The organism is Levilactobacillus enshiensis (genome assembly GCF_007115095.1).
Taxonomy (GTDB): domain Bacteria; phylum Bacillota; class Bacilli; order Lactobacillales; family Lactobacillaceae; genus Levilactobacillus; species Levilactobacillus enshiensis.
In genome coordinates, this window is the sequence record NZ_SULH01000014.1 from 18,510 (window position 1) to 105,614 (window position 87,105).

Sequence of the window (87,105 nt, forward strand, 5' to 3'; positions counted from 1 at the left end):
ACAGTACGCTTAGACGACACTGAAGACAACTGTAATGGTCGTTATCAATTGAACGAAAATGCTAGGTTCCTCCTAAACCAACGTTAAAGCCGACCGTTAGTTAGCCGTCCAACTTATTCGAGTATCTTAAACCTACCTCGTCTTCCTAAAGCCTTAAAGTGAATACACCAATTAGCAGGTTCTAGATTGCTCAGCATGATTAGCCAACCAACTAACCTCAGGCTAACCAATCCGCCGGCGAAGTGGTCGGCAGATTCATAATTCGCGTGACGAGGTGAACGCAATGAAGGTTTTTACAAATGAACTCATCATTATGTTTCGTTATTTTTTGAAAGTCCAAACAACACAGTGGATTTTCCTAATCTATAGCATCTTACTGCCCTTGTTCATGATCATCCCGAACCTTTCAACGACGGCACATGCCAGCTTAACGCAAATGCTAACGATAATCCTCCCGTGGATCGGTTTCTTGACCTTCAGCAATGCCATTTCAGCAAGTTCAGATGTGATTGCACTGCGCGAACAGGGCTACTTAAAACAATACAAGACACTGGTGACCTCGTTGTCCGTTTTCACCGTCAGCAAGCAACTTGTTTGGTTCACCATGCAGATTGCTGAACTCCTGCTCATTTCAGTCGTCTGTGCCGTCCTCTACCACTTGAACCTCCTCTTTATTTTCAGCACCCTGCTAGTCGCCAGCGTCATGTCCTACTTGGTTCTGGCTAACATTTTTCAGTTTCTGATCCTGCTCCCAATCAACCTCAAAGTCCTGTCCGTCGTCAACTATATTTGTTTTGCCGTTGCCTTTTTTCTCGCGTTCAGCGCTTCTCAGTTTCTTCACTTGCCCCTGTGGTCAAATCCCATCAACTTTTTCACCTTCTGTTACCGGCTCATCGTTGCGCCACATCTCCTCCCCGCGTTGGGTTACTTGGCCGCACTTGGACTCAGCTTTATTATCAGTCGTCTCATTTTGAGAATCGTCAACACCGCGCCAGTGGAAAGAAGCTAAGTCATGGAATTAAAAAATTACTCATACACCTACCAACATGAAACGTCAGCCGCCCTCAATCAACTTAACTACCAAGTTCATCCCCATGCCGTCAACTTTGTGATTGGACCAAATGGTTCCGGTAAGAGCACGTTGATCGATGCCCTCACGTTGAACACGCGGTTCGGTCAGATATCGGGTCAGGTCATTGGCCCCGATCACGACGACTACCTGTACGTGACCCAAATGTTACCGATGCTCGGAGCTGTTCGCTGTTCCGAGATTGCCAAGTTCATCTTGGGAAATATTTTTTTGACGTCCCACATTGCGCTCGACCACCTAGCAGGTTGCTTTGAGAAATGTGTACACCTTTCTCAAAGCCGTCTGGCACAAAAAGTATAACGATCTATCTGGTGGCGAACAAAAACTATTACAGTTATATCTCTTCCTACAATCGAAAAAGGGGGTCGTGGTTTTGGACGAACCCTCTGCTTATATTGACCGCCAACATGTGAAACAGGTATTCACTTTAATCGAAGAAAAGCTACAACAACAAACCTTTTTGATTGTCACCCACGACGTTCGTGACATTCGCCTAGTTCCCAATGCATTCGTCACGGTCTTAAATCAAGGTAAAATTGCTGCGGAACTGCGCGGACAAGACTTCATTGATCGTGAATTCACTCAAGAGCTTCCCTTTATTTATGATTTTGCCCAGTATTAGGTTAATCACGTGCTAGCAATCTATATCGCCACGCGTGAGACAAACTAGCCAAACGAGCAGGCGACAGGCCCCAACTGCTGTGATTTCTGCCAATCTTTAGCGCCAACAAAAAACGCCCAGGAGAACCTCCGATGGTTTCTCCCGTGCGTTTTTTAATTGCTAGCGGTGCACCCATCATGGGCCTGTCATCCACCGTCGCTTATGTACATTACCGTGACCGAAAATCATGAATCACTTCTACCAAATCAATCAGCAAGAACGCCACGATAAAACCGCCCACTGATTGCACAAATAGCACCGCATAATCCCGCCAAAGCAACTGTCCCAGGGCAAAATAGTCCACGACTGCCTTGATCAAGAATACCGGTATCAGCAAACAGATAAAGACTTCTAAGAGGTCAACTGTCTGATGAACCTTCTCCAAAAACACTTCATGTAAATGCATGACACCATCCTCCTCGATAGTCTCACCATGTGTTCTGATGCTAGCCGTTACTGGTCAGCTTTCCCCGTGATCAGCAACAGTTCAGGGGGTTCCCCAACCTCCTATGTTTTAGGGTAACATAACTTTACCCTTCATTACCATGATTATGGACCATCTTTCTAAAAGAATTTTCCGGTCACCAGTTGGTTCAAGCTCGCAACTGACTCGACCGTTAACCTAGCAAAAAAGCCGTGACGACCTGGTTGTCGTGACGACTTTTTCTAGAGGGGTTAGTTTCAATTGTTACGGTGAGTGGTGTCTCTCGGGGCAGGCGCTCACTGGGACGGATAAGATTGTGAAAAAGAGGGGTGGTGTCTTTGGCCTAGGCCTATGGGTGTCCGATAACTAGGCTGACCAGCTAATCTATATCAGGTACTTGCTTAAGCTAGTCTCGGTTTACTCGAAGTGGATGCTGTTGCAACTAGCTTCGATCGTTACGCTCGGCATCGGTAATTGACCGTTATTTCCAATAAGCATACTTATATTGGGCATCGCTCATCATCGTGTACTTGACGCCGCCAACGGATTTCGATACCAAGTGCGCCTTAGCCTGTTGATACAGCGGCACTAAGCCGGCTTGCTTCGTCACGTAGGTGTCAGCTTCCTTCATCAGGTCCCACCGCTGGGCCGTGGTGTGGCTCGCGGTATCGCTGACTTGGTTCATCAGATCCGTGAAGTGGGCGTTGTTCCACTTGGTGAAGTTCACCGAGCTGGTCCCGTCTGCCATCTGTAAGAAGTCTGCTGGGTCCCGGAAGTCGGTCGTCCAGCCATCCAAATCAATGTCAAAGTTTTCGGCCGCGCCCTTGGCAATCTGTTGGGCCAATGGCATCGACTTGATGGTCAGCGTCAGGCCTGGCATGTACTTCTGCGCTTGTTGCTGGAGGTATTGGGCCGTGTGCTTCTGTTCGTCGGTGTCGGCCGTCAGGAGTTCCAGATTGGCCTTCTTGATGCCCAGTTCCTTCTTAGCTTCATTCCACAGTGTCGTGGCCTTACTTGGATCGTAACTGACCAGGTTCCCCACTTCCTTAGCAAAGTCTTCACCGGTCTTAGGGTTATCGCCGTCACCGGAAGGAATCAGACTCTTAGCGGCCGCAGACCCGTCCTGCAAAACGTTCTTGGTCAGCGCATTTCTATCGACCACGTAAGAGAAGGCTTGCCGTACCTTGGTGTTGTGCGTCACGGTCCGCTTGTCGTTAAATTCCAAGAACCGCATCGAACTGTTCAGCGTGGTCATCAGCTCAGGGTTGTTGGCATTTTGTTTGATGTACTGCCCGGACAACGTCGTTTCTTGAACCTTACCGGACTTAAAGAGGTTGGCTGACGTTCCCGGATCCTTGACGACCTGCACGTTAACCTTCTTGATCTTGACGTTCTTCGCGTTCCAGTAATGGTCGTTCTTCACGTAGGACCAGCTGTCATTAGACCCCTGCCAGTTAACCAACTTGTAGGCCCCTTCGGACATAGTCTTCTCGGAGGACGTCCCGTACTTGCTACCGTACTGCTTAAAGAGGTCCGTCTTCATGGGGTAAATGGCGGTCGCTAAAATGTCAGGCAACCAGGGTTGGGGCTTCGACAGCGTCATCTGCAAGGTGCTCTTGTTCAGCGCCTTGACGCCCAGTGCCGACGGGGCCAGCTTACCAGACTGCACGGCGGCGTAATTCTTCACGTACTGTAACTTGTTTGCCACCTGTGACTTGGATTGCGGGTTGACCTGCCAGTCCATGCTGGTCACGAAGTCTTGTGCCGTCACGGGGTCACCATTTTGCCATTTTGCGTTGGCTTTGATCTTAAAGGTATACACGGTGCCATTCTGCGTTGGCTTGACCACCTTTTCGGCCACACCCGCAACGACCTTGCCACTCTCATCCAACGTGTAGAGGCCCTCTTCCGTCTGACCGATCATGCTGGAACTGTTACTGTCACCAGAGATCGCGGGATTAGCCGTGGCGGGATTCCCGATCATCGTGACGTTCAGCGCCTTATCCTCGCTACTGTGGGCTTCCGTGCTCCCACAACCAGCGAGGGCCGTAACTGCCAACAACCCAAAACCTAATCCCAATAATTTTTTCATTTTAATTACCCCTCATTCGTTTGTCTGACTAAAAAAAGCGCGCCATCCTCGTTGACCCCCTCAGGTCAACAAGGGCGACTCGCTCGCGGTACCACCTTGTTTTATCTCTCGTGGAGTTGGCGTTGACCAACTCACCGTGCGGTAATGGGCACGACCCAGTGGCGGCTACTGCATTCACCGGCACGACTACAAGATGCGCTTCACTTTTCCGTCCACGTTCGGCTTCCATCGTCCCGAACTCGCTGGGGTGTCGTGGTCAAGTTACTCTTCTTGATAACGTCTGTTTGATTGATATTTAATTTATCATCATTCATTTTTAATGTCAATGGTTTTATAAACATTCATTTTTATGTATATTTTAGTTAAAAAATGACAAAAAAAGAGCTAACCCGCGTCGCCGTAGGTTAGCTCAACTGTATATGCACTGTTTAAACGTTCAAAAATCAGCTAAAACTTTTTTATTTATTCACGCAACGCTGTTGTTGCTGGGTAGCTGCCGTCGTCGTGGTCTGGCGACTAACCGTCTTGCCCGCTTGACTCGTTGTTTTTTGCGTCTTGATCTGAACGTGACCCTTCCCCGTCTGATTCGACAGCTTCACCATCGTTTGACCAGAAGTTGGTTGAACGACGGAATCTGTCACGGTCGACTGATTGTGCGGTGTTTGAGCGAACAAGAGTCCCCCAGCGACCAGGCCAATCAGCAGACCACTGATTCCCCGTGTCCTCTTTTTCATGTGCTTCTCCCCGATTTCCCTAAAATCTTAGTTGTTCCTCTAAACCAATTATACACCCAAACGCCAACGAAGCTATTTGAAAATTTCGACGTGCCGCCGGTTCGTGGTGATGACCAGTCCGTTGAGCCCCAAAATCAGCAGGTTCGCGATCGCCGCAATGATGAACAGCAACGTGTAAGATGAATGATCAATGACGATACCACCAAAGAGCGGGCCAAACGCACGCCCCATGGATGCCCACGCGTTAGCCATCCCCTGGTACTTCCCTTTGACCACGCTGGGCGTTAAACTGTTAACAATCGCGGGTATCGCGGGAAAGGCCGTGGCCTCCCCCATCGTTAGAATAATCATGGCAATGACGAAATGTAGGTAGTCCTTGGCGAAAATCAACGTGACAAACGAGAGCGCCACAAAGAAAATACCGGCATACACTTGCAGGTACAGGTTGCTGAAGTAGTTGCCCAGCCAATTTAACCCCGCCTGGAACACCACGATCAGGCCCGCATTTAGCGTCCACAGCAGGCTGTATTCCTTCATCGGAATGCCCATCCCTGTCATGTAGACGGAGAGGTTGGAGACCCACTGCTCGTACATGATCCAGATGACGACCAGTGAAATGAAGAAGGTCCCCATAATCCGCCGATTCGGCAGAGCGATGTGTACGGCCGTCTTCTCCTGAATGCTAGCTTGACGGTTCATCACGGCCGGCGCCTTGTAACAGACGATGACCACGATGAAGAAGAACAGGAACAGGCTAAACGCGATGCCAAAGAGTAGCGTCACACTCGTTGCGTACACGAAGCCGACCAGGGCGGTCCCTAAGACGACACCCAGGTTTTGCGCGAAATAGAGCATGTTGAAGATGTAACGCCCATCGCGACTGTGAATCGTGGTCCCGAGCGAATTGACCATCGTCAGCGTCCACCCTGAGGCGAACCCCAGGAACACTAACGCAATGGGAAACGCCGGCCAACCGTGATTGACCATCAACGCCGCCAAGGTCACCAGCGACACACTCACTCCACCAATCGTCAGATAATAGGGATTCAACCGGTCGAATAGCCGACCACCTAGAACACTCCCCACCACATTTGCTAGGGAATACAGGAGTAGAATCACCCCGACTAGCGTTAGCGACGCCCCCAACCGATTGTGGAGGTAAATCGTTGTTAGCGGCCAAATAAAACTCATCCCGATACTGCTGAACAGGGCGCCCAGCAGTAACCAGCGTAAACGGATCTCTTGCAACCCGACTCGCCTCCTCAATAATTATGTAAGTAATGGGGGACTTTGCCGCATCAGGACTCCCCGGTAACCGAGTGTTCGTGGGCAATCCCCCCTGAATCATCTAAGATTAAAATTTAATTAGACTTTATCAATTCTAGCACGGGACTTCCGGGAACACTAGCCCCACTTAGGAGAAAATTATGACCAAACTGATTCAATCCATCCAACGGGCCACCGCCATCTGTCAGTATATCGCCGGTCACCCCGAGACGTCACTCAAAACGCTACAGACAATTTTTCAATTACCCAAAACGACTTTATTCGGAATCCTGGCAACGCTGACTAACGACGAAATTCTCTACAAGAATCCCCAGACGACGGCCTATTCCTTGGGCCGTGCCGCGCTGAGGTTAGCCGATCCGCTACCGGCAGACCACCTCCTGGACTTATTACGCCCCGAATTGACCCACCTCGCGACTGATTTAAATCTCGCGGTCCACGTCGCCGTTCGCCGCGGCACGGTCGCCCACTACCTGGCTAAAATTGAGGCGCCCCATCCCCAACACGTCTCGGCAGCACCGGGGGCGGATGATCCCCTCGCCACGACAGCTGCCGGTAAGCTCCTGCTGAGTGCCGCCCCAGCGAACTTTCGGTGCACCTATTTGACCACGGTCGCCACGAGTGCCGCACACCGTTTTCAAACCGAATTGCCAGCGATTTTGACCCACAACGTGGCCTATGATCATGGCGAGCAGGCCGACGACATTAACTGTGTCGCCGTGGGGTTACGCGACCGCCGCGGTGACCTGTTAGCAAGTTTGAGTGTCGTGGCACCGGGGGAGGCGGTAACCTTAGCGAACGGGGGAGCGGCGTTACTGGCCTTGGTCGACCGGTTGCGGGATCGGTTGTAATTAAAAAGGGGCTGCGACTTTTATCTCAGACCCTCGCTACTTATGTTTAGATTTAATATCGATTACAGCCAGAATCACGGCGAAGAGAATCAGAACCGCCCACACCCCGATTTTTAGCAGACTCCCATTGGGAAAATTGCTCAAAAATCGTAGCGCAGCGAAGGCACAGAGCCCCCACACGAAAAATAGATAATTAATTTTATGGTTCACGGGTCCGTCCGCTCCCTCCTGACACTATCTAAATTATAGCCTTAACGTGTCAGGAGAACAACGATTCGCCCGCCGTTGGGTTTATTGGACCGGTTGGCCGGAGTGCTGTTCCAGCCCACCCGAGACTGGTAAGTTCTCTCCATTGATGGGATCCGACTCATCGCTCGCCAAGAAGTACATGGCCCGGGCAATGTCCTCTGGCTTGGCAATGCGTTTGAGCGGATTCGCCTGCTCGAATTGAGCAACGACTTCGGCCGGATTTGCCATGAACATCGGCGTCTTGGTCGCACTCGGATCAACGTTATTCACGCGAATATTGTATTTGCCATAGTCCAGCGCCATCGCCCGTACCAGGTTGACCACGGCCCCTTTCGCCGCGTTGTACGCCGCCATGTCGTAGTCACCGCGTAGACCAGAAATGGACCCCGTGTTGACGATGGTCCCGTGCCCCTGCGCAATCATCCCGGGAACGAAAGCGCGACTGGTCAGGTAAATGGCCTTCACGTCGACGGCCATGATGCGGTCCCAGGCACTTTCTTCGACGGTGTGGAGCTCGCCGGGCACAAAGATACCGGCGTTGTTGATGACGCTGTCAACGGTCCAACCATGGTCACTGATCGCGGTGGCTAGTGCTTGGACCGAAGCCGCTTGGCTGACATCGGTCGCGTGAAAGAAGAGCCGCTGGTAGCCGGCCTGCGTGAGATCTTTGACCGTTTGCGTTCCCTTTTCGGCGTTCAGATCGGCTAAAACGACCTGCCAACCCCGATGACTAAAAAGTTTGACGGCACTGAGGCCCATACCGGACGTTGCGCCAGTAATAACAACTGTTTTCATCTGAAATACCTCCCGTTTAAGTCGGGGGTTCGGCCATGTCGAACGTGCTTGGCCACGACCCCGCATACTATACGACGCTAACCGAGGGTTGTCAATTGCATTTTCCGCGGTCCTTCCCTAAACTAACGCTAAGGAGGAGACCTGCTGATGACTGTCTTACTATACAATGCTAGTGCCCGCAAACATGGTAATACCGCAACGCTGGGGGAACGCCTGCTGCGTGGCATTCCCCACACCACGATTCACTTAATGGACCACCAGTTGAATTTTGTTCAAGACAACCGCGACACCGAGCGCCCACAGGCAGATACGACCGATGACTACGCCGCACTGATGGCCCAGATGAGATCCGCTGACGATATCGTCCTGGCGACCCCCGTCTACTGGTATGACATGGCCGCCCCACTAAAGGTGTTCATGGACCGCTGGTTCGACAGCTACACCAACGACTTTCCCTTCCAAGGCAAGCGCGTCTACTTGTTAGTCGTGGGCGCCGACCAACCCGAAGTCAAGGCGACTGGTATCACTAACGCGGTTCGCTATTCCTGCGAGTGGTTGCAAATGAATTTCCGCGGCGTGGCAGCGGTCACGGCAGACGGTCCCAACGATGTGGCCGCAATGACCACGTTACCGGCTAGTTTTGTGGCGTTACGTTTGAATTTGGAGAAAATAGTTTAGAATGTTTCATGTGAAACATCTGAATTAACCTAAATAACCCGCGACTAGCAATTTACGTCATGCTGGCCGCGGGTTTTCACTGCTATTTCGTTAACTGAATCGTTCGGTCAAATAAGTCGACCAAGCTTTGATCAAAATGATGGGCGATAAAAATAACCGTATTGTCTTTACGCAACAGACTATGTAGCGCCCGCATTGTATTCGCCCGGTCAATTGCAGAAGTTCCTTCATCGATCAATAGGAGTTGGCACGCATGAATCTGGGCGCGAGCTAGGACGATCCGTTGCATCTGCCCGCCAGAGATATTGAGGTTATTCAGGTCCACCACGGTGTCGATGCCCGCTTCCATTTTCGCCAGATCCCCGTCTAGGGCCACGTCACTGACGACCTTAGGGAGTTGACCAGCCAGCTTGGGCTCAAACATCATGATATTCTGCCCAATCGTCACGGGAAATAAGACCGATTCTTGCGGCACATAACCAATTAGCTCAGGCGTCATCTCGATTGACTGGCCCTGGTCATCTAAAAATTGAATACTCCCCGCCGTTGGCTGTAACTCACCCAAAATCATCTTAAAGAGCGTCGTTTTTCCACTGCCGCTGTCGCCTGTGAGCAGGATCTTCTCACCCCGGTGAATCACAAAATCCGGGTACGCAATCACTGTATCCGCCGCATACTTCAACTTTAATCCTTGTCCCACGACACTTTGAATTACTGGTAAGCCATTTGGATTTAACGTCTCCTTAACCTCGGGCACGGTCGTTAATTGTTCCTGAATACGATGGCTCAATAGCTGGGTTGATTTAGCCGTCCCCAACGCATTAGAAATCTGCACGACACTACCAAAAATCAAGCTCGAAAAGTTGCCCGCACTCACAATGACCCCGAACATCACCATCTTCCGTGTAATCAAAAAACCGACGAACGATAAGATGACCACCTGTGAAAGAATATTGAATGTTACGTTGACGATGTTCAATTGTGAAAGCGTCGCTGTCCGGTGAACGGTGCTATCTTCCAGACCGCGGCCAGTGTCCTTGAGCACCTTGAAAAGCTGAGATTGCGCCGAATACCGTTTAATCTCTGCCAAGCCCCCTAGCCACTGACTAATTGCTTCCAAATAAGTATTGTTACTCGTTGAAACGCGATTAGTTGCTGCTTGCAAACGCGCTGTTAAAAACCTTGGCGCCCATAACATGATTCCCGTTAGTCCTAAAACCAGCACGAACAGCGACCAATGGAAAGTAAGTAATGCCGCACTGTAAAATACAAAACCTAGGGATTGCGTAAACAGCGTTAACCAACTCTGTGCGCGATCCGTCGTTAAAATTTTCAAGTCATTTGTTAGCGTATTCTGCATCTTAGCGGTTGATTGATTCCCCGTCTCCAGGAATCCGTAAACCATTTTTTCTCGAATACCATGTAGATATTGTTGTGTCTGACAACTAAACAGGTAACTTCCCAACGTGTCACTGCCATATCCCACCAGCAGACTACTAGTCATAATCACCATATTCCATGCGAACATCGCGATGTTTCCGGCTTTTAAAGTATCAATCGCATATGTCACGACATAACTCCCCAGTGTTACCCCAATCGCTGACAAAATGAAGAGACCGACAATTAGGCTAAACCGCCGCCGATTCGTGCGAATAAAACCAATTACAGTCATTGTGACTCCCCCTTAGCGGACTGTTCCGCAAGACCATCCAGTCGCTTTCAAGCCATCATACAGTTCTTTTCCGTCCAACTAGCTAGCTGGTTACTCACCAAGTACCTAGATTAGACGGTATCTTAACTGAAGAATTGACTAAACAGGCGTTCTCTTCACAAACCCGGCCCAACTGATAAACTTTGATTTGGTGCATTTAACCAATAAGTCACTTATCTTGCGTACGTTATTAACGTACGTTATAATCAATGAAACTAAACGGAGGCGTTCAACATGCAGGAAAATTTCACACCGACCAACGCTCGAAAAAATTTTTATGGTATTCTGCGGGAAGTTTCTACTGAACACAAACCCATTACGATCCAACACCAAGATGAGAATTTAGATGCAGTTATCATTAATAAGCGTGACTGGGATGCCATTCAAGAAACGCTCTATCTGGCAACTACTGGCACCTTAGCTGAAGTGCAGAAGCGTGAGGCCGACGATTCTGGTTGGACTGATATCGATGATATTGATTGGGACAACCTTTAATGACTTTTAAAATTAAAATTAAAAATTCGGCTAAAGCTGACTTAAAAAAATTAAGGGCCTCCCATCTTCAAGATAATTTTGCGGAAATCGTCACCCAACTAAAACGAGATCCCTACAAGCCAAATCAGGGGTTTAAAAAATTACGGCCACCAGGTGCTGGCAAATACTCCCGCCGACTGAATATGCAACATCGTGTCGTCTATAGTATTGATAATGAACGGGCACTGGTTCTCATTTGGTCTGCTTGGTCTCATTATGAATAAACCAATTTTCTAAAAGTATCCACAAATAGCCCCGGCAACCCACCAAAATCTGGTGATTTGCCGGAGCTATTTACATTTTCTAGACGCAAAAAAACCACCGCTCGGGGAAAGCGATGGTCATCGGAGTAGGGGTAACGTCATTATATAAGAATGACGTTAACTATTTTTTCATTATTCCAGGGGAGGAGGAGTACATGAAAAAAGATTGTTAATCTTTGGTAGAAGCAACCGATTGGTCAACTTCTATATTTCATATACTAATCGGAAAATATGATGAAAGTGTGAACTTTCTGGCACACTCCTATGAATTTTACACATAAACACTATTTATCCTCTTATTATAACGGCTATTCCAATCATAATGCCCCGTAACTTGATTCATATCAAATTAATCCGGATAAATTTCTAGTCATTTTTCAGAAAGAACTCGTGTTTAATCCACCTCTGCTGCAATAACGTCTAATTTTGATCCGGCGTATACGCGACGGATGAGAATTTATTGAATGATTTTACAAAGAGCAACTTGACCGTGCCCCGTGGACCCGACCGGTTTTTTTCAATAATGACTTCGACTTCACCGACGTCCTGGTCGCCCTCATCACGGGGGTCACTATTGTTGTCACTGCCGCCGTCTTCATCGCCTTCACGCTCATAGTAATCGTCCCGATACAGGAAGGAGACGATATCGGCATCTTGTTCGATCGACCCAGATTCACGAATATCGGACAACACTGGCCGCTTATCTTGCCGCTGTTCAACCCCCCGCGAAAGCTGTGACAGCGCGATAACGGGCACGTGAAGTTCCTTAGCGAGCTTCTTCAACTGCCGCGAAATATCGGAAACTTCTTGTTGCCGACTTTCGTGATTGGTCCCTTCGATCAGTTGCAGGTAATCGATCACAATCAAGCCCAGGTTCCCTTTTTCCTTGGCGAGTCGCCGACATTTTGCCCGAATTTCAGTAATCTTGTTCCCAGCGGTGTCGTCGATGTAAATGCTAGCCTTTGCCAGACTGCCCATCGCAACGATCAGGTTCTGCCACTCCTCTTCGGACAGTTGCCCCGTCCGCAAGTGATTGGCGTCGATCGAGCCTTCCGCACACAACATCCGGTTGACCAACGATTCGGCACTCATTTCCAAACTAAAGATTGCGACGGTCTTGTCCGTCTTCGTCCCCACGTTTTGGGCAATATTCAGCGCAAACGCGGTCTTCCCGACGGCTGGTCGGGCGGCGAGAATCATCAATTCGTCGTCATGCAGACCGGTCGTCATTTTATCCAACTCGGCGTAGCCCGTCGACAGCCCAGTGATGACGTCACCCTGTTCGGACAGCTTGTTGATCTCTTCAAAGGACGAATTCAATACATCCCGAATTGGCTTAAACCCGGATTGGTTCCGCGTTTCCGCAACACCCATAATGTCGCGTTCGGCGTTGTCGAGCAGGTCGGAAACGTCTTCGTCCTGTTGATAGCCTTGCGTGACAATGTTCGTGGCCGTTTGAATCAGCCGCCGTAAAATAGCCTTTTCCTGCACGATTTTCGCGTAGTAAGTCGCATTGGCCGCGGTCGGCACGGCACCAGCCAGGTCAGCGATGTAGGTAATGCCGCCCACGTCTTCCAACTCGTTTTTCGCCGTCAACCGGTCCGTAATCGTGACCACATCAATGGCCTCATCGCGGTCGTTCAAATCAATCATCGCTTGGAAGATAATCTGGTGTTCCCGCCGGTAAAAGTCCTCCGGTTCCAGATATTCCAGCGCATCCACCAAGGCATCGGTACTCAAAAAGATCGCCCCGAGGACGGCCTTTTCGGCATCGAGGTTCTGTGGTGGTGTGTGGTCTGTCAGTACATTATTATCCATGCTTAACCGATTACCTCTTAACTTGTTACTTGCTGACTGCAACGAAATTGCCGCCAACTACTCGCTGACAACAGTAAACTCTGATTTCAGATTATCCATCCAGAGCTACATTTTACCATGTAACTTCATCGTAGGGAAATGACAATCTCTACCCCTTGCGCAGCATCGGTTTCACGCGAACTTGCTGTGGGCGGGCGTCTTCTGTGGGTGAAATTGGCCGGTGGAGTTGCTGTTCACGATGCGACGGTAAGACCGCCATCATCCGTGCAAAGGCCTGTTGGGACGCATCCTCATCCGTTGCCAAATAATAGCGCATCAAGGCCGTCGTAAAATCGACCCGGTCCAAGTCATTAAATGGCAGCACCAAATAGTTTTCGCGCGCCCAGGTATTGGCCGCCGCATTGGCCGCAATCAGCGCGGTCCGTTTATTGCCGTCTTGAAAGGGTTGCAATTTTGCCAAGTCAGCGAAGATGTGCCAAGCCGCCATTTCATCCCGATCGGACTCCTGAAATGCGGTCACAATCGCTTGGAGATCCGCTCGTGTGACCACTTCCGGGGGATAGTAGCTCAGCCGCGCTCGTGAGTCAATGGTAATGGCAATGCGGTCGTCTTCATTGTAACGCCCATTTCGCAAATGCCCTGGCAGTGTCGGCTGTTCAACGGATGGCGTGGTGAACGCCTGATTGATGGCAATGATGCCGGCCACCGAAAATCCCACTTGTTTCACCGCCGCGATTCCCCGCAATGTGTCCTGAAAAATGGCAACGTCTGCCCCATTTTGCGCTAACGGTTGCGACGAGTTTAAGTCCAGTGCCTGTTTCGTCTGCGCAACGGTACTCCCATAATCGTTTAGACTGCCTAGCGACGTTATAAATCGTGCCAATGCCGTATTGTCGTGCTTTGTCATGGTCACACCTCCTCATCCAGATATCGCTATTACAGTGAATCATACACTACTTTCTGGCCCTAGGAAATCATTCGACTCACACCCCTGCACGGACGAAAAAAAGCCGCCCCAACTGGACGACTTTCATCTAAACTCTATTTTTGCTTAGCGACCACGTGAACCCGAATCTTAGCGATCACATCGCTGTGTAACTTAACCGGCACGTTGGTGAAACCTAACGTCCGAATAGGTTCTGGGAGGTCGACCTTGCGCTTGTCGATCTTTAAATCGAATTGCTTGTCCAAGGCCTGAACGATTTGCTTGCTTGGGATGGACCCGAATAACCGATCGTCTTCCCCAGCTTTAGCCACGATTTCAACAACCGTTTTCTTGTCTTCCAAGCGCTTTTGCAATTCTTGTGCTTCGGCCAGATCTTCGGCTTCACGCCGTTGTTCAGCTTTGCGTTCTGCGGACAACTGACTCATGGCGGATTGGTTAGCTTCCTTAGCCAATCCCCGCTTGATCAGAAAGTTTTGGGCATAGCCATCGGGAACATTTTTGATTTCCCCGCGCTTCCCTTTTCCGCGAACATCTTTGATAAAAATGACTTTCATGGCGGTCACTCCTCTAATTTCATTTCTAAATTAATCCTACGCTACCTCTTGGTAAGAAGCAATTAATCGTTGTGGGGCCAAATAGATGTCCTCATTTCGCTTTACCGGACGGTCATGGGTCATGCGCGCCGATTAAGCCCTAAGTCGTCACCGGTTCTGGGTCGTCCGACTTGTTCAAAATGTCGAGCAACTGCTGCTTGACCTCGGTCACCGTCTTGTCGGCGATCTGGGTCGCGGCGTTGGACAAATGACCGCCACCACCCATGTCCTCCATGGTCAGCTGCACGTTGATCTCCCCCAACGAGCGGGCGGAAATCCCCACGCGGCCATCCGCTCTGCGCGTGATGACGAACGAGGCGTCAACGCCCGACATGTTGAGTAAGTCATCGGCCGCTTGAGCAGCGGTGACGGGATCATACGTCTGGTCCTCTTCACCAGCAACGATGGCCATGTCCTCATTGACGAACTCGACCATCTCAATCAAATGATTCCGTTGCAGGTAACTGTCGACATTTTCCTTCATGTACTGCTGCATCTTGACGGCGTCAGCACCGGCAGACCGCAGATAACTGGCGGCGTCAAACGTCCGGGTCCCCGTCCGCAGCGAGAAGTGCTTGGTGTCAACGAAGATCCCGGTCAGCATGGCCGTAGCTTCCAGCTTGTTGATGGGTTCACTCTCCTGTGACTGGTACTCAAACATTTCGGTGATCAACTCACACGTTGAGCTGGCGTAAGGTTCAATGTAGACCAACAGTGGATTTTCAGGGAACTCTTCGCCCCGCCGGTGATGGTCAATGATCATCACACGGTTTTCCATGCGGTGGTAAAGCTCAGCGGAAATGGAGATCGATGGCTTAGAATGGTCGACCATCAGCAGCATACTCTGGTCGGTGGCCTTTTCCAGCGCCTCTTCCGGTGAAATGATGGCGGCATCGATTTCCGGATATGCCTTTAAGTTATCCAGCAGCCGTTGCACATCCGAGTGAACCGTTTCCTTGTCCAAGACGATCCAACAGGTCTTCTGGTTCATCTGCGCAATCCGGCGAATCCCCAGGCACGCGCCCAGTGAATCCATGTCGGGTTGTGAATGCCCCTGAACGAAGATTTGGTCGGATTCGTTCATCAGCTCTTGCAGGGCCTGTGAAATCATCCGGGCCCGCACCCGCGTCCGTTTTTCCATCGGGTTGGTCTTCCCGCCGTAATAGCGGGCTTCTTGGTCGGCGGCCTTCACGACAACTTGGTCCCCACCCCGTCCTAGGGCGAGATCCAGGTTGCTCTGGGCTTGGTCGGCCAACTTGTTCAAATTCGGGTCCCCGTAAGCAATCCCAATACTCAGGGTCAACGGGAAGTTTTGCTTCGACGTACTCTCCCGAATGGTATCCAGAATCTTAAATTTATCGGCTTCAATCGCGGCCAACGACTTGGCGTAGGCCAGAATAAAGTAGTGGTCGTCGTCCAACTGTTTTAAGTACATATCAAACTGCTGCACCCAAGCGGATAACTCGTTGGTGACATAATTTCGCAGGTTCGAAATGTCCTGATCGGTCATCGACTGCGTAATTTCATCGTAGTTATCCAAGAAGACTTGACCAATCGCAATTTTTTCGTCGTCATACTGTTCTTGAATCAACTCGTAGTGCGTGATGTCATAGAGGTAAATGGCGTGAAAGTCTGGTTGGACGTACAGCGTGAAGCGGTAATCTTGCCAACGCACCGTCGTCATGGTCTTGGGCTCGGCGTCATCGATCAACTTCGCCAAGTCCGGATCGACCGTCGCAATGGTCCGGTTCAAGACATCCTGATCCCCAAAATATTTCTGGAGATAAGGATTGACCCACTCAATCTGGTTGTTGTCTCCCAGAATCATCACACCAGGTGGCATGCGAAGCAGCGCCTCTTGCTCACCCTGCTGAATCCGAAACGACAGGTCGGAAATGTACTGCGTCGTGTCGGCCCCAATTTCGGCCATGGTATTAAACGTCACTAGCGTTGAAATCCCCACTAGGATTAAAATCACGATGCCGAAGATCCAATTGAGCAAAAATGACAGGACGATTCCCAGGATGGCCAGTAATGCCGTCATCGCAGCAATGCCCCGCAAGCGCCGGTTCTGTAAGAATTCAGGCACGTTAGCTCGCGAAAATAATTTATTCATTTTTCTCCTCATCTGATTCGTCTGGAAAATTTGTGCGTCCCGGAAAAAACACCGGCCGCAACTTACAAATAATACCCCTATTTTATCACACTCCGAAGTAATCACAAAACTTGGTCCCCGGATAGAAGCCCGCCATGACGGGGCTGGTTAGGGATTTAGGGTCAGATGAAATTTCCTTTATTTCCCTCCTTGACCTTGACGCGACGACAACCTGTATAGTAGATTCTAAGCAAGACAGGAGGTGGTCCCATGGCCTACAGTGTTCAAGCGCTCGCGCAACTCGCCGGCGTCAGTCCGCGAACGTTACGCTACTATGATCAAATCGGCCTATTACCCGCCGACCGCAATCCGGATAACGGTTACCGCGAATATTCAACGGCCGCCGTCGACCGGTTACAGGTCATTCGCTATTTCCAAGCGTTCGATTTTAGTTTAGCGGAAATTCAGGCGCTGCTGGCGCAACCCACAGCCGCCCAAACGACGGCTTTAGCGCAACAGCGGGTCGCACTGGCCGCCAAACGTGATCACCTGACCGCCTTGCTAACCACACTGGACCGCACGTTAGCGGCCCGCCAAGGAGGTCCCCAGATGACCGATACAGAAAAATTTACTGCCTTTAAACGGCAACAGTTGACCGCCAATGACCAACAGTTTGGCGCAGAAGCCCGCCAAAACTATGGCAAAGCTGCCGTCGATGCCAGCCAACAACGGTTTTCCCAGCTCACCGAAGCTGACTACCAGGCGATGCAGGCCACGGAAAAAGATCTATTAGCCGCGCTAAAAGTCGTGACCACGACTGGCGACTACGCGAGTCCCACCGCCCAACAGGTCTATCGCCTTCATCGGCAATGGTTATGTTTCACGTGGAACAATTATTCGGTGGCCGCGCACCAGGGCTTGGCCCAGCTCTACTTGAGCGATGACCGCTTCGCCAAGTACTACAACCAACGAACGGGCTGCGCCAACGCAACTGCGGCACTGGTTGCTTGTATTCAACGCTATGCCAAGTAGTCTATTTCGATGCAAAACGGGCCTGGGAAAAACTCCCAGGCCCGTTTTGCCATTCCGTCACTGATTAACCACCGTCCCTACACGAATTTAACCGTCAATTCGTGATTGGTCTGGCTCGCAATGTCGACCAATTGCGCCATCGTTGCGCTCGCCGTGCCCTCTTCGATCTGCGCAATCAACAGGACCGGTTGACCCACCAACTGCGCGAAGTCTCGCCGCGATAACCCCAAGCGTTTACGTAGCCGACGAACGGCCATGGCAATCTCTAAATCCGCCTTGACCTGATGATATTCCCGGGCCAGTTCCGGATCCACCGCCATTCGCCGTTCAATTTCATCCTCATCATACTTTCTCAAAGTCATTCGCCCCCCAAAAAAGAAAATACCATCACTATTTATCTTCTATTTTGACACGAACTCCGGCTAATTCGGCTGGTCAACTCGCGGTTAATAAAGTCGGCTTCAAAACCTTTCGGGTAAAGCGGGACACAGAGAACGACATCATTCAACCGGTTAAGTTCGACGATAACAAAAAGGCCTGGCGTTTTAGTCCAGACCCGCAATGTATACCACATAAAAATTGTTATTCGTTCAACGGTACGGTTGACGCCAATGACGTTTAATTAATGACGTAATAATTCAGTTGACTGCCCACCTTGACGTTTTTTGTCGATTGATTGGCAAAACCGAGCTTGATCTTTGACGTCATACTTTCCGTATCACTCACGTAACCCGCTGGAATTTGGAAGTTATTAATATCCACAACATCGGTCGTTTTGGCTCCTCCTAACACGGGTAGCACAAACGAACTGATCAATTTATCAGTCTTGGTATCGCGGTAATTAATCGTGACCCCTTCGCTAGCCTTAGGTGTTGGAATAGCTGTCAGACCGCTTTCCTTGATGTAGCCACCGATGCCGGGACGATTAACATCGTACGCCACGACCCAGCGATCGCCTTCGCGCACACGCGTCTTGGCATTATCAATGACAAAGACATCGTTCTTATTTGCCACGGTACTCTTCTTGTTAGGTTGCGTCTTACCGTCAAAGCCGGCCCAAAATGGAAGCGTGTAGAGAAGTTGGGTGCCATCATCTACGGTTCCGGGCGTCGTTAAGCGATAAAAGTGGGTGGTTTCTTCGGTCGTCAACGCACTATCGGTTAACGAGGAGAAAAATTGTACGCCACCAGCTGGCTTCGCCGCGGTCTTCTTGTAGTAGATCATGCCGAGGCTGTGCTGCTTCGTCTTCCCGGCATAAATCCAGCCTTTAATGCTGTGATCAAAGGTCTCGACCTTGTAGTATACCGCGCCCCGATTGGTGGTTGCCTTGCGCCGCCACATGAAGGTCTTTTCACCCGTTTTAGATGCATTCAGTGCCAGCAGTTGCTTTTTACTCTTAACCAATTTAGCGCCCTTGATTGTCCCTGGTTTGGTATAAAGGGCATAATTACCCGTAAAGGAAAAATAGGTAGCTGATTCTTTGTAATTGTAGCCGTACTTCGTCACCTTGGCATAGCTTTTCGCTTGTGCTGGTTGGCTAGTCGTCAAGACACCCACACCGCCGATTGCGACACCAATCAACAATAAATTCTTCACTATTTTTTTCATAATGAACCCCCTAGTTTAACTCCAGTATACCTGATTTTAACTGTTGGCAAGATTAAGCTTGTGTAACTAGCCGCGGTCCCCCAGCGGCTTACGATTGGGCTGCATTTAAATTCAATATTGCTACCGTGTACCGCCTATTCCTGCGTTAGTTTTCTCAGCCAGTCGGGAAATAATTCCTTAGGTTAGACAAACTGAATTCGAAGTTGGTGATGGGTTTTAGCAGCAATATCTGCAAGGGTCTTATTGGTTGCCGTTACTGCCCCCGTCTCAATCCGAGCAATTGTTGACTGCGGCTTATCAACTAAGCGCGCGAAGTCTCGCTGAGATAGCCCCAGACTTTCCCGTAATTGCTTAACAGCTACCGCAATTTCCAGATCAACCTCGGCTTGATCGTAGGCACGCGCAAAGTCTTTGCTTGCTTGTTTTCTTGCTTGGATATAGTCATCTATCCGGTTTAAAGTCATTTCAAATCATCCTTTCTGACGTACAGATTTCTAATGTGTCTTCCCCGTTTGATTTCACGTGAAGGCGTTTTTTGACTCTTTTTAGTAAAACCATGTGTAATAACATAAATAAAATTGTGTAAGCAGACCTTTCCTTGACGCCCCTGCTGCTGGGCCTGTAGACTGACATCACTATCTATAGAGGAGAACCACATGACTTTCAAAAAAACAATTGTCTGGCTGATTGCGTTCGTTGTGGCCTTTGGGATAACTTTTTACAGCTTGAGTTTTCTGATTGACCGCCTCTGGGGAAGCGGATCGTTCATGATCATTGCCAGCATCTTCAGCCTCATCATTTCCCTGAGCGTCGCCGAGGAGACCGCACGTTGGGCCATTGCTCACCATTGGCAATGGCCGCGGTAAAAATGGTAAGTCCGTCGATGTTTCACATGAAACATTATTTTAAACCGCGACAAAAAGAAGCGCCTCGACCAATCTGGCCGAAGCGCTTTTTCACAGATAACCTAATCTAATCCTTGAATCCGGCGTGACAGACTGTCAGCGGCCTTGATGGCTGACAGCACGTCGCGTGGCGTTACTGGGAAGCCCATGTTGTGGATGGTTTCGCCCGCTTGGGTGGTCAACGTGGCAACCTTCAGTAAGTCTTCGTCCGAGGCGTCTGCTAAATGGAGATCCGCTAACGTAGTTGGCAATCCCAATTTGGCTTCGAAGTTCAGGTAACGCGCAAATCGTTCATCGCTCGCCCCCTCCAAAACCAAGTTAATCAAGGTCCCAAACGACACCTTTTGACCATGGGACATGCGGTGAACGTCACCAGACAACGCCGTCAGTCCATTTTGGAAACTATGCGCTGCGGCGAGCCCAGAACTTTCAGCCCCGACCCCACTCAGCAAGATGTTGGCCTCAATGATGTGTGCAAGAGCTGGTGTGACCACGTGATCGGCGGCCGCCGCAACGGCTTGGTCCGCGTAGGTGAACAGGAGCTCTTCACATTTTTCGGCCAACGCGATGCCGGCCGCTGTCTGATTCGTTTGTAACGGCAATAGTGTCGTGCTGCGTGCCCGGGCAACACTCTGGGCTTCAACGTTGGTCGATAACGCATCAGCGATCCCGTCGACCAGGAAGCGGACTGGCGCCCCCGCAATGACGGAGGAATCCACCAAGACTAAGTCGGGATTCTTGTCGTAGAACTGGTACTTCAGGAATTCACCATTGGCGGAGTAGATGACACTCAACCGGGTACATGGCGAGTCATTAGACGCCAGGGTTGGCACGATAACGACTGGCACGTGCAGGCGGTCACCAACGGCCTTGGTGGTGTCGTTGGTCTTCCCGCCACCCAGGGCAATCACAAATTTGGCATCCTTTTCCTCGCCAATAGCCTTGATCCGTTCAATTTCTTCAGGTGAACTTTCACCGTTGAAATGGATGTGCTCGATTTTCAAGCCGTCCGCGGTCAAGTCTTTGTAAAATTCTTCGCCAATTAGGCCCCACACAATGTCGTCTGCCAGCAGTAACCCATGATCGCCAAATGGTGCAATGTAGCGTGCCGCTTGCTTAAGCAGTTGGTCGCCTTGAACATAAGTAGATGGACTTGCGAATGCTGTAATCATCGGAAATACCTCCATTAATTAAGAATGGCTTCATTGTAATCGCTTTCAATAAAAAGATTCACCGAATGACTTCATTAGACTAGCCTGGTAAAGTAAGTGCCAACAACCAAGCAACTAAGTAATACGTTGGCTCAAGAGATCAGCCATTAATTAGTGGTGGTCGCTGAAACTTAACGGAATGTGGCTAACCACGACGGACAAAAGTTTTCTGTACGCACACCTCGTACGCGTTAATTACCAAACGAAAAAATCAGGGACAGTCGCACCTGGGCTCGAGCCGGCGATTTAATCTTGGCCTTCGATTAATATCGTGCCCTCAGTATACGGGCTTCTTAGGACCCCCGCTACTAAACAATCTTGTAAATATAATCACATAAGAACCATTTACAGTGATGACCGCTGTAGGGGCTAACGATACCAAGCGTTCTGACAGATAAGCAAAAAAAAGAACCAACCACATTTCTGTAGTTGGTTCCCGTGAATTTAGAATTAACCTTCTTCACTGACGAAAGGCATTAAGCCCATAATCCGTGAACGCTTGATAGCAATGGTTAACTTACGTTGGTTCTTGGCACTCGTGCCAGTAACCCGACGAGGTAAGATCTTGCCTCGTTCGGAGATGAACCGACGTAATAAGTCAGTGTCTTTGTAATCAATGTATTCGATGTGGTTGGCTGCAATAAAGTCAACCTTACGACGGCGACGGCCGCCACGACGTTGTCCTGCCATAGGATATTTCCCTCCTCGTGATTTAGAAATTAGAACGGTAAATCATCATCGGAAATGTCAATTGAATCCCCCGTATTGGCAAACGGATCAGCTGCGTTATTGTTCCCAGCGTTTCCTTGGTTGCCAGCCGGATTAGGAGTCGTGTTTTGGGTAGGCGCTGACGGTGTTGCCGTCGGGTTCCCACTCGTAAACGGATTGCCATTTTGATTCTGATTTTGAGGAGCACTATTATTCATGGAGCCGCCATTGTAGTTACCGCCCTCATTGTTGTTCGCGTTGCGAGAACGTGGTTCGAGGAATGAAAAGTCCTCGACAACAACTTCGGTCACGTAAACACGTTGGCCTTGTTGATTTTCGTAATTCCGGGTCTGGATACGGCCTTCAATTCCGACAAGGGAACCCTTGTGGAAGAAGTTCGCAAAGTTTTCCGCGGACTTGCGCCAGATGACGCAACTCACGAAATCAGCTTCTCGTTCACCAGTCTTGTTGGTAAACCGCCGATCAACGGCCAGCGTAAATGTGGCAACAGCAGCACCGCCTTGGGTGTAGCGTAAGTCAACATCCCGTGTCAGTCGGCCAGTAAGTACTACTCGGTTGATCATTGCTGAATAACTCCTCTCAAATTTAAGTTTAAATTAGTCTTCGCGCTTAACGATCATGTGACGTAAGATGCTGTCGTTGATCTTAGCTAAACGGTCGAATTCGTTTAAAGCTTCGTCATCAGAAGCGTTTAACGTGATAACGTGGTAGATACCTTCGTTAAAGCCACCAATTTCGTACGCGAACCGACGCTTTGACCAGTCTTTCGAGTTGATCAATTCTGCACCGTTGTCAGTCAGTAACTTGTCGAAGCGTTCAACCAATGCGGTCTTAGCGGCATCGTCAAGGTCTGGACGAATGATGTAGGTGATTTCGTATTTAGTAGTTTCCATGAATGTTACACCTCCTTATGGACTTCAGGCCCCCGCTGCAATGCGGAAGCAAGGAGAGACACTAGCGTAAGCCAGATACTCACAAGCTAGTAGTATAGCATATATCTAAAACTTAAGCAAATCGGGGCCGACCGACGGAATATTGCCTACGCTATACAGTTAACTCCGCAAAACGGCCGTGAATATTTTTTTAGTGACGCAATTTTTTTAATTCATTTAGCCGAACGCGGGGTGCCCGGTCGCCGCGTAGGTTGCCAGTAAGGCAAAATCATCTACCAATCGCGCTGAAGTCTGCTGTTGAATCGCCCAGTTGACGCCCTCCTGCAAAATCTGCCCAGCTAGCTTGGCCTGCCCCCGCCGAAACAGCGTTGCAGCATACAGATAATAGACCGTCCCCAGCGCATCGTGACCATCGAGTACGCGTGCCTCGCGAATCATGTTCACCGCCAAAGTGAACCCCGCATCATCCTGGCGACCAGCCCAGGCATCAACATAGTTCTGCGTCGCCAACGTGACTAATTCCAACGACTGGTACTGCCGGGGGCGTTGCGGCGTCATCAATGCCAGCGCCGTTTGAAAATAACGACTGGCCCGAACCGCATCCCCCGTGGCCTGAAACACACTGCAGCCGTAGTAGTAATAGTAGACCTGCAGATCCCGGTCCGTCCGTAACGTAGCTAGCCGGTCGTGGTTGTCCAAATAGGCCATGAGCTTAACGGACTGTTGCCGCTGTGCCAACGTCTCCACCCGCCGGCTAAAAGTCAGCTGGCGGCGCATCACGTACCCGGTCTGAATCAGTTGTTGCAAGGGGAGCTTTAGGCGCTGACAGAGGGCCGTTAACAGGGCCGGGGTCGGTAGCATCTGGCCCGCCTCAATGGCCTGCAGCTGGCCAACGGGGCACACCCCCGTTGCCAACTCTGCCAGACTGATTCCCCGTTGTTGCCGTTCGCACTGTAACTGGTGGCCTAAGCAACTCACCAGCGCCGAAAAGTCCTCATTTGTCACACTGCTTCCCCCCTGCTATCCCCTAGATGTTAGTTAATTCCTAAGATAGCAGAGTTAATCATTTAAGTAAATGGGATAAACCATTTACAATTAAATTGATATTAGTTTGTTCATGTAAACGGTTCAATTCAGCTGACCATCGCCGGCTGCTGGCAGCACCCATTGACTAACCCGCAAAAAAAACGGGGGCTACCATCGCTGGCAACCACCCGTTTTTCATCATTAATTTTTTTAATCTTCAGTGTTGTCGCTATCGCTAGCAGCATCGGTATCGTCAGAGACGACCGGCGCCGATTCGGCGGTGCCATCGTCACTTGCTGCCGGGGCATCCCCGTCAGCCGGTGCGGTCTCATCCGCCGTCTCGTCTTCCTTAGCCACCTTGGCCATCGTGGCCACGGCGGTATCGTCATTCAACCGAATCAGGTGGACCCCTAAGGTTGCCCGCCCGGTCTCGGAAACGTCGGCGACGCTAAAGCGAATCATGACACCCTTGTTGGTGACCAACATGATGTCTTCATCACCGTCAACCGTGGTCAAACCAGCCAGTGGCCCGTTCTTCTCACTCACGTTAACGGTCTTGATTCCTTTACCACCACGTCCCTTGATAGGGTACTCGCTGGCAGCTGTTTGCTTCCCATAACCCTTTTCGGAAATGACAAACACGTGGCTGTCCGGCTTGAGGACACTGGCGCCAATGACGTAGTCGCTGTCACGCAGCCGGATCCCGCGGACCCCAGTTGCTGAACGACCCATTGAGCGCACGTCTTCAGCCGCAAAGCTAACGGCGTAACCCAGGTGCGTCCCGATGATCATGTTCGCTTGGGCATTGATAATGTCCACGTCGATCAGCTCATCGTCATCCTTCAAGTTGATGGCCTTCAGACCATTGCTCCGGATGTTGGCAAATTCATCGACTGGCGTCCGTTTGACCGTCCCCTGAACCGTTGTGAAGAATAGGTCCCGGTTGGCGTTTTCGCCCGGATTAGCGACGTTGATCACGGCTTGAACGTGCTCGTTATTGTTGATCCCCAGCAAGTTGATCACTGGAATTCCCTTGGCCGTTCGCCCGTATTCAGGGATTTCGTAGCCCTTCATCCGGTAAACTTTCCCGGTGTTGGTGAAGAACAGCAACATATCGTGAGTCGAGGTCGCCACGAGGTGTTCGATGAAATCATCATCGTGCACACCCATGCCTTGAACCCCTTTACCCCCACGGTTCTGTGCCTTGAACTCGGACGTTGGCAAGCGCTTGATGTAGCCGTTGTGGGTCAAAGAGACCACGACGTCTTCTTCAGCGATCAAGTCTTCGTCTTCCAAGCTCAACACTTCGCCGACCATTAATTCGGTCCGTCGCTTGTCGCCAAACTTGTTTTGGATTTCCAAAAGTTCTTGGTAGATGATGTCCTGTTGACGTTCCTTGGATGCCAAGATTTCCTTGTAATCCTTGATGTTCGCCATGACATCGTTGTATTCCTTTTCGACCTTTTCGCGTTCCAAACCGGTCAGACGAACTAACCGCATGTCCAAAATGGCTTGTGATTGCTTGTCTGATAAGCTGTAGCGCGTCATCAACTCATTCTTCGCCACTTCAGCGGTCTCTGACTGCCGAATAATGGTGATGATGGCGTCGATGTGGTCCAGCGCGATCCGCAACCCTTCCAGGATGTGGGCCCGGGCTTCGGCCTTCTTCAGTTCAAACGCGGTCCGCCGCCGGATAACTTCCAGCTGGAATTCCAAGTAGTACTGCAGAATTGGCTTCAGGCCCAGCACTTTAGGCGCGCCGTTGACGATGGCCAGCATGTTGATCCCAAAGGAGGTCTGCATCAAGGTCATCTTGTATAAGTTGTTTAAAATGACTTCGGCACTGGCATCGCGACGAACATCGACCACGATCCGCATCCCCGTCCGGTCGGATTCATCGTTGACATCGGTGATGCCTTCAATGCGTTTGTCCCGGGCCAGTTCGGCGATCCGTTCGATCAATTTCGCCTTGTTGACCATGTACGGAATTTCCGTGGCCACAATGCGTTGCTTGCCGTTCTTTTCTTCTTCGATGTCGACCTTCGCCCGCAAAGTAATGGTACCCTTACCGGTCTCGTAAGCCCGCCGAATCGCGGCCTTACCCATCACAATTCCCCCAGTAGGGAAATCGGGGCCCGGCAAAGCTTCCATCAAGTCAGCTAACGTGGCATCGGGGTTCTTCATCAAAATGTGCAGGGCACTGATGACTTCCGTCAGGTTGTGCGGCGGAATGTTCGTGGCCATCCCCACGGCGATCCCGGAAGCCCCGTTAACTAACAGGTTCGGGAAACGCGATGGCAAGACCACGGGTTCTCTTTCGGACCCATCGTAGTTATCTTGAAAGTCAATCGTGTCCTTGTTGATATCCCGGAGCATTTCCATCGCCACTTTGCTCAGGCGTGCTTCGGTATACCGCATGGCAGCGGCGCCGTCACCATCGACGGAGCCAAAGTTCCCGTGACCATCCACTAACATGTAGCGGTACGAGAAGTCTTGTGCCATCCGCACCATGGATTCATACACCGCAGAATCTCCATGTGGATGGTATTTACCCAAGACATCCCCGACCACTCTGGCTGATTTCCGGAATGGCTTGTCGGGGGTGATCCCAAGTTCATGCATATCGTACAAAATCCGGCGGTGGACTGGCTTTAAACCATCCCGCACGTCCGGTAACGCCCGCTGAACAATCACACTCATCGCGTAATCCAGGAAGGATGTGCGCATCGTTTGTGAAAGGTCAACGTCGGTGATTCGACTTAAATAATCTTGATCAGCCAAATTTTTTACCCTCCGTTCTTCCCGTTACACGTTAAACATCAAGGTCAGCAAAGGTCGCGTTTTCCTCGATAAATTGCCGGCGGGGCGCCACTTTATCACCCATCAACATGCTGAAGACTTGATCAGCATTGATGGCGTCTTGCGCGTCGACCCGTAAGAGCCGCCGGTTTTCAGGATCCATGGTCGTTTCCCAAAGCTGTTCCGCGTCCATTTCCCCTAACCCTTTGTACCGTTGAATCTGTGGTTTCGGTGCAGGGGCCAGCTTGCCGAGTAACTCTTTCAACTCATCGTCAGAATCCAGGTAACGTTGGAACTTCCCTTGGCGTACCCGGTAAAGTGGTGGGCAGGCAATGTAAACGAACCCGGCATCCAGCAATGGCCGCATGTAACGGTAGATCAGCGTCAACAACAACGTCCGAATGTGGGCGCCATCGACATCGGCATCAGTCATAATAATCAGCTTATGGTAGTTGGCCTTGGCAACGTCGAAATCGTCACCAAACCCGGTCCCCATGGCGGTAAACATCGACCGAATTTCTTCATTGGCTAAGATCCGGTCCATTGAGGCCTTCTCCACGTTCAAAATCTTCCCCCGAATTGGCAAGATGGCTTGTGTCAGCCGCGAACGGCCTTGCTTAGCCGACCCACCGGCGGAATCCCCTTCGACAATAAACAATTCGGAGATTTCGGGGTCCTTAGACGTGTTATCGGCCAATTTCCCAGGGAGGTTACTGATTTCGAGTCCGCTCTTCTTCCGCGTTACTTCCCGCGCCCGCTTTGCAGCGACCCGCGCTTTGGAAGCCAGCGTCCCTTTGTCCACAACTTTGCGGGCAATATCCGGGTGCTCCATCAAGTAACGCATGAAGTGGTCGGCAAACGTATGGTCCACGGCCGTCCGGGCATCGGAGTTCCCTAACTTGGTCTTGGTTTGACCTTCAAATTGTGGGTCCGGGTGCTTGACGGAAACGACCGCCGTTAACCCTTCACGAACGTCATCCCCGGTCAGGTTAGGCTCGTTATCCTTCATCAGCTTGTTTTGACGCGCGTAGTCGTTTACGACCCGCGTCAAGGCCCGTTTGAACCCTTCCTCATGCGTCCCACCTTCGTAGGTGTGGATGTTGTTGGTAAAGGTCAACAGGTTGTTGTGATAATCATCGGTATACTGTAAGGCCACTTCAACGGTGATGCCATTTTCTTGGCCCTCAACGTAGATTGGTGGTTCGAACAGTGTCGTTTTATTTTCGTTTAAGTAGTCAACGTAGTGGCGAATCCCACCTTCATACAGGAAATCCTCTTCCGTTGGCTTTTCCGGCCGTTCGTCACGAATCGTGATGCGAAGGCCCTTGTTCAAGAAAGCCAGTTCACGGATCCGGGTGGTCAACGTCTTAATGTCAAACGTCGTTGTTTCCCGGAAGATATCTGGATCCGGCAGGAAGTGGACGATGGTCCCGTGACGATCTGGATCAAGGCCCTCTTCGGCAACGTACATCGGCGTCTTGACGTGGCCGTGGTCAAAGGCAATGGCGTAACGCTTGCCCCCCCGAATAACTTGGACTTCCAAGTGGGTCGACAACGCGTTAACGACGGATGCCCCCACCCCATGAAGACCACCGGAGACTTTGTACCCGCCACCGCCGAATTTACCACCGGCATGCAGGATCGTGTAGACCGTTTCCAAAGCGGGTTTCCCCGTCTTCTTCTGAATGTCCACAGGAATTCCCCGTCCGTTATCGGTTACGGTGATACTGTTGTCCTTTTCGACCGTCACGTGAATCACATCGGCAAAGCCCGCTAAGGCCTCATCGATCCCGTTATCAACAATTTCCCAGACCAAATGGTGCAGACCTTGGGCGCTGGTCGAGCCAATGTACATCCCCGGACGCTTCCGGACCGCTTCCAAGCCTTCTAGGACTTGAATTTGACTGGCATCGTATTCCCGGGCTTGTTCTGCTTTGGTTTCGTGTTCGTAATCAGCCACTGCCTAATCCTCCTTTGTTGCCGAATCCCCCGTTGCAGGCGATTCATCGGCCACCACGGCCCCGTTTTCGACATGAAAAATGGTTGGGTCCTTGATCAGCTGGCGGGTGATCCCGCTCAAACTGGTGGTGGTAATAAACGTTTGTACCTTGTCCTGAATCGCCGTCAGTAAATGTGTCTGGCGCGCATCGTCCAGTTCAGAAAGTACGTCATCAAGTAATAAGACCGGATATTCACCGGTCTCTTCTTTCATCAGGTCAATTTCAGCGAGCTTGACGCTCAACGCCGTGGTCCGCTGTTGTCCCTGCGAGCCAAACGTCTGGACGTTCTTGCCGTTGACCTGAAAATGCAGGTCGTCGCGGTGAGGACCAACCAGAGTCGTCCCCTGATAGAGCTCCTTGTCGCGCTGCTTGGTGTAGAGGGCCGTTAACGCATCGCAAATGGTCTTGGCGTCCGTCAATTGGTCGTCAGGCACCTGCGTCGCGTAGTGGAACGTCAACTCCTCGCGCTGTTGTGAAATCTCAGCGTGAATCGTCTGGGCCCAGTGCTCAAGCTTCCGTAACATCGTCAGTCGAGCCATGATAATTTCCGCCCCGTAAGCCGCTAATTGATCGGACAGGACAGACAAAAAAAGGAGGTCCTTTTTTTGCTTGTGCTGTAAGTCCTTCAAGTAGTGGTTCCGTTGTTTCAATAAGGTCCGATACTGACTGAGGTTATAGAGGTAACGGGGATTCATCTGCCCGAATTCCATGTCCATGAAGCGCCGCCGCACAGCGGGAGCACCCTTGACGATGGCTAAATCTTCCGGAGCAAACAGGATCACGTTGAGCTGTCCCACGTACTGGGAGAGCCGCGCTTGTTCCAAGTGATTGACCTTGGCCCGTTTCCCTTGCCGCGAAAAAGTGAGCTCTAACGGCACCGTGCCGGCAGATTTAACCACGCGGCCACTCACCTTGGCCGTTTTGGCCTGCCAATTGACCAGATCATGATCATTGGCGGTTCGGTGACTGCGGGTTAACGCCAGCACGTAGATTGCCTCTAATAAATTGGTCTTGCCCTGCGCATTTTCCCCCAATAAGACGTTGATCCCTTGACCTAACTGAAGATCCGCGTCCTGGTAATTACGAAAATGCTGCAGCTGCAACTCTTGCAAATACATTATTCACCCTGCTTTGAGCGTATAACAAACGAGCCTGCATCAGGAACATCCACCGTATCGTTAGGATACAGCTTACGACCCCGTCGATCATCTGGCTCGTCGTTGACCTTCACGGTGTTTTCCCGCAAATACCACTTGGCTTGACCGCCAGTACTGATAACGGCTTCTTCCTTGAGCATCTGGCCCAAAGTGATGTAGGGCGTGTCAATGAAAACTTCTTTTTTCACAATTTCACCCCTTAATTTTCTTCTCTTATATTATACCGCTTTTTACGGCAAAGGTACAGATTAACCACCTTATTTTTGCGTTCTCAGCCAATCTGACCCCTTCCTGATATTTTTGGTAAAAATGCTGTAAATTTGCTCAGAATTAAAATAAGCGGCATTCTGGCGAAAAACGGCTGTTTTTGACCACAAAGTCAGCAATCATCCGATTTTCCTGAAAATCAGCTGCCATGTGCGCACGCAAGTAACGAATTTCGTCCCAGATTTTACGTAGTTTTCACGAGTGCGGCGCGAAATGAAGGCGGTGAGAGCTAACCGTTTATTTATCACGGCAATGGCGCGTGGGACAAAAGGCGGTTAGTCAATGAGCATGAACGGCGTGTTTACGTTTTGGGTAAACATCTTCAAAACTGACGGTCCCTAACCGGCTATCGAAAAATAACGGAACGTGGTTTTGGCAGCACGTGTCGCCGGTGACAGCTTGTGGTGCTTATGCTTTCCCCGAAAGTTATCCACAGTCGGCCACTTAAAAATTGCCGCAAAAAAACGCCCCCGCGTGACACTCGCGAAAGGCGTTTTTCATTTTCGTTAAAACCAGCTTAGAACGTCCGCACTGGCGTGATCAGTTGAATAAAGTTACTGGTATCTTCCGTTGGTACCAACGTAAATGGCCGCAACGCAGAGGTGAAGGCCACCCGAATCGTCGCTTGACCAAACGACCGTAGCGCATCCTTCATGTAGTCAGGGTTAAACGAAATTTCGAGGTCATCCCCCGTCAATTCCTTAGGCGCCAGGTCTTCTTCAACGTTCCCGACATCGGGGGAGTTACTGAAGATGGTGACGTGGTTGTCAGCTGGCGTCAACGTCAGCTTAACCACGTTATTGCGGGATTCATGCGACAACAGTGAGGCCCGTTCAACAGCTGCCAGCAATTCTGGCGCTTCGAATTCGACCGTGGTTGAAGCTTCCTTAGGGATCAACCGGGACGTATCTGGGTAATTCCCTTCCAGTAAGCGGGAGTAGAACGACGTGTCACCGAGTAAGAAGAGCACTTGGTTTTCGGAGAACTGCATCTTCACATCGCTATCATCGTCGCCGATCATTCGGGACAGTTCGGTCAAACTCTTCCCTGGAATGATCACGTCAAACGTGGCATTGCTAGGCGTTGGGAGTTCGATTTGTCGTTGACTCAACCGGTGACTATCCGTGGCGACCGCCAAGAATTGGTTGTCCGCTAAGACAAAGTGGACCCCGGTTAAGATTGGCCGACTCTCTTGATTGGAAACGGCAATAACCGTTTGGCTGATCAATTCCTTGAAGACGGCGCCAGAAAGGACAACGGAATCTGCGGCATCGATCTCTGGTAAATGGGGATAGTTGTTGGCGTCTTGCCCGTTGATGTTAAAGGAAGCCGCCCCGGAAGTGATTTCGGTTTGGAACCCATCTTTAACCGTCACGGTCAGTTCGCTTTCAGGTAACTTCTTAACGATTTCACCAAAGAAACGAGCGGTTAAGACGATTGAACCTGGTTCATCGATCGACAAACCGATATCGGGATCGTCTGCTTTGATCAACGTTTCAATTGAGATGTCGGCGTTGGACCCGGTTAGTAATAACCCAGCGTCACTGGCAACGATCTTTAATCCCGTCAATATGGGGATGGTCGTTTTGGATGAGATAGCCCGGGAGACATTGTTCAGTTCTTTAATGAACGCTGCCCGGTTGATGGTGAATTTCATAGTTTGAACACTCCTTCGTGTGGTGCGCTATTTACTTAATTAAAAGAAAAAGACAGTAGCCGTAGTAGAGCGGTGTATTCTGTGGATAACTTTGAAGAAGGCCTTGTGTTACTAGCTTTTCCACCTGTGGATAACTTGTGGATAACTTTTAGCCTTTTTCTTTTTTATCCACACCTCAACTTTCTCCGTTGGTGTTCCGCCCGAGGAAAATCGGAGAAATCACCGTGCTAGCTTAATTTTATCATACGCCAGTTCGTCACAAAAAGATCGCCGCGAGCCCGTCTCGGTTAACCTTAGAGACCCGGACGATTCTTTGTTTATTGCTTCAACTCGTTGCGGAGGTTCTCGATATCTTTTTGGAGTTCGGGGTCCGTTTTGAGCGAAGCTGCAATCTTGTCGTAGGCGTGAATGACCGTGGTATGGTCCTTACCGCCAAATTCGTTCCCGATTCGCGGCAAGGAAGCTTCCGTCAGTTCTCGCGACAGGTACATGGCGATCTGCCGGGGCATGACGATCATTTTCTTGCGTTTCTTGCCCTTAAGGTCCTTTAGGGACACGTGGAAGTAGTCGGCCACCCGGTTTTGAATCACGGGGATCGTCACAGCATCACTGGCGTTGATCAGATTCAAACTCTTGAGTGCTTCGGCGGCGAGATCAGTCGTGATCGGCTGACGCATCAGCTGATGGTAAGCTTGCACGCGGGCCAAGGCCCCTTCGAGTTCACGGACGTTAGAGTCGATCTGCCCGGCGATGTAGCTCAAGGTGTCGTCGGGGATGTCGATCTGATCGGCGTCCGCTTTGTTTCTAAGAATGGCGATTCGCGTCTCCAAGTCTGGTGGCGTGATATCAACCGAAAGACCCCAGACAAACCGCGAAACTAAACGGTCTTGCAGCTTAGGAATCTCATTTGGTAGCCGGTCGGACGTCAACACGATTTGCTTGTTGTCGTCGTAGAGGGCATTAAATGTATGGAAGAACTCTTCTTGCGTTCCTTCCTTATTAGCGAAGAACTGAATATCATCGACTAGCAGCAGATCAACGTTACGGTATTCCTGACGGAACTGCTCCTGCGTCCGGGTTTGAATCGCATTAATAAAGTCATTCGTGAAGGCCTCGCTGGTGACGTATTTGATCTTGGTGTCCGGATGAGCTTCAAGCATTTTATTGCCGATCGCGTGCATCAAGTGGGTCTTACCCAACCCAACGCCACCATAGAAGAAGAGTGGATTATACATCTTCCCCGGTTCTTCAGAGACGACCAAGGCCGCAGCATGGGCCATTTGGTTCCCTTTGCCGATGACGAAAGTATCAAACGTGTAGCGGGGATTCAAGGCCGTTTCTTTCATAAAAGTTGGCGTTGGTTCCGCCATAGTCGTGGCGTCTAGCGTGCCGGCTTTGGCTTTAAGCGTGGCTTGTTGCTGGCGCTCGCCTTCTAGAATGAGATCAGGCTGAATATCTTCGTGAGTGGTTTGGTATGCGTATTCGATTAATTGCTGGTCCAAATGTTGGTTATTCCAGTAATCGCGATGCAGGGGTGATGGAAGTTCCAAAGTTAATTTGTTGCCGATTAAAGAGATCGGCTTGGCTGTTTCAATCCAAGTTGAATAGGTCGTTGGTGCGTAGTTGGCCTTGAACAACTGTTGGATGTCAGCCCACAAATCTGACATTTCTGGCACTGAGATATCCCCCTATTTTTAGTTTACAAACTCATTTATCCATTGGGAGTATGACCCCCAAAAAGAAAACGTACATTCAGTGTAGCATGAAGGAAAAAAGTTTTCCACAGGCTATTATGGGGTGTGCATAATTGTTTCACAGGAAGTGGAAAGAGTTATCCACAGGGTAGTCAAAAACGGTGGATAACTTTTGAACAAACCAGTTATGCACAGGGCACGGTGGACTAAAAACGTGATAGCAACAAGTGTTTCACAAGTTATCCACAGAATTAACAAAGCTTGATTTCTTGAAATTAACAGTCTGTGGAACAGTGGATAACCCAGTTAGCAAGTCGCGAATAACTTTTTTGAAATCTTCGAGTTATCCACAGGCTAAGTGCATGAAACAAATTTATCTGGGTACAACTTTTTCTTGGAAATTTAAAGTTGCTGTTTCAATTTGGCGGTTTTTATGATAGTATATTCAGGAAATGCATTTAGTATTTGTCTGGCACTGTCAGATGAAAAATAAATAGTCATCGTTAAGAGAGGAGAACTTACCATGAAACGTACTTTCCAACCAAAGAAACGTCACCGTTCACGTGTCCACGGCTTCCGCAAGCGCATGAGCACTAGCAATGGCCGTCAAGTATTAGCACGTCGCCGTCAAAAGGGACGTAAAGTATTGTCTGCATAGGCCGCTGATGGTTCAGTGGTCTTTTTATTTTATCTGCGGCGTGACTGGGACACCAATTCCCCGCGGACTGAAAAATAGTTGAGAATTTTGGAGATGCACCATGCGAAAATCTTACCGCATTAAGAAAGAAGCGGAATTTCAGCAGGTCTTTGAAACCAGGAATTCAGTCGCTAATCGGCAATTCGTGGTGTATTCAATGGAAAAACCAGATCAGCCGCACTTCCGGGTCGGCATTTCTGTTGGGAAAAAGATTGGTAACGCCGTTCACCGTAACTGGGTGAAGCGCCGAATTCGTCAGAGCTTGCTCGAGTTGAAGCCCTATTTGAAACAAGATGTGGACTTCCTGGTCATTGCTCGGCCTCGTGCGGATGGTATTGCCATGCCCGATGCGAAACGCAGCCTAGTGCACGTGTTGAAGCTGGCTAAATTGCTGGATTCTAGCTATAGCGAGGAATAAACGTGAAAAACGTGAAAAAGTACAAACGCACCCTACTGATGCTGGGCATTGTGGGTTTAGTGTTCATCCTTTCCGCTTGTAGCAATAAGCCAATCACGAATCAAAGCACCGGGATCTGGGACGGCTTGATCGTTCTGAACTTCTCGCGGGCGATCATCTGGTTGGCCCATTTCTTCGGTGATAGTTACGGGATCGGGATCATCATCTTTACGATCATCATCCGGATCATCTTGCTACCACTGATGATCTTCCAAACGCGCAGCATGCGGAAGACCCAAGAGGTTCAACCCCAATTAAAAGCATTACAGAAAAAGTATTCGTCTAAAGACAGAGAAACGATGGCCAAGCTTCAGTCAGAACAGCAAAAGCTGTACTCTGAAGCCGGCATCAATCCAATGATGGGTTGTTTACCAGCCTTGGTCCAATTGCCCATTATCTGGGCACTGTACCAAGCCATCTGGCGGACGGCCGTTCTGCGGTCTGGGACTTTCTTATGGTTGCAACTTGGCCACAAGGACCCGTACTTCGTCTTACCAATCTTGGCAGCCTTAGCCACGTTCCTGAGTTCGTGGTTAACGACGAAGTCCGCCCCAGAGACGAACTCCATGAACACGATGATGATCGTCGGGATGCCCGTGGTGGTCTTCTTTACCGCCATGAACGTTGCCTCATCACTGTCGTTGTACTGGACGGTTTCTTATGTCTTCCAGGTCGGCCAAACCCTATTGATTCAAAATCCGTGGAAAATTCAAGCGGAACGCGATAAAAAGGAAAAGGTCAAAGCTGAACACGAACGTATTGTGAAAAAAGCAATGCGGCGTGCTAAGCAAAGTAAACGTAAATAACACCTAAAAAATGCATTTCTCGCCGCTCGGATCAGTCCGGGCGGCTTTTTTTGTGGCTAGCTAAAGGTCGGAAAATAGTTATAACACTTGGTAGCGTAGGGATTCGGTACGCAATCTTAGCTAAAATGTCCGCCTTACCGTTCACCAAATTTGGACCGGAACGCGGTGGGGAGGACGGTCAAAGCCTGAGAAGCGGTCTTTGACCTCGCTTTAAGCCAGAAGATCACTGTCTCAGAGACGCCATTTTCCAAGAAAATCACTTGGAAAATCCCACGGCTGGGGCCAAATTTGGTTCACTCACGGCTACTTAGGTTGGTGACACTTAGGCTAGCCAACCATGGTAGTCTCGGTGGTACGTTAAGCTGGCAGTGATTGGAACCAACGTAGCCGTGGCCACAAGGGGTCACATATGCCGGAGTCTAGGTGATAGTTCCAGCGATCTAAGTGATGACCATCATTGTCATCTATGGCGGACCACCTGTTCTGCAGATTCAACTGGTAGTTGCTAATTAAAAAAACAATCGTAATGCTGTGGTATCGTAACCATCACTTCCTTCCAATCTTGGCTAACCTGCTGGTTTATCGTTGGCTAGAGTTGCCTCATGCACGGCAACTTAACCAAAGTTAGTCTACTAGAATCAACAGGACTTTTCCGGTTGCAGTGGCAGCTGACAGGGTTACTAACGAAATTTATGACGAGATTGGTGCACGAAAGCTCTGTCTTTAAGGGATTCTTACGAGTTGGGGGTAGAGAATTCTGCATTTTTAATCGGATTGCTCAGTGCCCAGCGGCCGTTATGGTATACTAAAATTTAGCGAATAGACACGGGAGGAATAAACGATGACGATCTTTACGGGGAAAACGGAAGCAGCGGCGATCGAAGCGGGACTAGCCGCGTTGAACAGCCGTCGTGACCAAGTGATTACGAAGGTGGTCACAGCGCCACGTAAGGGTTTGTTTGGCATCGGTCGGCGGGATGCCATGGTCGACGTGGTCTTAAAACCGGTTGCGGCAGCTAGTGAGGCGGCCAAACAACCAGTGGCTGCGAAAGCAAGTCGGACCACTGCCGAGCCAGCATCAGCGGCAAAGTCTACACCAACAGCGGTGGCAACCAAGCCAACGGACCAACCTGCCGAACCAACAGTGACCCCTGAGGAACGTCGTGAACAGCGCGAGGCGGCCGTTGACGCCGTTCAGGATTACCTGGCAAATATCGTGGAACAACTGGGCATTGATGCGACGTTAGACGTTGAGAACACGGCTCACCGGCAAGTTCGCCTGGAATTTACCACGGATAAGGAAGGCTTGCTGATCGGGAAACATGGCCGGACCATCAATGCTTTGCAGAGTCTGGGACAGTTGTTCTTGAACCACCATGGCGCTGCGCATGTCGACCTAGAACTGGACGTGGCGGGTTACCGCGAGCGGCGGGCAGCCACGTTGGTCCGTTTGGCGGAAAGTACCGCGCGAGAAGTTGTGGCGACCGGCAAGCCAATCTATTTGGATCCGATGCCATCATTTGAGCGCAAGCAGATTCACGCGGTCTTGGCAAAGAACCGTCACGTCACGACGTATTCGGCTGGTAAAGAGCCGCACCGCGCCGTTGTGATCGAACCAGCATAGTTTCCGTTTGACAAAACGACCGATTGCCCTTATAGTGAAGACAATCATTCTTATCAAGTTTATGATAAAGTAGTGAAAGTACTTTATCCGCGCACAGTTAGGTGGCGTGGAGTAGGTGCTTTTTTTTATGGCGTTAAATGATACACCAGGCCTGTTGATTGTAGTTATTCAACGATGGACCCGTAAACTTGCGGTAAGAACCAACATTGAAAAGAACAAGGAGGATGGCTCATGGCAGTCACGACCACAGAATTTGATACGATTGCGGCAATTTCGACCCCACCTGGTGAGGGCGGTATCTCCATCATTCGGCTGAGTGGTGAAGAGGTCTTTGACGTTGCAAAGAAGCTGTTTAAGGGGGCCGACTTGGCCAAAGCGGCCACCCATACGATTCATTACGGGCACATCATCGACCCAGATAACGGTGAAGAGGTCGACGAAGTCATGGCGACCGTCATGCGGGCACCCAAGACGTACACCAAGGAAGATATTATCGAAATCAACTGTCACGGTGGTATCGTGGCCACGAACCGGATCTTACAGCTATGTTTGAGTTACGGCGCGCGGTTGGCTGAACCCGGTGAATACACCAAGCGAGCCTTTCTCAATGGGCGGATCGATTTGACCCAAGCAGAATCCGTGATGGATCTGATTCGGGCAAAAACGGATAAGTCTATGAAGGTCGCTTTAGACCAATTAGACGGAAATTTGTCTCATTTGATTAGAAATCTGCGACAAGATATCCTCGATGCACTGGCTCAAGTAGAAGTCAATATCGACTACCCCGAGTACGATGACGTGGAAACAATGACGACCAAGATGTTGCTGGAGAAGGCCCAAGAGGTCCAAAAGCAGATCAAGGCGCTCCTCGCAACCGCGAAGCAGGGGAAGGTCTTGCGTGAAGGGCTGGCGACGGCGATTGTTGGCCGCCCCAACGTGGGGAAGAGTAGCCTATTGAACCACTTGCTGCACGAGGACAAGGCCATCGTGACGGACGTTGCTGGGACCACGCGTGACGTGATCGAGGAATACGTGAACGTCAAAGGGGTACCGTTAAAACTGATCGATACGGCAGGAATTCGTGATACGACGGATAAGGTCGAAAAGATTGGGGTCGAACGCTCGCGTAAGGCCATCAACACCGCCGATTTGGTGATGCTGGTCTTGAATGCTAGTGAGGCCTTGACCGCTGAAGATGAGGCGTTACTGAAGGCCACGGCCGACACGCAACGCATCCTCATTTTGAACAAGACGGACCTGCCGCTAAAGCTGGACCTGGCCGCCGTTAAGGCCGCTGCTGGGGATAGCCCGATCATTGAAACATCGATCCTGCAGAGTACGGGGATGGATCAGCTGGAAAGCACCATCGCCCACCTGTTCTTCGATGAAGGTATCGAGTCCAATCAAAACAACGTGATGGTCACCAACGCCCGGCACATTGGTCTGCTCCATCAAGCCAGTGATGCGTTGACGGACGTTCAGAGTGGGATTGCCGCGGGGATGCCGGTCGACTTAGTTCAGATCGATATGACGCGTGCCTGGGACCTGCTCGGTGAAATCACTGGGGACAGCTACCAAGACGAGCTGCTCGACCAGTTGTTTAGCCAGTTCTGTTTAGGAAAATAAACCTTACGCAAACCAATAAAAGAGACCGTTTAGCCGCCGTCAGTGGCAGTTAAGCATGGAGGGAAAGAACCAATGACTGAAGTAATTGAATATCCCGGTCAGGACTACGACGTTATCGTCGTGGGCGCCGGCCATGCTGGTAGCGAAGCCGCACTAGCTGCCGCCCGGATGGGAAACAAAACGTTATTAATGACGATCAACTTGGACATGGTGGCCTTTATGCCATGTAACCCATCTGTCGGGGGCCCGGCAAAGGGCATCGTCGTGCGGGAAATCGACGCGTTGGGTGGCGAAATGGGCCGCAACATTGACAAGACGTACGTGCAGATGCGGATGTTGAACACGGGTAAGGGCCCAGCTGTCCGTGCCTTACGTGCCCAAGCCGACAAGCACGCCTACCATGCCGAGATGAAGCATACCATCGAACGCGAACCTAACCTGACCTTGCGTCAGGGAATCGTGGACGATTTGATCGTGGAAGACGGCGCCTGCAAAGGGGTCATCACCAACACTGGTGCACGTTACAGCGCCAAGGCTGTGGTCATTGCGGCTGGGACCGCTGCTCGGGGCAAGATCATCATCGGGGAACTGATGTATTCATCCGGTCCGAACAACTCCCAACCCGCCAACAAATTGACGGCCAACCTACCTAAGTACGGATTTGATCTCGAACGGTTCAAGACGGGGACGCCACCACGGGTCGATGGCAATACGATTCACTATGACGAGACTGAAGAGCAGCCTGGGGACAAGGAGCCGAACCACTTTAGCTTCACGACACCAGACAGTGCCTACATCGACATCAAGAATCAGCTGTCTTGCTGGTTGACGTACACCAACCAAAAGACGCATGAGATCATCAAGGCCAACCTCGACCGCGCCCCGATGTTTACCGGCGTGATCGAAGGGGTCGGCCCCCGTTATTGCCCATCCATTGAAGACAAGATCGTGCGGTTCGCTGACAAGCCCCGGCACCAACTCTTCTTGGAGCCAGAAGGCCGCAACACTGATGAATGGTACGTTCAAGGTCTGTCAACGTCGATGCCAGAAGAAGTTCAGCAGAAGATTTTACACTCCATCAAGGGGCTAGAAGATGCGCAGATGATGCGGCCCGGTTACGCCATCGAATACGATGTCGTTTCCCCTTACCAATTGCGGCCAACGTTGGAAACGAAGCCGTTGAAGAACCTGTTTACGGCAGGCCAAACGAACGGGACTTCCGGTTATGAAGAAGCTGCCGGTCAAGGCCTGTTAGCTGGAATCAACGCCGGATTACGGGCGTTAGGCAAGCCAGGTTTCACGTTGAAACGGTCCGATGCCTACATTGGTGTTATGGTCGATGACTTGGTGACTAAGGGAACCAAGGAACCTTACCGCCTGTTGACGAGTCGAGCAGAGTACCGGTTGATCTTACGGCATGATAACGCCGACTTACGTTTAACAGCTAAGGGGCACGAATTAGGCCTGATCAGCGACGAACGTTACGCCGATTTCTTGGCTAAGAAGGCGGCATTGAAGGCCGAGATCGACCGGTTGAACAGCATTCGGATCAAGCCTAACGCCGCCATCAACGCCTTTGTTGAAAGCCACGGCGACAAGCCACTCCAAGATGGTGTGTTGGCCGCAGCCTTCTTACGGCGGCCATACGTCGATTACCAAACGTTGTTGCAGTTCATCGCCGCGCCAGCACAGCCATTGGACCGGCACATCGTTGAGGAAATCGAAATTTCACTGAAGTACGCGGGTTATATCAAGAAGGCCGAGGACAACGTGGCCAAGTTGAAGCGGATGGAGGCCAAGGCCATCCCCGCTAAGATCGACTACGATGCCATCGACGGTCTTGCAACCGAAGCTCATCAAAAACTAAAGAAGATCCAACCCGAAACGTTGGCCCAAGCTAGCCGAATCAGTGGGGTCAATCCCGCTGACATCGCTATTTTGAGCGTCTACATCGAACAGGGGAAAATTGCCAAAGTGAACTAGACTGGGCAAGCTTAAAGGCGCTATGATGAAAATCATGGCGCCTTTTTTTATTTATCATTATTTTGTTATTAATAATAGGAAGACCTTTAATTATTAATTAATCAATAATTAGTATACACAAGCTTTACACATTCTTTGCATGAATGACACGGAGCGTTGGTAAAGTTGGAAGCTGTAGTGAGATAATTATCAGCTCTAACCACTTGGGTGCTGAAGGATTTAGGCGTGATGAAAGCCAAGCGGGGATGCGTAATCGGCGTTGGATCAATTTTTTACATAAATAAGGTTACCGAACGGATGGGGCTGAATATCTGGCCAGTTGAGTGGGGACAACGGTAAACTCAGGCTGTATGCTGCTGGCTTGAGAGGGGGAGATTTATGCTGACGGGTGAACAGATCTTTTGGTTGGTGCTGACGGTTCTTTTCTACGGCTGGTATTGGCGACGCAGGTGGCAATACCAGTTACAGACCAACGCAATGCGCAACCGCTGGCGGTATTTAACGCACAGCTTTTGGGTTCTGAGTCTGCTTTATTTGGGGCTGGGATTGTGGCAAGCCGCTTGGTTAGACAAACGTGTCTTAATCTTACTGGCGCTGGTAGATTTGATCGTCGTGGTCGCGCGAACTTTGTGGCAGCGACGACATCCGTTCCCGGCGACCAACCGGCGATTGCTGAAGTTTCAAAGCAGACTACTGATAATGAGTCAGCTTTCGTTAGTAAATGTCTTGCTTGCAACTAGTAACAGACTAATGATTCAAAATTAGGGGGATTAACATGACAAATACGCAGTCACATGGCTGGTGGTTCAACCAGTTATTCACGAATTGGAAAAAGTTTGAGGTCATCTATGTTTCGCTCTTATTAATTTTACAGGTAGCCGTTTATGCGGTCGTACCGGATAGTTTAATTGGGATGATCTCAGGGGTCATGGGAGTTTTGTGTCTGATCTATGGGATGAAGGGGCGTAAAATCTCCTTCATCTTTGGGTTGGTTCAGTGTTTAGCCATGACGTATATTGCGTGGATCAGTCACGCGTACGGGTCATTTGCGATGGATATTATCTATGTTATTTCCCAACCCATTGGCTGGGTCATGTGGGGCCGCGATGAAGCGACCCACTCATTTGCCAAGCAGACGCGTAATCTGATTTTTGTCGGGGCATTCGTGGCCTGGATCATTGGCTGGGTCGTGTTAGCGATGCTCCATGGTCAACTCCCTTACTTTGATTCTATTAACTTCGTGGTCAGCTTGATCGCCCAATTGCTGTATATCCTGAAGTTCAAGGAAAATTGGTCGCTGTGGATCGTGGTCAACATCGCCAACGTCATTTATTGGGGGACGTTGACCGTGCAAACACTGATGGGCGTCACGAAGATTGGGTCATTGGGAGCCAACTTGTCCCAAGTCGCTTTACAAGCGGCACTACTATTTAATGCCGTCTACGCGACGAAGGTTTGGGCCAGTGGTGAAGCCGACAATGAAGGCGGCGCCGGGACGAACCAACAGACAAAATAAAACGTATCAAAAAGACTCGCCCGTTAACGTCATTTTCAACGCTAACGGGCGAGTTTTACGACCTGAGGAGGAATTTTAAATGAAGCACTATTCACCAGAAATGGCGCAGGCCGACCTTCCGGAAATCTTGATGGCCGTCCATCAGTTAAAAGAAACCATCGTCATTACACCAACGGACGCCAGTGATGCGCAGGCGGCGGTCGTGATGCCGAAGAGCGAGTGGGAAGCCTTACGTGAGTTGGCGTTTTTACAGCAAGCGCCGTTACCGCTTCCGGCAAGTCGCTCCGTGACTGAGGTGGAATGGGGCTAACTAGCTACTCAAGAATCAAGCGGGCCACGGTCGTTAAATCGGCCGCCTCAAACGAAGGCTGTAGCGTGCCAGGATTAGCGGTGTGCCGCGGATTAAACCAGATGCTGGGAAGTGCAACGTTATTAGCACCCAGAATGTCTGATTGTAAACGATCACCTACCATGATCGTATTATCAGCGGTCAGGTCGGGATGCTGGTCGAAAATCGGTGCGAAGAAGCGTGGATCGGGCTTGTTGAAGCCAATATCTTGGGAGATGTAGACGTCGTCAAAGTAAGCGCCAATTCCGGAGCCAGCTAGACGACTGAGCTGAGTGTGCTTGGTACCATTCGTGCCGACTAAGAGATGTACGCCAGCAGTTTTAAGCTGAGCCAACAGGGCACGAGCTCCAGGGAGTGTGTAAAAGTTATGATTGAGATGGTCGTTGTATTCGGCCTCTAACGCCACGCCATCGACCGCAATCCCCAACGCCGCAAAGGTCAAGGTGAACCGTTCGTTGAGTAATGCTTGCCGCGGGGCACCCTGCTCGATGCGTTGCCAAATATCGTGATTGAGCCGAGCGTAGGTGTCAAATCCCCGCTGGATATCGGGGGCACCGTACTTCTTGAGTAGGGTGGTGATACCCGCCACTTCACCACGGGTAAAGTCGAGTAAGGTATCGTCTAAATCAAAAATTGCGTATTTTTTCACGGGAGCCCATCCTTTACTGGTAAGTTGTTCCTAGTTTAGCGCAAGTCAATTGAAATTTCAGCAAGGAAAGAGAGTGAGACAGCGGGCCCACGTTTCGGCACGATAATGGCCAAAAAAAGCAGCTCCTTCAGAACTTTTGCGAGTTGGAGCCCCGTTTTTGGGAGGCTGTCCCACTCGCTTTAAGCGGCGTAGCTAGGGCCATTCAGTGCATAAAAAAAGAGCCTGAGACCTGCTTGTCCCAGACCCGTGACGGGTTGAATGTTGGCCTAAAGCCGGGTGGTGATGGGGCTTTAGGATTGGGTAATGGTTTAAGGGTGACTCCCAAGAATAAAAGCCCGGGCGATGGAAAGAATTAAATAGGTCACTTGGATCGCTAGGTCGATTTTATTGAGGGGATGCGTGTCAGCAGTGCTTTCAAAAACATTGAAATGCAACATTGCTGTGATTAACGAACTAAAGCAGAGAAAGGCAACAATGACGGGTTGTTGAATAAACAACATGGCAAAGAGTAACACCAACGTCAATAGACTTACGCCGATCTTGGCGGGGGTTACTGGGTAACGGATTTGACTCATCCTAAACACCTCGTTTCGTTCGAAATATGAGAATATGAGATTTTAATTACAACTATCATACCAGATATTTCAAGTGAATGGGGAATTAATTACCCGGAAAGTGAGTTATGCTCCTTTAACGGCAGCAACGATCTTGCCCAAGATAACGCCAATCAGGGCGGGAATGACCCAACTAAAGCCAAGACTAGCCAATGGCAATTGGTCGTTTAGGGTTAAAATACCCTGAATCCAACCGGCATGCTGCAGGGATTGTGGCAGTGCGGCAATGCCGGAGAAGATGGCTGGAATGAAGGTAAAGAGCATGCTGAGGCCCCATAACCAACGGCTAGTCCCCAGTAGTGGTGACAAGACGGCGAGGGTAATCAAAACGATTGCCAAGGGGTACAAAAACATTAGGATTGGCGTGGAATAGGTAATCATTTTCGTCAGACCGACGTTAGCAATCAGGCAAGGAACAACGCTGGCAAAGATGATCAGCACTGAGTAGGACATCTTGGGAAACATCGCGTGCAGCGTGTCACCGAATGCAGAAATTAACCCAATCGATGTTTTTAAGCAGGCAATGATCACAATCAGTGCGAGCAAGGCGTTTCCTAATGGACCAAAATAGTAGCTCGCAATTTGAGCAAGTGTAATGCCCCCGTTTGCGGCGAGGCCAACTTTTCCCAGACTCATCGTGCCCATTAAGGCTAGCAAGGTGTAGATCAGGCCCATCAAGAGGACACTGATCGTACCAGCTTTGATAATATCCTTGGCGATTTGACCGGGGTCGGTGACGCCTAGATCCCGAATGCTGTCGATCACCACGATCCCAAAGGCTAAGGAGGCCAGGGCATCTAGCGTGTTGTAGCCTTCGGTAAAGCCCCGGAGAAGCGGGCTACTGGCATAGGCGCCGTGCGCCGTTGTCGCAAAGCCCCCCATGGGGTTGATGAAGGCGGCGAGCATCAGTAGGCCTAAGAGAAGCAGAAACAGTGGCGTCAACCATTTGCCAATGTAGGTCATCAACTTGCCGGGATTCCGCGCTAACCACCACGAGACGGCAAAGAAAAGCACGGAGAAGAGGGCGAGAACCAGCGCCTGGTGCGCCTGTGGGACAAAGGGGGCCAGCCCAATCTGAAACGAGGTCGTTGCCAGTCGTGGCACGGCGAAAAAGGGGCCCACGGTCAGGTACAGCAGAATCGTAAACATGTAGGCGAAGGGGCGGTTGACCTTGTTGGCGAGGGCGAAGACGCCCTCACTGCGAGTTAGGCCGATACCGGCGACCCCCAACAGAGGTAAGCCAATCCCGGTGATGAGCAGCCCAACGATGGCCGCACCGACGTGGTGGCCGGCCTGTTGCCCTAAGAAGACGGGAAAAATCAGGTTACCGGCGCCGAAGAAGAGGCCAAAGAGCATCATGCCGATGAACAGCATTTCTCGCCAGTTTAATCGAGTTTTCAATATAATCGCAACTTTCTACAGAGAAGGTATGGCATTTAGCCACGGGTAATCATAACAAAAAACGCCGCCCGAGGGAACGGGCGACGCTAGAAATTTTTGACTTCGGATGGTGACCGGCGTTATTTGTCGGCGACCGTGAAACGGATTTGGTGATGTTGCGGTTTTTCAATCTCATCGAGGATGGCAACGGCCATGGTGCCGGCAGAAGTACCAGATTCCTGTTGCGCGTTGACCAGTAAGTCATCGACGCCTAAAAGGGCAGGAACGGCTTCGCCTGGATGGAAGTTCGCGGCGGGAGACACGCCGACCCAGTTGACGTTGTCGACATCGCGTAAGAAGTTGAGTTCCTTCAGTTGGTTCTGGGGCACGCTGACGAAGCTGGCTGCATGGGGATCCTTTTCAATGTCATGGACGAATAGATGTTTATCCGTGCCAGTTTGCAGACTCCCGGCGCCTAGAATGAAGACGAGCCGGGGATGATCGGTTCCCCGTAAGAGACTGACCAATTTGGTAGCGAGGTCGACGTGCAAGTAAGCTTGATCCGGAGCGGTTGCGAAAGCGTCGACGACAACATCGGTATCGGCGAGATCGGCAGCGGTCAGGGCGAAGGCATCTTGAACCTGCGTGGTTAAATTAAAGTCTTCAGGCAGCGCCGTCAACTTTTCGGCTGAACGTGCTAGAGCGGTGACCTGATGCCCGCGGTGTAACGCCTCTTCTACAATGGCTGAACCGGCCATACCGGTGGCCCCAATGACAGTAATTTTCATAAATTGCTCGTCCTCCTTTTGTTTGGGATCATTATAGTTGTTTTAGTGGTGGGCGCCAACTAATTTGGCGGGACTTGTGGTACAGTTAGAGCAATATTGTGAGGGGGTTGCTAAAGATGAAAGATGTCGTACAAGGAAATTGGGTGCACTTAACGGAAATGCGAGACGGAGATGCCGAATGGCTCCAAGATACGCAGTGGGAACCAGGGTTGCTGCGAAACTTGGCGGCAGATGCCTTCCATCCTTGGACGGCTGCGGAGTATAGTGAATTGGCGGCCGAACCGGACAGCAATGAGCACTTCTTCTTCATGGTGCGGGCCAATGCGGACGATGGCCTATTGGGCTGGGTCATGCTCGATGACGTTTACTTCAAGAACCGGCGGGCCACACTAGGGATTGCTTTACCGGTGGCGAGCGATCGTGGGCAAGGCTATGGTGAGGATACGTTGAATACGATTTTATCGTTTACCTTCAATGAATTGGGCTTACATAAGGTAACTCTGGAGGTTAATGCCAACAATGACGCCGCGATTCACGCTTACGAAGCGGTCGGTTTCGTGCGGGAAGGTGTGAACCGCGAGGCCGTGTTTCAGGATGGCCAGTGGCTCGATCTGTACGCCTATGGTATCTTAGCCAACGAGTGGCTAACTGTTTCACGTGAAACAAGTCATGATTAAAAAAGGACTGCGCCGTCACTAATTTTCAGTGACAGGGCAGTCGCTTTGTTTCATGTGAAACTTTTTAAATGGGCCATGGGGAATCAACGGAGACGTGACCGTTGAGCTCAGTCTGTTCGACACGCCGCTGTTTCCGTTGGGCACTCCGTTTCTCGTAACCGGAAACGATGTAGCGTTGTTCATCCGTCATTGGTTTGACGGGTGGCAATGGCGTCGTGGCCCGGCGGTCTTCGATGACGTAGGTGATAAAGCAGGTGTAGCCCACGAAGCGTTCACCGGTGGTCAGATTCTCACCAATGATTTTGACGAAGACTTCCAGTGACCGAGTGCCAGTGCCGGAAACGTAGGCTTCAAGGAACATGGAGTCGTCGAGATGAAAGGGTTCCAGAAAGCTAACGTGGTCAAACGATGCCGTGACGACCGTCTTATGGGTTAGCCGAACGGCAGCAACGGAAGCGCTATCATCTACCAGCGACAAAATTTTCCCACCAAAGACGGATTCGTGTTCGTTCAGGTCGGGTTGAAAAACGCGGTGGCTAGTCACAATTAACGTGGCATTACAGGATACGGGTGTTTGATTTACCAAAAGACTCACCTCATGAGTTTAGATTCGTTTCTTCCATTCTAACAGACCCGACCGGAGTTACCACCCATTTTGCTGGAGAATGGTCCGTCAGATTACGAGACTATTAATTTTTAGCAATGTCGTTGCACCTGAATAGAGAAATAGTCCCACTCTTTGTTATACTGTGGCTAATCAATCAAGGAGGGGTGTTAGCATGAACTTTCATGGCGAACCGTTAGACTTAATGCCGACGCTGGATGCAGCGCAAACTTATCCGCTACTCGAGTGTACGCTGAGTTTGACGCACCCCATCGACGTGACCCAATTGCAGGCGGCTGTCCGCACCACGCAGACCGTTGTTCCCCAGATTTTTAGCCGGTATAACTTCCGGTGGAATCGTTTCGAGGAAGCCCCCGCAACTGGCGCCCACGTTATCGAAGAGTATAGTGTGAGTCACGACCCCGGCCGGGCACAACTGGACGTGCTGGTGGGGCCGCAGCTAAAAATTCAAGTCATTCACATGGACGATTACGACCAGTTACGCCTATCAATGAGTCGTTTGTTAACGGACGGTGAGGGCTTTAAACACTACCTCTATCTCTTGGCTGCAGCCTATGCCGGTCAGGACTTAACTAATTTTACAAATGAACGCAGCGTCCGAAAAATCTTGGCACATCTACGAGCACAAAAGAGTGGGCCACTCAAGGAACCCCTGCACTCCAATGAAGCCATGCCCCAATTCAATGGGGATATTCACCATCATCGCGGCGAGGCGACCATCCCGCAAGTCGAGAGTCGCCGATTGCGGCAGAAGGCCAGGGCACAGGGCGTGACCATGAACGCCGTCCTACTGGCAGCCTACGCGTGTGCCCTCTTTACGTTGACCGGTGAACGCCAACTGGTGATTCCCTATCAGGTCGATCTCCGGTTGCATGGGCCAGTCGCTGCGACCAATATCGTGCAGGTCGCTAATTTGACTAGCGAAATGCCGATTCCAATCACCGTCCTTGAGGGTGAGGACTTTCAAGCGGTGGTTAAACGCACACAGACTACGATTAGCCAGTTGCGAGCGTCGTTGGCTTACCTGCCACCCTTGGTCGAACTCAACCGGATGAGTCGGGCACTCCCACCGGAGCTGGTCCGGCGACTAGTGCGTAAACGTCACACGAACGCGGCCATCTCCTTTGCTAACTTTGGTCACATCGATCATACGCGACTGGACTTTAAGGGCATCGCAGTCACCCAAATCTATTTTGCGGGGGCGTATCGACCCATGCCAAACTTTCAACTGACCGTTAGCATTTACCACGACACGTGGACGCTGGCCTTTCGCATGATGGGGTCCGAACCGGACTATCAGTTGGGTATTAAGATTTTAAGAAACGTCGCGACGCAGCTCACCCAGTGGGCGCGCCAGGAATAAGATGAAAAAAATCGTGTCTGGGCCGATAATCGGGTTTGAGTCAGGCTAACCGATTTTTGGTGGTCATTTGAAACGCAAAAAAATTGAGACACTACGCAAAAACGACTTTTTCAGAATTTCTGAAAAAGCCGCTTTTATTTTTGCCATTATGGTGCCGAAACGTGGAATCTCAGGCAGTTTGTTGTGCTCACGTTAATGCTCGCAAACTAACCGTCTGAGGGCCCACTCGCTTACAATTTACGATTTAATGTGGTGCCCCTGGTATTTGACCAAGCCAAATGCACCGAGGTTGCAGACCAATAACATCACGCTCATCGCGGCATAGGAACTGCCAGTGACCCCCACGAGTGGGGAAACGATCCCACCACAGGCATCCTGTGATAAGCCAATAACCGCCGAGGCACTGCCGGCGTTGTGGGTCGCCTGATCCATAATGATCGTCACGGTCAGCGTCAATAGCGCGCCAATGAGGATCACGAGGATTAAGACCAAGCCGGCAACCAACCAGACGTTGGCAGGAAAGAGCAGGGACACTAGCAGAATCGCGCTAGTCGTCGCGGCAATGAGTAAGAGGCCAGTGACCTGTTGGCGATTTGAGTAATGTCCCGCTAGTCGACCCGGCAGGTTGCTCCCGACCACGATCCCCAGACCATTGAAGGCGTACAGCAGGCTAAAGGTTTGCGGTGCCATGCCGAAGCCTGTTTGAAAGACGAAGGTCGACGCTGAGATGTAGCTGAACAGTGCCCCGTAGACTAGCCCGGTTGCGAGAATCAGCGGCCAGAAGCTGGGTTGGACCGTCAGCTTGCCCATCGCGACCAGTGAGGCACTGAAGCCGCCCGTTTGCCGTTGATCGACCGGCAGCGACTCGTGTAAGCCCACGGCGACGGCGATGGCGATGACGACACCAATGACGGCTAACAGGATGAAGATGGCTTGCCAGTCAACGTAACGGATCATGAAGCCCCCAATAATCGGTGCGATGATCGGGAAGACGCCATTGACCGTGTTGAGTAACGCGTAGAAGTGGGTCAGTCGCTCGCCGGAAAAGAGATCGCGGGCGACGGCGCGGGCTAAGACTTGGCCGGTAGCACCAGCCAGTCCCTGGATAAAACGCAGGATGATGAGTAGGGCAACGGAATGAATGAAGGCCATGGCTAATGAGACGAGGCCAAAAAGAATAAACCCAATAATTAAAGGTTTACGTCGCCCGTATTGGTCCGATAGCGGACCGGCAATCAGTTGCCCCAACGCTAGCCCAATCAGGCAGGCCGTGATACTGAGCTGCATGAGCGAAGCAGTGGTGGCAAATTGCGTTTTCATTTGCGGGAGTGCGGGGAGGTACAGGTCGATAGCGAGCGGCCCCGTCGCACTCACCGTCCCCAAGAGTAGCGTCAGCCAGGCCAGCCGACGCTTGGTGAGAGTAGGATTCATAAGTTAGCCCCTTTCTGAAGTCAGATGTCGTGTGTGTTGCGGATAACCACCCACGTCAATTTAAAAGTAGTCGTGTAGAGGTATTTCTCCATTATTGCCGCAAAATGGCGAATTTGCAAGTTGAGTTTCGAGTAGTTTTGGGCAGTTGCGGTAGTGAGTTTGTCAAAAAAGTTTCAGTAACATTAAATTCTAGGAAATCGTGGGACTTTGGGCTAGTAAATGGTAAGATTGTAAACGACCCCAAGTGGAAAGAGTTTTCCGCCTTCCGTTCGGGGTGTATGATAAGTGTAAATTATTTTAACTCTGAAAAATAAGGAGTCTCGCTCATTATGAAAGTATTAAAGGAAGTCATGAGTTGGGTCATCCCCATCGTCATTGGGTTGGCCATCGCAGCTGGTATCAAGGCGTTCGTCTTCACGCGGGTACGGGTCGACGGACCTTCGATGGAACCGAACTTACAGAATGACGAAAAGGTTGTGGCGTTCAAACAGTCCAAGGTCAAGCATCTCAGCGTTATCGTGTTCGATGCGCATGGTGAGGATCCCGCTGCAAAGACGAACACTAACTATGTTAAGCGGGTCATCGGGTTGCCGGGTGATACGGTTGCTAGTAAGAACGGTTATATCTATGTAAACAATAAGAAGATCAAACAGAGCTTCATTAGTGAAAGCGAACGGACGTCCGGGACCGGTAATTGGACACTGGCTAGCTTGGAAAAGAGCAATGGCTGGGGCAATGGCAAGGTGACCGTCGTTCCTAAGGGCAAGTACTTCGTGTTGGGTGACCACCGGAGCGTGTCTAATGACAGCCGTTACTGGGGATTTGTCGACAAGGATAAGGTTGTCGGCGTGGTGAAGGTGCCATTCTGGACGTCATCAAAGACCCGACGGGCAAACATCAATGGTATGGCTTATTAAGCGTAAATGACGTGTAAAGTGAAGGCAGTACAGCGGACGCTGGCTGTCTTTTTTGTCGCCAGGCTGTGGTCGGCGGTTACCTTGACTTTTCGAAGAAAATAGTATATGCTTGCGCACGTAAATTTAGGAAGGAGGCGGCTTATGGTCACTAGTAGTAATGATCCGGATATTCTAAAATGGCTCTCCATTGCGAACCGTTATACACGAATTGCTCTCGACCGGCGCCTCCAACCGTACCGGCTCAACGCTAGCATGTACTATTACATCTTGCGGATTCACGAACGGCCGCGATTGACCCAGGATAAGTTAATTAACTTAACCTATCTCAATCCGAGTAATGTGACGCGGGCAATCAATCAGCTGGTTAATTTGGGTTACGTCCGCAAGCGGCAGTCCAAGGCCGATAAACGGGTCTACGAGCTGTCCTTGACCAAACGGGGCGAGGAACTCTACCCGGAAATCGTAAAATTGCGGCAGGAAGTGGCCGATAATCTGTTGGCAGATGTGCCGGCAGAACAGCACGATGAGTTGGTGGCACTGGTCCGACAGTTAGCGTTACGGGCCGTGGAAAACGAATCACCAAAATTAAATTGATCAGGAAAACGTGACGGGTTAACTGCATAGTTGACCCGTTTTATGTTAGACTCTTTAGTGAGTAATCACTCACCGAAGATGCGAGAATAGGTAACGTTGGCGAACAGCATAATTAGGGTGAAACAAATCACGGCAGCATCAAGCAGTCGTGACCCAACCAATCGCTAAGGATACGTTAATGGAGGACTTAAACGTGGCAAAAGAACTAACGATTCAAGATGCATTTCAGAACGTCATGGCGACCCGCGGGGATGTCCCGCCGAAGCAACAACAGGTGCTCGCAGCCAGTTTGGCACTATTTGCTGAACAGGGTTTTGCGAATACAACGACGAAAGAAATTGCGGCGCGAGCGGGTGTTGCGGAGGGCACTGTGTATCGCCGTTATCGGACGAAGGATGAACTGTTAGCAGCGGTACTGGCCCCCTTTGTGTCGGAGGTCTTTCCCGACCTGATTGAAGACTTTGCGACCAATATTGTGAAGCGAGATTACATTACGCGGCATGATTTGATCGCGGCGGTGATTCAAGATCGGTTACATTTTATTCAGGAGAATCGGGACGTCTTACAGGTCCTGTTGACGGAAGTTCTAGTTAGAAGCGACGTGCGCGAACAGTTGGTGCCACAGGTGGCGCCGTTGGTAGCTAAGAATTTATATCCCGTCTTAGATCGGCTAAAGGCGCATGGCGAGCTGATCGATTGGCCGAATGACCGTATCGCTCAGTTTATGATTGGGACCATGATGAGCCAACTGGTTCGCGGTATTTTAGCGAACGAAGAGGTGGAGTCGGCAGGGCCAATGATGATTGCGTTTATCGAGAAAGGATTGGCACCAGCGTAAGGTGAGCGGTACGAGATAAGGGGGGCCTGTCCAAGGTGGATGGGGCCTTTTTTGTGGTGGGGCAGCCGGTTCAGGCGCCGGTTCCAAAATAAATTGCTATTCACGGCCAAAAGCGCTAAAATGAATTCAACTTTAATTATGAGATTTCCATGAGTCTTCTCATGGAAATCCAGGAGAGAGGAGTCATTTTATGCCTGAAACCAAGACTGAACACGAATTAACCGCTGCTGAGACGGCGGAGCTCCGTGCTGATTTACAAAAACAACCCGCCCACGACGTTGTCGCCCGGGCCGTGATTAAAAATGGGGTCCTCAACGCCGCTGAAGACCCCCAGGCGGCGGTTCGTTTGAATCGGACCTTCTCCGTTGAACTCGATACGGGAAAGGTGTCTAACCAGAAACACTCTGGTCGTTGCTGGCTCTTCTCTACATTAAACGTTGTGCGGCACCAATTCGCAGCGAAATATCACGTGAAGGACTTTGAATTGTCGCAGAGCTACCTGTTCTTCTGGGATAAGGTCGAACGGGCGAACATTTTCTATGACCGTATTTTGGCAACGGCAACGAAGCCATTAGATGATCGGGAAGTTGCTGCTTATTTGGATTCTCCTAATGGCGACGGCGGTCAATGGGCCATGGGCGCGGCGTTGATTCAAAAGTACGGGGTCGTTCCAGTGAGTGCGATGCCAGAATCCTTTAATACCAACGACACGACCGGTTTCGGTGCGGCATTGAACCTGAAGTTACGAAAGGACGCCTTAACGTTGCGGCAATTGGTTGCGGACGGTGCCAGCGATGCGGACATTGCGGCTGAACGTGCAGCGGATATGAAGGAAGTTTACCGCATGGCGGCTTACTCGTTTGGCGAGCCACCAACCACGTTTGACTTGGAATACAAGGATGACGACAAGGGGTATCACTTGGATGCCGGACTGACACCCAAGGGCTTCTTCGACAAGTACTTTGACGTCGATCTCGATGATTACGTGGTGTTGAGTAATTCACCCGAAAAGCCATTTGATAAGTTATACAGTTTGCCTAGTCAGGACAATATTGTTGGGGGTAAACACATTACTTTCCTAAATGAACCAATGAACGTTTTGAAAGCGGCGGCGATTGCCCAATTACAGGCCGGTGATGCGGTTTGGTTTGGGAACGATGTCTTACAACAGATGAGTCGTGAACGCGGCTTCCTCGATAGTAACTTGTTCAAGACAGCCGATTTATTTGGCGTCGACCTGAGCCTGACGAAGGCCCAACGCCTGGCAACGGGTGAAGCCGAAGTCTCACACGCCATGACCTTGACCGGCGTGGACTTGGTTAAGGGCGACCCAACTCGCTGGAAGGTTGAAAACAGTTGGGGCGAAAAGAACGGCGAGAAGGGTTACTTTGTGATGACCGATGACTGGATGAATGATTTCGTCTACGAAGTCGTGGTCCGTAAAGAATTCCTGACGGCGGCCCAACAAGCACTGTTGGAGACGACACCACAAGCGCTACCAGCTTGGGATTCATTAGCTTAATTGGCTGGAAGTAGAGCGTAAGAAGGCAGTTCACTGCTTTTTGCGGTTGATGCACAAAATAGATGTAACGCAAAAAAACGACTTTTTCAGAACCTCAGAAGTTCTGAAAAGGTCGTTTTGTTTGGTCATTGTGGTGCCGAAACGTGGAACGTCAGACGTTTTTTTGCGTTTGATCCCGGTTCTTGCGGGGAGGCGCATGACCTAATTGCCTGACGTCTATGCGTTTATTGGTGAAAAATAACGCCCAGTACAAATAGCCCGACCGCGCTGACAATGGCGGCTGCTAAGGTCCCTAGCAGGAAGCTCCAGACAAAGAATAACCTGCGGTGGGCCAGACTGACAGTCCAGTAGTCGGCTAGGAAAAAGAAATCTAAGCCGATGAGGCCAAAACCGATAGTCGTTTGCTTGGCCGCCATCAGAATAATACTGGCAACGAGAACCCCTAGTAGCAGCCAAGGCATGATCTGGTGGGCTTTTTCGTTGGCCTGCGCACCGAGTTCAGTGGTGTAACGTTTTCCCCATTGTTTCACGTGAAACACCAGCCTTTCAATTTCAGTCTAGCTGAGTTCAGAGATGACGTCAAAAGAGGCTAGTCAGATGGGCGGGTGACGCGTAAAATGAGGAAGATAAGAGCGACTAATCCTAATGAGGTGATTTGATGCGTAATTTTTTGTTCGATTTTGATAGTACCCTGGCTGATACGCGTAACGTGGCGGTCGCGTCGACCCAGGCAGCTTACAAGCTACAGGGATTGACCGTGCCATCACGGGAGGCTGTAGTGAGTTACATGGGCGTGCCCATCGAAGTTTCCTTCGCTAAGATGGCAGATCGGCCAATGCGTGCGGCCGAGTTGCAGGATCTGTACACGGTCTTTCGCGAACAGTACCATTTGGCCGAAAAGAACGGAATTACGCTCTTCGCCGGTATGGACAAGGCGTTAACGGGATTAAAGGCGCAGGGTGACCACATCTTCGTGGTGTCCAGTAAGCACTCGGTACCCTTGCAACGGAACCTGGAGCAGATTGGTCTGGGGGACACGTTTGAGGCCATTAGTGGTTCTGATTCGGTGGCCCACTACAAGCCGGCACCGGATGGTATTTTGAATCTGCTAGACCGTTTTGATTTGGTGGCCGCTGAGAGCGTCATGATCGGTGATGCCATTTACGATATGCAAATGGGCAAGAATGCTGGGGTGGCGACAGCTGCAGCCATGTGGGGTGCGGCTGATCCGGCGGCAGTCAAGGCGGAGCAACCGACTTATATTTTACAGTCGCCCTTGGATCTTTTGCAGATTTAAGTTGAAATCAAAAAAGCGGTCGGCGTGCGATCGTTTTTTTTGATTTTATAGGGAAATAAGCAAAAAAACAGATACGATTATACTTATAAATAAGATTAGAAAATACACAACAAACGTTTTCTGAATGGGAGATTTGGCTTGAAATTGTGGCATATATACTGTAAATGATTAGAAATAAATAATCCAACCCCCTAATGGACCTTGAAAGTTGGCTTTTAGACCAACTAATTAGTTTTACCTAATTGAGTTTATTATTATCACGTAAATATTCTTCACAATTTCTTCACATTTACCAGTTAGGATAGCCATATACCAAAAACCTATTAACCAACCTTTCTTCATTTTATGAATCAAGTAAAATGAAAGCCACTTGCCCTAACCAAGTAGGTGGTCCGACCGTCCTCTAACCAGGGACGGTTTTTTAGAATCTAAAAAGGACTGCGACAAGAGCGCAGTCCTTTAACTTTACGGTTAGTGATGAATGCCGTGATGGTGTGGGCCCGCTAATAATGTGGGCTTGCCATTGCGACGACCAGGAAGGGGATGTTCCAACACGAGTTGTTTCGTCCGTTCCCGTTCAATTTGGAGTTGTTTCTTTAACTGACGATTCTTCCAAAAGCCATGAATCATAACCGTTGCGGGGATTATTTCAAGTGAAACGAGGGCCGGTAGCAACCAGGGGTTGTCCCCGACTAGGTTGGTAAATTTGTCACGTTGTTCCTTGAAGACTGCGGGTTCGTTATCTAGCATGAACTTATGTTGACACATCATCAATCACGCTCCTTTGGCCCTATCATAACTCAAAGTGGTAGCGCTGTCAGCTGGTTCAACCGACACCTATTTGTGACGAAAGAAACTGGCGATGTGTAGGATGGCCAAAATGGCGGCGATGCCGAGCACGACCGTCTCTAACATCACGAACCCACTGAGATGGCGTAGCTGCTGGTAGACCAGCACACCGCCAATAATCAAGATGCCCAACAGCCAGGGAATGAATTTTTGCATCGTTTACCTCCAATAGAAAAACGGCACCCGCAGGCACCGCTTTCCGTTGTGTGTTTAGTTGGCGACCTTGACCAGCACGGCCTTGGTCACGTCTTGATCGACGTCGCGGGCAATGTGGTAGCCGGCGACTTTCAACTTCGACGCCTTGTTCTTACCAGTCAGGGTGTCCTTGACCGTGAACTTTTGGGTCATTGGGATATCGGATAACTTCCCTTTGAAATTGATGACGGTATCGTCACCCTTAGTCTTAAATGTCGTGGTCAGCGTCCCTACCTTGTTGAGGGCGTTGGCTTTGTTAGCAGCACTGTAAGACTTGTAGAATTTATCAACGTTATAGACGGTAACCTTCCCGTCAGAATTGAAACGGTAAGCTTCCAGTCCAGAATTACTCTTAGAATTAACGGCACCAGCCACGTACCAAAGTTGCGTGGATTTGGTCAATGTAGACTTCACATCGGCCTTCTTCGTGGTTTTGTTTTTAAAGCTAGCTTGTTGGTTACTTCCCGACTTGCTACTCTTACTGCAGCCGGCTAAACCGATGGCAAAAACTGCCAGTAGGCTCAGTGCGACGGCAACGATACGGGATTTCTTCATGTCTAAATCACCTCATCAAAAATGATAACAGTTTTGTGGTCAACACACAAACCGCCTGCTTCCGCTAATCGTAGTATAGCATGGTCGCTGGGGTGAAAAGAGAGTTGGCTGGTTAAAAAAGCGTTAAGTTCCGGTAACAACAGTAATGATTAACAATTATTAATAATAGAATATTGTAATTAATAACGCAAAAGTGAAGACGAACGTATGTTTTTCTGGTAGACTATGACGAGAGAGATTTTTGAGGGAGAGGGATTTTATGAGCAAGCGTCGCCGCCGTCGTGGACGGAACCAGATTTCGATTTATGGAGCGTTACTTCTATTAGTAGTTGGCATTATTGGTGGGTTGAGTAGTCAGGGAAATCCCACCGCTAAAAAAGTCACGGAAACGGCCTCGAGTTTAGTCGGTCAGGTGGCAGGGAGCGAGTCATCATCTAACACGACAGCCGCTCCTAAACAGTCGGTCGCGACCCAGGCATTAGCCGATCAAAAATATACGGGAACCCAAATTGTCGCCGTCAACCACAACAAACCGACCTTTACGACGGCCGAACTGTCGACGAAACGGGGGGCCTGGGCAACCTATGCAAATTTAGATAGCTTAAACCGGGTTACGACGGCGAATGCCCTGTTGAGCAAGAGCACGATGCCGACTGCTAAACGGGAGCCACTATACGTGAATCCGACCGGCTGGAAGAACAAGCCGTACACGGTCAATGGCAAGCGAGGGTACCTCTACAATCGGAGTCATTTGATTGGGTATCAGCTGACGGGACAAAATAATAATCTGAAGAACTTGATGACCGGGACGCGGTCGCTAAATGATCCAGGTATGACCGCCTATGAGAATCCGGTGGCCAGTTACTTGAAGAGTCATCCGCGTGATTACGTGCGTTACCAGGTGCAACCGGTCTTTCGTGGCAACGAGCTCGTTGCGCGGGGCGTGCATATGCAGGCCAAGTCGGTCGGCAGTGCCGGAATTTCCTACAACGTCTATATTTTCAATATTCAAGCTGGCATTAAAATTAATTACAGCACCGGAGCCAGTCAGTTAGGCAATCCGGCAGCTAGTTTTTAGAATGCCTTAAAATCCGGATCATCACCAGTCAACGATGGTCCGGATTTTTTTAACCGCTTTTAATTCAAAACTAAGGATAGATCACCACCGGTCTTTAGAGTCGAAGCATAAGTTTAAAGAAGCAGGCTGTCTAATGGGCTAGCGCCGGTTCATGTAGCGGTAGATGGCGTAGAGCACAATACCGGCCAAGATAATGATGCCAACGGCCGGACTGTCGCGAAAAATCCAATGGAAAACACGAATGGGACTGGTCCCATGTAGGCCGCCAATCAATGAGATAAAGCTAGTATGCATGGTATGCACCTCCTATCGAAAAATTACGATTTCTGACGAAAAGTTTAAAGAAAAGTAAAGACATTTGAATGATTTAGCGTATCATGAAATCACAGAGAACAGAGGAGGGTTTACACGTGAATGTGAATTACATGCTCATCCTGGAAATCATTGTGGTGGTCAACTCGGCCTTGGCCTTTGTGACGGTTTTCCGGGAGAAACGAGATATCGCGGCGACGTGGGCGTGGATGTTGGTGTTGGTACTCTTACCGATTGTTGGGTTTATCGCCTATGCCTTCATCGGCCGAAAATTGCCAAAGGGCCGGATGTTTCGTTTGCAACGCCAGGTCGCGGTTCAACTCGATGAGCGCTTATCACAGCAACGCGAAGCAATTGGGACGCAGATTATGCCAGCCGATCAAATCAGCCACTCAGTGATCAACATGGTCAATATGTTTATGGAAACGGACCATGCTTTCTTGGCCCGGAAGAACCGGGTACGCGTGATTACAGATGGCCATGACCTGTTTCACTTGATGATGGAAGACATTGAACGGGCCCACTCCAGTATTCATATTGAATTTTACACCTTTTACAACGACCAGATAGGAAATGACATCTTGGATCTGTTGGTAAAGAAGGCACGAACGGGTGTTGAAGTGCGGGTTATCTACGATCCATGGGGCTCCATGGGGACGTGGAAAAAGTTCTTTAAGCCGTTGATGGACGTTGGTGGCCACGTAGAACCCTTCCTGGGCACGCGTTCGGCGGTCATTGACTTTCGGCTAAACTTCCGTGATCACAGAAAGATCGTGACCATTGACGGTCAGATTGGGTACGTCGGTGGCTTTAACATCGGGGACCAATACTTGGGACGTAAGGAAAAATTTGGCTATTGGCGCGACACACATTTACGAATCGTCGGGTCGGGAGTCTTCTCACTTCAGGCACGGTTCATGTTGGACTGGAACGCAACGGATCGCGATCACCCGTTTAAGGATGACCAGATCGAACATCGTTACTTCCCACTGACCAAGGTTAAGGGCGAAACGAGTCTGCAGATTGTGTCGAGTGGGCCAGATTCTGACTTGCAACAGATTAAGATGGGGTATATGCGCTTGATTCAGACCGCCGAAAAACGGTTGTGGATTCAGACGCCTTACCTGATACCGGACGATAGTGTGCTAGACTCACTGCGGATTGCGGCCATGGCTGGCATTGATGTCCGCATCATGATTCCGGATAAGCCAGACCACGCGTTCGTTTACCGGGCAACGCAATACTATGCGCGGCAGTTAGCGGACGATGGCGTTAAGATTTACTTCTATCATAACGGGTTTATCCATGCCAAAACGATGGTCGTGGACGGCAAGATTGCCTCAGTGGGGTCGGCCAACATGGATTACCGGAGCTTCAAGCTAAACTTCGAAATCAACGCGTTCATCTATGATTCAGAGATTGCTAAGCAACTCGAAGAGATCTATGAAGCGGACATGCGGCATAGCGAACTGATTACGCCGGAGAAGTTTAGAGAACAGTCAACGTATTTGAAATTTAAGCAAACGGCATCACGGTTGTTATCACCAATTCTTTAACGGAACAGACTTTCTGTATGTGTATGTACAGAAGGTCTGTTATTTTTTAGTTGGTTGCTTTAATCAACTATGTCGGTATAATAACGGTAGACAGTAAACGCTTTCTTTCCTAAGAATAGTGCGATTTCATATTTGATGTTAGGGGGATTATCATGAAAACCTTTGTTCCAATTCCAGTAATCGATTCAAGTTTATATCTGTTTGGTGGGCACATGCGGACGGTTCCCGGTGGTTGGCAATTTTTTGAACAAAAACACCAGGCCTTTGAGTTGATGTGTGTTATCAATGGCCACCAGACGACTGAGATAAAAGGGGTCGCTTCATACGATTATGGTCCGGGTGATGTCATGATTATTTCACCGGGAACACTACATACTAATAAAAATTCGAGTGATGATGAATCGATGACATATATTTGTTTTCACTTTAATATTGAGAGTTTGGAGCTAAAGTCGGAGATGATCAGAAACATTGTTAATGCGGTGATTCCGGCTGAACAACCAATTGCCCAGTCGGCAAGTAAAGCAGCTAAGACAATTGTGCAGTACAGTGCAGATCATCATCTGAGTAAAGAACAGTCTAACTTAAAAATTCAAATTGCATTGTTGGAATTTTTCTTTTCGTTAACGGAGGAATTGAAAAAGTATCTCAAACCGAAAGGAACGAATAAATATACTGAAAGTGAGGCTAAAACAAGCCGGTTAATTGTGACGTTAATTAAACGCCGAATTGATCGTAAAGAAGTACCAGTCTTTTCGTTTAGTGATATTTGCCAAAAAGTTGGAATTAGCAGCGGTTATGGGCATAGAACGTTTAAAAAAGTCTATGGTATAACACCATTACACTACATTGAAAGTCAAAAATATAATAAGGCAAAACTTTTGCTTGGGACGCCTGAATATTCGATTGAGGATGTTTCGTACTTAATGGGGGCTAGCAGCATATCTAATTTTAGTAAACAGTTCAAGAAGTGGTCAGGAATTACACCAAGCAAGTATCAACGACAGATGAAGCAAAAGCGACGCGTACGAACGACTAAAGAAAGTGGCTATTTTGAATAATCTAAGTCAGAAAAGACGCACCGATTTTAGGTTGAAGAAGATTATTTGTGAGTGGGAGCAAGGTTACAAATTAACCAAAAACAGTCATGAAAGAAGATGGTTGTTGAACGTGAAAACGATTACAATTTAAACAAAGTTAGCTAACTTGATGGTTTTTGATAATACTGGTAGGCCAACAGTATCATTACTTTTCAATACTTTAGTATTAAAGAGTATCAAATAATTTTATCAAAAATGTAGTCACTAATCTGATAAATTTGATACCCAAAGAAAAGTCATAAATGAAATATCCGTTAGAAAAATGGGTATTTAACAATGATTTTAGTATGTAAAATGTGCTGTTTGATATCGTGATGAAAATGAATTGGATGCAGATGATTTAGTAGAAATTAGAAACAACAATTGCCATATTGTCGTGCCGAAATATTTAGTGGAAATGGCAGTCCTATAAGACCATTTGATCTTCTACATGTAACTTAGCCAATTCATAGAACAAATGAAAGGAAGATTCTATGAAGATAAAAAACCCCGTGCTGCCAGGGTTTAATGCAGATCCAAGTATAATTCGGGTGGGTGATACATACTATATCGCTAACTCAACGTTTGAATGGTTTCCCGGCGTTAGGCTACACGAGTCTAAAGACTTGGTTCACTGGAATCAGCTTCCAGCGCCGTTAACGACCAAGAAGTTATTAGACATGCGCGGAGACCCAGCTTCCGGTGGGATTTGGGCACCAGATCTGAGTTACGCTGACGGCAAATTCTGGTTGATCTACACCGACGTCAAGATTACCGACGGTCCATTCAAGGACATGACCAACTACCTGACGACGGCGACCGATATTCACGGCCCATGGACTGACCCGATTAAGGTCAACGGGGTCGGCTTCGATGCCTCCCTGTTCCATGACAAGAACGGTCGCAAGTACCTAGTTCAACAGACCTGGGATCACCGTGAATACCACCACCCATTCAATGGTATCACGTTGACTGAATTTGATACGGCTACCATGAAGCTGAAGCCAGAAACTGCGCGGAACATTTACAACGGCGATGACGTTAAATTGGTTGAAGGGCCACATCTGTACCAAATCAACGGCTACTACTACCTGTTTGCTGCTGAAGGTGGGACTGTCTTTACCCACCAAGAAGTCGTTGCTCGTTCTAAGACGCTGGATGAACTTTCATTTGAAAGCGAACCAGATGGCCCATTCATCACCAACTTAGACACGCCAGACTTCTACTTACAGAAGCAAGGACATGGTGCCTTAACTGACACACCAGGTGGCGAATGGTACTACGCTTCACTAGTTGCCCGTCCATGGAACCATGAGAACGAATCTAGTCATGATCCTCGCGGCTGGAGCACGCTTGGCCGTGAAACTTCCATTCAAAAGGTTGAATGGGATGATGAAGGCTGGCCACGGGTTGTCGGTGGTCACGGTGGCCAAGTTGAAGTTGAAGCACCAAAGGACGCTATCTTGACCGACGCTCCTAAAGATCACTCACAACATGACGAGTTCGACAAGCCAGAACTCGACCTGAACTGGAACACGTTGCGGCAACCATTTACCAAGAAATTGGGGACGGTTGGCAACGGCGAGTTGAAGTTAGTGGGGCAACAATCCTTATCCAGCACGTTTGACGTTTCCTTTGTCGCACGGCGTTGGCAAGCCTTCAACTTTGATGCTGAAACGAAAGTTAAGTTCGACCCATTCAGTTACCAACAAATGGCTGGATTGGCTAACTTCTACAATGACAAGCACTATTCCTGGATCTTCATCACCAACGATGAAAAGAAGGGTCGTGTGATTGAAGTTGCCCAAAACGACAACAATAATTACACGTCATTCTTGAAGGATAACGCCATTCAGATTCCAGAAGGTACGGAATACGTTTGGTTCAAGGTTAAGGCACGTAAAGAATCTTACACGTACCAGTACTCCTTTGATGGCAAAACTTGGGAAACAGTCCCAGTAGAATTGGATGCAGCCATTTTGTCCGATGACTACGTTCTTCAAACATCCGGTGGCTTCTTCACTGGCGCCTTCGTTGGCCTTGCAGCGGTCGACTACGCCGGTTACGAACAAGTTGCGACGTTTGACCACTTCGACTACCAAGAATTACCAGATTAAGCAGTGAAATTGTCGTTTAGCTGGCGTCTAACTATCGTGTGCAAAATGATTGGCACGCCCCACCGCCGGGTGTATGATGGTGGCGCTAAAGGTGATTGGCCCAACAGCTGACCGGATTGAGGCCGGAGATTTCCGGTCGGTCAGCTGAACCGATGCTAACGGCAGACTAGTATGTATGTGTGAAGGGCCTCCAGCGATGGGGGCTCTTTTAGTTTGGCGATTTTTAACTGACAGACGACTTTTAGAACCGAAATTTTGCGCAGCTGTTCGGCGGCAATTTCAGGAAGGGTTTTCTGATAGTAGCAAGGCCGCTCAGAAAAGACATTCGCAGACCGCTGCAATCGTTTCACCCCATCATTGGTCCACTAATGCCGGCAACTTCGCCTTGGGCCGGTCTTCGTGCTATGATACACTGAAGGTAAATTACGAGGAAGCAGGGGAGTTGAAATGAAGCATAGAGGGATGTTTTGGGGGCTATTGGGGCTCATGACGCTGCTAGTGACCATCGCGTTTAGCCAGCCCATAGTGGCCGCTGCGGACTATACGATTGATCCGTATCAGATGCACATTGCGGTGTTGAAAAATGGGGATGCCAACGTGACGCAGACCATGACCTATCGGTTTGATGACGACTATCATGGTGTCTACAATAATCAGGATCTGCGGGGCATTAAGGGTGGTCAGCTAACCGGTGTTGCGACAGCATTTAATGGTGGCAAATTGACTGCCGCACAGCAGTCGACGGCCCATACGGATAATACCTACCAAGTTAACTATGCTGACCAAAATGCTAAGGTGAAGCTCTACCACCGTGCAAGTGATGGGGATAAGCTAAAGGTGGTTTACCACTACCATTTGCAAGGGGTTATCACCAATTATCGGGATACAGCCGAATTAAATTGGCGGGTGATCGGGTCCAACTGGGACGTTGACTTGGAGAACGTCAAGGTAGTTATTCAGTTGCCGGCGACACGCGTCAAGCAGCTGCAGGCGTGGACGCACGGTTCCTTATCTGGCTATACCAAAGTCGATAAGACACGGGGGCGCGTGACGATGAGCCTCGCGGAGAATCCGTCCGGATCGTTTGTGGAAAGTCATCTGCTCTTTCCGACCAGTGTGACGGCTGCGAACACGAACGTCAAGGATGAAAAACGCAAGGCAACCGTGCAAAAGCAAGAGGCCAATCTGGCGGAACAGGCGAATGCCAAGCGAAAACAGAAGCAACAACGGGCTTACGGTGGCTTTTTCGCATTCGTTGCCGTTATCGTTGTCTTGGGCCTAGGGTTCTGGTGGTGGCTGTGGCGTCATCCAGCCAATCGCTACCCGCACCCCATTCCGGCTAACCACTTCTTTGACGTGCCCAGTGTGTCCCCAGCGTTGGCGGAGTCGCTGGTTGATTTTAAGTCGCCCAACACCGACGCCTTGTCTGGTGAGATTTTAATGGCCGTCAGCAAGCATGAAATTGCGATGGAACCGGTTAAGGACGGGCGCCATCAGACTTTTAAATTGACCAAACTCGTGCCAGTCGTTGCCAACTCCTTCCTCCAAAAATGCTTCACGCGAGTCGCTGAGGATGATAGCTTTACCCTGTTGGAGCTGCAAAAGTATGGTAAACGTGATAAAAAGGGCCGGTTGAGCAAATGGTTCCACACGTGGCAAGAACAAGTCAATGACCTGGCTGAGCCCTATCAGGACGCGGGGAATATTAAACTGCGGCAACGGACGATGCTGGGGACAGTCGGCTTAACCGCTTTGATCAGCATTGCCATTGGGATCAGCTGGACGTTAACGCCAGTCCTCAGTACGGGCACGACAATCGTTGGTTTACTGGCAATGGTGGTGCTGTGGATCTACACGGTGCGACGCTACCAGCACACGGATCGTAACAACGAGGCCGGCCTCATTCAAATCAATGAAATCGGTGGTTTTAGGCGGATGCTCAAGGATATCGGTCATTTCAATACGGCTGAGATTGGAGACCTGATTCTCTGGGAACAGATTCTCCCTTATGCCGCGGCATTTGGTCTGGCCCAGAAGGTTGCTAATAAATTGGCCGTCGATTTCAGTGCGGATGCGTTGACCGATAATTTTGTCGTCTTCTACCCGATCTTCTATGCAACGGACTTTAGCGGTTCAATTGGGAACGCGCTTAATGATAGTATTTCCAGCGCCATTCAGACATCTACAGCGGCCAGTTCCAGCTCAGGTGGTTCTGGTGGCTTCTCCGGTGGCAGTTCTGGTGGTTTCGGTGGTGGCTCGGGCGGAGGGGCCTTCTAAAGAACGGGATTATTCCTAGATTTAGGTAAAGCGAGTGGCGATGTTTCAAGTCGTTACTCGCTTTTTAAATGCTAATGCGGGTACGCCTGTTTCACGTGGAACATTATTTTTACGTATAGTCTGACTGGAATCATTGACACAGTCGCGGCTGCCCGGTAAATTGGGTAACAGGTGGTCTCAGAACCAATTGCACGTCAATAATGGGGGAAATAATTATGGAAATCGCACACCGCCGCTGGCCATTGTGGGTATTGTATACCTTGGCCTTTGCGGTGATCGCAGCGTTGAGCTTTGGCGTATTTGGCTTGGCGAATCGTACACTGATTTGGAATATGGACGGGGTCACACAGCACTATCCGGTGATGTTGGAATTGCATCGACTGTTGGCTAAGTCCGGCCTTGCCGGCGTCACCGGGTGGTCGTGGACGTTTGGCTTGGGGGCCGATAAGTTAACCACGTTAGCCTATTACGTGTTGGGGGACCCATTTGCCTACGTGCTAGCCCTGTTCCCTGTTCGCCTGATGGCAACTGGCTACGGCGTCTTTATTGTCTTACGGCTGTACGTGACGGGCTTGGCGTTTCTGGCGTTGGCCCACCGCTATGCCTTCCGTCCGGGGAGCCAACTGTTGGGGGCCGTGACGTACGCCTTTACGGGGTATTCGCTGATGATTGGCGTTCATCACCCGTTCTTTTTGCTACCGATGATCTGGTTTCCCTTATTGCTAGTGGGTATCGACCGAATTTTACGTGGTCACGGCTGGCAACTACTAGGTTGGGTGACCGGCCTGGCGATCCTGAGTAATTTTTACTTTGCTTACATATTAGGGTTAGGCAGTCTGATTTACGCGGTGATTCGCTTTTGGAGCCTGCAACAACAGGGGCGGTTGGCAGTTAAATGGCCCATTGCCCTGCGGCGCTTTCTGTTCGCGGCAATCAGCGGTATCTTGGTGGCGTGCGTGCTGCTATTGCCGTCATTGCTGATGATGTTGAAGTCGACGCGGGTCGGCACTATTTTTGCCAATGGCCTGTGGCTGTATCCGGGGAGCTACTATCTAAAACTCCCCAATGCTATTCTGACGACCGGGAGCGAACCGACGTACTGGGCCGTCTTTGGGATGAGCGGTGTCACGTTCTTTGGTTGCGTCTACGTGCTACGGCATTGGCGGGAAAATCGGCCGTTGGCGGCAACACTCGTCCTCATGATTGGCGGGCTGTTGTTCCCGGCAGTCGCGGCATTTTTCAACGTGCTGTCGACCCCATCTAATCGGTGGCTGTTGCTGGTGGCGGTTCCTTTTGGCCTCGCAACGATGGTGTTGGGTGACCATTTAAAGGTATTAACTCAGCGGGACCGCTATTGGTTAGTGGGCAGCGCCATGGGCCTGTTGCTGGTCGTCTACGCCTGCAACGGCTTCATTTTCAGTAATCCGGAACGAGATCTGGTCACGTATGGTCTGTTTTTAGTAACAACGGTGGTGATTCTCGGGAGTGCTCAGTGGCCGGTCCACACGACAATGGCACTGCTCGGTGTGGTTGTGGGGGCCAACCTAGTCAACAATGCATGGGGGTATTATGATCCGAATATGGGGTCACAAGCCACCGACCAGTTGCGACAGGGGGATGCGACCCGGTACATCCAAGACTATTTTGACGGTGCACAAACGGCGGTCCAACACCAATCAACCTTTTCACGGGTCAATACGGCCTATAACTTTAATCTCTTGCGAACGGTCGGCAACAATATGACCATGAGCCACGGCTTGAATGGTGTCATGTCATACTTTTCGGTGCAAAATGGGTATGTGGGTCAGTTCAGTCGGGACCTGCAAAATGCACAGGTCGCGATGAATGCGCCGTTGGGGCAGGTCGATAACCGCACGGCGATGAATAATTTGCTGGGCGTCAAAACGATTTTTGCCCGCGAAGACCAAATCGCCAATCACGCGGCGTTGCCGTATGGCTATCGTGCGGGAAAACGTGTGTACCCTGAAGAACCGGTCTATGGATTGTCAAATGGTACCGGCACGCAGTTGCTGACGACGATGCTGAACTTCCCACTGGTCTACACGCAACCAACAACGATTAGCAGTGCGGCCTGGCATCGGCTGAGTGCGGTCGACCGGGAACGAAGCCTAACGCAAACGGCCGTTACAACAACACGGACTAACGTGCAACGCGCGCGTTATCAGTCACCAAAACACACGGTCCCTTATACAGTGACGGCCGATACGATTCCGGTGATCGACAGTACCAATAAGGTCATCCAGTATCGGTTGCAACAGGCAGTGACTGGGCAACAAAAGGGGCTGTCACAGAAACAATTGGAGAACTACGGCAGTACCATTAAGGTGCCCAAACTGACGGTCGATCAGAATGGTCTGATCAGTGATCAAGCAGTCCGGCAGTATGGGCCAATGGTGGCATTGGACCGGAATAAGGTAGCGTTACAGCGGGTGCTCACGACGAATCAACGAATCGTGAAGCAGACGACGCAGGCCAATCAACAGGGATTACGGCAGCTAGCGAGTGATGCGCAGGGCAATCCGATTAGCTATACGTTGACGCTGAAGCGACCGCGGCAGGCGCAGGGAACGGAACTGTACCTAGAGCTTGACGGGATTCAGGCCCAACGATTAACGACACAGGATAAACAGACGGCCCAGGCGAATACGAGTGTGCTGGGGGGGACGCCGCTGTCGGCACTGACGCAGTTGAATACGTGGCGGTCGGCGGTGTTGAATCCTGATTTGGGTGATTACTGGTTAACGGTCAAGACGCGTAATCAGACCAAGACGTTCTCACAGTTTGGCGTCGACAACCTGTCTGACTACGAACCGAAGTCGCATGCGCTATTGAACCTGGGGTATTCGCAACAGGAGCGTGATACGGTCAGCGTGACGTTTAACGCGACGCATCAGATTAGATTTAAATCGGCAAAGTTGATTGCGATGCCATTTAATAAGTCCTATGATCGACAGGTTCACGCGGTCCAGAAGCGGGGCCTGCAACAGGCGCGGGTGCGTGACAATCGCGTGACGGGAACGTTGACGACGACCCGGCCAAGCGTGTTGACCACGTCCATTCCGTATTCTACGGGCTGGCGGCTGAAGGTCGATGGCCAACCGGTGAAGACGCAGGTGGTGAATGATGGCTTTGTGGGCGCTAAACTAGCGGCTGGCCAGCATCAAATTCAACTGACGTACCAGACGCCGGGGCTGCTAGTCGGTAGCTGGTTAACGTGGTTAGGCGTGATTGGTCTGCTGGGAAGTGCGGGCTGGGCGCGTTGGCGGAAGCCTTGATTCTGAAGGTAAGCAAAAAGGGTTGTGACGGTGGTCACAGCCCTTTATTGTGCCGATTTTTCTGTTTGAAATGGTTGTAGTTGCCCATCAAGATAACGTCACCAATAAAATAGAGGGTGCAGCCACTAAAGGTAAACCAGAGATAGTTGAGGAAAAAGTAGTGTCCGGTGGTGAAAAGATCGATGCTTCCTTTGACGATAAAGAGGACGACTAAGCAGACAGCGAGAAATAGTTGTGTCGACTCGAAGGAACTTTTGAGTTGTTCTCGGAAACGATTACCTTTTTTTCGCATGCTAAGTGGGCTCCTTCTTGTAAATGGATGTTGATAATTGAGCCTGACATATGCTCCCTTAGGTATCATAGTTCACAGATGAAATAAGTACAATTTAGAAATAAATTGATTGTAACGGAACCAATACTGGTAATGAAAATTAGGAAGCTTGCTTTAAAATACTTAAGTCAAAAGTGATGGGAAACCATAATAGATGTTTCTTTAACGATTTTCATAAAATGTTTCCTCCTCATATTTTTGGGAACAATTTGATAGTACCCGCAATTGAGTGGTTAAATAAAGAAACGAATAGTTTACATTTAGAAACCAACTGGTTACATAGCGTGTAAATTTCTTAACGCGTAGTGTTAGTCTCATAATGTTCAAGATTATCAGTGAATTTTCAATTCGCTTTAGCCATGTACCAGATTATTATGAACCTTGAATGACATCTGAGGACTCAGATGCTTAAAGTGGCCTACCAGATTGGTCTCCTGATGTAAGGTGAATTCAACGTGGAGATTTACATAAGGAACGCTATGCTTACTAGTGTAACCGCTTTAGTCCTGATATAAAATACATAGTTCGCGGACGTTAAATTCAGTTATTACGGAGAAATTTGCTACACTAGACCTATAGAAAATGATATTGGGGAGAGATTGTCATGGAACAACAACGCTGGCTGACGTGGCCGGTTTTTTATGAACTGACGGAAATCTATACGGCACCCTTGAATGTGATGTGGTTTATTTTGGGTGCTGCCATTGCCCAGTACTATGCAGGGACGGTCAATTGGGTGAATGTGGGTCTCTGTTTACTGGTCGTCTTTATTTTTGATCTGGCGGTCAACGTGGCGGACAATTACTATGATTATCAGCACGCCCACGACCGTGAGGGGTACGCTCTGCAAACGAATCCCGTTGGCCGATTAGCGTTGCCGGTCGGTGGGGTAGCCGGTTTGGCATGGGGATTGTATGCCCTGGCCGCCATTCCAGGGGTTGTCTTGGTCTTGCGGACGGGCTGGCCAGTGGCAGTTTTTGGCGCCCTTGGTTATGCGATTGGGATCTTCTATACGGCGGGGCCACGACCAATCAACGCAACGCCATTTTCGGCGGCAGTTGTCGCCTTAGCAATTGCTTTTCTGATTCAATTGACCTGTGTATACGTGTCAATTTACGGACAACGGCCGCTGACGTGGGGAATCGTCGGGACGACCTTTCTGTTGTGTTTGCCACTGACGCTGATTTTTTTCACGCTGCAGATGGCTAACGATACGGCTGACCGCGAGGAAGATATTGCGAATCACCGCTACACATTGGCATATTACTTAGGTCAAGCGGGATCAGTTAAATTGATTCAGGTAATCCTGGTGATTGGGAGTTGCTGGCCACTGGTTAATGTGATTTTGGGGATTGCCCCAGCATGGACAGCCTTGTCAGTGATTTTATTGCCGATCATGTGGCGGGGGATGCGACCGTTTTTCGCGGTCCAAGATAAACAAAAGACGTTTATGACGACGGTAAAGAGCGCATCGTTATTCTTCATTGCCTATCCAATACTATTTGCACTGGGCACGTGGTTATAACCCGGGTTAACTTTGAATTGAGGAGTAGCGATTCGTTGACAGCAACGGATCGCTGCTCTTTTTTTAACTGCTGATTTGGTATACTAAATAGTGAACTTGGATGTCGGCTTTTTGGGGCAATCAGGCGGTTAACCCGGGTTATAAATGTTGTGGCGGCTGGCAATGAACGGGAAGCTTGCCCAACTTCTAGGCGGGGAAAATGCGGAAAGATGACCCGGTTAGCCCGACTAGGAGCTTGACGGGCGGTCGCCAAGCATCATGGGGAATAACCCGGGTTATGGGGTAACAATTGGAGGTGAATTGGACGTGTTTAAATATGTCATGAGTGGCGTAATTACCAGTTTACTAACGGTTGCCTTTGTCTACTATTTGACAATCAGTGGACCGGTGCGTTGGGGCGTATTGCTTGGTTTATTGCTCATGAATAACTGGGCGGTATACCAGGTGTTGGCCCACTGGGATGCGTTTTTACACGGCCCGATCAGTCGGTACCAAGAACTGTTATTTATAATAGTTGCGGGGATTATTAATTTAATCTACAGCGATGCAACGCATTTAACGGGCGGACTATTTTGGCTGTGGTTAGGTGGTGAGATTCTATCAAGCTTGGCAGTGGCCTGGCTCGTGACGCGGGTAATTGTTAGAAGCTATCATTGGTTACGCAGAATGTTAAAGATGGAAATCGGGGATAAATAGTGAGAAGTGAACGGTCATTGGTTGTGTACTATGATTTTGGCTGCGGTGTCGCGATTGTTCTGTTGGCCTTGTTGTTTCGGGCGACCTTTCTGGAACAAATGCTAAACGGTGTCATTATTTTAGGGTTACTAGTCTATTCGTGGCGAGATTTTATGATTGCGCGGCGCAAAGTCAACCGCTTCTCTTGGTACCTGCGGGTGACGAGTATCTGGTTGGCGGTAGCCTTCTTAATCGGTGCAATCGTCAGTCACTTACTTTAGGCAGAATTAACGGAATAACTATAGCGGATGAAATGCCAAAAAAATCCCCACCACATCAACTCTACGATGCGGTGGGGATCGTTTTATTTAAAAGGTTAAGCGGCGTTTAAAATCCAGAGGAAGAGGATGAAGACCACGGCTAAACCGTACATCATGGGGCCAACTTCCTTACCACGCTTCGCAGCCAACATGGTCAATGGGTAGGTGATAAAGCCAAGGGCGATCCCATCGGAAATACTGTAGGTCAACGGCATGCCTAAGACAATCAGGAAGGCTGGTGCGGCAACTTCGAACTTTTCCCAGTGAATGTTTTTGAGCGACTGGGCCATCAGGACCCCAACGATGATTAAGGCGGGGGCAGTCACTTGGTTGGTGACAACGGCAAGTAGCGGGGAGAAAAAGGCGCCAAAAATGAATAGGATACCGGTCACAATGGCGGTAAAGCCAGTTCGACCACCAACTGCGATTCCAGCGGAAGACTCAACGAAGGCGCCCATTGGCGAGGTCCCCAGTAATGAGCCCACGACCATCGTACTGGAGTCGGCCATCAAGGCTTTACCGATCCGTGGCAACTTATTGTTTTTAACTAAACCGGCCTGTTCGGCTAACCCAACTAAGGTACCAGTCGTGTCGAAGAAGGTTACCAATAGGAAGGTTAAAACGACCACGGCAAGTTGTAACGTGTTGATGCTCCCGACATGGGTTAAGCCGACCATAAAGGTTGAACTGATGCTAGGAACGGCGGAAATGATGTGGGCGGGCATAGGAATCAAACCGGTAATCAGGCCAAGAATAGAGTTGGCGACCATCCCGATAAAGATGGCACCGGGAATGCGGGCACTCATTAAGATAATGGTGACCAGCAGACCGAAGATGGTTAGCCACGTGCTGCCAACCTGTAAGGAGCCCAGACTAACGATAGTGGACTTGTCGGCACTGACTAAGCCACCTTGACTCAGGCCAATAAAGGCAATAAACAAACCAATTCCGGCACTGATCGCCATTTTAAGATCGCGCGGAATTGCATCGACGACCATTTCACGTAACTTGAAGGCCGTTAGAATCATGAAGAGAATGGAGGCAACAAAGACACCAGCCAGTGCAGTTTGCCAAGGCACCTTCATGCCGATAACGACGGAGTAGGCGAAGAAGGCGTTAATCCCCAGACTTGCGGAAATAGCGATGGGGTAGTTGGCCAGGATCCCCATTAAAAAACAACCAAAGGCCGATGCAAATGCTGTGGCGGTAAAAACGGCTCCCTGGCTAATGCCAGAAGCACCCAATACTTGGGGATTCACGAACAGAATGTACGCCATGGAGACGAATGTGGTCAGTCCGGCTAGAATCTCCGTTTTATAGTTCGTTCCCAGTTCCTCAAAGTGAAAATAGTTCGCAATTTTTTGCATTGTGCGCGCTCCTCAACCATTATTTATTAAAACACGAACATTCATCACTATAGTTCGTGTTTATTCGTAAAACCAATCCTTATTGAGCTTAACATTTTTAAAAATTGAATGCAATCACGAAATACAATTAAAATTATAAAAATATAGTTCGTGATTTCATCGTAGTGCTTTGAACGCTAGGAGCGGCGTGAAAGTAATCGCTTTCGGTAAAAATAAAAAAACCGAGAGTCAGCTCGGTTTTAAGTGGTCAGCGTGATTACGATGAATTAGTCTGTGGAAGTTTACTGGTTACCGCGATCTTCAGGCAAGGGAATCGTTGGATCGACCTCGACGTTGTTCAGGTAGGTCTTGGCATAGGCATCGCGATACTTGGTGGGTGTTAGTGACGAAATCTGTTTGAAGACGCGCAAAAAGTATTTTTCATTTTCAAAGCTAAGTTCGTAGGCAATCTCCTTGACTGATAGATCCGTGGTTAAGAGGAGCTCTTCAGCCTGCTTGATTTTCGTTAGATTAATGAAATGGATGGTCGTCATTTTTTCGTACTCGCGGAAAAGCTTTGTTAGGTAGACGGGGGTCATTTTAAATTCGCTGGCTACCTGTTCGACCGTTAATTTTTCGTGACTGTGGATACGAATCCAATTTTTGATCATCTCGAATCGTGATGTATAACCCTGTTCTTGATTAATTGCCGTCATGAATTGATGAGAGAGTTCAATCAGAATACTTGAGATGAAGAAGTTGGTAGCGAACGGTGTGGCAGTTTCATCATTGGATTTTCAATCATTCAAATCATCGGGATGGCCTCGGTACCGTTCTTTGTTAAGTTCATGCATAAGTGGGGAACAACCGTCTTCATGCTGGCACTGACAATGGTCGGTCAAATCTGGATGGGGCTGGCTGGTGGCAATGTTACCTCTGCTTTGATTGGCTGGATTCTGGCATGTATCGGTTCCGGGTCCGCTTGTACCATGTTCTTCGCTATGGTCGGAGATACCGTTGACTTTGGTGAATGGAAGAGTGGTGTCAGAGCCAACGGACTGTTGACGGCGATGGGAGCTTCTTTCTGTATTCAGATGGGTTCTGGTTTCGGTTCCTTCATTGCCGCAAAAATCATGGCAACATTTGGCTTCTCAGCAGCTAAGGCGACACAATCTGCTGCCAGCATGAGTTCCATTAGTTTTACATTTATCTGGATTCCAGTTATTATTTATGCGATTAGTTTGGTTATTATGGTCGCTTACCGTAAGTGGGAACGTCACGAGCCAATTGTGACCGAAGAACTTGCGGAACGACACGCACAGACACAAGAAAACGCTGCAGAATAAAAAGTCAGTGATTACCGCAACGGCGGGATTGCCGGCGGTTTGAATCGTATTTCCAGTGAAACGTCTACTTTCTGGTGGGCGTTTTTTGGCGCAAAAAAGCTCGGGCCGAGCTCGAGCTTTAAGTTAATCTGAAAATGAAGTGAATCTAGTCGGGATCAGCGAGTGATTTGCCATTGGTTTTGGTCTTAAAACCAGCAAAGGCGTTATCGATAGTTTGATATTCAGCTGAACTCAAGGTAACCGCTAAGGCCTGCGCATTGGCTTCAACTTGACTAGCATGTTTAGCACCAGGGATAACGACACTGATTAGTGGGTTTTGCATGTACCAAGCTAACACGGTTTGTGCGACAGTTGCTTGGTGAGCTGTTGCAATTGGCCGAATTTGGTCGATGGCCTTTAGCACGAGGCTGTAGCGTGGTTCTTGGAAGTCACTGATTTGGCTACGAATGTCATCGGCTGGGAAGGAGACGGTTTGGTCATACTTGCCGGTCAATAAACCAGAGGCTAATGGGAAGTACGGAACAAAGCTAATCTGATGATCCTTTAAATAAGGCATGAGGTCGGCTTCGTGATCACGATGAAGCAGACTAAATTCGTCTTCTACAACGTCGACGTAACCGTCTGCGTTGGCCTCCTTGACTTGGTCTAAACTAAAGTTGGATAGACCAATTGCCCGAATTTTCCCCTGTTCGCGTAAGCGTTGGAGTGCTCCAACGGCCTCAGCCTTTGGGGTTTGCTTGTCTGGAAAATGAATGTAGTAAATATCAAGGTAGTCGGTATTTAAACGCTTTAGGCTAGCTTCGACCTGTTGTGTCAGGAAGTCGGGATCATTAGAGATGACTTGTTCGCCAGTAGAGAAGTCTTGGGCCCCTTTGGTAGCGAGTGTAAAACTATGACGATTGAAGTCATGCATGGCTTGGCCTACCAGTTCTTCAGAGTGACCGAGACCGTAAACAAATGCCGTATCCAGTAATTGAATGCCATGATTGAGCCCAGCTTTAACCAGGTTCAAACCATCCTCATCTTTTAGATTGGGGAAGAGGTTATAACCACCGACAGCGTTGGTTCCGAGACCCAGTGGCGTGGTTTGCACGTCCGTCTTGCCAATTGTTACCATTTCATGTGACATTGAATACCCTCCTATAGTGTATGCAACCGAATTCAAATACACATTTATTATACCGAACTTAATGTTAATGCCAAACGAGTTTGCCCAGAAATTACCGGTCAGTCATGGTTTCTGGTAAACTGGGAAGCAAGGAAAAAGGAGCGAAGACGATGAAAACATACTTAATCTTAGGGGCCACGCCATTGGGCCAATTGGTTGCCCAACAACTTGTTGAACAGCAGGTCGGAACGGTTCGCGTTTTGCACGACGCAGCAACTAGCTTACCGGCCAAGTTAGCGGGTGCCGTGACGGCGTTTAGCGGTGACTTGACCAAAGAGACGACCTACGTGGATGCCTTACAAGATGCACCGATTATTTTCTCTGCCCTAGAAGGGATGGACGTGGATCTTGCTTTTGAGGCATTATTTGATGCGCAGTACCATAATCAGTTGAAGCTGACGCGTTTTGTCATGCTAAGTACAGCTGGTGTGGACCATGAAGTTACCGGCGAAATGAGCTATCCGGGAATTACTGATGTTAAAGAGTACTTGAACCAACAGCGCTATGCGGCCAAATTAGTTGATGAAGCTGAATTCCCATATACGATTCTACGACCAGTGACGTTGACGACAGATATTGCGCAAACTCCCCAAATCATTAAGGAGGGAGAACCAGTGCCGAGTGGGACTGTTTCTCAGGCAACCGTGGCTAAAGTAGCGGTGGATTTACTGAAAAATGGTGGTGCGGATTACCAATCCCTAGCTGTTTGCTAAATCTTTCTCAAAACCTGATGAAATGTTGCGTAGCTGAGGGAATTGTTTGTTAAAATAGACGCAGTGAGGTGAAGGCATTGGCATTAGAAATAGATGATCAACAATTACAAGCGATCCGGGAACGGATGGGTGAAGCCAATCAACGCGCCCACTTCGTTATTTTCCAGTCAACTGAAAAGGAGTCTGGGAAAGTTTTGCGTTTGATTACAGACATTGAAAGCTTTCGAGCGATTCAAGAGCAACATGCAACGGATTCAGACATGGAAATTATTCAAGATATCGTACCGATTACGGATACACTGGCACGTTGGGCAGTTGCGGAAAATATGGCTGCGCAACAGCAAAACGATGATGCTGAGGTTTTACAAGATCTCGAGCATTATACAAATGAAGTCTTAAAGGAAAATCAGCAGGCAGTTAATCCGCCAGATGATGGAACCGATTAGGTGCTTACTACGGTGAGCATCTTTTTTATTTGCAGAATCAGAACGTTTGTTTGCTTTTTTTGACTAAGGTCAGCTTACGGGAAAAGGACAGGGAATGCAAGCCAGTAAAAAATGGGATTTGGCACTTAGGTCAAGCCAGAGTAGTTAAATATCGTTATTAAATTTAAATAGTTGTAAAAACCATAAGCCGTTTGGCAACTGTTAGCTCGAATATACTGATAAACTAAAGCTAGTTATTAGAGAATCTTTTGAGGAGGGATTTTCATGAGAAAGAAACGACTATTATTAACTGGTCTAGCCGTTGCAATGGGGATTTTTTTAGCTGGTGGCAGTGTGGCTGCACAAGCTAAGACGACTAATAAAACCGTTACTTTCGGTCAATTGACCAATAAAAATACGAATCGATTAGCTGCTATTCGACAGGCTGCTCGTCAACAAATTTTGAAGCAGACTAAAGCGAAAGGGAGCCAGGTTACTGCGGTTTATAAGGTCAAACTGCCTAAACATATGACCAAGAAGGCCACTCTAACCGCCAATGGCCTGCGGATGAATTTGCTTAAAAACAGCTTTAAAGTCAAGCAAATAACCATTCCATATACGCAGCTAAAGGGTAAGATTTTAAATCGTTATTTGCCTAAGACCGATCGAACAGCCCGCGTAAAAACAAATAAGATGGTGGCATTGACCTTTGATGATGGGCCGGATCCTACATTGACGCCGAAATTACTGAAAACGTTGAAAAAGTACAAGGTCCACGCAACGTTTTTTGAGGTTGGTCAAAGCGTCAGCCGTTACCCGAAAATTTCCCGAGCTGTGTTGGCGGGTGGTAACGAGTTAGGGAATCATTCATGGAACCATCCGGACTTTAATACGATTGGAACAGCGCAAACGGTCAGTCAGATTACACGGACGAATCGCGCTATTTTCCAAGCGACCGGGACATTACCACAGTATGTTCGGCCACCATACGGGAATATCACAGCAGCTGAAGGCAAGGCCATTGAGCAACCGATCATTCGTTGGTCGGTAGATTCTCGTGATTGGTCTTATTTAAATACGAGTCAAGATATTAACGAGGTTATGAAGGATACGCATGGTGGTGAGATTGTGCTGATGCATGATATCCACGCCCAGTCCGTCGCAGCAGTGCCGACAATCATTAAGCGATTGAAAGCCAAGGGCTACAAATTGGTTACGGTCAGTCAATTGCTGAATTATCAAGCACTGCCAGGATTGCAATACTTTGGTGCAGGGGATTACCGAACGACTGGAAAATAAATTAACGCATAAGAAAAAGGACCCGGATATTTCGGGTCCTTTCGTCTGCCAGTGGTTAGGCTAGAAATTTTTTCGCCAATCGTTCATAAACATGCTGAACGTGAGCAAATAGGTCGAGGTCGACGGATTCGTTGAGTGAGTGGGCATCGTTCCATTCACCGGCACCGTAAACCACGACGGGGAATTGATTGGCAGACTTGGTGTATTCCGAGGCATCGGTTGCACCATGAATGACTTGTAGCTCAACGGGGTGACCGAATTCGTCATCCGCAATTTGTTTCGTTAATTTAACCAGGTCAGAGTCTGTGGCACTAATGACCGGTTTGAAGCTGTAGTCGACGTGTAACGTCAGATTAACATTGGCTTCCTGGTTCAGTTTATCAACCGTTTCGTTTAGTCGCTTGATGACCGCTTCGTTATCAAATTCGGGAATCGGCCGGATGTTACCTTGGAGCTCCGCCTTAGCGGGAATGCTGTTGACTTGTTCGCCGCCGTTAAAGACAGTCACGCTGTGGACTAGTGGGCCGAGTTCAGGGCTAACAGGTGCGTCGGCAAACGCAGTGGCTTCAGCTGTGACGTATTTGATCAGGTTTGTAATGGCGTTGATGCCCTTTTCAGGCATTGAGCTATGGGCACCACGTCCCTGCGAATAAACATGATAGTTTAGCGATCCATTGTGGGCGTAAACTAGATTACCACCGGTTGGTTCACCGATAATGATCCCGTCTAAATCGTCAGCAATCCCTTGTTCGGTTAATAACCGTGAGCCCATGGCACCATTTTCTTCACCAACCGTACCAATGAAACGCAGCCGACCGTTAAGCTTAGTTTTTTGCTCGGCCAGGTTAATAAAGGTGATGACCATTCCAGCTAGACCACTCTTCATGTCAGCAGCACCACGGCCGTATAGCCGATTGTTTGCAACGTGTGCGGAGAAGGGATCGAACTGCCAGTCAGCAACATCACCAGTTGCGACGGTGTCTAGGTGACCGGCCAATGCCAGAACCTTATCACTAGTGGCATCGCCAATTTCAGCGACAATGTTACTACGACCATCTGTGTAAGGAATGATTTTGGATGTGATGCCATGATTGGCAAAGAGTTTTTGAATATAGGTGGCCACAGCCGCTTCGTTACCGTTAACGGAGTTGATTTCAACTAGTTCCTGTAGAATTTGAACCTGTTCAGTATCTTTCATAAAAGCCTGCCCGCTTTCTCACCATATTTTAATTTTAAGTGTAGCACGCTTTACAGGAAATATGCGAATAATGTTATTAAAAATGAGAAAATTTATAGCAAACATTTGTTCGTTTTTGGCGTTTAGTATGCTAGAATATAATTACCTTAGATGGCAACGGTCTGAAATTAGGCTGGGGCTTACATAGCGCATACTAGAAAAAATAGGAGGTCGGCTGATGAGTTTACAGTTTGTTTTGGGCAGTGCGGGGATGGACCACAGAACACCGATGGTGACAACGATGGCGGAACAGGTTACCACAATACCCGCGGATCAATACTACTATTTGGTTCCTAATCATATTAAGTTCGAGACCGAAGTGGATGTACTGGCAGCGTTGAAGGAGCGGATAGCACCGGATCAGCCACTATTTGCACAGACGCAGGTTCAAGTTTTTTCTTTTACCCGATTAGCCTGGTTTTTCATGAAAAATGAACCAGTTTATCAGCTGCCCCGAATCTCAACGGCTGGCCTGAATATGCTGATCTATCAAATCATCCAAAGCCATGCGGATGAGCTGACTATTTTCCGTGGTGAGGTCGATCGGCCTGGGTTTATTACGCAATTGACGACGCAGCTGGCCGAGCTGAAAGTGGGCCAGGTCACGGCTGCCGATCTCCTGACCGCAGTAGATAATTTAACAACGACGAATGCTGATTTACAGGCTAAATTACATGATTTAATGATTTTATACGAGGCATTTGAGACTCAGATGCTGGGTAAATATGTAGAAAATACAGATTTACTTAATCAGTTAGCCGACTACTTGGCGACTAAAGTTGATTTGAGCCATGCTCATTTTTATTTGGAAGGATTTTCACAGTTGAGTGCTCAGGAACGGAAGCTCGTTTCGGTCCTGATTCAGCGTTCAGCCAGCGTTGAAGTGGCATTGAACTTAGACAAGGGTTATCCGCAAGAGTTGCCAGATACAACGACTCTCTTTTTTCAGTCGGCCAAATTGTATCATCAGCTTTACGTTGAAGCGCGGGCAGATAAAGTTCCGGTCTTGATTGATCAGCAAGCAACGGCTGCCCGTGTTTCGCCAGATCTACTGGCGCTCGACCATTTTTGGCAGGAGACGAATACGTTGTCGCCGCAGCCCAAACCCGCAGCCGCAGTTCTAAAGGATGTCAAAATTGTTCAAGCTGCTAATCGGTACGTAGAGGTTTCGCATGTGGCGACTCAGATTCGTCAACTCGTGGCGACTGGACAGTACCGCTATCAGGATTTCTTAGTCTTAGCGCGCCACCTAGATGCTTACCAAACGGTGATTGATCCCATCTTTAAGGCGCAGGAGATTCCTTACTTTGATGACGCCGATGTTCAAATGGCCGATCATCCCTTTGTAGAGCTACTCAATGCATTATTTGATGTGCAACGAAAGAATTATCGGTATGCTGATGTGTTTCGTGTTTTAAAGTCCGAACTGCTTTTGCCAGTTGGGGATGATGGTGAGCCATTAAATTTAAACAGTTATCGACGGGCATTGGCACTAACTGAGAATTTGGTCCTAAAGAATGGCTACGAAGGCCAGTATCGTTGGACGCAGGATAAGGATTGGCTGTACACGCGCTTTTCAGCTGGAGATGATAGTGTTCAGACAACGCATGATGAGCAAGTAACGACACAGATTAACGTGATTCGTCACTTTGTAAAGGAGACATTGCCACCATTTTTTGCTAGATTAAAGGCGGCCACAACTTACACCGAAGCGGCCGCAACGTTGTACCAATTTCTGGAAAATCATGGTGTGAGTCAACGCCTGATGGCCTGGCGGGACCAAGCGATAGCAGTTGGGGACCTATTTCGAGCGGGACAACCCGAACAGACTTGGGCAACCTTCTGCCAGATGCTCGATGAGTGCCATAGCATTTTGGGCGACCAACCATTTAATCAGACAGATTTTCAGTCTTTGTTGCAAGCGGGGTTTGCCGGTGCGAAATTTAGCCAAATTCCATCGACGCTTGATCAGGTTATGATTTCCGAAAGTGGAATTGTGCAGGCGAATAATCGTAAGATAACTTTCTTAATGGGAGCAACCGCCGATAGCATGCCTGATGATCAAGTACCGACGACGTTACTAGCGGATAATGATCGGCAGGACTTAAGCGAACAACTACAGGCAACGGATGCGAACAGTTACTTGCGTGATGATGCAGCGACACAGCTTGCGGGTGAGCCTTACTTGAACTATCTAGCGTTTCTAAGTGGGAGTGACCAGTTAATCTTTAGCTATCCGGCAACGAGTGACAGTGATGGTGGCTTGCAAATTTCACCATACGTTGCACGAATTCGCGATTACTTCAAGTTACCGGTCACGCTAGCTGCAGCGACACCCGGAGCTCAGCAGACGGATATTTTACCCTTTGTGGGGACTCGGCGGACGACACTGCGCCATCTGGTACAGGCTAGCCATGATAGCCAGACACGTGAACAGCCATTATCACCGGCTTGGCTTTATGTTTTACGCACCTTACGCGCGGACGTAAACTATGGTGAGCTGACGACAAAATTGCTTGGTAGTCTGAGCTATCGTAATGTACCGGACCAACTGACACCAGACATTGTGACGCAACTGTACGGTAATAAGATTAGTACGTCTATTTCTAAATTAGAGGAGTACTATGCCAATCCATATGCTTACTTTTTGAAATACGGATTAAAATTACAGGAACGTGATGTTTTTGAGCTCTCACCAGCTAGTACCGGTGAGTTCTTCCATGCGACAATGGATGGTCTCATGAAAATCGTTAACGAACAAAAATTAAACTTGGCAGATTTGGATGACCAACAACTCCGAGAGATGACGGATGAAGTGATTGCAAAGGTCTTGGATACCACGACCAATCCCCAGTTTGCCATCTTAGAAAGTTCGAATCGAATGATCTACATTCGGCAACAGCTGATTAAGACGATGCGTCAGATGGCGAAGACGCTACATGAGCAGAGTAAACGGACTAAATTGCGACCTAAACGGACTGAGGTTCAGTTTGGCCTGGGAGATGAGCGCGGCTTAGATGCCTTATCATTCGACTTGGAAAAGAAACGTAAGGTAACGGTGCGTGGCCGAATTGACCGGTTAGATGCGATGCAGCTTCAGGATAAAACGTATCTGGGAATCGTTGATTATAAGAGCTCCGAGCACAAGTTTAGTTATCAGGATGCCTACTATGGACAGGCCATGCAGATGCTAACGTATTTGGATGCGGTTAAGAAGAATCTACCAGAGTTATTAGCGAATGAGACCCCGGTTAATGCAGAGTTAGCTGGCGCCGTTTACCTCCATTTGCAAAATCCGATTTTAAAGGCAGCGGATGTTCTAGACGATGATCCCTTAGAGGCTTTGCTCAAGGCAGAGCAGTATCAGGGGTTATTACTAGATGACCCCGACCTATTGACCAATTTAGATTCCTTGTTTTCAACGGACGATTATAGTGGGAGTTCACTGTTATTCCGCGGATTACGGCGGACGGTTAAGGGGACGATTACGTCCTACAGCAAGATGCTGGTCAAGCCAGCAGAGTTGGACTTGCTACTCGAACATACGGAACGGTTGATTAAGCGAGCGGCAACCGAAATTTTCGATGGCCACGTGGATCTGGCACCATTCCGAGAGCAGAACCGAACAGCCCTGCAATTCTCGCCGTACAAGTCGATTATGCAGTTTGATCCGTTGTTAAAAGAAAATAACTACCGGGAGCTTGCGGCATTAAAGAAAGATGATGTCATGGCTCGGATCAAGGCCGAACAGGAAAAGGAGGCAGCCGATGAGCGCAAAATTTAGTTTTACACCTAGTCAAGACCAGGCGATTCATCAGATTGGGAATAATCTATTAGTGTCTGCATCAGCCGGATCTGGAAAGACCCGGGTGCTGGTTCAACGTGTGATTTCACACTTAAGGGCAGGAATAGGGATCGACAAAATCTTAATCGTCACCTTCACCAAAGCGGCGGCTGCCGAAATGCGAGATCGAATTCAAACAGCTTTGCGCCAAGAGCTAGCAGCTAATCAGGGGAATAGTGAGCGGCAGGCCTTTTATTTACGACAGTTGAACCAACTTCCTGTCGCCGATATCAGTACGCTGGATGCTTTTTGTTTGCGTATTTTGCAGCATTATTATTATGTGATCGATTTCGATCCCGTTTTTCGCTTACTAGCTGATGAGACTGAAAATGCCCTACTTCGGGATGAAGTCTGGTCAGATTTACGAGAACAGCTCTATGCTAACGATGAGAGTGGTTTGTTTGCGCGGTTGACGGAGAATTTTTCGGGTGATCGTAGCGATGATGGACTGGCTGACTTAGTGCAACAAACCTATACCTTTGCCAATGCCACCCCCAATCCAACTGCATGGTTAGCAGCTTTACCACAACCGTATCAGCTAGATAGTGAGCGGCTGACCCAGACAACATTCTTTCAGCAGAAATTAGCGCCTTTGTTTACGGCACAGTTACAACAAATTCAGGCGGACTTAACTAGCGCGGAGCAGTTAGCAACGCAAAACAATTTAGAGAAGCAAGCCGCCCACCTGCAGACTATTTTGGCAAGCTTGCAGACTATTTTGGATTTAGTTGCTAATGGGAGCTGGAATGATTTACGGGCTGCCGTTCAGAACTTTACGTGGGGACGCATGCCAAGTATTCGGAAAACAAACGAAGATTTTCCGGTCTACAATGAGCTCAAAACGACCTATTACGACCCCGCCCGTAAGCAGTTAGACGCGTTGAAGAAGACGTATCTGATTCAGAATGAAGAACAGGCCATGACCACGATTGCGAAATCAGGCGAATTAGTTGGCGAATTAGCCAACGTTGTCACAGATTTTCGGCAAGCTTATCGGGCTGAAAAGCAACGACGGCATGTACTGGACTTTGCAGACATCGAGCATGCCGCGTTAGAAATTTTAACCAGTGATACGGCGCAATCGAAACATGTTGCGGCACAGTTGCGCGACCAATACGCTGAAATTATGATCGATGAGTATCAGGATACGAACGGCCTGCAGGAAGCGATTCTAACGGCGATTGCTGAGCCAGCACCTAAAGGAAATCTTTTCATGGTGGGGGACGTAAAGCAGTCCATCTACCGTTTCCGACAAGCTGACCCTACTCTGTTTATGGGGAAAACGGATCAGTATGCCGCGGATGAAAATGCGGGGCAACTCATCACATTAGCTGAAAATTTCCGGTCGATGAAAAATGTTGATGACTTTACCAACCTCATCTTTAAGCAGCTGATGGATCGTGAATTGGGTGAGATTGCTTACACGGGTGCTGCACAACTGAAGTTTGGGGCCACCTACTACCCGGAAGATGTTGAAAGTACAGCCGAACTCTTAGTCTATTTGACTGAGGGGACTGAGGAAGCTCATGATGGGGAACCAATGGATGAGACCTTTCAAGTGGATGACAAGCATCAGGGCGAGGTCCTGATGACTGGGAAAAAGATTCAGGAACTGATTGCCGCCAAGACGCCGATTTATGACCGAGAAAAGAAGCTAACCCGGCCCATGGACTATCGAGATATTACGTTATTGACGCCTACGCGAACGAATAATTTAATCATTACCGATGAACTCCGGCGAATGGGAATTCCCGTAGTCGTCAACGATGCGCAGAACTACTTTAAGACGACTGAAATTCAGATCATGATGGCACTATTACGGATTATCGACAACCCCTATCAAGATATTCCGTTGGCGGCGGTTCTGCGTTCACCCATTGTGGGCTTGAACGAAAATGAGTTAGCTCTGCTGCGAATCAATCAGCGGACAGGGGATTATTACCAAGCACTGTTACATTTTCAGCAAACCTTCGCGACAGGGACTAGTAGCGCTATGCAGCAGCGCGTCTACGAGAAAATTAGTCACTTCTTAGAACAACTGCAGATGTTTCGTGACATTGCGCAGCAAAATGAGTTGGTGACGCTAATTTGGCGTATTTATCAAGAGACCGGATTTCTGGATTATGTGGGGGGGATGCCGGCCGGTGAACAACGACAAGCCAATTTACATGCGTTGTATGAACGGGCACAGAGCTACGAAAAGAGTAGTTTTAAAGGGCTCTTCCAATTTGTTCGTTTCGTTGAGCGTTTACAACAGCGGGATACTGATTTGGCTGGTGCACCGGTTCAAACGGCCGAAAATGCAGTGTCCGTGATGACCATTCATGGGAGTAAGGGACTGGAATTTCCAGTCGTCTTCATCATGGACGCTTCACGGCAGTTCAACCGGCAAGATCAGCAAGGAAACTACGTCATGAGTGGCAAGTCTGGCATCGGCATTGACTACTTGGATACTGAAAGCCGCATCAAGGCGCCGAGCTTACAGAAGCTAGTGACGGCCCAAGCCATTTCACGGGCCAGCTTAGCTGAGGAAATGCGTAAATTATATGTGGCGTTGACCCGTGCTGAGTCACGACTCTATATTGTGGGTTCACATAAAAATCAAGAAGAGGCGCTTAGTGCTTGGGAACAGGCCTACCAAAGCCCAGAGCTTGTTTTGAATGCCACCTTACGGGAAAAGAATACGTTAGCCAATTATTTGGATTGGATTGGGATGTGCTTGATTCGGGATCCCCATTTTGATTCAGAGTTAAGAACGGAAACGAGTGCCTTTTCCGGGCTGGCTGGTGACCCCGCTCAGTTTAAGGTTTCTTTTGCAACGGCGGCAGATGTTGAACCAATGCAGTCCGTGGGTGATGCGGCTGCTGACTGGTTACAATCGGCAAGCGAGACTGCCGAAAAGGTTGATGATACAGCGGTTTCTGGGGAACAGATCAAAGCCATTATGGATTTTCAATACCCGCATCAAGCGGCAACAGAAACAACCGCTTATCAGTCTGTGTCTGAAGCCAAACGGTTATTCGAAGATCCAGACAACGCCACGATTGGAGAATACCAACCGACCGAACGGGGTCAAGCTGGGCATCGGTTTGTGACGCATGACTTTGCGCGGCCGGAGTTTTTACAAACGGTACGAGAGCCCCTACCAACGGAAATCGGGAGTGCGACCCACTTGGTTTTACAACAGTTGGACGTGACGTCGGCCCCTACCATGGCTAGTGTTCAGAAACTGATTGATCAGTTGGTTACGGATCAAGTCTTATCGGCTGAGGTTGCACAGCGCGTGCAACCGGATTTAATTTTACGTTTCTTTACGAGTGACTTGGGCCAAAAAATCTTGGCAACGCCAGACCAGTTGCATCGAGAAGTGCCATTTTCACTCTTAATGCCAGCACGAAGCCTATTTCAAGATTTCAAAGAGATGGACTCGCAGGTTCTGGTCCATGGGATTGTTGATGGCTACTTAGTCACAGAGGCGGGCGTGATACTGTTCGACTATAAGACCGACCACGTGAATCCACGGGATGTCGCCAGAAGTGAAGCGAAGTTGCTGGAACGGTACGGTGGCCAGGTCAACCTCTACGCAGCGGCTTTAAAACAGATGACGGGACAACCAGTGATTGCCCAGTACCTGTACTTATTGGCTACCGGCGATTTAGTTCCAGTTCCCACACAGCAAATTCAAAACTTAGATAACGAGTAGCATTAAAAAAGCGATTGACCCATAACGAGTCAATCGCTTTTTTAGCTGGATAATGAAATCGGCCAACAATGTAACTTTGTTACATTATTTTCAAATCGCCAGGATGACTCTAAAAAATTTTAACCGTTTTAGCTGAAAATAGGATGCAATACGGTTTTAAGGATGAAAATTTAAAATACTTTAGTATTTAACAAATGGTTTAAAAATGGAGAGAGCGTAAAATATCTTGTGTAAACGCACAAAAGATTTCTAAATTGTATAGAAATAGGGAATGCCTTCCCTTATGATATTTAGTAACCACAGAAAA

At 49.3% G+C, this 87,105-nt stretch carries 81 protein-coding genes; 40 read left to right on the forward strand and 41 right to left on the reverse strand.

What is annotated here, in order from left to right; genetic code table 11:
* The first annotated feature begins 283 nt into the window (after positions 1-283).
* From FAY32_RS12525 to FAY32_RS12535, 3 genes are all read left to right on the forward strand, one after another.
* Positions 284-1,009 (forward strand): hypothetical protein, encoded by a 726-nt coding sequence (locus FAY32_RS12525; protein ID WP_158727596.1) that lies wholly within the window; start codon positions 284-286, stop codon positions 1,007-1,009.
* 3 nt (positions 1,010-1,012) lie between these two features.
* Positions 1,013-1,390 carry an ATP-binding protein gene (locus FAY32_RS12530; protein WP_143463764.1) on the forward strand — a complete coding sequence of 126 codons (378 nt, stop codon included), beginning with the start codon at positions 1,013-1,015 and terminating at the stop codon, positions 1,388-1,390.
* Positions 1,391-1,463: 73 nt separating this feature from the next.
* Positions 1,464-1,712: a P-loop NTPase family protein gene (locus FAY32_RS12535; protein ID WP_143463765.1), complete on the forward strand. Its 249-nt coding sequence runs from the start codon at positions 1,464-1,466 to the stop codon at positions 1,710-1,712.
* Positions 1,713-1,920: 208 nt separating this feature from the next.
* Here FAY32_RS12535 and FAY32_RS12540 read toward each other — a convergent pair whose 3' ends face one another.
* The 4 genes from FAY32_RS12540 to FAY32_RS12555 all read right to left on the reverse strand — a co-directional run bounded on the left by FAY32_RS12540 (position 1,921) and on the right by FAY32_RS12555 (position 6,249).
* Positions 1,921-2,157, reverse strand: coding sequence for a hypothetical protein (locus FAY32_RS12540; protein WP_143463766.1), 237 nt, complete (start codon positions 2,155-2,157; stop codon positions 1,921-1,923).
* Positions 2,158-2,656: 499 nt separating this feature from the next.
* Positions 2,657-4,267: a peptide ABC transporter substrate-binding protein gene (locus FAY32_RS12545; protein WP_143463767.1), complete on the reverse strand. Its 1,611-nt coding sequence runs from the start codon at positions 4,265-4,267 to the stop codon at positions 2,657-2,659.
* 458 nt (positions 4,268-4,725) lie between these two features.
* Positions 4,726-5,001, reverse strand: a complete 276-nt coding sequence (locus FAY32_RS12550) for a hypothetical protein (protein WP_143463768.1) — start codon at positions 4,999-5,001, stop codon at positions 4,726-4,728.
* A gap of 72 nt (positions 5,002-5,073) precedes the next feature.
* Complete coding sequence (locus FAY32_RS12555) at positions 5,074-6,249, reverse strand: MDR family MFS transporter (protein ID WP_143463769.1); 1,176 nt, start codon at positions 6,247-6,249, stop codon at positions 5,074-5,076.
* A 179-nt stretch (positions 6,250-6,428) separates the two neighbouring features.
* On the opposite strand from FAY32_RS12555, the gene FAY32_RS12560 reads away from it, so the two are divergent.
* Positions 6,429-7,139, forward strand: a complete 711-nt coding sequence (locus FAY32_RS12560; protein ID WP_143463770.1) for an IclR family transcriptional regulator — start codon at positions 6,429-6,431, stop codon at positions 7,137-7,139.
* Between the two features lie 36 nt (positions 7,140-7,175).
* Here the strand turns inward: FAY32_RS12560 and FAY32_RS14695 are convergent, their stop codons facing one another.
* Both FAY32_RS14695 and FAY32_RS12565 read right to left on the reverse strand, forming a co-directional pair.
* Positions 7,176-7,349 (reverse strand): hypothetical protein, encoded by a 174-nt coding sequence (locus FAY32_RS14695; protein WP_158727597.1) that lies wholly within the window; start codon positions 7,347-7,349, stop codon positions 7,176-7,178.
* 81 nt (positions 7,350-7,430) lie between these two features.
* Entirely contained in the window at positions 7,431-8,183 is a 753-nt protein-coding gene (locus tag FAY32_RS12565; protein WP_143463771.1) for an SDR family NAD(P)-dependent oxidoreductase, read from the reverse strand.
* 147 nt (positions 8,184-8,330) lie between these two features.
* Here FAY32_RS12565 and FAY32_RS12570 point away from each other — a divergent pair, with 147 nt between their 5' ends.
* The gene (locus FAY32_RS12570; RefSeq protein WP_143463772.1) at positions 8,331-8,861 is read left to right on the forward strand and encodes a flavodoxin family protein; all 531 of its coding nucleotides are present in this window, start codon (positions 8,331-8,333) and stop codon (positions 8,859-8,861) included.
* Between the two features lie 82 nt (positions 8,862-8,943).
* Here the strand turns inward: FAY32_RS12570 and FAY32_RS12575 are convergent, their stop codons facing one another.
* Complete coding sequence (locus FAY32_RS12575; protein WP_143463773.1) at positions 8,944-10,533, reverse strand: ATP-binding cassette domain-containing protein; 1,590 nt, start codon at positions 10,531-10,533, stop codon at positions 8,944-8,946.
* A gap of 273 nt (positions 10,534-10,806) precedes the next feature.
* Here FAY32_RS12575 and FAY32_RS12580 point away from each other — a divergent pair, with 273 nt between their 5' ends.
* Together FAY32_RS12580 and FAY32_RS12585 are read left to right on the forward strand one after the other, a co-directional pair.
* Complete coding sequence (locus tag FAY32_RS12580; protein WP_143463774.1) at positions 10,807-11,067, forward strand: type II toxin-antitoxin system Phd/YefM family antitoxin; 261 nt, start codon at positions 10,807-10,809, stop codon at positions 11,065-11,067.
* Positions 11,067-11,330, forward strand: a complete 264-nt coding sequence (locus tag FAY32_RS12585) for a Txe/YoeB family addiction module toxin (protein ID WP_143463775.1) — start codon at positions 11,067-11,069, stop codon at positions 11,328-11,330. Before FAY32_RS12580 ends, FAY32_RS12585 begins: the two co-directional genes overlap by 1 nt.
* A gap of 459 nt (positions 11,331-11,789) precedes the next feature.
* Here the strand turns inward: FAY32_RS12585 and dnaB are convergent, their stop codons facing one another.
* The 4 genes from dnaB to FAY32_RS12605 form a co-directional block, all read right to left on the reverse strand.
* On the reverse strand, positions 11,790-13,187 hold the full coding sequence (dnaB, locus tag FAY32_RS12590) for a replicative DNA helicase (RefSeq protein ID WP_143463776.1): 1,398 nt from the start codon (positions 13,185-13,187) through the stop codon (positions 11,790-11,792).
* Between the two features lie 148 nt (positions 13,188-13,335).
* Positions 13,336-14,094, reverse strand: a complete 759-nt coding sequence (locus FAY32_RS12595) for a Fic family protein (RefSeq protein WP_143463777.1) — start codon at positions 14,092-14,094, stop codon at positions 13,336-13,338.
* A gap of 134 nt (positions 14,095-14,228) precedes the next feature.
* Positions 14,229-14,687 (reverse strand): 50S ribosomal protein L9, encoded by a 459-nt coding sequence (gene rplI / locus FAY32_RS12600; protein ID WP_143463778.1) that lies wholly within the window; start codon positions 14,685-14,687, stop codon positions 14,229-14,231.
* A 139-nt stretch (positions 14,688-14,826) separates the two neighbouring features.
* On the reverse strand, positions 14,827-16,842 hold the full coding sequence (locus FAY32_RS12605) for a DHH family phosphoesterase (protein WP_143463779.1): 2,016 nt from the start codon (positions 16,840-16,842) through the stop codon (positions 14,827-14,829).
* 249 nt (positions 16,843-17,091) lie between these two features.
* On the opposite strand from FAY32_RS12605, the gene FAY32_RS12610 reads away from it, so the two are divergent.
* Positions 17,092-17,853, forward strand: a complete 762-nt coding sequence (locus FAY32_RS12610) for a MerR family transcriptional regulator (RefSeq protein WP_143463780.1) — start codon at positions 17,092-17,094, stop codon at positions 17,851-17,853.
* Positions 17,854-17,930: 77 nt separating this feature from the next.
* Here the strand turns inward: FAY32_RS12610 and FAY32_RS12615 are convergent, their stop codons facing one another.
* The 3 genes from FAY32_RS12615 to FAY32_RS12625 all read right to left on the reverse strand — a co-directional run bounded on the left by FAY32_RS12615 (position 17,931) and on the right by FAY32_RS12625 (position 19,925).
* The gene (locus FAY32_RS12615; protein ID WP_158727598.1) at positions 17,931-18,209 is read right to left on the reverse strand and encodes a helix-turn-helix domain-containing protein; all 279 of its coding nucleotides are present in this window, start codon (positions 18,207-18,209) and stop codon (positions 17,931-17,933) included.
* Between the two features lie 262 nt (positions 18,210-18,471).
* Entirely contained in the window at positions 18,472-19,461 is a 990-nt protein-coding gene (locus tag FAY32_RS12620; protein WP_143463782.1) for a hypothetical protein, read from the reverse strand.
* A 182-nt stretch (positions 19,462-19,643) separates the two neighbouring features.
* Positions 19,644-19,925, reverse strand: coding sequence for a helix-turn-helix domain-containing protein (locus FAY32_RS12625; RefSeq protein WP_143463783.1), 282 nt, complete (start codon positions 19,923-19,925; stop codon positions 19,644-19,646).
* A 192-nt stretch (positions 19,926-20,117) separates the two neighbouring features.
* Here FAY32_RS12625 and FAY32_RS12630 point away from each other — a divergent pair, with 192 nt between their 5' ends.
* Entirely contained in the window at positions 20,118-20,327 is a 210-nt protein-coding gene (locus FAY32_RS12630) for an OB-fold-containig protein (protein WP_143463784.1), read from the forward strand.
* Positions 20,328-20,428: 101 nt separating this feature from the next.
* On the opposite strand, the gene FAY32_RS12635 is transcribed toward FAY32_RS12630, so the two are convergent.
* The 11 genes from FAY32_RS12635 to dnaA form a co-directional block, all read right to left on the reverse strand.
* Complete coding sequence (locus FAY32_RS12635) at positions 20,429-21,538, reverse strand: glycerol dehydrogenase (protein ID WP_143463785.1); 1,110 nt, start codon at positions 21,536-21,538, stop codon at positions 20,429-20,431.
* A gap of 489 nt (positions 21,539-22,027) precedes the next feature.
* Entirely contained in the window at positions 22,028-22,267 is a 240-nt protein-coding gene (rpsR, locus tag FAY32_RS12640; protein ID WP_048733694.1) for a 30S ribosomal protein S18, read from the reverse strand.
* 29 nt (positions 22,268-22,296) lie between these two features.
* Complete coding sequence (gene ssb, locus FAY32_RS12645; protein ID WP_143463786.1) at positions 22,297-22,869, reverse strand: single-stranded DNA-binding protein; 573 nt, start codon at positions 22,867-22,869, stop codon at positions 22,297-22,299.
* A gap of 33 nt (positions 22,870-22,902) precedes the next feature.
* Positions 22,903-23,199: a 30S ribosomal protein S6 gene (gene rpsF, locus FAY32_RS12650; protein ID WP_143463787.1), complete on the reverse strand. Its 297-nt coding sequence runs from the start codon at positions 23,197-23,199 to the stop codon at positions 22,903-22,905.
* 216 nt (positions 23,200-23,415) lie between these two features.
* On the reverse strand, positions 23,416-24,204 hold the full coding sequence (locus tag FAY32_RS12655) for a helix-turn-helix domain-containing protein (protein WP_143463788.1): 789 nt from the start codon (positions 24,202-24,204) through the stop codon (positions 23,416-23,418).
* Positions 24,205-24,435: 231 nt separating this feature from the next.
* A complete protein-coding gene (gene gyrA, locus FAY32_RS12660; RefSeq protein ID WP_404820147.1) occupies positions 24,436-26,952 on the reverse strand; it encodes a DNA gyrase subunit A in 2,517 nt (838 codons plus the stop codon).
* Positions 26,953-27,037: 85 nt separating this feature from the next.
* Positions 27,038-28,984, reverse strand: coding sequence for a DNA topoisomerase (ATP-hydrolyzing) subunit B (gene gyrB / locus FAY32_RS12665; protein WP_143463790.1), 1,947 nt, complete (start codon positions 28,982-28,984; stop codon positions 27,038-27,040).
* Between the two features lie 3 nt (positions 28,985-28,987).
* On the reverse strand, positions 28,988-30,142 hold the full coding sequence (recF, locus tag FAY32_RS12670) for a DNA replication/repair protein RecF (RefSeq protein WP_143463791.1): 1,155 nt from the start codon (positions 30,140-30,142) through the stop codon (positions 28,988-28,990).
* A complete protein-coding gene (gene yaaA / locus FAY32_RS12675; RefSeq protein WP_143463792.1) occupies positions 30,142-30,369 on the reverse strand; it encodes a S4 domain-containing protein YaaA in 228 nt (75 codons plus the stop codon). The genes recF and yaaA overlap by 1 nt, the downstream gene beginning before the upstream one ends.
* A 596-nt stretch (positions 30,370-30,965) precedes the next feature.
* Positions 30,966-32,105: a DNA polymerase III subunit beta gene (gene dnaN, locus FAY32_RS12680; protein WP_143463793.1), complete on the reverse strand. Its 1,140-nt coding sequence runs from the start codon at positions 32,103-32,105 to the stop codon at positions 30,966-30,968.
* 317 nt (positions 32,106-32,422) lie between these two features.
* Entirely contained in the window at positions 32,423-33,781 is a 1,359-nt protein-coding gene (gene dnaA / locus FAY32_RS12685) for a chromosomal replication initiator protein DnaA (protein ID WP_143463794.1), read from the reverse strand.
* Positions 33,782-34,322: 541 nt separating this feature from the next.
* On the opposite strand from dnaA, the gene rpmH reads away from it, so the two are divergent.
* The 9 genes from rpmH (at position 34,323) to FAY32_RS12730 (ending at position 42,818) form a co-directional block, all read left to right on the forward strand.
* Entirely contained in the window at positions 34,323-34,457 is a 135-nt protein-coding gene (gene rpmH / locus FAY32_RS12690) for a 50S ribosomal protein L34 (RefSeq protein ID WP_081624573.1), read from the forward strand.
* 100 nt (positions 34,458-34,557) lie between these two features.
* Positions 34,558-34,914 (forward strand): ribonuclease P protein component, encoded by a 357-nt coding sequence (gene rnpA, locus FAY32_RS12695; protein WP_048733717.1) that lies wholly within the window; start codon positions 34,558-34,560, stop codon positions 34,912-34,914.
* Between the two features lie 11 nt (positions 34,915-34,925).
* On the forward strand, positions 34,926-35,759 hold the full coding sequence (gene yidC / locus FAY32_RS12700) for a membrane protein insertase YidC (RefSeq protein ID WP_225428346.1): 834 nt from the start codon (positions 34,926-34,928) through the stop codon (positions 35,757-35,759).
* Positions 35,760-36,600: 841 nt separating this feature from the next.
* Positions 36,601-37,383 (forward strand): RNA-binding cell elongation regulator Jag/EloR, encoded by a 783-nt coding sequence (gene jag / locus FAY32_RS12705; protein WP_143463795.1) that lies wholly within the window; start codon positions 36,601-36,603, stop codon positions 37,381-37,383.
* A 231-nt stretch (positions 37,384-37,614) separates the two neighbouring features.
* A complete protein-coding gene (gene mnmE, locus FAY32_RS12710; RefSeq protein ID WP_143463796.1) occupies positions 37,615-39,009 on the forward strand; it encodes a tRNA uridine-5-carboxymethylaminomethyl(34) synthesis GTPase MnmE in 1,395 nt (464 codons plus the stop codon).
* 72 nt (positions 39,010-39,081) lie between these two features.
* Entirely contained in the window at positions 39,082-40,992 is a 1,911-nt protein-coding gene (gene mnmG / locus FAY32_RS12715) for a tRNA uridine-5-carboxymethylaminomethyl(34) synthesis enzyme MnmG (RefSeq protein WP_143463797.1), read from the forward strand.
* Between the two features lie 378 nt (positions 40,993-41,370).
* A complete protein-coding gene (locus FAY32_RS12720) occupies positions 41,371-41,757 on the forward strand; it encodes a hypothetical protein (RefSeq protein WP_143463798.1) in 387 nt (128 codons plus the stop codon).
* 10 nt (positions 41,758-41,767) lie between these two features.
* Complete coding sequence (gene pnuC / locus FAY32_RS12725) at positions 41,768-42,508, forward strand: nicotinamide riboside transporter PnuC (RefSeq protein ID WP_143463799.1); 741 nt, start codon at positions 41,768-41,770, stop codon at positions 42,506-42,508.
* A gap of 79 nt (positions 42,509-42,587) precedes the next feature.
* Positions 42,588-42,818 carry a type II toxin-antitoxin system Phd/YefM family antitoxin gene (locus FAY32_RS12730; protein WP_143463800.1) on the forward strand — a complete coding sequence of 77 codons (231 nt, stop codon included), beginning with the start codon at positions 42,588-42,590 and terminating at the stop codon, positions 42,816-42,818.
* Positions 42,819-42,822: 4 nt separating this feature from the next.
* Here FAY32_RS12730 and FAY32_RS12735 read toward each other — a convergent pair whose 3' ends face one another.
* The 4 genes from FAY32_RS12735 to FAY32_RS12750 form a co-directional block, all read right to left on the reverse strand.
* Positions 42,823-43,506: a YjjG family noncanonical pyrimidine nucleotidase gene (locus FAY32_RS12735; protein ID WP_143463801.1), complete on the reverse strand. Its 684-nt coding sequence runs from the start codon at positions 43,504-43,506 to the stop codon at positions 42,823-42,825.
* Between the two features lie 308 nt (positions 43,507-43,814).
* Complete coding sequence (locus tag FAY32_RS12740) at positions 43,815-44,081, reverse strand: hypothetical protein (protein ID WP_143463802.1); 267 nt, start codon at positions 44,079-44,081, stop codon at positions 43,815-43,817.
* A 105-nt stretch (positions 44,082-44,186) separates the two neighbouring features.
* On the reverse strand, positions 44,187-45,494 hold the full coding sequence (gene brnQ, locus FAY32_RS12745; protein WP_404820148.1) for a branched-chain amino acid transport system II carrier protein: 1,308 nt from the start codon (positions 45,492-45,494) through the stop codon (positions 44,187-44,189).
* A gap of 146 nt (positions 45,495-45,640) precedes the next feature.
* Positions 45,641-46,288, reverse strand: a complete 648-nt coding sequence (locus FAY32_RS12750; RefSeq protein ID WP_143463804.1) for an NAD(P)-dependent oxidoreductase — start codon at positions 46,286-46,288, stop codon at positions 45,641-45,643.
* 116 nt (positions 46,289-46,404) lie between these two features.
* On the opposite strand from FAY32_RS12750, the gene FAY32_RS12755 reads away from it, so the two are divergent.
* Positions 46,405-46,965 carry a GNAT family N-acetyltransferase gene (locus FAY32_RS12755; protein WP_143463805.1) on the forward strand — a complete coding sequence of 187 codons (561 nt, stop codon included), beginning with the start codon at positions 46,405-46,407 and terminating at the stop codon, positions 46,963-46,965.
* A 64-nt stretch (positions 46,966-47,029) separates the two neighbouring features.
* Here FAY32_RS12755 and FAY32_RS12760 read toward each other — a convergent pair whose 3' ends face one another.
* Positions 47,030-47,551: an acyl-CoA thioesterase gene (locus tag FAY32_RS12760; RefSeq protein WP_143463806.1), complete on the reverse strand. Its 522-nt coding sequence runs from the start codon at positions 47,549-47,551 to the stop codon at positions 47,030-47,032.
* A 193-nt stretch (positions 47,552-47,744) separates the two neighbouring features.
* On the opposite strand from FAY32_RS12760, the gene FAY32_RS12765 reads away from it, so the two are divergent.
* Positions 47,745-48,953, forward strand: a complete 1,209-nt coding sequence (locus FAY32_RS12765; RefSeq protein WP_143463807.1) for a condensation domain-containing protein — start codon at positions 47,745-47,747, stop codon at positions 48,951-48,953.
* Positions 48,954-49,190: 237 nt separating this feature from the next.
* Here the strand turns inward: FAY32_RS12765 and FAY32_RS12770 are convergent, their stop codons facing one another.
* Complete coding sequence (locus tag FAY32_RS12770; RefSeq protein ID WP_143463808.1) at positions 49,191-50,384, reverse strand: multidrug effflux MFS transporter; 1,194 nt, start codon at positions 50,382-50,384, stop codon at positions 49,191-49,193.
* 329 nt (positions 50,385-50,713) lie between these two features.
* Here FAY32_RS12770 and lepB point away from each other — a divergent pair, with 329 nt between their 5' ends.
* The 4 genes from lepB to FAY32_RS12790 all read left to right on the forward strand — a co-directional run bounded on the left by lepB (position 50,714) and on the right by FAY32_RS12790 (position 54,255).
* Positions 50,714-51,301, forward strand: coding sequence for a signal peptidase I (gene lepB, locus FAY32_RS12775; protein ID WP_143463809.1), 588 nt, complete (start codon positions 50,714-50,716; stop codon positions 51,299-51,301).
* A 141-nt stretch (positions 51,302-51,442) separates the two neighbouring features.
* On the forward strand, positions 51,443-51,895 hold the full coding sequence (locus FAY32_RS12780; protein ID WP_143463810.1) for a MarR family winged helix-turn-helix transcriptional regulator: 453 nt from the start codon (positions 51,443-51,445) through the stop codon (positions 51,893-51,895).
* 193 nt (positions 51,896-52,088) lie between these two features.
* Positions 52,089-52,733 (forward strand): TetR/AcrR family transcriptional regulator, encoded by a 645-nt coding sequence (locus tag FAY32_RS12785; protein ID WP_158727599.1) that lies wholly within the window; start codon positions 52,089-52,091, stop codon positions 52,731-52,733.
* A 190-nt stretch (positions 52,734-52,923) separates the two neighbouring features.
* Positions 52,924-54,255 (forward strand): C1 family peptidase, encoded by a 1,332-nt coding sequence (locus FAY32_RS12790; RefSeq protein ID WP_143463812.1) that lies wholly within the window; start codon positions 52,924-52,926, stop codon positions 54,253-54,255.
* A 224-nt stretch (positions 54,256-54,479) separates the two neighbouring features.
* On the opposite strand, the gene FAY32_RS12795 is transcribed toward FAY32_RS12790, so the two are convergent.
* Entirely contained in the window at positions 54,480-54,785 is a 306-nt protein-coding gene (locus FAY32_RS12795) for a hypothetical protein (protein WP_143463813.1), read from the reverse strand.
* 128 nt (positions 54,786-54,913) lie between these two features.
* On the opposite strand from FAY32_RS12795, the gene FAY32_RS12800 reads away from it, so the two are divergent.
* On the forward strand, positions 54,914-55,552 hold the full coding sequence (locus tag FAY32_RS12800) for an HAD family hydrolase (protein ID WP_143463814.1): 639 nt from the start codon (positions 54,914-54,916) through the stop codon (positions 55,550-55,552).
* A gap of 471 nt (positions 55,553-56,023) precedes the next feature.
* Here the strand turns inward: FAY32_RS12800 and FAY32_RS12805 are convergent, their stop codons facing one another.
* The 3 genes from FAY32_RS12805 to FAY32_RS12810 all read right to left on the reverse strand — a co-directional run bounded on the left by FAY32_RS12805 (position 56,024) and on the right by FAY32_RS12810 (position 57,151).
* Positions 56,024-56,323, reverse strand: a complete 300-nt coding sequence (locus tag FAY32_RS12805) for a hypothetical protein (protein WP_143463815.1) — start codon at positions 56,321-56,323, stop codon at positions 56,024-56,026.
* A 66-nt stretch (positions 56,324-56,389) separates the two neighbouring features.
* On the reverse strand, positions 56,390-56,557 hold the full coding sequence (locus FAY32_RS14700; protein WP_158727600.1) for a hypothetical protein: 168 nt from the start codon (positions 56,555-56,557) through the stop codon (positions 56,390-56,392).
* 54 nt (positions 56,558-56,611) lie between these two features.
* Positions 56,612-57,151 (reverse strand): hypothetical protein, encoded by a 540-nt coding sequence (locus tag FAY32_RS12810; RefSeq protein WP_143463816.1) that lies wholly within the window; start codon positions 57,149-57,151, stop codon positions 56,612-56,614.
* A gap of 259 nt (positions 57,152-57,410) precedes the next feature.
* Here FAY32_RS12810 and FAY32_RS12815 point away from each other — a divergent pair, with 259 nt between their 5' ends.
* A complete protein-coding gene (locus FAY32_RS12815) occupies positions 57,411-58,229 on the forward strand; it encodes a DNA/RNA non-specific endonuclease (protein WP_143463817.1) in 819 nt (272 codons plus the stop codon).
* A gap of 138 nt (positions 58,230-58,367) precedes the next feature.
* On the opposite strand, the gene FAY32_RS14820 is transcribed toward FAY32_RS12815, so the two are convergent.
* Entirely contained in the window at positions 58,368-58,523 is a 156-nt protein-coding gene (locus tag FAY32_RS14820; RefSeq protein ID WP_191988195.1) for a hypothetical protein, read from the reverse strand.
* 116 nt (positions 58,524-58,639) lie between these two features.
* On the opposite strand from FAY32_RS14820, the gene cls reads away from it, so the two are divergent.
* From cls to FAY32_RS12840, 5 genes are all read left to right on the forward strand, one after another.
* Positions 58,640-60,097, forward strand: coding sequence for a cardiolipin synthase (gene cls / locus FAY32_RS12820; RefSeq protein WP_143463818.1), 1,458 nt, complete (start codon positions 58,640-58,642; stop codon positions 60,095-60,097).
* A gap of 152 nt (positions 60,098-60,249) precedes the next feature.
* On the forward strand, positions 60,250-61,158 hold the full coding sequence (locus tag FAY32_RS12825; RefSeq protein ID WP_143463819.1) for a helix-turn-helix domain-containing protein: 909 nt from the start codon (positions 60,250-60,252) through the stop codon (positions 61,156-61,158).
* Positions 61,159-61,670: 512 nt separating this feature from the next.
* Complete coding sequence (locus FAY32_RS12830; RefSeq protein ID WP_143463820.1) at positions 61,671-63,293, forward strand: glycoside hydrolase family 43 protein; 1,623 nt, start codon at positions 61,671-61,673, stop codon at positions 63,291-63,293.
* 447 nt (positions 63,294-63,740) lie between these two features.
* On the forward strand, positions 63,741-65,570 hold the full coding sequence (locus tag FAY32_RS12835) for a DUF2207 domain-containing protein (protein ID WP_143463821.1): 1,830 nt from the start codon (positions 63,741-63,743) through the stop codon (positions 65,568-65,570).
* 215 nt (positions 65,571-65,785) lie between these two features.
* The gene (locus FAY32_RS12840; RefSeq protein ID WP_143463822.1) at positions 65,786-68,866 is read left to right on the forward strand and encodes a YfhO family protein; all 3,081 of its coding nucleotides are present in this window, start codon (positions 65,786-65,788) and stop codon (positions 68,864-68,866) included.
* 34 nt (positions 68,867-68,900) lie between these two features.
* Here FAY32_RS12840 and FAY32_RS12845 read toward each other — a convergent pair whose 3' ends face one another.
* Positions 68,901-69,158, reverse strand: coding sequence for a hypothetical protein (locus tag FAY32_RS12845; RefSeq protein WP_143463823.1), 258 nt, complete (start codon positions 69,156-69,158; stop codon positions 68,901-68,903).
* A 643-nt stretch (positions 69,159-69,801) separates the two neighbouring features.
* Here FAY32_RS12845 and FAY32_RS12850 point away from each other — a divergent pair.
* The 3 genes from FAY32_RS12850 to FAY32_RS12860 all read left to right on the forward strand — a co-directional run bounded on the left by FAY32_RS12850 (position 69,802) and on the right by FAY32_RS12860 (position 71,678).
* Entirely contained in the window at positions 69,802-70,722 is a 921-nt protein-coding gene (locus tag FAY32_RS12850; protein WP_143463824.1) for a prenyltransferase, read from the forward strand.
* A gap of 306 nt (positions 70,723-71,028) precedes the next feature.
* Positions 71,029-71,418: a hypothetical protein gene (locus FAY32_RS12855; protein WP_143463825.1), complete on the forward strand. Its 390-nt coding sequence runs from the start codon at positions 71,029-71,031 to the stop codon at positions 71,416-71,418.
* Positions 71,418-71,678 carry a hypothetical protein gene (locus tag FAY32_RS12860; RefSeq protein WP_143463826.1) on the forward strand — a complete coding sequence of 87 codons (261 nt, stop codon included), beginning with the start codon at positions 71,418-71,420 and terminating at the stop codon, positions 71,676-71,678. The genes FAY32_RS12855 and FAY32_RS12860 overlap by 1 nt, the downstream gene beginning before the upstream one ends.
* A gap of 95 nt (positions 71,679-71,773) precedes the next feature.
* On the opposite strand, the gene FAY32_RS12865 is transcribed toward FAY32_RS12860, so the two are convergent.
* Positions 71,774-73,084, reverse strand: coding sequence for an NCS2 family permease (locus FAY32_RS12865; RefSeq protein WP_143463827.1), 1,311 nt, complete (start codon positions 73,082-73,084; stop codon positions 71,774-71,776).
* A 281-nt stretch (positions 73,085-73,365) separates the two neighbouring features.
* Positions 73,366-73,734 (reverse strand): helix-turn-helix domain-containing protein, encoded by a 369-nt coding sequence (locus tag FAY32_RS12870; protein ID WP_158727601.1) that lies wholly within the window; start codon positions 73,732-73,734, stop codon positions 73,366-73,368.
* A 132-nt stretch (positions 73,735-73,866) separates the two neighbouring features.
* Between FAY32_RS12870 and FAY32_RS12875 the strand changes: the two genes are divergently transcribed.
* Positions 73,867-74,409 carry an MFS transporter gene (locus FAY32_RS12875; RefSeq protein ID WP_263862560.1) on the forward strand — a complete coding sequence of 181 codons (543 nt, stop codon included), beginning with the start codon at positions 73,867-73,869 and terminating at the stop codon, positions 74,407-74,409.
* Positions 74,410-74,554: 145 nt separating this feature from the next.
* Here the strand turns inward: FAY32_RS12875 and FAY32_RS12880 are convergent, their stop codons facing one another.
* On the reverse strand, positions 74,555-75,538 hold the full coding sequence (locus tag FAY32_RS12880; protein ID WP_143463830.1) for an aldo/keto reductase: 984 nt from the start codon (positions 75,536-75,538) through the stop codon (positions 74,555-74,557).
* Between the two features lie 149 nt (positions 75,539-75,687).
* Between FAY32_RS12880 and FAY32_RS12885 the strand changes: the two genes are divergently transcribed.
* The 3 genes from FAY32_RS12885 (at position 75,688) to FAY32_RS12895 (ending at position 78,014) form a co-directional block, all read left to right on the forward strand.
* On the forward strand, positions 75,688-76,290 hold the full coding sequence (locus tag FAY32_RS12885; protein WP_143463831.1) for an NAD(P)-binding oxidoreductase: 603 nt from the start codon (positions 75,688-75,690) through the stop codon (positions 76,288-76,290).
* A gap of 68 nt (positions 76,291-76,358) precedes the next feature.
* Positions 76,359-76,736, forward strand: a complete 378-nt coding sequence (locus FAY32_RS12890) for a hypothetical protein (RefSeq protein ID WP_225428345.1) — start codon at positions 76,359-76,361, stop codon at positions 76,734-76,736.
* 264 nt (positions 76,737-77,000) lie between these two features.
* Positions 77,001-78,014: a polysaccharide deacetylase family protein gene (locus FAY32_RS12895; protein ID WP_143463833.1), complete on the forward strand. Its 1,014-nt coding sequence runs from the start codon at positions 77,001-77,003 to the stop codon at positions 78,012-78,014.
* 55 nt (positions 78,015-78,069) lie between these two features.
* On the opposite strand, the gene FAY32_RS12900 is transcribed toward FAY32_RS12895, so the two are convergent.
* Complete coding sequence (locus tag FAY32_RS12900) at positions 78,070-79,212, reverse strand: ArgE/DapE family deacylase (RefSeq protein ID WP_143463834.1); 1,143 nt, start codon at positions 79,210-79,212, stop codon at positions 78,070-78,072.
* 217 nt (positions 79,213-79,429) lie between these two features.
* Here FAY32_RS12900 and FAY32_RS12905 point away from each other — a divergent pair, with 217 nt between their 5' ends.
* Positions 79,430-83,035: a PD-(D/E)XK nuclease family protein gene (locus tag FAY32_RS12905; RefSeq protein WP_143463835.1), complete on the forward strand. Its 3,606-nt coding sequence runs from the start codon at positions 79,430-79,432 to the stop codon at positions 83,033-83,035.
* Complete coding sequence (gene addA / locus FAY32_RS12910) at positions 83,019-86,798, forward strand: helicase-exonuclease AddAB subunit AddA (RefSeq protein WP_143463836.1); 3,780 nt, start codon at positions 83,019-83,021, stop codon at positions 86,796-86,798. Before FAY32_RS12905 ends, addA begins: the two co-directional genes overlap by 17 nt.
* The last annotated feature ends 307 nt before the right edge of the window (positions 86,799-87,105 follow it).

Bases quoted from the DNA above. Each gene is read 5' to 3' on its own strand.
- FAY32_RS12585 (WP_143463775.1), top strand. From the start codon at position 11,067: ATGACTTTTAAAATTAAAATTAAAAATTCGGCTAAAGCTGACTTAAAA.
- FAY32_RS12815 (WP_143463817.1), top strand. From the start codon at position 57,411: ATGAGCAAGCGTCGCCGCCGTCGTGGACGGAACCAGATTTCGATTTAT.
- FAY32_RS12550 (WP_143463768.1), bottom strand. From the start codon at position 5,001: ATGAAAAAGAGGACACGGGGAATCAGTGGTCTGCTGATTGGCCTGGTC.
- FAY32_RS12610 (WP_143463780.1), top strand. From the start codon at position 17,092: ATGGCCTACAGTGTTCAAGCGCTCGCGCAACTCGCCGGCGTCAGTCCG.
- FAY32_RS12845 (WP_143463823.1), bottom strand. From the start codon at position 69,158: ATGCGAAAAAAAGGTAATCGTTTCCGAGAACAACTCAAAAGTTCCTTC.
- mnmG (WP_143463797.1), top strand. From the start codon at position 39,082: ATGACTGAAGTAATTGAATATCCCGGTCAGGACTACGACGTTATCGTC.
- FAY32_RS12885 (WP_143463831.1), top strand. From the start codon at position 75,688: ATGAAAACATACTTAATCTTAGGGGCCACGCCATTGGGCCAATTGGTT.
- FAY32_RS12750 (WP_143463804.1), bottom strand. From the start codon at position 46,288: ATGAAAATTACTGTCATTGGGGCCACCGGTATGGCCGGTTCAGCCATT.
- FAY32_RS12595 (WP_143463777.1), bottom strand. From the start codon at position 14,094: ATGACAAAGCACGACAATACGGCATTGGCACGATTTATAACGTCGCTA.
- FAY32_RS12575 (WP_143463773.1), bottom strand. From the start codon at position 10,533: ATGACTGTAATTGGTTTTATTCGCACGAATCGGCGGCGGTTTAGCCTA.
- FAY32_RS12770 (WP_143463808.1), bottom strand. From the start codon at position 50,384: ATGAATCCTACTCTCACCAAGCGTCGGCTGGCCTGGCTGACGCTACTC.
- FAY32_RS12850 (WP_143463824.1), top strand. From the start codon at position 69,802: ATGGAACAACAACGCTGGCTGACGTGGCCGGTTTTTTATGAACTGACG.
- gyrA (WP_404820147.1), bottom strand. From the start codon at position 26,952: ATGCGCACATCCTTCCTGGATTACGCGATGAGTGTGATTGTTCAGCGG.
- FAY32_RS12625 (WP_143463783.1), bottom strand. From the start codon at position 19,925: ATGACTTTAAACCGGATAGATGACTATATCCAAGCAAGAAAACAAGCA.
- FAY32_RS12525 (WP_158727596.1), top strand. From the start codon at position 284: ATGAAGGTTTTTACAAATGAACTCATCATTATGTTTCGTTATTTTTTG.
- FAY32_RS12565 (WP_143463771.1), bottom strand. From the start codon at position 8,183: ATGAAAACAGTTGTTATTACTGGCGCAACGTCCGGTATGGGCCTCAGT.
- FAY32_RS12800 (WP_143463814.1), top strand. From the start codon at position 54,914: ATGCGTAATTTTTTGTTCGATTTTGATAGTACCCTGGCTGATACGCGT.
- addA (WP_143463836.1), top strand. From the start codon at position 83,019: ATGAGCGCAAAATTTAGTTTTACACCTAGTCAAGACCAGGCGATTCAT.
- FAY32_RS12825 (WP_143463819.1), top strand. From the start codon at position 60,250: ATGAAAACCTTTGTTCCAATTCCAGTAATCGATTCAAGTTTATATCTG.
- FAY32_RS12620 (WP_143463782.1), bottom strand. From the start codon at position 19,461: ATGAAAAAAATAGTGAAGAATTTATTGTTGATTGGTGTCGCAATCGGC.
- rplI (WP_143463778.1), bottom strand. From the start codon at position 14,687: ATGAAAGTCATTTTTATCAAAGATGTTCGCGGAAAAGGGAAGCGCGGG.
- FAY32_RS12905 (WP_143463835.1), top strand. From the start codon at position 79,430: ATGAGTTTACAGTTTGTTTTGGGCAGTGCGGGGATGGACCACAGAACA.
- jag (WP_143463795.1), top strand. From the start codon at position 36,601: ATGACGATCTTTACGGGGAAAACGGAAGCAGCGGCGATCGAAGCGGGA.
- FAY32_RS12740 (WP_143463802.1), bottom strand. From the start codon at position 44,081: ATGAGTCAAATCCGTTACCCAGTAACCCCCGCCAAGATCGGCGTAAGT.
- FAY32_RS12730 (WP_143463800.1), top strand. From the start codon at position 42,588: ATGAAGCACTATTCACCAGAAATGGCGCAGGCCGACCTTCCGGAAATC.
- FAY32_RS12790 (WP_143463812.1), top strand. From the start codon at position 52,924: ATGCCTGAAACCAAGACTGAACACGAATTAACCGCTGCTGAGACGGCG.
- FAY32_RS14700 (WP_158727600.1), bottom strand. From the start codon at position 56,557: ATGCAAAAATTCATTCCCTGGCTGTTGGGCATCTTGATTATTGGCGGT.
- FAY32_RS12530 (WP_143463764.1), top strand. From the start codon at position 1,013: ATGGAATTAAAAAATTACTCATACACCTACCAACATGAAACGTCAGCC.
- rnpA (WP_048733717.1), top strand. From the start codon at position 34,558: ATGCGAAAATCTTACCGCATTAAGAAAGAAGCGGAATTTCAGCAGGTC.
- rpsF (WP_143463787.1), bottom strand. From the start codon at position 23,199: ATGGAAACTACTAAATACGAAATCACCTACATCATTCGTCCAGACCTT.
- dnaB (WP_143463776.1), bottom strand. From the start codon at position 13,187: ATGGATAATAATGTACTGACAGACCACACACCACCACAGAACCTCGAT.
- FAY32_RS12895 (WP_143463833.1), top strand. From the start codon at position 77,001: ATGAGAAAGAAACGACTATTATTAACTGGTCTAGCCGTTGCAATGGGG.
- rpsR (WP_048733694.1), bottom strand. From the start codon at position 22,267: ATGGCAGGACAACGTCGTGGCGGCCGTCGCCGTCGTAAGGTTGACTTT.
- FAY32_RS12880 (WP_143463830.1), bottom strand. From the start codon at position 75,538: ATGTCACATGAAATGGTAACAATTGGCAAGACGGACGTGCAAACCACG.
- FAY32_RS14820 (WP_191988195.1), bottom strand. From the start codon at position 58,523: ATGCATACTAGCTTTATCTCATTGATTGGCGGCCTACATGGGACCAGT.
- FAY32_RS12720 (WP_143463798.1), top strand. From the start codon at position 41,371: ATGCTGACGGGTGAACAGATCTTTTGGTTGGTGCTGACGGTTCTTTTC.
- FAY32_RS12840 (WP_143463822.1), top strand. From the start codon at position 65,786: ATGGAAATCGCACACCGCCGCTGGCCATTGTGGGTATTGTATACCTTG.
- pnuC (WP_143463799.1), top strand. From the start codon at position 41,768: ATGACAAATACGCAGTCACATGGCTGGTGGTTCAACCAGTTATTCACG.
- FAY32_RS12865 (WP_143463827.1), bottom strand. From the start codon at position 73,084: ATGCAAAAAATTGCGAACTATTTTCACTTTGAGGAACTGGGAACGAAC.
- recF (WP_143463791.1), bottom strand. From the start codon at position 30,142: ATGTATTTGCAAGAGTTGCAGCTGCAGCATTTTCGTAATTACCAGGAC.
- FAY32_RS12835 (WP_143463821.1), top strand. From the start codon at position 63,741: ATGAAGCATAGAGGGATGTTTTGGGGGCTATTGGGGCTCATGACGCTG.
- FAY32_RS12560 (WP_143463770.1), top strand. From the start codon at position 6,429: ATGACCAAACTGATTCAATCCATCCAACGGGCCACCGCCATCTGTCAG.
- FAY32_RS12870 (WP_158727601.1), bottom strand. From the start codon at position 73,734: ATGATCAAAAATTGGATTCGTATCCACAGTCACGAAAAATTAACGGTC.
- FAY32_RS12540 (WP_143463766.1), bottom strand. From the start codon at position 2,157: ATGCATTTACATGAAGTGTTTTTGGAGAAGGTTCATCAGACAGTTGAC.
- FAY32_RS12810 (WP_143463816.1), bottom strand. From the start codon at position 57,151: ATGAAGAAATCCCGTATCGTTGCCGTCGCACTGAGCCTACTGGCAGTT.
- FAY32_RS12780 (WP_143463810.1), top strand. From the start codon at position 51,443: ATGGTCACTAGTAGTAATGATCCGGATATTCTAAAATGGCTCTCCATT.
- FAY32_RS12545 (WP_143463767.1), bottom strand. From the start codon at position 4,267: ATGAAAAAATTATTGGGATTAGGTTTTGGGTTGTTGGCAGTTACGGCC.
- FAY32_RS12570 (WP_143463772.1), top strand. From the start codon at position 8,331: ATGACTGTCTTACTATACAATGCTAGTGCCCGCAAACATGGTAATACC.
- FAY32_RS12830 (WP_143463820.1), top strand. From the start codon at position 61,671: ATGAAGATAAAAAACCCCGTGCTGCCAGGGTTTAATGCAGATCCAAGT.
- ssb (WP_143463786.1), bottom strand. From the start codon at position 22,869: ATGATCAACCGAGTAGTACTTACTGGCCGACTGACACGGGATGTTGAC.
- FAY32_RS12900 (WP_143463834.1), bottom strand. From the start codon at position 79,212: ATGAAAGATACTGAACAGGTTCAAATTCTACAGGAACTAGTTGAAATC.
- lepB (WP_143463809.1), top strand. From the start codon at position 50,714: ATGAAAGTATTAAAGGAAGTCATGAGTTGGGTCATCCCCATCGTCATT.
- FAY32_RS12605 (WP_143463779.1), bottom strand. From the start codon at position 16,842: ATGAATAAATTATTTTCGCGAGCTAACGTGCCTGAATTCTTACAGAAC.
- FAY32_RS12805 (WP_143463815.1), bottom strand. From the start codon at position 56,323: ATGATGTGTCAACATAAGTTCATGCTAGATAACGAACCCGCAGTCTTC.
- FAY32_RS12755 (WP_143463805.1), top strand. From the start codon at position 46,405: ATGAAAGATGTCGTACAAGGAAATTGGGTGCACTTAACGGAAATGCGA.
- FAY32_RS12635 (WP_143463785.1), bottom strand. From the start codon at position 21,538: ATGATTACAGCATTCGCAAGTCCATCTACTTATGTTCAAGGCGACCAA.
- brnQ (WP_404820148.1), bottom strand. From the start codon at position 45,494: ATGCTGTTCATCGGCATGATGCTCTTTGGCCTCTTCTTCGGCGCCGGT.
- FAY32_RS12630 (WP_143463784.1), top strand. From the start codon at position 20,118: ATGACTTTCAAAAAAACAATTGTCTGGCTGATTGCGTTCGTTGTGGCC.
- FAY32_RS12580 (WP_143463774.1), top strand. From the start codon at position 10,807: ATGCAGGAAAATTTCACACCGACCAACGCTCGAAAAAATTTTTATGGT.
- rpmH (WP_081624573.1), top strand. From the start codon at position 34,323: ATGAAACGTACTTTCCAACCAAAGAAACGTCACCGTTCACGTGTCCAC.
- dnaN (WP_143463793.1), bottom strand. From the start codon at position 32,105: ATGAAATTCACCATCAACCGGGCAGCGTTCATTAAAGAACTGAACAAT.
- FAY32_RS12765 (WP_143463807.1), top strand. From the start codon at position 47,745: ATGAACTTTCATGGCGAACCGTTAGACTTAATGCCGACGCTGGATGCA.
- mnmE (WP_143463796.1), top strand. From the start codon at position 37,615: ATGGCAGTCACGACCACAGAATTTGATACGATTGCGGCAATTTCGACC.